At 73.3% G+C, this 109,459-nt stretch carries 112 protein-coding genes, 2 tRNA genes, 1 other RNA gene and 2 riboswitches; of the genes, 72 read left to right on the forward strand and 43 right to left on the reverse strand.

Annotated elements, in window-relative coordinates:
* The first annotated feature begins 172 nt into the window (after positions 1-172).
* The 4 genes from ACH45N_RS21105 to ACH45N_RS21120 all read left to right on the forward strand — a co-directional run bounded on the left by ACH45N_RS21105 (position 173) and on the right by ACH45N_RS21120 (position 3,616).
* Positions 173-1,432 (forward strand): AGE family epimerase/isomerase, encoded by a 1,260-nt coding sequence (locus ACH45N_RS21105; protein ID WP_397397541.1) that lies wholly within the window; start codon positions 173-175, stop codon positions 1,430-1,432.
* A gap of 71 nt (positions 1,433-1,503) precedes the next feature.
* On the forward strand, positions 1,504-1,962 hold the full coding sequence (locus tag ACH45N_RS21110) for an RrF2 family transcriptional regulator (protein WP_397397543.1): 459 nt from the start codon (positions 1,504-1,506) through the stop codon (positions 1,960-1,962).
* Positions 1,963-2,189: 227 nt separating this feature from the next.
* A complete protein-coding gene (locus ACH45N_RS21115) occupies positions 2,190-3,104 on the forward strand; it encodes a sulfite exporter TauE/SafE family protein (RefSeq protein WP_397397545.1) in 915 nt (304 codons plus the stop codon).
* On the forward strand, positions 3,101-3,616 hold the full coding sequence (locus ACH45N_RS21120) for a molybdenum cofactor biosynthesis protein B (protein ID WP_397397547.1): 516 nt from the start codon (positions 3,101-3,103) through the stop codon (positions 3,614-3,616). Before ACH45N_RS21115 ends, ACH45N_RS21120 begins: the two co-directional genes overlap by 4 nt.
* A 13-nt stretch (positions 3,617-3,629) precedes the next feature.
* On the opposite strand, the gene ACH45N_RS21125 is transcribed toward ACH45N_RS21120, so the two are convergent.
* From ACH45N_RS21125 to ACH45N_RS21135, 3 genes are read right to left on the reverse strand one after another with little or no spacing between them, the layout of a single operon-like run.
* Positions 3,630-3,869 carry a MoaD/ThiS family protein gene (locus tag ACH45N_RS21125; protein ID WP_397397549.1) on the reverse strand — a complete coding sequence of 80 codons (240 nt, stop codon included), beginning with the start codon at positions 3,867-3,869 and terminating at the stop codon, positions 3,630-3,632.
* Complete coding sequence (gene moaC / locus ACH45N_RS21130; RefSeq protein WP_397397551.1) at positions 3,866-4,336, reverse strand: cyclic pyranopterin monophosphate synthase MoaC; 471 nt, start codon at positions 4,334-4,336, stop codon at positions 3,866-3,868. Before moaC ends, ACH45N_RS21125 begins: the two co-directional genes overlap by 4 nt.
* A gap of 20 nt (positions 4,337-4,356) precedes the next feature.
* Positions 4,357-4,638, reverse strand: a complete 282-nt coding sequence (locus ACH45N_RS21135) for a DUF4235 domain-containing protein (protein WP_397397553.1) — start codon at positions 4,636-4,638, stop codon at positions 4,357-4,359.
* Between the two features lie 37 nt (positions 4,639-4,675).
* Positions 4,676-4,781: riboswitch (TPP riboswitch) on the forward strand.
* Between ACH45N_RS21135 and ACH45N_RS21140 the strand changes: the two genes are divergently transcribed.
* From ACH45N_RS21140 to ACH45N_RS21150, 3 genes are all read left to right on the forward strand, one after another.
* Positions 4,777-5,856 (forward strand): thiamine ABC transporter substrate binding subunit, encoded by a 1,080-nt coding sequence (locus tag ACH45N_RS21140; RefSeq protein ID WP_397398619.1) that lies wholly within the window; start codon positions 4,777-4,779, stop codon positions 5,854-5,856. It overlaps the preceding riboswitch by 5 nt.
* On the forward strand, positions 5,832-7,640 hold the full coding sequence (locus ACH45N_RS21145) for an ABC transporter permease (RefSeq protein WP_397397555.1): 1,809 nt from the start codon (positions 5,832-5,834) through the stop codon (positions 7,638-7,640). Before ACH45N_RS21140 ends, ACH45N_RS21145 begins: the two co-directional genes overlap by 25 nt.
* Positions 7,640-8,368: an ABC transporter ATP-binding protein gene (locus ACH45N_RS21150; RefSeq protein ID WP_397397557.1), complete on the forward strand. Its 729-nt coding sequence runs from the start codon at positions 7,640-7,642 to the stop codon at positions 8,366-8,368. Before ACH45N_RS21145 ends, ACH45N_RS21150 begins: the two co-directional genes overlap by 1 nt.
* Before the next feature lie 15 nt (positions 8,369-8,383).
* Here the strand turns inward: ACH45N_RS21150 and ACH45N_RS21155 are convergent, their stop codons facing one another.
* Together ACH45N_RS21155 and ACH45N_RS21160 are read right to left on the reverse strand one after the other, a co-directional pair.
* Positions 8,384-9,031 (reverse strand): response regulator, encoded by a 648-nt coding sequence (locus ACH45N_RS21155; RefSeq protein WP_397397559.1) that lies wholly within the window; start codon positions 9,029-9,031, stop codon positions 8,384-8,386.
* Complete coding sequence (locus tag ACH45N_RS21160) at positions 9,031-10,236, reverse strand: sensor histidine kinase (protein ID WP_397397561.1); 1,206 nt, start codon at positions 10,234-10,236, stop codon at positions 9,031-9,033. The genes ACH45N_RS21155 and ACH45N_RS21160 overlap by 1 nt, the downstream gene beginning before the upstream one ends.
* Before the next feature lie 165 nt (positions 10,237-10,401).
* Between ACH45N_RS21160 and ACH45N_RS21165 the strand changes: the two genes are divergently transcribed.
* Positions 10,402-10,791, forward strand: coding sequence for a DUF6069 family protein (locus ACH45N_RS21165; protein ID WP_397397563.1), 390 nt, complete (start codon positions 10,402-10,404; stop codon positions 10,789-10,791).
* Here ACH45N_RS21165 and ACH45N_RS21170 read toward each other — a convergent pair.
* Complete coding sequence (locus ACH45N_RS21170) at positions 10,788-11,150, reverse strand: winged helix-turn-helix transcriptional regulator (protein WP_397397565.1); 363 nt, start codon at positions 11,148-11,150, stop codon at positions 10,788-10,790. The two genes, ACH45N_RS21165 and ACH45N_RS21170, sit on opposite strands and share 4 nt — an antisense overlap.
* A 127-nt stretch (positions 11,151-11,277) precedes the next feature.
* On the opposite strand from ACH45N_RS21170, the gene ACH45N_RS21175 reads away from it, so the two are divergent.
* From ACH45N_RS21175 to menC, 4 genes are read left to right on the forward strand one after another with little or no spacing between them, the layout of a single operon-like run.
* Positions 11,278-11,631 carry a DoxX family protein gene (locus ACH45N_RS21175; protein WP_377229272.1) on the forward strand — a complete coding sequence of 118 codons (354 nt, stop codon included), beginning with the start codon at positions 11,278-11,280 and terminating at the stop codon, positions 11,629-11,631.
* A 38-nt stretch (positions 11,632-11,669) separates the two neighbouring features.
* Positions 11,670-12,851, forward strand: a complete 1,182-nt coding sequence (locus tag ACH45N_RS21180) for a M20 family metallopeptidase (protein ID WP_397397567.1) — start codon at positions 11,670-11,672, stop codon at positions 12,849-12,851.
* Positions 12,848-13,786 (forward strand): GNAT family N-acetyltransferase, encoded by a 939-nt coding sequence (locus ACH45N_RS21185; protein WP_397397569.1) that lies wholly within the window; start codon positions 12,848-12,850, stop codon positions 13,784-13,786. The genes ACH45N_RS21180 and ACH45N_RS21185 overlap by 4 nt, the downstream gene beginning before the upstream one ends.
* Entirely contained in the window at positions 13,783-14,934 is a 1,152-nt protein-coding gene (gene menC, locus ACH45N_RS21190; protein WP_397397571.1) for an o-succinylbenzoate synthase, read from the forward strand. The genes ACH45N_RS21185 and menC overlap by 4 nt, the downstream gene beginning before the upstream one ends.
* A gap of 18 nt (positions 14,935-14,952) precedes the next feature.
* On the opposite strand, the gene ACH45N_RS21195 is transcribed toward menC, so the two are convergent.
* On the reverse strand, positions 14,953-16,137 hold the full coding sequence (locus tag ACH45N_RS21195) for a PrsW family intramembrane metalloprotease (protein WP_397397573.1): 1,185 nt from the start codon (positions 16,135-16,137) through the stop codon (positions 14,953-14,955).
* A gap of 75 nt (positions 16,138-16,212) precedes the next feature.
* Here ACH45N_RS21195 and ACH45N_RS21200 point away from each other — a divergent pair, with 75 nt between their 5' ends.
* The 7 genes from ACH45N_RS21200 to ACH45N_RS21230 all read left to right on the forward strand — a co-directional run bounded on the left by ACH45N_RS21200 (position 16,213) and on the right by ACH45N_RS21230 (position 24,366).
* Complete coding sequence (locus tag ACH45N_RS21200; RefSeq protein WP_397397575.1) at positions 16,213-16,977, forward strand: copper homeostasis protein CutC; 765 nt, start codon at positions 16,213-16,215, stop codon at positions 16,975-16,977.
* Positions 16,974-18,689 carry a glucose-6-phosphate isomerase gene (gene pgi, locus ACH45N_RS21205; protein ID WP_397397577.1) on the forward strand — a complete coding sequence of 572 codons (1,716 nt, stop codon included), beginning with the start codon at positions 16,974-16,976 and terminating at the stop codon, positions 18,687-18,689. Before ACH45N_RS21200 ends, pgi begins: the two co-directional genes overlap by 4 nt.
* 118 nt (positions 18,690-18,807) lie before the next feature.
* On the forward strand, positions 18,808-20,061 hold the full coding sequence (locus tag ACH45N_RS21210; RefSeq protein ID WP_397397579.1) for a phosphotransferase: 1,254 nt from the start codon (positions 18,808-18,810) through the stop codon (positions 20,059-20,061).
* On the forward strand, positions 20,058-21,560 hold the full coding sequence (locus ACH45N_RS21215; protein WP_397397581.1) for a sensor histidine kinase: 1,503 nt from the start codon (positions 20,058-20,060) through the stop codon (positions 21,558-21,560). The genes ACH45N_RS21210 and ACH45N_RS21215 overlap by 4 nt, the downstream gene beginning before the upstream one ends.
* Positions 21,557-22,222 carry a response regulator transcription factor gene (locus ACH45N_RS21220; RefSeq protein WP_397397583.1) on the forward strand — a complete coding sequence of 222 codons (666 nt, stop codon included), beginning with the start codon at positions 21,557-21,559 and terminating at the stop codon, positions 22,220-22,222. The genes ACH45N_RS21215 and ACH45N_RS21220 overlap by 4 nt, the downstream gene beginning before the upstream one ends.
* A gap of 115 nt (positions 22,223-22,337) precedes the next feature.
* On the forward strand, positions 22,338-22,766 hold the full coding sequence (locus ACH45N_RS21225) for a hypothetical protein (protein ID WP_397397585.1): 429 nt from the start codon (positions 22,338-22,340) through the stop codon (positions 22,764-22,766).
* A gap of 106 nt (positions 22,767-22,872) precedes the next feature.
* Positions 22,873-24,366, forward strand: coding sequence for a M81 family metallopeptidase (locus tag ACH45N_RS21230; RefSeq protein WP_397397587.1), 1,494 nt, complete (start codon positions 22,873-22,875; stop codon positions 24,364-24,366).
* 25 nt (positions 24,367-24,391) lie between these two features.
* On the opposite strand, the gene ACH45N_RS21235 is transcribed toward ACH45N_RS21230, so the two are convergent.
* Complete coding sequence (locus ACH45N_RS21235; RefSeq protein ID WP_397397589.1) at positions 24,392-25,516, reverse strand: GNAT family N-acetyltransferase; 1,125 nt, start codon at positions 25,514-25,516, stop codon at positions 24,392-24,394.
* Positions 25,517-25,658: 142 nt separating this feature from the next.
* On the opposite strand from ACH45N_RS21235, the gene ACH45N_RS21240 reads away from it, so the two are divergent.
* Positions 25,659-26,987, forward strand: coding sequence for a glycoside hydrolase family 3 C-terminal domain-containing protein (locus ACH45N_RS21240; protein ID WP_397397591.1), 1,329 nt, complete (start codon positions 25,659-25,661; stop codon positions 26,985-26,987).
* Positions 26,988-27,080: 93 nt separating this feature from the next.
* Here ACH45N_RS21240 and ACH45N_RS21245 read toward each other — a convergent pair whose 3' ends face one another.
* Positions 27,081-28,217 (reverse strand): GNAT family N-acetyltransferase, encoded by a 1,137-nt coding sequence (locus ACH45N_RS21245; RefSeq protein WP_397397593.1) that lies wholly within the window; start codon positions 28,215-28,217, stop codon positions 27,081-27,083.
* 65 nt (positions 28,218-28,282) lie between these two features.
* Entirely contained in the window at positions 28,283-28,915 is a 633-nt protein-coding gene (locus ACH45N_RS21250) for an NAD(P)-dependent oxidoreductase (RefSeq protein WP_397397595.1), read from the reverse strand.
* A 108-nt stretch (positions 28,916-29,023) separates the two neighbouring features.
* Here ACH45N_RS21250 and ACH45N_RS21255 point away from each other — a divergent pair, with 108 nt between their 5' ends.
* Positions 29,024-29,647: a TetR/AcrR family transcriptional regulator gene (locus ACH45N_RS21255; protein WP_397397597.1), complete on the forward strand. Its 624-nt coding sequence runs from the start codon at positions 29,024-29,026 to the stop codon at positions 29,645-29,647.
* Between the two features lie 24 nt (positions 29,648-29,671).
* Here the strand turns inward: ACH45N_RS21255 and ACH45N_RS21260 are convergent, their stop codons facing one another.
* Positions 29,672-30,730: a LacI family DNA-binding transcriptional regulator gene (locus ACH45N_RS21260; RefSeq protein WP_397397599.1), complete on the reverse strand. Its 1,059-nt coding sequence runs from the start codon at positions 30,728-30,730 to the stop codon at positions 29,672-29,674.
* A gap of 234 nt (positions 30,731-30,964) precedes the next feature.
* Between ACH45N_RS21260 and ACH45N_RS21265 the strand changes: the two genes are divergently transcribed.
* From ACH45N_RS21265 to ACH45N_RS21305, 9 genes are all read left to right on the forward strand, one after another.
* Positions 30,965-32,257 carry an extracellular solute-binding protein gene (locus ACH45N_RS21265; RefSeq protein WP_397397601.1) on the forward strand — a complete coding sequence of 431 codons (1,293 nt, stop codon included), beginning with the start codon at positions 30,965-30,967 and terminating at the stop codon, positions 32,255-32,257.
* Between the two features lie 8 nt (positions 32,258-32,265).
* Positions 32,266-33,288, forward strand: a complete 1,023-nt coding sequence (locus ACH45N_RS21270) for a carbohydrate ABC transporter permease (RefSeq protein WP_397397603.1) — start codon at positions 32,266-32,268, stop codon at positions 33,286-33,288.
* Entirely contained in the window at positions 33,288-34,163 is an 876-nt protein-coding gene (locus tag ACH45N_RS21275; protein WP_397397605.1) for a carbohydrate ABC transporter permease, read from the forward strand. The genes ACH45N_RS21270 and ACH45N_RS21275 overlap by 1 nt, the downstream gene beginning before the upstream one ends.
* Positions 34,164-34,240: 77 nt before the next feature.
* Positions 34,241-36,658: a beta-glucosidase gene (locus ACH45N_RS21280; RefSeq protein ID WP_397397607.1), complete on the forward strand. Its 2,418-nt coding sequence runs from the start codon at positions 34,241-34,243 to the stop codon at positions 36,656-36,658.
* Positions 36,655-38,232, forward strand: coding sequence for a glycoside hydrolase family 43 protein (locus ACH45N_RS21285; RefSeq protein ID WP_397397609.1), 1,578 nt, complete (start codon positions 36,655-36,657; stop codon positions 38,230-38,232). Before ACH45N_RS21280 ends, ACH45N_RS21285 begins: the two co-directional genes overlap by 4 nt.
* 26 nt (positions 38,233-38,258) lie before the next feature.
* Positions 38,259-38,615 (forward strand): RNA-binding S4 domain-containing protein, encoded by a 357-nt coding sequence (locus ACH45N_RS21290; protein ID WP_285107820.1) that lies wholly within the window; start codon positions 38,259-38,261, stop codon positions 38,613-38,615.
* Between the two features lie 157 nt (positions 38,616-38,772).
* Positions 38,773-41,826: a S8 family serine peptidase gene (locus tag ACH45N_RS21295; RefSeq protein WP_397397612.1), complete on the forward strand. Its 3,054-nt coding sequence runs from the start codon at positions 38,773-38,775 to the stop codon at positions 41,824-41,826.
* A gap of 117 nt (positions 41,827-41,943) precedes the next feature.
* Positions 41,944-42,339: a hypothetical protein gene (locus ACH45N_RS21300; protein WP_397397614.1), complete on the forward strand. Its 396-nt coding sequence runs from the start codon at positions 41,944-41,946 to the stop codon at positions 42,337-42,339.
* Positions 42,340-42,349: 10 nt separating this feature from the next.
* Positions 42,350-43,489, forward strand: coding sequence for a dipeptidase (locus tag ACH45N_RS21305; protein WP_397397615.1), 1,140 nt, complete (start codon positions 42,350-42,352; stop codon positions 43,487-43,489).
* A gap of 1 nt (position 43,490) precedes the next feature.
* Here ACH45N_RS21305 and ACH45N_RS21310 read toward each other — a convergent pair whose 3' ends face one another.
* Both ACH45N_RS21310 and ACH45N_RS21315 read right to left on the reverse strand, forming a co-directional pair.
* Positions 43,491-43,763, reverse strand: coding sequence for a hypothetical protein (locus ACH45N_RS21310; protein ID WP_026366117.1), 273 nt, complete (start codon positions 43,761-43,763; stop codon positions 43,491-43,493).
* Positions 43,764-43,961: 198 nt separating this feature from the next.
* On the reverse strand, positions 43,962-44,504 hold the full coding sequence (locus ACH45N_RS21315; protein WP_397397618.1) for a GNAT family N-acetyltransferase: 543 nt from the start codon (positions 44,502-44,504) through the stop codon (positions 43,962-43,964).
* 150 nt (positions 44,505-44,654) lie between these two features.
* Here ACH45N_RS21315 and dnaK point away from each other — a divergent pair, with 150 nt between their 5' ends.
* From dnaK to ACH45N_RS21340, 5 genes are all read left to right on the forward strand, one after another.
* Positions 44,655-46,520, forward strand: coding sequence for a molecular chaperone DnaK (dnaK, locus tag ACH45N_RS21320; protein WP_397397620.1), 1,866 nt, complete (start codon positions 44,655-44,657; stop codon positions 46,518-46,520).
* Complete coding sequence (gene grpE, locus ACH45N_RS21325; protein ID WP_397397622.1) at positions 46,517-47,188, forward strand: nucleotide exchange factor GrpE; 672 nt, start codon at positions 46,517-46,519, stop codon at positions 47,186-47,188. Before dnaK ends, grpE begins: the two co-directional genes overlap by 4 nt.
* Before the next feature lie 77 nt (positions 47,189-47,265).
* Positions 47,266-48,273 (forward strand): DnaJ C-terminal domain-containing protein, encoded by a 1,008-nt coding sequence (locus ACH45N_RS21330; protein ID WP_397397624.1) that lies wholly within the window; start codon positions 47,266-47,268, stop codon positions 48,271-48,273.
* Between the two features lie 89 nt (positions 48,274-48,362).
* A complete protein-coding gene (locus ACH45N_RS21335) occupies positions 48,363-48,815 on the forward strand; it encodes a heat shock protein transcriptional repressor HspR (protein ID WP_397398620.1) in 453 nt (150 codons plus the stop codon).
* Between the two features lie 163 nt (positions 48,816-48,978).
* The gene (locus ACH45N_RS21340) at positions 48,979-49,287 is read left to right on the forward strand and encodes a DUF1540 domain-containing protein (protein ID WP_397397626.1); all 309 of its coding nucleotides are present in this window, start codon (positions 48,979-48,981) and stop codon (positions 49,285-49,287) included.
* Positions 49,288-49,341: 54 nt separating this feature from the next.
* On the opposite strand, the gene ACH45N_RS21345 is transcribed toward ACH45N_RS21340, so the two are convergent.
* A complete protein-coding gene (locus ACH45N_RS21345; RefSeq protein ID WP_285107839.1) occupies positions 49,342-50,109 on the reverse strand; it encodes a hypothetical protein in 768 nt (255 codons plus the stop codon).
* A 271-nt stretch (positions 50,110-50,380) separates the two neighbouring features.
* On the opposite strand from ACH45N_RS21345, the gene ACH45N_RS21350 reads away from it, so the two are divergent.
* Positions 50,381-53,845, forward strand: a complete 3,465-nt coding sequence (locus tag ACH45N_RS21350; protein WP_397397629.1) for a sigma-70 family RNA polymerase sigma factor — start codon at positions 50,381-50,383, stop codon at positions 53,843-53,845.
* A gap of 36 nt (positions 53,846-53,881) precedes the next feature.
* Here the strand turns inward: ACH45N_RS21350 and upp are convergent, their stop codons facing one another.
* Positions 53,882-54,517 (reverse strand): uracil phosphoribosyltransferase, encoded by a 636-nt coding sequence (gene upp, locus ACH45N_RS21355; protein ID WP_026366119.1) that lies wholly within the window; start codon positions 54,515-54,517, stop codon positions 53,882-53,884.
* Between the two features lie 168 nt (positions 54,518-54,685).
* On the opposite strand from upp, the gene ACH45N_RS21360 reads away from it, so the two are divergent.
* Positions 54,686-55,120, forward strand: coding sequence for a nucleoside deaminase (locus tag ACH45N_RS21360; RefSeq protein ID WP_397398621.1), 435 nt, complete (start codon positions 54,686-54,688; stop codon positions 55,118-55,120).
* Between the two features lie 33 nt (positions 55,121-55,153).
* On the opposite strand, the gene ACH45N_RS21365 is transcribed toward ACH45N_RS21360, so the two are convergent.
* A complete protein-coding gene (locus tag ACH45N_RS21365) occupies positions 55,154-55,834 on the reverse strand; it encodes a hypothetical protein (protein WP_397397631.1) in 681 nt (226 codons plus the stop codon).
* Complete coding sequence (locus ACH45N_RS21370; protein ID WP_397397633.1) at positions 55,825-56,961, reverse strand: L-histidine N(alpha)-methyltransferase; 1,137 nt, start codon at positions 56,959-56,961, stop codon at positions 55,825-55,827. The genes ACH45N_RS21365 and ACH45N_RS21370 overlap by 10 nt, the downstream gene beginning before the upstream one ends.
* A 75-nt stretch (positions 56,962-57,036) precedes the next feature.
* Between ACH45N_RS21370 and ACH45N_RS21375 the strand changes: the two genes are divergently transcribed.
* Positions 57,037-57,972, forward strand: coding sequence for a Sir2 family NAD-dependent protein deacetylase (locus ACH45N_RS21375; protein ID WP_397397635.1), 936 nt, complete (start codon positions 57,037-57,039; stop codon positions 57,970-57,972).
* Between the two features lie 55 nt (positions 57,973-58,027).
* Here ACH45N_RS21375 and ACH45N_RS21380 read toward each other — a convergent pair whose 3' ends face one another.
* From ACH45N_RS21380 to ACH45N_RS21395, 4 genes are all read right to left on the reverse strand, one after another.
* The gene (locus ACH45N_RS21380; RefSeq protein ID WP_397397637.1) at positions 58,028-58,984 is read right to left on the reverse strand and encodes a transglutaminase domain-containing protein; all 957 of its coding nucleotides are present in this window, start codon (positions 58,982-58,984) and stop codon (positions 58,028-58,030) included.
* A gap of 89 nt (positions 58,985-59,073) precedes the next feature.
* Positions 59,074-60,771 carry a carbohydrate-binding domain-containing protein gene (locus ACH45N_RS21385; protein WP_397397639.1) on the reverse strand — a complete coding sequence of 566 codons (1,698 nt, stop codon included), beginning with the start codon at positions 60,769-60,771 and terminating at the stop codon, positions 59,074-59,076.
* Positions 60,768-61,553 carry a polyphosphate polymerase domain-containing protein gene (locus tag ACH45N_RS21390; RefSeq protein ID WP_397397641.1) on the reverse strand — a complete coding sequence of 262 codons (786 nt, stop codon included), beginning with the start codon at positions 61,551-61,553 and terminating at the stop codon, positions 60,768-60,770. Before ACH45N_RS21390 ends, ACH45N_RS21385 begins: the two co-directional genes overlap by 4 nt.
* A complete protein-coding gene (locus ACH45N_RS21395; protein ID WP_397397643.1) occupies positions 61,550-62,191 on the reverse strand; it encodes a DUF4956 domain-containing protein in 642 nt (213 codons plus the stop codon). Before ACH45N_RS21395 ends, ACH45N_RS21390 begins: the two co-directional genes overlap by 4 nt.
* A 250-nt stretch (positions 62,192-62,441) precedes the next feature.
* Here ACH45N_RS21395 and ACH45N_RS21400 point away from each other — a divergent pair.
* From ACH45N_RS21400 to ACH45N_RS21410, 3 genes are all read left to right on the forward strand, one after another.
* A tRNA-Ser gene (locus tag ACH45N_RS21400) sits at positions 62,442-62,528 on the forward strand.
* Positions 62,529-62,536: 8 nt separating this feature from the next.
* On the forward strand, positions 62,537-63,268 hold the full coding sequence (locus ACH45N_RS21405; protein ID WP_397397645.1) for a VOC family protein: 732 nt from the start codon (positions 62,537-62,539) through the stop codon (positions 63,266-63,268).
* 36 nt (positions 63,269-63,304) lie between these two features.
* On the forward strand, positions 63,305-64,228 hold the full coding sequence (locus ACH45N_RS21410) for an LD-carboxypeptidase (protein ID WP_397397647.1): 924 nt from the start codon (positions 63,305-63,307) through the stop codon (positions 64,226-64,228).
* A gap of 16 nt (positions 64,229-64,244) precedes the next feature.
* Here the strand turns inward: ACH45N_RS21410 and ACH45N_RS21415 are convergent, their stop codons facing one another.
* Genes ACH45N_RS21415 through ACH45N_RS21430 form a run of 4 tightly spaced genes read right to left on the reverse strand, consistent with a single transcriptional unit; the run spans position 64,245 to position 65,713 of the window.
* The gene (locus tag ACH45N_RS21415) at positions 64,245-64,436 is read right to left on the reverse strand and encodes a hypothetical protein (protein WP_397397649.1); all 192 of its coding nucleotides are present in this window, start codon (positions 64,434-64,436) and stop codon (positions 64,245-64,247) included.
* Between the two features lie 57 nt (positions 64,437-64,493).
* Entirely contained in the window at positions 64,494-65,036 is a 543-nt protein-coding gene (locus tag ACH45N_RS21420; RefSeq protein ID WP_397397651.1) for a toxin, read from the reverse strand.
* Positions 65,037-65,045: 9 nt separating this feature from the next.
* Positions 65,046-65,216 (reverse strand): hypothetical protein, encoded by a 171-nt coding sequence (locus tag ACH45N_RS21425; protein WP_397397653.1) that lies wholly within the window; start codon positions 65,214-65,216, stop codon positions 65,046-65,048.
* Between the two features lie 35 nt (positions 65,217-65,251).
* Positions 65,252-65,713 carry a hypothetical protein gene (locus tag ACH45N_RS21430; RefSeq protein WP_397397655.1) on the reverse strand — a complete coding sequence of 154 codons (462 nt, stop codon included), beginning with the start codon at positions 65,711-65,713 and terminating at the stop codon, positions 65,252-65,254.
* A gap of 237 nt (positions 65,714-65,950) precedes the next feature.
* On the opposite strand from ACH45N_RS21430, the gene ACH45N_RS21435 reads away from it, so the two are divergent.
* Positions 65,951-66,376: a carboxymuconolactone decarboxylase family protein gene (locus ACH45N_RS21435; protein WP_397397657.1), complete on the forward strand. Its 426-nt coding sequence runs from the start codon at positions 65,951-65,953 to the stop codon at positions 66,374-66,376.
* A 36-nt stretch (positions 66,377-66,412) separates the two neighbouring features.
* Here the strand turns inward: ACH45N_RS21435 and ACH45N_RS21440 are convergent, their stop codons facing one another.
* Positions 66,413-67,333, reverse strand: coding sequence for an oxidoreductase (locus tag ACH45N_RS21440; RefSeq protein WP_397397659.1), 921 nt, complete (start codon positions 67,331-67,333; stop codon positions 66,413-66,415).
* Positions 67,334-67,435: 102 nt separating this feature from the next.
* On the opposite strand from ACH45N_RS21440, the gene ACH45N_RS21445 reads away from it, so the two are divergent.
* Entirely contained in the window at positions 67,436-68,341 is a 906-nt protein-coding gene (locus tag ACH45N_RS21445; protein WP_397397661.1) for a helix-turn-helix transcriptional regulator, read from the forward strand.
* Here the strand turns inward: ACH45N_RS21445 and ACH45N_RS21450 are convergent.
* A complete protein-coding gene (locus ACH45N_RS21450) occupies positions 68,280-68,660 on the reverse strand; it encodes a helix-turn-helix domain-containing protein (RefSeq protein WP_357481569.1) in 381 nt (126 codons plus the stop codon). The genes ACH45N_RS21445 and ACH45N_RS21450 overlap by 62 nt on opposite strands.
* Positions 68,661-68,786: 126 nt before the next feature.
* On the opposite strand from ACH45N_RS21450, the gene ACH45N_RS21455 reads away from it, so the two are divergent.
* Together ACH45N_RS21455 and ACH45N_RS21460 are read left to right on the forward strand one after the other, a co-directional pair.
* Positions 68,787-69,677: an NAD(P)-dependent oxidoreductase gene (locus ACH45N_RS21455; RefSeq protein WP_397397663.1), complete on the forward strand. Its 891-nt coding sequence runs from the start codon at positions 68,787-68,789 to the stop codon at positions 69,675-69,677.
* Complete coding sequence (locus ACH45N_RS21460) at positions 69,674-70,621, forward strand: NAD(P)-dependent oxidoreductase (RefSeq protein ID WP_397397665.1); 948 nt, start codon at positions 69,674-69,676, stop codon at positions 70,619-70,621. Before ACH45N_RS21455 ends, ACH45N_RS21460 begins: the two co-directional genes overlap by 4 nt.
* Here the strand turns inward: ACH45N_RS21460 and ACH45N_RS21465 are convergent.
* The 4 genes from ACH45N_RS21465 to ACH45N_RS21480 all read right to left on the reverse strand — a co-directional run bounded on the left by ACH45N_RS21465 (position 70,566) and on the right by ACH45N_RS21480 (position 75,281).
* Positions 70,566-71,450 (reverse strand): SGNH/GDSL hydrolase family protein, encoded by an 885-nt coding sequence (locus ACH45N_RS21465; protein WP_397397667.1) that lies wholly within the window; start codon positions 71,448-71,450, stop codon positions 70,566-70,568. The genes ACH45N_RS21460 and ACH45N_RS21465 overlap by 56 nt on opposite strands.
* 1 nt (position 71,451) lies before the next feature.
* Complete coding sequence (locus ACH45N_RS21470; protein ID WP_397397669.1) at positions 71,452-72,657, reverse strand: glycosyltransferase; 1,206 nt, start codon at positions 72,655-72,657, stop codon at positions 71,452-71,454.
* A 1-nt stretch (position 72,658) separates the two neighbouring features.
* On the reverse strand, positions 72,659-73,765 hold the full coding sequence (locus ACH45N_RS21475) for a glycosyltransferase family 4 protein (protein WP_397397671.1): 1,107 nt from the start codon (positions 73,763-73,765) through the stop codon (positions 72,659-72,661).
* Positions 73,766-73,964: 199 nt separating this feature from the next.
* Positions 73,965-75,281 carry a hypothetical protein gene (locus tag ACH45N_RS21480; RefSeq protein WP_397397673.1) on the reverse strand — a complete coding sequence of 439 codons (1,317 nt, stop codon included), beginning with the start codon at positions 75,279-75,281 and terminating at the stop codon, positions 73,965-73,967.
* Between the two features lie 101 nt (positions 75,282-75,382).
* Between ACH45N_RS21480 and ACH45N_RS21485 the strand changes: the two genes are divergently transcribed.
* On the forward strand, positions 75,383-76,612 hold the full coding sequence (locus tag ACH45N_RS21485; protein WP_397397675.1) for an Nramp family divalent metal transporter: 1,230 nt from the start codon (positions 75,383-75,385) through the stop codon (positions 76,610-76,612).
* A gap of 35 nt (positions 76,613-76,647) precedes the next feature.
* Here the strand turns inward: ACH45N_RS21485 and ACH45N_RS21490 are convergent, their stop codons facing one another.
* The 8 genes from ACH45N_RS21490 to ACH45N_RS21525 all read right to left on the reverse strand — a co-directional run bounded on the left by ACH45N_RS21490 (position 76,648) and on the right by ACH45N_RS21525 (position 84,222).
* A complete protein-coding gene (locus ACH45N_RS21490; RefSeq protein WP_397397677.1) occupies positions 76,648-77,562 on the reverse strand; it encodes a DUF4097 family beta strand repeat-containing protein in 915 nt (304 codons plus the stop codon).
* Positions 77,562-78,221, reverse strand: coding sequence for a LuxR C-terminal-related transcriptional regulator (locus ACH45N_RS21495; RefSeq protein WP_397397679.1), 660 nt, complete (start codon positions 78,219-78,221; stop codon positions 77,562-77,564). The genes ACH45N_RS21490 and ACH45N_RS21495 overlap by 1 nt, the downstream gene beginning before the upstream one ends.
* On the reverse strand, positions 78,209-79,612 hold the full coding sequence (locus ACH45N_RS21500; RefSeq protein WP_397397681.1) for a histidine kinase: 1,404 nt from the start codon (positions 79,610-79,612) through the stop codon (positions 78,209-78,211). The genes ACH45N_RS21495 and ACH45N_RS21500 overlap by 13 nt, the downstream gene beginning before the upstream one ends.
* An 86-nt stretch (positions 79,613-79,698) precedes the next feature.
* The gene (locus ACH45N_RS21505; protein ID WP_397397683.1) at positions 79,699-80,919 is read right to left on the reverse strand and encodes an acyl-CoA dehydrogenase family protein; all 1,221 of its coding nucleotides are present in this window, start codon (positions 80,917-80,919) and stop codon (positions 79,699-79,701) included.
* 50 nt (positions 80,920-80,969) lie between these two features.
* Positions 80,970-82,121, reverse strand: coding sequence for a Gfo/Idh/MocA family protein (locus tag ACH45N_RS21510; protein ID WP_397397685.1), 1,152 nt, complete (start codon positions 82,119-82,121; stop codon positions 80,970-80,972).
* Between the two features lie 19 nt (positions 82,122-82,140).
* A complete protein-coding gene (gene pnuC, locus ACH45N_RS21515; RefSeq protein WP_397397687.1) occupies positions 82,141-82,827 on the reverse strand; it encodes a nicotinamide riboside transporter PnuC in 687 nt (228 codons plus the stop codon).
* Between the two features lie 115 nt (positions 82,828-82,942).
* A riboswitch (FMN riboswitch) is annotated at positions 82,943-83,078 on the reverse strand.
* 126 nt (positions 83,079-83,204) lie between these two features.
* Positions 83,205-83,954 carry a helix-turn-helix domain-containing protein gene (locus ACH45N_RS21520; RefSeq protein ID WP_397397689.1) on the reverse strand — a complete coding sequence of 250 codons (750 nt, stop codon included), beginning with the start codon at positions 83,952-83,954 and terminating at the stop codon, positions 83,205-83,207.
* A gap of 10 nt (positions 83,955-83,964) precedes the next feature.
* A complete protein-coding gene (locus ACH45N_RS21525) occupies positions 83,965-84,222 on the reverse strand; it encodes a hypothetical protein (protein WP_397397691.1) in 258 nt (85 codons plus the stop codon).
* Positions 84,223-84,246: 24 nt separating this feature from the next.
* Between ACH45N_RS21525 and ACH45N_RS21530 the strand changes: the two genes are divergently transcribed.
* The 12 genes from ACH45N_RS21530 (at position 84,247) to ACH45N_RS21585 (ending at position 95,008) form a co-directional block, all read left to right on the forward strand.
* Complete coding sequence (locus ACH45N_RS21530; RefSeq protein ID WP_397397693.1) at positions 84,247-84,864, forward strand: DsbA family protein; 618 nt, start codon at positions 84,247-84,249, stop codon at positions 84,862-84,864.
* Positions 84,865-84,903: 39 nt separating this feature from the next.
* Positions 84,904-85,833: an LLM class F420-dependent oxidoreductase gene (locus ACH45N_RS21535; RefSeq protein ID WP_397397695.1), complete on the forward strand. Its 930-nt coding sequence runs from the start codon at positions 84,904-84,906 to the stop codon at positions 85,831-85,833.
* 141 nt (positions 85,834-85,974) lie between these two features.
* Complete coding sequence (locus tag ACH45N_RS21540; protein WP_397397697.1) at positions 85,975-86,835, forward strand: serine aminopeptidase domain-containing protein; 861 nt, start codon at positions 85,975-85,977, stop codon at positions 86,833-86,835.
* A gap of 66 nt (positions 86,836-86,901) precedes the next feature.
* Entirely contained in the window at positions 86,902-88,164 is a 1,263-nt protein-coding gene (locus tag ACH45N_RS21545) for a uracil-xanthine permease family protein (protein ID WP_397397699.1), read from the forward strand.
* A 40-nt stretch (positions 88,165-88,204) separates the two neighbouring features.
* Positions 88,205-88,900: a TetR family transcriptional regulator gene (locus tag ACH45N_RS21550; protein WP_397397701.1), complete on the forward strand. Its 696-nt coding sequence runs from the start codon at positions 88,205-88,207 to the stop codon at positions 88,898-88,900.
* Positions 88,901-88,964: 64 nt separating this feature from the next.
* Complete coding sequence (locus ACH45N_RS21555; RefSeq protein WP_397397703.1) at positions 88,965-89,963, forward strand: ATP-binding cassette domain-containing protein; 999 nt, start codon at positions 88,965-88,967, stop codon at positions 89,961-89,963.
* On the forward strand, positions 89,960-91,615 hold the full coding sequence (locus tag ACH45N_RS21560; protein WP_397397705.1) for an ABC transporter permease: 1,656 nt from the start codon (positions 89,960-89,962) through the stop codon (positions 91,613-91,615). Before ACH45N_RS21555 ends, ACH45N_RS21560 begins: the two co-directional genes overlap by 4 nt.
* A 148-nt stretch (positions 91,616-91,763) precedes the next feature.
* Positions 91,764-92,060, forward strand: a complete 297-nt coding sequence (locus ACH45N_RS21565) for a type II toxin-antitoxin system VapB family antitoxin (RefSeq protein ID WP_285107916.1) — start codon at positions 91,764-91,766, stop codon at positions 92,058-92,060.
* A 19-nt stretch (positions 92,061-92,079) separates the two neighbouring features.
* Positions 92,080-92,742 (forward strand): LytR C-terminal domain-containing protein, encoded by a 663-nt coding sequence (locus tag ACH45N_RS21570; protein WP_377228133.1) that lies wholly within the window; start codon positions 92,080-92,082, stop codon positions 92,740-92,742.
* Positions 92,743-92,752: 10 nt separating this feature from the next.
* Positions 92,753-93,385 (forward strand): hypothetical protein, encoded by a 633-nt coding sequence (locus tag ACH45N_RS21575; RefSeq protein ID WP_397397708.1) that lies wholly within the window; start codon positions 92,753-92,755, stop codon positions 93,383-93,385.
* A gap of 66 nt (positions 93,386-93,451) precedes the next feature.
* Positions 93,452-94,174, forward strand: a complete 723-nt coding sequence (locus ACH45N_RS21580) for a YcnI family protein (RefSeq protein ID WP_397397710.1) — start codon at positions 93,452-93,454, stop codon at positions 94,172-94,174.
* Between the two features lie 84 nt (positions 94,175-94,258).
* The gene (locus ACH45N_RS21585; RefSeq protein ID WP_397397712.1) at positions 94,259-95,008 is read left to right on the forward strand and encodes a TetR/AcrR family transcriptional regulator; all 750 of its coding nucleotides are present in this window, start codon (positions 94,259-94,261) and stop codon (positions 95,006-95,008) included.
* Positions 95,009-95,134: 126 nt separating this feature from the next.
* Here the strand turns inward: ACH45N_RS21585 and ACH45N_RS21590 are convergent.
* Positions 95,135-95,219: transfer RNA gene (locus tag ACH45N_RS21590), tRNA-Ser, on the reverse strand.
* A gap of 175 nt (positions 95,220-95,394) precedes the next feature.
* Here ACH45N_RS21590 and ffs point away from each other — a divergent pair.
* The 7 genes from ffs to ACH45N_RS21625 all read left to right on the forward strand — a co-directional run bounded on the left by ffs (position 95,395) and on the right by ACH45N_RS21625 (position 101,904).
* Positions 95,395-95,491, forward strand: an RNA gene (gene ffs / locus ACH45N_RS21595) — signal recognition particle sRNA small type.
* Between the two features lie 380 nt (positions 95,492-95,871).
* On the forward strand, positions 95,872-96,759 hold the full coding sequence (locus ACH45N_RS21600) for a MetQ/NlpA family ABC transporter substrate-binding protein (RefSeq protein WP_397397714.1): 888 nt from the start codon (positions 95,872-95,874) through the stop codon (positions 96,757-96,759).
* Positions 96,759-97,811, forward strand: coding sequence for a methionine ABC transporter ATP-binding protein (locus ACH45N_RS21605; RefSeq protein ID WP_397397716.1), 1,053 nt, complete (start codon positions 96,759-96,761; stop codon positions 97,809-97,811). Before ACH45N_RS21600 ends, ACH45N_RS21605 begins: the two co-directional genes overlap by 1 nt.
* Positions 97,808-98,470, forward strand: a complete 663-nt coding sequence (locus ACH45N_RS21610; RefSeq protein WP_397397718.1) for a methionine ABC transporter permease — start codon at positions 97,808-97,810, stop codon at positions 98,468-98,470. Before ACH45N_RS21605 ends, ACH45N_RS21610 begins: the two co-directional genes overlap by 4 nt.
* Positions 98,471-98,488: 18 nt before the next feature.
* Complete coding sequence (locus tag ACH45N_RS21615; protein WP_397397720.1) at positions 98,489-98,824, forward strand: hypothetical protein; 336 nt, start codon at positions 98,489-98,491, stop codon at positions 98,822-98,824.
* An 84-nt stretch (positions 98,825-98,908) separates the two neighbouring features.
* The gene (locus ACH45N_RS21620) at positions 98,909-101,491 is read left to right on the forward strand and encodes a DNA polymerase III subunit gamma and tau (protein ID WP_397397722.1); all 2,583 of its coding nucleotides are present in this window, start codon (positions 98,909-98,911) and stop codon (positions 101,489-101,491) included.
* Positions 101,488-101,904, forward strand: coding sequence for an NUDIX domain-containing protein (locus ACH45N_RS21625; protein ID WP_397397724.1), 417 nt, complete (start codon positions 101,488-101,490; stop codon positions 101,902-101,904). The genes ACH45N_RS21620 and ACH45N_RS21625 overlap by 4 nt, the downstream gene beginning before the upstream one ends.
* A 9-nt stretch (positions 101,905-101,913) precedes the next feature.
* On the opposite strand, the gene ACH45N_RS21630 is transcribed toward ACH45N_RS21625, so the two are convergent.
* Positions 101,914-102,090 carry a hypothetical protein gene (locus ACH45N_RS21630; protein ID WP_397397726.1) on the reverse strand — a complete coding sequence of 59 codons (177 nt, stop codon included), beginning with the start codon at positions 102,088-102,090 and terminating at the stop codon, positions 101,914-101,916.
* A gap of 77 nt (positions 102,091-102,167) precedes the next feature.
* On the opposite strand from ACH45N_RS21630, the gene ACH45N_RS21635 reads away from it, so the two are divergent.
* The 6 genes from ACH45N_RS21635 (at position 102,168) to ACH45N_RS21660 (ending at position 107,409) form a co-directional block, all read left to right on the forward strand.
* Entirely contained in the window at positions 102,168-102,632 is a 465-nt protein-coding gene (locus tag ACH45N_RS21635; RefSeq protein ID WP_397397728.1) for a MarR family winged helix-turn-helix transcriptional regulator, read from the forward strand.
* Positions 102,629-103,021, forward strand: a complete 393-nt coding sequence (locus ACH45N_RS21640) for a VOC family protein (RefSeq protein ID WP_397397730.1) — start codon at positions 102,629-102,631, stop codon at positions 103,019-103,021. Before ACH45N_RS21635 ends, ACH45N_RS21640 begins: the two co-directional genes overlap by 4 nt.
* 37 nt (positions 103,022-103,058) lie before the next feature.
* On the forward strand, positions 103,059-103,646 hold the full coding sequence (locus ACH45N_RS21645; protein WP_397397732.1) for an NADAR family protein: 588 nt from the start codon (positions 103,059-103,061) through the stop codon (positions 103,644-103,646).
* Between the two features lie 185 nt (positions 103,647-103,831).
* Positions 103,832-105,265 carry a serine hydrolase domain-containing protein gene (locus tag ACH45N_RS21650; protein ID WP_397397734.1) on the forward strand — a complete coding sequence of 478 codons (1,434 nt, stop codon included), beginning with the start codon at positions 103,832-103,834 and terminating at the stop codon, positions 105,263-105,265.
* 84 nt (positions 105,266-105,349) lie between these two features.
* Positions 105,350-106,270 (forward strand): ABC transporter ATP-binding protein, encoded by a 921-nt coding sequence (locus ACH45N_RS21655; RefSeq protein ID WP_397397735.1) that lies wholly within the window; start codon positions 105,350-105,352, stop codon positions 106,268-106,270.
* Positions 106,267-107,409, forward strand: a complete 1,143-nt coding sequence (locus ACH45N_RS21660; RefSeq protein ID WP_397397737.1) for an ABC transporter permease — start codon at positions 106,267-106,269, stop codon at positions 107,407-107,409. The genes ACH45N_RS21655 and ACH45N_RS21660 overlap by 4 nt, the downstream gene beginning before the upstream one ends.
* Positions 107,410-107,412: 3 nt before the next feature.
* Here ACH45N_RS21660 and ACH45N_RS21665 read toward each other — a convergent pair whose 3' ends face one another.
* Together ACH45N_RS21665 and recR are read right to left on the reverse strand one after the other, a co-directional pair.
* Positions 107,413-107,982, reverse strand: a complete 570-nt coding sequence (locus ACH45N_RS21665) for a DUF5063 domain-containing protein (protein ID WP_285107999.1) — start codon at positions 107,980-107,982, stop codon at positions 107,413-107,415.
* A gap of 12 nt (positions 107,983-107,994) precedes the next feature.
* Positions 107,995-108,600 (reverse strand): recombination mediator RecR, encoded by a 606-nt coding sequence (gene recR, locus ACH45N_RS21670; protein ID WP_397397739.1) that lies wholly within the window; start codon positions 108,598-108,600, stop codon positions 107,995-107,997.
* 26 nt (positions 108,601-108,626) lie between these two features.
* On the opposite strand from recR, the gene ACH45N_RS21675 reads away from it, so the two are divergent.
* A complete protein-coding gene (locus ACH45N_RS21675) occupies positions 108,627-109,409 on the forward strand; it encodes a TSUP family transporter (protein WP_397397741.1) in 783 nt (260 codons plus the stop codon).
* The last annotated feature ends 50 nt before the right edge of the window (positions 109,410-109,459 follow it).

Here is a 109,459-nt window from a genome sequence, read left to right on the forward strand (position 1 = left end):
GGGTGGGAGAGTAGGACGCCGCCGGACAACCATTCCCAGCAAGGGGGTGGGATGCCCGACCAGAGATGGTCGAGCATCCCACCCCCTTCCTGCATTTCCGGACCACCACGGCCGGCCGTCCGGCACGCAGGCAAGTTGCGGGCCGCACAGCGGCCGCGGCTATCGTGGCGGTGTGAACGCAGACTCCACCCGCACTGCCGCGGGCTCCACCAGCACCCAGCCCGCAAGCAGCGCCGACGCGGCGTGGCGTCGTGACCACTTCGTCTCGCTGCTGCGTTTCGCCGAGGCCTCCATCCGCGAGGACGGCGCCGCGTGCTGGCTCGACGACGAGGGCCGGCCGGACACCTCCCACCCCGTCGAGACGTGGATCACGGCGCGGATGGCGCACAGCTTCGCCGTCGGGCACCTGCTGGGGGTGAGCGGGGCGGACGAGTACGCCGCGCGTGCCCTCACCGGGCTGCGCGAGGTGCTGGCCGACGCCGAGTTCGGCGGGTGGCTGGCCGCCCGCGGCGAGGGTGACGAGCTCGTCGGCACCAAGGAGGCGTACGCGCACGCGTTCGTGGTGCTCGCGGCCTCGACCGGCAAGGTGGCCGGCATCGCCGGTGCGTCGGAGCTGCTCACGGAGGCCCTCGCGGTGCTCGACGCGCGGTTCTGGGAGCCGGAGCGGAACCTGCACCTGGACGAGCGGTCCCGCGACTGGGCGACCACGTCGGACTACCGGGGCGTGAACGCGAACATGCACTCCGTCGAGGCGCTGCTCGCGGCCCACGCCGCGACCCGGGACCCGCTCTGGTTGGAGCGCGCGTCGGCGATCGGGGACCAGGTCGTGGCCTGGGCCGAGGCGAACGACTGGCGGATCCCCGAGCACTTCGACGCGGACTGGAACCCGCTCCTCGAGTACAACGCGGACCGGCCCCGCGACCAGTTCAAGCCGTACGGCGCGACACCGGGGCACGGGCTCGAGTGGGCCCGCCTGCTGCTGCAGATCGACGCCGAGGCGGGCACACCCGGTCAGCGGACCGCGGCCGCCGCCGCGCTCTTCGACCGCGCGGTCACGGACGGCTGGGACGGCGCGGGCGGAGGCGGCTTCGTCTACACGACGGACTGGGCCGGCACGCCGGTCGAGCCCCGGCGCTTCCACTGGGTCGCGGCCGAGGGCGCTGCCACGGCGAACGTGCTGGCACGGGTCACCGGGGACGCGCGGTACACGGAGCTCGAGCGCGAGTGGTGGGCCTGGATCCGCGAGCACCTCGTCGACGCCGAGCACGGGTCGTGGCACCACGAGCTCGACACCGAGAACCGCCCGTCCGGGCTCACCTGGGTGGGCAAGCCCGACGTCTACCACGCCGCCCAGGCGGTGATCCTGCCGGAGCTCCCGCTCACGGGGTCGTTCGCGGCGTCGGCGCAGCAGGCGGGCCAGATCCTGGCCTGACGACGGCCCCGGACCGGGGCGCGTCCACGGTGTCGTGCGTGCCGGCGCCGTGGGCGGGAGACAATGGAGCCATGAGGATCTCCGCACGAGCCGACTACGCCGTCCGGGCCGCCGCCGAGCTGGCGGCGGCCGACCACGACGGGCCCGTCCGCGCCGAGGCCCTGGCCCGGGCGCAGGACATCCCGCACCGCTTCCTGGAGGGGATCCTGAGCGACCTGCGTCGCGACGGGCTCGTCACCAGCCATCGCGGGGCCGGCGGCGGGTACCGTCTCGCCCGGCCGGCAGACTCGATCACCATCGCCGACATCGTGCGCGCCGTGGACGGGCCGCTCGTCTTCGTTCGCGGCAACCGGCCGTCCGACCTGGAGTTCCAGGGGGCGGCCGCGCCCCTCCTGCACGTGTGGGTGGCGCTGCGGGCCAACGTGCGCGCGGTGCTGGAGGCGGTGTCGCTCGCGGACCTGGTGAGCGGCGCCCTGCCGGACGACGTCCGCGCCCTGACCGAGGGCGACTCGGCCTGGTCGAACTCCTGAACCCGACTGGAATCCTGACCGGACATTGACGTCCGGCTGTACCCGGTCCGGCCGAGCTCCGGCCGAACTTCGAGCGAGCGCGGGACTTTCACCCGACTTACTCGTGCGCACTTATCCGATCTCTGAGATGCTTGTTGTTTCCGACCGGGTTAGGTGGTTACCTTGACGCGGGCCCGACTTTGCCATGGCCCTGTGTCGTATCCCCCCGGACCTGGAAGGTCACGACCATGAGAACCCTGATCCTGCTGGCGCTCGTCGGCCTCGGCGCGCAGCTGGTGGACGGCAGTCTGGGCATGGCCTACGGCGTCACCTCGACGACGCTTCTGCTGGCTATCGGCACCAACCCCGCGGCGGCCTCGGCGACCGTGCACCTCGCGGAGATCGGCACGACTCTCGCGTCCGGCGCCTCCCACTGGCGCTTCGGCAACGTGGACTGGAAGGTCGTCGCCAAGATCGGCATCCCCGGAGCGATCGGCGCGTTCGCCGGTGCCACGTTCCTCTCGTCGCTGTCGACGGAGGTCGCCGGACCGGTCATGTCGGTGATCCTGCTCCTGCTGGGCCTCTACGTGCTGCTGCGCTTCACGGTGCAGGGCCTGCCGACCCGCTCGGACAAGCCGCTGCGCAAGAGGTTCCTCGCTCCGCTCGGCCTCGTGGCCGGCTTCTTCGACGCCACCGGTGGCGGCGGCTGGGGCCCGGTCGGCACGCCCGCGATCCTCGCGAGCGGCCGCCTCGAGCCGCGCAAGGTGATCGGCTCGATCGACACGAGCGAGTTCCTGGTGGCCGTCGCCGCCAGCGTCGGCTTCTTCGTCGGCCTCAGCGGCGAGGGCATCGACTTCACCTGGGTGCTCGCCCTGCTCATCGGTGGCCTGATCGCGGCGCCGATCGCGGCCTGGCTGGTGCGCCTGGTGCCGCCGCGCATCCTGGGCTCGCTCGTGGGTGGCGTCATCGTGCTCACCAACTCGCGCACGCTGCTCAACAGCGACTGGATCGCCGCCTCCGACCCGGTGAAGATCCCGGTCTACGTGGTGATCTGGCTGGGCTGGGCCGCCGCCGTCATCTGGTCCGTGCGGGCGCACCGCAAGGCCCAGGCCGAGGAGGCCGCCGTGAGCGAGAAGCCGGAGGCCGATAGCGTGTCGGCATGACGTCCGACCAGGTAGCGGTGATCACCGTCTCCGACCGCTGTGCCCGCGGCGAGGCCGAGGACCGGTCCGGTCCTGCGGCGGCGCGGATCTTGCGCGAGGCGGGGTTCACCGACCTGGCCACCCATCTGGTACCCGACGGCGTCGAGCCGGTCCGCGACATCCTGCGGACCGCGCTCGACGCCGGCGCTCGTCTGGTGGTGACCACCGGGGGCACCGGGATCACGCCCCGCGACCTCACGCCTGAGGGCACCCGTGCGGTGCTGGACTACGAGGTGCCGGGTGTCGCCGAGGCCGTGCGGCAGCGGGGCACCGCTGCGGGCATCCCCACCGCCGCGCTCTCGCGAGGGCTGGTGGGCGTGGCCCGGGCCGCAGGCGGGACGCGCGCGCTCGTGGTGAACCTGCCCGGCTCGTCCGGGGGCGTGCGGGACGGCCTCGACGTGGTGCTCGCCCTCTGGCCGCACGTCCGCTCCCAGCTCGAGGGCGGCGACCACCCCGCCCCGGCGCCGGCGTAGCGCGTCCGGCGGGTCAGCCGCCCGCGAAGGGCGGGAGCACGTCGACAGTGACGCCGTCCGGCACGGTCGCCTCGTCCGTCGTGGCGCGGGCGCCCGCGACCAGCAGCGCGCACTTCGGCAGCACGACACCCAGGGCCGGGTGGGCGGCGGCGAGGGCGCCGCGAAGGGCGGCCACCGACGTCGGGCCGTCGAGCTGTTCGGTGGTGCGCCCCGCGGCCTCCCGGGCGCCGGCGAAGTAGCGGACCGTGATCACTCGGGACGCACCCAGTCGCCCGACTTGCCGCCCGTCTTGCGCTCCAGCCGCACGTCCGCGAGCGAGACCGACTTGTCCAGGCCCTTCACCATGTCGATCACGGCGAGGCCGGCGACCGCGACGGCGGTGAGCGCCTCCATCTCGACGCCGGTGCGGTCGGCCGTGCGGACGGTCGCGGTGACGACGACGCCGTCGTCGGTCACCTCCAGGTCGACCGCCGCGCCGTGCACGCCGATCACGTGGGCCAGCGGCAGCAGCTCGGGCGTCTTCTTGGCGGCGGCGATGCCCGCGATTCGGGCGACGGCCAGCACGTCGCCCTTGGGCACGGCGCCGTCGCGCAGCGCCTGGACCACGGCGGGGGAGCAACGGACCAGGCCCGTGGCGGTCGCCGAGCGGACGGTCGGCTGCTTGGCGGTGACGTCGACCATGCGGGCCTGGCCGCGGTCGTCAAGGTGCGTGAAGCTCACGGCACCAGGGTGCCATGTCCTCAGACGGCGGAGCGGCGCGCGGCTATCCGCACCGCGGCGTTGTGCGCGCCCTTCGCGGCCAGCCGCTTGGCGAACACCGCGGTGCCGGCGGCGACGGCCGCGAACACGGTCGCCTGCAGCAGGTCCAGCTCCGGGTCGTCCGGCTTGTTGGGCGCGTCGTTTCCGGTCACGCCCTTCCAGATCATGCTGACGGCCTTCTGGGCGACCCAGCCGGCCGCGATCGTCAGGGCAAGGGTGCCGACCTTCTCGCCGAGTGTCTGTTCCGTCTCAATCTTGGCCATCTTCTCACCGTAGCCCCCGGCGGCCGACTAGGCTGCATGGAAACGACAGGGGAGCGCCCCCACGGCGCTGAGAGTGCGGAAAGCCGCAGACCCTTGAACCTGATCCGGGTAACACCGGCGGAGGAAGTCGGAGGCATGATGTTGCGTCTTTCCGGTGCCCACGGGGGCACCATCACCACCGGCACGATCGCGGCCACGCTGTCGGCGGTGCTGCTGCTCGCCGGGTGCTCCGGCGGCTCCGGCTCCGGCGACGACGCGTCCGGCACCGGCGACCCGGGGACCGTGACGCTGGTGACCCACGACTCCTGGGCGCTCGACGAGAAGCTGATCGACCAGTTCGAGCAGGAGTCCGGCACGACGGTCGAGGTGAGCGCCGCGGGTGACGCCGGCACGCTGGTGAACCAGCTCGTGCTGACCAAGGACGCCCCGCTCGGGGACGCGGTGTTCGGCATCGACAACACGTTCGCCTCCCGCGCGCTGGAGGCCGGCGTGGTCGAGGAGTACACGCCCGCGGACCTGCCCGAGGGCGCCGAGCAGCTCGGCGGGGCGCTCACGCCCGTCGACCAGGGCGACGTCTGCGTGAACGCCGACGAGGCGTGGTTCGAGGAGTCCGGCCTGGAGGTGCCGACGACGCTGGAGGACCTCGCCGACCCGCAGTACAAGGACCTGCTCGTGGTGACCAACCCGGCGACGTCATCCCCGGGGCTCGCGTTCCTGCTGGCGACGATCGGGGCGTTCGGCGACGACGGGTTCGAGGACTACTGGACCTCGCTCGTGGACAACGGCGTCAAGGTCGCCGACTCGTGGGAGGACGCGTACTACGTCGACTTCTCCGGGGCGGGCGAGGGCGGCGAGCGGCCGCTCGCGCTGTCCTACGCGACGTCGCCGGCGTTCACGGTGAGCGAGGACGGCTCGGAGTCGACCACCAGCGCGCTGCTGGAGACCTGCTTCCGGCAGGTCGAGTACGCGGGCGTGCTCGCCGGCTCCGACAACCCGGAGGGCGCCCGGGCGCTGGTGGACTTCCTGCTCACGCACGACGTCCAGGCCGCCCTGCCCGAGTCGATGTACATGTACCCGGCCGACGCGGCCGTGGAGCTGCCCGCCGACTGGCAGAAGTTCGCGCCCCAGGCCGACGTGCCGTTCGAGGTAGACCCGGCCGACGTGAGCGAGCACCGCGACGAGTGGATCGAACGATGGACCGAGACCGTCGTGGGCTGAGCCGGAGCGGGGCCGCAGGCTCAGCCCACCACGGGCAGAGCCTGAGCCGGAGCGGAGCCGCAGGCTCAGCCCACCACGGGCGGAGCCTGAGCCTGACCGGGAGCAGGGGGCACGGGCTCCGGCCCGCGCCCCTCCTCTGGGGGGTCGCGGTCGCCGTCCCCCTCGGCTTCCTCGCGGTCTTCTTCGCGTGGCCGGTGGCGGCGCTCGTGGTGCGCGGGTTCGTGCCCGACGGCGCGCTCGACCTCACCGGGTTCGTCGAGGTGCTGACCCGCCCGCGCACGTGGCGGCTGGTGGGGCTCACCCTCACCCAGGCGGTGCTCGGCACGGCGTTCTCCGTGCTGCTCGGCCTGCCGCTCGCCTACCTCCTGTACCGGCGGTCGTTCCCCGGGCGCAGCCTGGCGCGCGGGCTGGTGACCGTGCCGTTCGTGCTGCCCGCCGTGGTGGTCGGTGTCGCGTTCCGCGCACTGTTCGCGCCGAGCGGCGTGCTCGGGTTCCTCGGGCTGGAGGAGTCGCTCGCCGGGATCGTCGTCGCGCTCGTCTTCTTCAACGTCTCCGTGGTGGTACGCACCGTGGGCGGGCTGTGGGAGCGGCTCGACCCCCGGGCCGAGGAGGCCGCGGCGTCGCTGGGCGCCGGTCCGGCCCGCGTGTTCCGCACCGTCACGCTGCCGTCGCTCGCGCCCGCGATCACCTCGGCGGCGTCGGTGGTGTTCCTGTTCTGTGCCACGGCGTTCGGGGTGGTGCTCGTGCTCGGCGGCGTGCGCTACGGCACCATCGAGACCGAGATCTGGACCTGCACCACGCAGTTCCTGGACCTGCGGTCGGCCTCCGTGCTGTCGGTCCTGCAGCTCGTGGTCATCTCCGCCGCCCTGGCCGTCTCCGCGCGCGCCCGCCGGCGGCGCGAGGCCGCGCTGCACCTGGTCTCGGCGCGACGTTCGGCACGCCCGCTGTCCTGGCGCTCGCCCGCCGACGTGGGCGCGGCGCTCGCAGGCGCTGCGATCGTCGTCGCGCTCATCGCGCTGCCGCTCGCCGGGCTGGTCGTCCGCTCGTTCCGCGAGCCGGACGGGACGTGGGGCCCGGGGAACTACCTGGCGCTCGGCACGACCGGCGAGCGGAACGCGCTCGTCGTCACCGTGTGGGAGGCCACCGCGACGTCGCTCCGGATCGCGCTGACCGCCACCCTGATCGCCCTGGTCGTGGGCGGCCTCGTGGCGCTCGTCGTGTCCCGGCGGCCCCGGTCCGTGGGCGCGCGCCGCGCCATCGGCACGCTCGACGGCCTGTTCATGCTGCCCCTGGGCGTCTCCGCCGTGACCGTCGGGTTCGGCTTCCTCATCACGATGGACCAGCCCGTGCTCGGCGTGGACCTGCGCACGTCCGGGCTGCTCGTGCCGGTGGCGCAGGCCGTCGTCGCCGTGCCGCTCGTCGTGCGCACCGTGCTCCCCGTGCTCCGGGCGATCGACCCCCGGCTGCGGGAGGTCGCCGCGGTGCTCGGCTCCGGCCCGGGTCGCGTGCTGCGCACCGTCGACCTGCCGATCGCCCTGCGGTCGGTCGGGCTGGCCACCGGGTTCGCCTTCGCGGTCTCCCTCGGGGAGTTCGGCGCGACGTCGTTCCTCGCGCGGCCCGACGGCGCCACCCTGCCGGTCGTGATCTACCGCCTCATCGGGCGGCCCGGGGCGGAGAACTACGGGATGGCGCTCGCGGCGTCCGTGGTGCTCGCCGCGCTGACCGCGACCGTCATGATGGTGGCGGAGCGACTGCGCGACGACCGCGCGGGAGGAGAGTTCTGATGGCGGGGCTGGAGATCCGGGACGTCTCGGTGCGGTACGGGACCGGTACGGCCGGCGTGACGGCGGTGGACGGCGTCTCGCTGACCGTTGCGCCCGGCGAGGTGCTGGCGCTGCTCGGGCCGAGCGGGTGCGGCAAGTCGTCCCTGCTGCGCGCCGTGGCGGGTCTGGAGCCGCTGGCGGCCGGGCAGGTGCTGTACGACGGCGCCGACGTCGGCCGCCTGCCCGTGCACCGGCGCCGGTTCGGGCTGATGTTCCAGGACGGCCAGCTCTTTCCGCACCGGGACGTGCGGCGCAACGTGGCCTACGGCCTGGAGACCCTGCCGCTCACCCGCCAGGAGCGGGACGCGCGGGTCGCAGAGCTGCTGGAGCTCGTGGGGCTCGCCGGGTACGAGCAGCGGGCGGTCCCCACGCTGTCCGGCGGGGAGCAGCAGCGGGTCGCCCTCGCGCGCGCCCTGGCGCCGCGGCCGCGCCTCCTGCTGCTCGACGAGCCGCTGTCCGCGCTCGACCGGCAGCTCCGGGAGCGGCTGGCCGGGGAGGTCCGGGCCGCGCTCGTCGAGACCGGGACCACCGCGGTGTTCGTGACGCACGACCACGCGGAGGCCTCCGCCGTGGCCGACCGGGTCGGGGTCATGGACCGGGGCCGCCTGCTCCAGGTGGCCGCGCCGGAGGAGCTGCGCACCGCGCCGGCGTCCGACCGCGTGGCGGAGTTCCTGGGGCTGCGGGCCTGACGGCGCCCAGCCGGGTCAGGCCGCGCCGGCCTGCTGGACCAGCAGCGCCACCTGGGTGCGGTTCTCCACGCCGAGCTTCACCAGCACGCTCGAGACGTGGGCCTTGACCGTCGGGACGCTCAGGTAGAGCCGCCGTCCGATCTCCGCGTTGGACGAGCCGCGGCCGATCTCGACGGCGACGTCGCGCTCCCGGCTCGTGAGCTTGTCGAGGGCGCTCCGGGCGTCCCGCGCCTCACCGCCCCCGGCGGCGACGGTCTCCATCAGGCGGCGGGCGATGTCCGGCGCGAGCACCGGCTCGCCGTCGGCCGCGGCGCGCACCGCCGCGGCGATCCGCGCGGGCGGCATGTCCTTGAGCAGGTAGCCGGCGGCCCCGGCACGCAGCGCGCCCACCACCTCGGTGTCGGTGTCGAAGGTGGTGAGCACGACGACCGCGGGCGGCGAGGGCCGGGCCCGCACCCGGCGCGTGGCCTCGATCCCGTCGACGCCGGGCATGCGCAGGTCCATCAGCACGACGTCGGCCGGGTGGGCGTCGAGCACCTCCGCCACGTCCCCGCCGTCGGCGGCCTCGCCGACCACGCGGATGCCCTCGGCGCCGTCGAGCATGAGGCGCAGGCCCGCACGGACCAGGGCGTCGTCGTCGACGATCACGAGGCGGGTCTCCATCAGGCCCACGGTATCCGCGCCTCCAGGGTAAAACCACCAGCTGAACGGCCTGCGTCGAGCGTGCCGCCCAGCAGCTCCACCCGTTCGCGCAGACCGACCAGGCCGGTCCCGGGTGCGGCGCCGGGCGCGCGCTCGGGGCCGTCGTCGGCCACGACGACCCGGACCTCGTCCGCGTGCGTGATCACCGCTACCCGGACGGCCGCGCCCGGCGCGTGCCGGCGGGCGTTGGTCAGGCCCTCCTGGACCACGCGGTAGGCGGCGATGGCGACCGCGGGCGACGGTTCGATGTCTTCCGGCCCCTCACCCGGCCCGGCGGGTGCGCGCTCGTCGGTCCGGTCGAGCGTCACGGTGGCGCCCACGGAGCGGGCCGCGTCCACGAGCCCCGGGATGTCGCGGAGCGTGGGCGGCGGGGCGAGCCGGTCCGACCCGCCGCGCAGGAGCCGGACGAGCTGCCGCAGGTCCTCCAGCGCCTCGGCGGCGCCGGTGCGCACCCGCCCGGCCGCCCCGGCGAGCTGCTCCGGGGGCGCGTCCGGGCGGTACTCGACGGCGCCCGCCGTGGCGGCCAGCAGGGACAGCCGGTGCCCGAGGGCGTCGTGCATCTCGGCGGCGATCCGGTTGCGCTCCCCGGAGCGGGCGGTCTCCAGCGCCTGCTCGCGGTCGGCCTCGGCGCGGCGGGCGCGGGCCCGCAGGTCGGCGAGGAGCTGCGCGCGCGCCTGGAGGTAGGCGCCCCAGCCGAGCAGCGCGGCATGGACGGCGACGTCGCACAGGAGCCACCAGCCCAGGGGGAACGCCGGCGGGCGCCACAGCCCCTGCAATGCGTGCGCGGCCGTGCTCGCCGCGGCCACCAGGACCGCCGTGCGCAGGGGCGACCACCGGGCGATCTGCAGCACGCCCGACGTCGCCGCCGGCGTCGCGCCCGGCGAGAGCACCGCCAGCGCGGCCAGCGTGAGCGCGACCGGGACCGACCGGCGAGCCCACATCAGCGGCAGCAGGGCCAGGGAGACGACCGCGACGGCCAGGTCCAGGAGCTCCAGGGGCTGTGCCTCGGGCCCGCTCGGCCGGCGGGACAGCACCGTCGCGAGGGTCAGGGTCCCGAGCAGCAGCATGGCCACCACGACCGTCCGCCGCGGCGGGCGCCCGGTCCCGGTGCGCGCAGCCTCGGTGCGCGCGCCTCCGGGCTCGCGGTCCTGCGGTTCGCCTGTCATGCCGGTGACACTACGCACGGCGCGCGGCGTCGGACACCGACCAAGGTCGGGGGTGGCGCTACCGAAGGGTGACCCGGCTCGGTACCCCGGACGGATGTCGCGACGGCGTCGGCCCAGAAGGCTGTGACCAGGCGCGACGGACGCGCCACGGAGTGAGGAGACGTCATGGCCGAGAACCTGGTGACCCGCAGCCCCTGGCCCGCCTGGGCGGTGCCGTTCGCCGCCGCGGCGGCCGCCGTCCTGGTGTGGCTGATCGGTACGGCGCTCGGCGTCGACCCCGAGGCCCGCGCCGGGGCGAGCGTCCAGCCCGTCACGGTTGTCGCCGCCCTGGCCGCCGCGCTGGTGGCCGGGTTCGCCGGCTGGGGCGCGCGGGCCGTCGTCGGACGCCTCGCGAAGGGCGGCGGCGAGATCGCGTGGCTCGTGCTCTGCGGCGTGGCCCTGCTGGTGTCGCTCCTGGGCGCGGCCTCGGGCACGACGCCGGCGTCGGTGGCGCTGCTGGTGACCGAGCACCTGGTGGTGGGCGCCGTCATCGCGCTGGGCCTGCGCCGGGCCTAGTGGTCGTCCTCGAGGTCGAGGACGGACGGGTGCCGGGCTCCCCACTCGGCGAGGGGCCGCAGCGCGGCGACGAGCTCGGCCCCCGCCGGGGTGGGCGTGTACAGGATCTGCACCGGCATGGTCGGCACCACCTCGCGCGTGATGAACCCCTGCCGTTCGAGCTCCCGCAGCCGCTGGGTCAGGACCCGGTCCGAGATGCCGCGCACGTAGCGGCGGTACTCGACGAAACGTCGGGCGCCCGCGACCCCGGCGTAGAGGATCGCCCCCGACCAGCGCCGGCCCGCGCGTTCCAGGGTGCGCTGGAAGAGGTCGCACTCGTCCTCGGACACTCTCCGGTCGGTGGTCGTCTCAGAAGTCACTTACCAATGGTTAGTCGCTAACCCGGCCCTTGGCAAGGCCGGCCGGGTACCGGACGATGCGGGAGGCATCCGGACAGATGCCCTGGTCGCGCCGGGCACCACCCGGCCGTCGTCCCTCGGAGGACCCGTGTTCGTCGCTTCTGTCATCGTCTCGTCGCTCCTGATCCTGGCCACCGCGTTCAGCGGGTACGGCAAGCTGACGGGCAACCCGCAGGTCGTCGAGCCGCTCACCACCAAGCTCGGGGTGCCCCGCCGCCTCATCCCGGTGCTCGGCTCCCTGCTCGTCGCCGGGGCGCTCGGCACGCTCGCCGGGATCTGGTGGGCGCCGATCGGCATCGCCGCCACCGGGTGCTTCGTCCTGTACTTCCTGGGCGCCGTCGTCACGCACGTCCGCGCCAAGGACTGGGCGGGCGTGGGCCCGACGGGTGCCCTGATGGTGCTGTCCGCGGCGGCCCTGGTGCTGCGGCTGCTCTCGCTCTGAGCCTGGGGTCCCGGCGCGGGGGCGGCTACCGTGCCCTCATGCCCTTCCACGAGACGCCCGCCCGGCCCGACACCGACGCACTGATCGAGGACCTGCGGACCCTGGTCGAGTGCGAGTCGCCGTCGGAGGACCCGGCCGCGCTGGCGCGGTCCGCCGACCTGGTGGCCCGGCTCGGCACGGCCCACCTCGGCGTCCCGCCCGAACGGCTCGGCGTCCACCTGCGGTGGCGGCTCGGCGGACCCACGCGCGTGCTGGTGCTCGCGCACCACGACACGGTGTGGCCGCTGGGCTCGCTGCGGACGCACCCGTTCGGCGTCGCGGACGGCGTGCTGCGCGGCCCCGGCTGCTTCGACATGAAGACCGGCCTGGCCATGGCGCTGCACGTGCTGGCGTCCCTGGAGGACCGCACCGGCGTCACGCTGCTGGTGACGGGTGACGAGGAGCTCGGCTCGCCGTCGTCCCAGGCCCTGATCGAGGACGAGGCGCGCGGGGCGGCGGCCGCGCTCGTGCTGGAGGCCTCCGCCGACGGTGGCGCGCTCAAGCTGGAGCGCAAGGGAACCTCGATCTACCGCGTGGTGGTCAAGGGCCGCGCCGCGCACGCGGGCCTGGAGCCCGAGAAGGGCGTGAACGCCGCGGTCGAGCTGGCGCACCAGGTGCTCGCGATCGCGGCCCTGGGCGACCCGGCGCTCGGCACGACGGTGGTGCCGACCGTCGTCGCCGGGGGCACCACGCGCAACACCGTCCCGGCCGAGGCATCGGTCGCGGTGGACGTCCGCGCCCGGTCGGTCGCCGAGCAGGAGCGGGTCGACGCCGCCCTGCGGGCGCTGGCGCCCGTGCTGCCCGGCGCCGCGCTGGAGATCGAGGGCGGGATCAACCGGCCGCCGCTCGAGCGGGCGCTGTCCGCGGACCTGTTCGCCCGGGCCTCCCGGCTGGCCGAGGAGTCCGGGCTGCCCGCGCTCACCGGCGTGGCCGTGGGCGGGGCGTCCGACGGCAACTTCACCGCGGGCGTGGGCACGCCCACCCTCGACGGGCTCGGCGCGGTGGGCGGCGGCGCGCACGCCGACGACGAGCACGTGCTCGTGGACCGGATCGCCGACCGCACGGCGCTGCTGCGCGCGCTCGTCGTGGACCTGGTCGCGGACGCGGGATCCGACCCGGGATCCGACCCGGGATCCGATGCGGGCGCCGACGCGGGCGCCGACGCGGCGGCGGGCCGATGACCGGCCGGTCCGGCGGGGCCGATCCGGGCGCGACCGACCCGGTGGGCACCGACCCGGTGGTGGCGGACGCCGTCCGCGCGTCCGACGTCGCCGCGCGCGCCGCAGGCGTCGAGATCCGGATGGTCGACGACATGGCGGGGCACACCGCCGCCGAGCGGCTGTGGACGGAAGTCTGGGGCAGCTCGCCCGTCCCCGCCGAGCTGCTCCGGGTGCTGGCGAAGACGACCAACTACGTGGCCGCCGCGTACGTGGGCGACCGGATGGTCGGCGCGTGCGTCGGGTTCTTCCATGCGCCCGAGGAGCGTGCCCTGCACAGTCACGTCGCCGGTGTGTCCGCCGGCTCCGTGGGCCGCGGGATCGGGTTCGCGCTCAAGCTGCACCAGCGGGCCTGGGTGCTCCAGCAGGGCGCGGACGCGATCACCTGGACGTACGACCCGCTCGTCGCGCGGAACGCGCACCTCAACCTCGTGAAGCTCGCGGCGCGAGCGGTCGAGTACCTGCCGGGCTTCTACGGGGCCATGCCCGACGCGATCAACCGGGGCGACGAGTCCGACCGGATCCTGGTGCGCTGGGACCTCCGCGATCCGCGGGTGGCCGCGGCCTGCTCCGGCGACGGCCCGTCGCCCGGGGCGGCGGGGCCCGCCGGGGCGGCCGGGCCAGGCGGGGCGGCCGCCCCGGGCGGGCTGGTCACGGTGCCCGTGCCGGCCGACATCGAGACGCTGCGCACCACCGACCCCGCCGCTGCCCGCCGGTGGCGCGTGGCGGTCCGCGAGGGCCTGCTGCCGGCACTGTCCGGCGGCGGGTCGGTCGTCGGGTTCGGGCCTGGCGGCTACCTGGTGCACGTCCCGGCCGACCTGCAGGCCGACCCGCCCACCGTGACCGACCCGCCGACCGGCCCGCCCGCCGACCCGTCCACTGACAAGGGGACCGCATGACGACCGACGACCTCACCGTCCGGAGCATCGAGCTGCGGCGCGTCCGGCTCCCGCTCGTGGCACCGTTCCGCACGTCGTTCAGCACGCAGACCGAGCGTGACCTGCTCCTGCTGCGCGTCGAGACCGACGCCGGCGAGGGCTGGGGCGAGTGTGTGGCGGGCGACGACCCGCTGTACTCCTCCGAGTACGTGGACGCGTGCGCCGACGTGCTGCGCCGGTTCCTGATCCCGGCGCTCGGCGCGTACCGGGACGGCGCGGGGATCCGCTCCGCCGTCGACGTCGGCCAGGCGCTCGCGCCGGTCAAGGGGCACCGCATGGCCAAGGCCGCGCTCGAGATGGCGGTGCTCGACGCCGAGCTGCGCGCCGCCGGCCGGCCGCTGTCCCGGGAGCTGGGCAGTGTCGTGGACCGGGTGCCGAGCGGGGTGTCGGTCGGGATCCAGGACTCGATCCCGCAGCTCCTCGACGTCGTCGACGGCTACCTCGCCGAGGGGTACGTGCGGATCAAGCTGAAGATCGAGCCCGGCTGGGACGTCGAGCCCGTCCGGGCCGTCCGCGAGCGGTTCGGCGACGACGTGCCGCTCCAGGTCGACGCCAACACGGCGTACACGCTGCGCGACGCGCGGCATCTGGCGCGGCTCGACCCGTTCGACCTGCTGCTCATCGAGCAGCCGCTGGAGGAGGAGGACGTGCTCGGGCACGCCGAGCTGGCGCGGCGCATCCGCACGCCGGTCTGCCTCGACGAGTCGATCGTCTCCGCGCAGACGGCAGCCGCGGCCATCACGCTGGGTGCCTGCTCGATCATCAACATCAAGCCCGGCCGGGTAGGCGGGTACCTCGAGGCGCGGCGCATCCACGACCTCGCGGTGGCGCACGGCGTGGCCGTCTGGTGCGGCGGCATGCTGGAGACCGGCATCGGACGGGCCGCCAACGCGGCGCTCGCGGCCCTGCCCGGCTTCACGCTGCCGGGCGACATCTCGGCGTCGGGCCGGTTCTACGCCCGTGACATCACGGAGCCGTTCGTGCTGGACGACGGCCACATCGCCGTTCCCACGGGGCCCGGCCTCGGGGTGACCCCGGTGCCGGACGTGCTCGACGAGGTGACCACCGGCGTCGAGCGGATCGCGTTCGGCCGGGCGCCACGCGCCTGACGCCTCGGCCCTGACGCCTCAGCCCTGACGCGGCGGCCCGAAGCCCGTCGCGCCCCACGGGGACACCGGCGGGTGCGGCAGCCGCGCGACGAACGCGGCCCGCGCCTGCTGCATGACCCAGACGAGGTACTGGCGCTGCTGCTCCAGGCCGTGCGGGTCCAGGTCGCGCTGGGCGCCGGCCCGCTGGTGCAGCAGCGCGAGCTCGGTCGCGGCCTGCTGGTAGTCGGTCATGGCCCGCTCGGCCGGGCGGCCGCCCGCCGACCGGGCCCAGCGCCGGGCGGCGCGGCGGCCCGGCAGGCTCGACAGCATGCGCAGGTCGTCGGGCGTGATGATGCCGACCGGCCCGTACAGCGGCAGGTAGTGCTCGATGAGCTGGACGATCCGACGCCGGTCCCGGGCCAGGATCACGATCAGCACGATCAGCACCGCGAACCCCACGAGGTACGCCCCCGCGAGGCCGACCAGGCCGAACTTCGTGGAGCCGTTCCACAGGCTGTGGAGGGCGATCGCGCCGAGCAGCCCGTACAGCGGCGCCGTGCGGCGCAGCCGGCCCGGCCCGGCCAGGGCCGCGACCGCGACGCCGATCCCCGTCATCGCCGTGCACAGCGGGTGCAGCAGCGGCGAGACGACGGCCCGCAGCACGAACACGTAGCCGAGCTGGTCGGAGTCGAGGGCGTCGATGAAGTACTGGACGTTCTCCGTCGCGGCGAAGCCGAGCCCCACCATCGCGGCGTAGATGACGCCGTCGGTGGCGCCGTTCAGCTCCTGCCGCCGCCACCACAGCATGCCGAACAGGACGGCGCCCTTGAGCAGCTCCTCGACCACGGGCGCGCCGAACGTCGCGACGAGGTACCAGCCCTCCTCCTCGCCGGTGAGCTCGGTCTCGGTGAGCAGCGAGAGCCCGAGCGTGTTCAGGATGCTCGCGAACAGCGCCGCCACACCCGCGCCCCACAGGAACGCGAAGATCAGGGCGTTCGGCGGCTCGGGCTCCAGGCGGTCCAGGGCGAGCACCAGCGGCAGCCACACCGCGACGGGCAGCAGCGCGAGCAGCAGCCCAACGACGAACGACGCGCCGCCCGTGACCGCGTCGAACGCGAGCACGAACAGCAGGCAGACCGAGGCGAAGACGATCCCGACGATCACTCCGACAGGGGCACGCCCGGGGGCGCGACCCTGGAGGATCGCACTGGGATCGATGGCCATGCCATGGGACCCTACCGACTCGGTCCCCGTCGCGGCGGGCGAACGGCCGCCCCGCGCACGACTACGCTGGCGCACGTGCCCCCACGTGTCGCGCTCGAGCTCGCTGTCCAGGACCCGGCCGGGGCGGTGATCGCTGCCGACGTCGGTGCCCGGCGCGTCGAGCTCTGCTCCGCGCTCGGTGCCACCGGGGGCATCACGCCCAGCGCCGCGCTCATCGAGGCGGTGATCGACGCCGCGGCGGTGGTCCCGTCGTCCGACAGCGCGCCGATCCTGGAGGTGCACGTCCTGGTCCGGCCCCGGCCCGGCGGGTTCGTCTACTCGGCCGCCGAGCACGACCTGATGCTCCGCGAGGTCGTCCTGTCGGTCGACGCCGGCGCCGACGGAGTGGTGCTGGGGGCGCTGACGCCGTCGGGCACCGTGGACGTGGCGCGGATGCGCGCCCTGGTGGCCGCCGCCGACGACGCCGAGGTGACGTTCCACCGCGCCATCGACGTGGTCGCGGACCCGGTCGCGGCCCTCGACACGCTGTCCGAGCTGGGCGTCGCGCGCGTCCTGACCTCCGGCGGCGCGGCCCGTGCGGCCGACGGCCTGGACCGCCTCGCCGCCCTGGTCGAGCGCAGCGCCGAGCTCGGCATCGAGATCATGGCCGGGGGCGGCGTCACCGCGGCGGACGTCCCGGCCCTGCTCGGCGTGGGCGTGGACGCCGTCCACCTGTCCGCCAAGCGGACCGTGACCGACGCCGGCGGTCCCGGCGGCGGGGGCGACGCCGGCTACGAGGTGACGGATCAGACACTGGCCGAGGCTGCGGCCAGGGCTCTCCGCACTACGGTTGAGTCATGACCTCAGTGCCGGCCCGTGTGCCTGTCGACGCCACCACCACCAACGCCTGGGGCTCGCTCACCGAGCTCTCCAAGAACCTCCGGCCCGACCTGCGCGGCTGGTTCGCGACGGACCCGGCCCGCGCCGGGCGCCTGAGCCACCAGGCCGCCGACCTGTACGTCGACCTGTCGAAGAACCTGGTCACGGACGACGTGCTCGCCGCCCTCCTGGCCCTCGCGGAGGAGGTGGGCCTCGCGGAGCACCGTGACGCGATGTTCTCCGGGCAGCACATCAACGTCACCGAGGACCGCGCCGTGCTGCACACCGCGCTGCGCCGCCCGTCCGACGAGCCCCTGACCGTGGACGGCCAGGACGTCACCGCCGACGTGGCCGACGAGCTCGGCAAGGTCTACGCGTTCGCCGAGAAGGTGCGCTCCGGGGAGTGGACCGGCGTCACCGGCGAGGCCGTGCGGACCATCGTGAACATCGGCATCGGCGGCTCCGACCTCGGCCCCGTCATGGCGTACGAGGCCCTGGAGCCCTACGTCCAGGACGGCCTGGAGGTCCGGTTCGTCTCGAACATCGACCCCACCGACGTCGCGCAGAAGACCGCCGACCTGGACCCGACGACCACGCTGTTCATCGTCGCCTCCAAGACCTTCGGCACGCTGGAGACCCTGACCAACGCGCGGCTCGCACGCGACTGGCTGTGGCGCTCGCTCGTTGCCGCGGGGGCCATCGAGGACTCCGAGGACGGCCGCGCCGACGCCGTCGCGAAGCACTTCGTCGCGGTCTCCACCGCGCTGGACAAGGTCGAGGCGTTCGGCATCGACCCCGCGAACGCATTCGGCTTCTGGGACTGGGTGGGCGGCCGCTACTCCGTGGACTCGGCCATCGGCACCTCGCTCGCCGTGGCGATCGGGCCCGACGCGTTCGCCGAGTTCCTCGGCGGCTTCCACGCCATGGACGAGCACTTCCGCACCACGCCGTTCGAGCGCAACGTGCCCGCCCTGATGGGTCTGCTCAACGTCTGGTACGTGAACTTCCGCGACGCGCACACCCACGCCGTCCTGCCGTACGCGCAGCAGCTCCACCGGTTCCCGGCATACCTGCAGCAGCTCACCATGGAGTCCAACGGCAAGTCCGTGCGCTGGGACGGCACGCCGGTGACCACCGAGACCGGCGAGGTCTTCTGGGGCGAGCCGGGGACCAACGGCCAGCACGCGTTCTACCAGCTCATCCACCAGGGCACGCGGCTCATCCCGGCCGACTTCATCGCCGTGGCCAACCCCGCCTACCCGCTGGCCGACGCCGTGGGCGACGGCGGCGCCGTCGCGGCCGGGGCCGACGTGCACGGCCTGTTCCTCGCGAACTTCTTCGCGCAGACCAAGGCGCTCGCGTTCGGCAAGACGGCGGACGAGGTGCGGGCCGAGGGCGTCGCGGAGGACCTGGTCTCGGCCAAGGTGTTCAGCGGCAACCGGCCCACGACGTCGATCCTGGCGCCCGCGCTGACCCCGTCCGTGCTGGGGCAGCTCGTCGCCCTCTACGAGCACATCACCTTCGTGCAGGGCGTCGTGTGGGGCATCGACTCGTTCGACCAGTGGGGCGTCGAGCTCGGCAAGAAGCTCGCCCTGGAGATCGCCCCGGCGGTCGCCGGCGACGAGGCCGCGCTCGCGGCGCAGGACCCGTCGACGGCGGCGCTCATCACGAAGTACCGCGAGCTGCGCGGCTGACGACGCCGGCCTGAGGCCCGGGGAGACGTGATCGTCCCCCCGGGCCTTCCGCGCAGGGTGAGAGGATTCTCATCCGGATCAGGGCGCTTCTGCCCCGCCCGGCTGCGAGGATGACGTGATGACCACGCACCTCGATCTGCTGACCGGCGAGTCCGCCGCGGGGCTCCTCGACGCCGCCGTGGCGACCGCGGGCGGGGAGCTGGTCGACTGGCGGGTGCGGCAGGTGGACCACCGCCCCGGCTCGACGACGACGGTGGCGTACCGCGCGACGGTGCGCTGGAACGGCGTCGAGCGCTCCGAGACGCTCGGCGCGAGCGTGGGCCGGGCCCGCGACGGGCGCAAGCCGGGCGTGGTCACGCTGTCCGACGGCGACGCGACCGTCGCCGTCTGGCGGTTCCCCGGCGACCCGGCGCTGCCCGCCCTGCCGCGCGCGTTCGATCCCGCCGCCGTCGAGGAGCTCCTGGCGGGGCTCGGCGTGGGTCCGCGAGAACGCGCGCACCCCGAGCTCAAGGTGCGCGCCTACCGGCCCACCCGGCGGGCCGTGCTGGAGGCCACGGCGGCGGCATCCCACGTGTTCCTCAAGGTGCTGCGCCCGCGCAAGGTCGCGGACCTGCACCAGCGGCACGCGCTGCTGTCGCGGGCCGGGCTGCCCGTCCCGCGCCCGCTCGGCTGGTCCGACGACGGCCTGCTGGTGCTGTCCCCGCTGCACGGCACCGAGATGCGCACCGCCGTCCGCGACGGGGGCCGCATCCCGTCCCCGTCCGCGATCCTGGACCTGCTCGACCGGCTGCCCGCCGAGGTCCGCGACCTGCCGCGGCGCCCGGCCTGGAGCGAGTCGGCGCAGCACTACGCGGGCGTGATCGGGGCGGCGCTGCCCGCCGAGGCCGGCCGTGCGAACGACCTGGCCGGCGCGGTCGCCGAACGCCTCGCGGAGCGCGGCGCGGGTGCCGACCCGACGCACGGCGACCTGTACGAGGCGCAGATCATGCTCACCGACGGGCACGTCACCGGCCTGCTCGACGTCGACTCCGCCGGGCCGGGCCACCGCGCCGACGACCTGGCCTGCCTGGTGGCGCACATCGACGTGCTGTCGCTCGTGGGCGGGTCGGACCCCACCCACGTGGCCCGCGCGTCCCGGATGCGCCGGCTCGCGGCCGACTACGCGGCGGGGTTCGTGACGGCGCCCGGCACCCGGGGCGCGGACCGCAGCGACCTCGCCGCGCGCGTCGCGGGCGTGCTGCTCTCCCTGGCCACCGGCCCGCACCGGGTCCAGGAGCGGCACTGGCAGGAGGCGACGTCGCGCCGCCTGGACGTCGTGGCGGCCTGGCTCGACGGATCGCGCCTCACGACCGCGGGCGTGGGCGGCGCATGAGCCTGCGCCGGCCGTCGGTCCGGGCCAAGGTCGTGACCGTGGTCGTGGCGGTGACCGCCATCGGGCTCCTCGGGGCCGGCCTGCTGACCCACGCCATCCAGTCCCAGCAGATCATGGACGACATCTCCGAGGACTTCGACCAGGAGATCGGCGAGCTGCAGCGCCTCGCGGCCGACGGCGTGGACCCGGAGACGGGCGAGGACTTCCACGGCGCGGGGCGGCTGATGAGCGTGGCCATGGAGCGCAACGTCCCGGGCACCAACGAGATGTTCGTGAGCTACCTGGACGGCGCGCACCAGCAGTCCAACCCGCCCGCGGCGAGCCGGGTGGTCGTGGAGAGCGAGCTGGTCCAGGACGTCGTGGACGGGCTGACGCCGCGGTCGTCCACCACGGTCCAGCGCGAGATCGAGACCGAGATCGGCCGCGTCTGGTTCGTCGTCGTGCCGGTGACCGTGCCGGACCGGCAGGAGGTGGGTGCCTACGTCATGGCGTCCGCGCTGGACCAGTCGCTCGAGGCCGAGACCGCCGTGATGCGCACCTACGCGATCGTCTGCAGTGTCGCGCTGGTGCTGCTGGGCCTGTTCGCCTGGCTCGTGGTCAGCCGCCTGCTGCGCCCCCTGCGCCAGCTCAGCGCCACCGCGACCCGGGTGACCGAGACCGACCTGTCCCAGCGCGTGCCCGTCGCGACCGACGACGACCTCGGCGAGCTGGCCGGCGCCTTCAACACCATGCTCGACCGCCTGTCCACGGCCATCGAGACACAGCGCCAGTTCCTGGACGACGCGGGGCACGAGCTCCGGACGCCGCTCACGGTGCTGCGCGGGCACCTGGAGGTGCTGGACCCGGACGACCCGGCGGACGTGCGCGAGACCCGGGACCTGCTGCTGGACGAGACCTCCCGGATGGGGCAGATCGTCGAGGAGCTGGTGCTGCTCGCCAAGGCGGAACGGTCCGACTTCGTGGCCCCGGCCCCGGTGGACCTGGGCCGGTTCACGGACGACGTGCACGACAAGGCGCGTGCGCTGGGCGACCGCCGCTGGGTGGTGGACGCGCGCGCCGACGTCGAGGTGTCCGCCGACGCGCACCGGCTCACCCAGGCGGTGCTCCAGCTCGCGGACAACGCGGTCAAGTTCACCGGCGCCGACGACGAGGTGGGGATCGGCACGCAGGTGCTCGACGGCGCCGCCGGCCGCGTCGTCCGGCTCTGGGTACGGGACACCGGGCCGGGCGTGCCGCCGGAGGAGGCGGACCGCATCTTCGACCGGTTCGCGCGGGGGAGCGCCGCGGGCGGTGTCCCGGGCTCCGGCCTGGGCCTCGCGATCGTGCGGGCCATCGCACAGGGGCACGGCGGGGACGTGGTCGTGGAACGGTCCGACCCGTCGACGAGCTCAGGACGGCACGGGGGCGGCGCGCGGTTCGTGATGACCTGGCCCGTGGCCGGCCCCGGGCAGGGCGAGCGACCGGCGGCACGCGGCGCGACGGAGGAGGAGGCGGCGTGAACCAGATCCTGATCGCGGAGGACGAGGAGCGCATCGCGCAGTTCGTGCGCAAGGGCCTCAAGGCGCACGGGTTCCAGCCCACGGTGGTGTCCGACGGCGCCTCGGCGCTCGGCCACGCCATGTCGGGCGGCTACGACCTGATGGTGCTGGACATCGGGCTGCCCGTGCTGGACGGGTTCACGGTGCTCCAGCGGCTGCGCGACGTCGGCTCCACGCTGCCCGTGGTCATCCTCACCGCGCGCGACTCGCTGTCGGACCGGGTGGCGGGCCTGGAGGGCGGGGCGGACGACTACATGTCCAAGCCGTTCGGGTTCGACGAGCTGCTCGCGCGGATCCGGCTGCGGCTGCGCAAGGCGGCGTCCGAGGCCGCGCCGTCGGACCGGCTGGAGCACGGCGGCGTCGGGCTGGACCTGCGCACGCGCACCGCGACCGTCGCGGGCCGGGACGTGGAGCTGTCCGCGCGGGAGTTCGCGCTCGCCGAGGTGTTCCTCCAGCACCCGGGGCAGGTCATGTCGCGCGAGCAGCTCCTGTCGCGCGTGTGGGGGTACGACTTCGACCCCGGGTCCAACGTGGTGGACGTGTACGTGCGGTACCTGCGCAGAAAGCTGGGCGCGGACCGGATCGAGACCGTCCGGGGCGCGGGCTACCGGTTCCGCGGCTGAGGCACCACATGAGAGCTGTCTCATCCGCGTCTCCTCGTGGCCTCATCCTGGCTCGGCAGACTCGTCGTCAGCAGGCACCCGACGGGGGTGCCGGGAGACCCGGGAGGTCGGTCGCATGAACCCCTCGACCATGAAGAAGCGCTGGGCCGTCGTCGGGACGGCCGCCGTGATCGGCATCGCGGGCGCGAGCACGGCCGCCGCGCTCAACGACCCCGCACCGCGGGCCGAGTCGACCGCCGCCGTCGCGCTGTCCGGTGGGACCGACCCCGCCGGCGGGACGACCGCCGCGCCCGCCGACGACTCGCCGGAGTCCGCGGACTCGCCCAACGAGTCGGCGCGGGACACCCCGGGCTCCGCGCAGTCGGCGGACTCGCCGGGTGACGCGAACTACGACCCGTCGCCGGAGTCGGCGGACTCGCCGAACGAGTCGGCCCACGACACGGCGGGGTCCGCGCAGTCGGCGGACTCGCCGAACGACGCGAACTACCAGTCCCCGGCCGACGACACCCCGAACGACAGCACGCCGGACGACGCGGACGACTGATCCACATCCGTCGCGTGCCGGAACCTCAGGTCGCCCTCGTGACCTGAGGTTCCGACATGTCGGCAGATGTACGGAAGTAGTAACCCGACCCGCCTACACTGCGCGCGTGACCCGTACCCACCGTCGACCGCGGATCGCGATCTGCGGCATGGCGATCGAGTCCAGCACGTTCTCCCCGCACCGCTCGGGCTGGGAGGCGTTCACCCTGCTGCGTGGCAACGAGCTGGTCCGGCGGTACCCGTTCCTGCGGGACGGAACGGCCCTGCGCCGGGAGGCCGAGTGGGTGGGCATCCTGCGGGCCGGGGCGCTGCCCGGCGGCGCGGTCCCGGCGGACGTCTACGAGACGGTCCGCACCGAGATCGGTCTGGCGCTGGAGGCGCAGGGCCCGTTCGACGGGGTGCTGCTGGAGATCCACGGGGCCATGGCGGTGCTCGGCTACACCGACGCGGAGGCCGACCTCGCGCGGGCGGTCCGCGCCGCCGTCGGGTTGGACTGCCTGGTCTCCGCGTCCATGGACCTGCACGGCAACGTGTCCCGGGACCTGGCCGCGACCGTCGACCTCATCGCCTGCCACCGCACGGCCCCGCACGAGGACGAGGACGAGGCGCGCGAGCGCGCGGCCACGGACCTGCTGCGGCGCGTCGACGGCGGGGGCCGGCCGCGCAAGGCCTGGGTGCAGGTGCCGGTGCTGCTGCCGGGCGAGCGGACGAGCACCCGGCAGGAGCCGGCGAAGGGCCTCTACGAGGACGTCGCGCGGGTCGGGGCGCTGGCCGGGGTGCTCGACGCCTCGGTCTGGGTCGGCTACGCGTGGGCGGACGAGCCGCGCTGCCGGGCCGCCGTGGTGGTCATGGGCGACGACGACGCCGTCATCTCCCGGGAGGCCGAACGCCTGGCCCGCCGGTACTGGGACGCCCGCGCGGAGTTCGGTCTCGTCGCCCCCGCCGGGTCGTACGAGGAGTGCCTGCGCGCGGTGCTGGCGAGCGACGCGCGGCCGTTCGTCCTGTCGGACACCGGCGACAACCCCCTGGCCGGCGGCGCGGGCGACGTGACCTGGACCCTCGCGCGGCTCCTGGCGGAGCCCGTCTTCGCGACCCCGCCCGCCGACGGCGGCCGCACCGCGATCTACGCCGCCCTGCCCGACGCCGACGCCGCCCGTGCGGTGGCGGCCGCCGGGGTGGGCGCCACCGTCGAGGTGGAGGCCGGCGCCCGCGTCGACGACGGCCCGCACGGACCGGTCACGCTGCGGGGCGTCGTCGAGCACGTGCGTCCGGACGACCCCCTCGCGGGCATCGTGTGCGTCGTCGCGGTGGGCGGCCTGCGGGTGGTCCTGACCGAGCGTCGCCGGGCGTACCACCTGGAGTCGGACTTCACCGCGATCGGCCTGGACCCGCGGGGCACCGACGTCGTGGTGGTGAAGATCGGCAACCTCGAGACCGAGCTCTACGAGATGGCCGAGGACTGGATGCTCGTGCTCACGCCAGGCGGCGTGGACCAGGACCCGCGACGGCTGCGCCACACCGGCCTGGGCGGGCCGGTGTGGCCGTTCGACGACGACGCCGCCTTCGGTGACGGCCCGGACCTCACCGCCGAGCTGCTCTGACCGGGCGCCGTCGTCCGACGTCAGGTCAGAGCGGGCCCTGGAAGTTGGCGCAGCCGCCCGCCGGGACGAACCCGAGCGCGATGTTGATCGCGAGCATGTGCGGGTTCTCCTCGTTGTTCCAGGTGTAGATCCGCTCCGCCTGGGGGCGCAGGCGGGCGTGCTCGCGCAGGTTCACCGCCTTGACGAGCATCCCCAGCCGGTGCCCGCGGTGCGACCTGAGCACCACCGTCGCCTGCTGGTTCGTGTGCTCGGGCTGGAGGTCGTTCCACTGGAGCATGGTCATCGCGACCAGCTCGCCGGTGGCCACGTGCTCGGCAGCCGTCACCACGTACTGGTCGCCCTTGGCGGCCATCGCCGCCTCCTCGGTGCGGATGCGCTCCACGTCCCAGACGTCCGACTCGACGTCCAGGCCGCCGCGCGGCTCGTCGTCGGACAGCGCCTGCTCCAGCGCCGCGTACTGCTCGATCCACTCCCCCGGCAGGGGCGACGTCCAGGTGTGGACCCGGTACGCGTCACCCGCCACGGCACGGGACTCGGCCTCGAAGCGGGACACCGCCTCCGGCAGCACCGGCAGGTCGATCCGGGAGCGGCGCTCGACGAGCTGGAGCGGCAGGCCCAGCTTCCGCGCGAGCAGGACGCCCGGCAGGTCCGCGGCGACCTCGCCGCTGCCCGACGCCGGGGTCAGCGTCTCGCCCGCCGGCTTGTCCGGGCCGAAGTCGACGTACGTCATGAACGACGTCCGGCCCTCCGCCCGCGCCGTGTCGCGCGACCACTGCGCGAGCGCCGTCGCGATGCCCTGCCGCCGGTGCTCCGGATGCACCACGATGCCGCCGATCGCCAGCTCGGGATTGGCGCGGACCTGCAGGAACAGCGTCGCCTCGCCCACCACCTTCGGGCCGGCGGGGGTGTCCACCACCGCGATCCGGCGCAGCTTGCGCACATAGCTCTGGTTGTTCATCCCGACCAGGATCCCGATCGGCGTCGGGGCCGCGTCCGCGTTGCCGAGGTCGACGACCGCGGCCGCCGCGTGCAGCTCCGCGATGCCGCGGTACGCCCAGGCGTCGGCCTCGTCGAGCGAGGTGGCGTGCGGAGGGTCCATGAGCCGCCACGCCGACGTCGCCGGGGCGGGTGCTGCAGAGGATGTGGTCATGGACCCAGGGTGCTCCGAGAGGTCAGCGGGCGCACGGCTTTATTCGGCCCGCTGCCGCTAGCGTGAGCGGGGCTACGACCCCGAGGCCTGGCACGACGGCGCGCACCACGCGCTGGCCCGCGAGGCCGCGAGCCGCGCGATCGTGCTGCTCAAGAACGACGGCGGCCTGCTGCCGCTGGCCCCGCGCACGCGCCTCGCCGTGATCGGCGAGCTCGCGCGGACGCCGCGGTTCCAGGGCGCGGGCTCCTCCCAGATCGTCCCGACCCAGGTCGACGACGCGCTCACGGCGATCCGCGACTCGGCGACCGACGTCGTCTTCGCGCCGGGGTACGGGATGGGCCCGGGGTCGGCCGGCGGGGCGTCCACGGACGGGGCGCTCGCCGACGAGGCCGTCGCGGCGGCCCGGGACGCCGGGGTGGTGCTGTTCTTCGCAGGCCTGCCGCAGTCGGCCGAGGCCGAGGGCCGCGACCGCGAGCACATCGAGCTCCCGACCGACCAGCTCGACGTGCTGGACCGGGTGCTGGCGGTCAACCCGCGCGTGGTCGTGGTGCTCTCGAACGGCTCGGTGGTGCGGCTGTCCGGCTTCGCGGACCGGGTGCCCGCGATCGTCGAGGGCTGGCTGCTGGGCCAGGCGGGCGGCGGCGCGACGGCCGACGTCCTGTTCGGCCGGGTCAACCCCTCGGGCCGGCTGGCCGAGACGGTCCCGCTGCGTCTCCGGGACACCCCCACGTGGACCAGCTTTCCCGGGACCGGGCTGCACGTCACGTACGGCGAGGGCATCTTCGTGGGCTACCGCTGGTACGACGCGCGGGACCTCGCCGTGCAGTACCCGTTCGGCCACGGGCTCTCGTACACGACGTTCGCGTACGCGGACCTGACGGTCACCGCCGGGCCGGCCGACGGCGTCGTCGGCCTCACCGCGAGGCTGACCGTCACCAACACGGGCGGCGTGGCCGGGCGCGAGGTGGTGCAGTGCTACGTGTCCGTGCCGGGCTCCGCCGTGCCGCGGGCCCCGCGCGCGCTGGCCGCGTTCGCCGTCATCGACCTGGCGCCGGGGGAGTCCCGGGCGGTCGAGCTGGCCGTCGACCGGGCCGACCTCGCGTACTGGGACGTCCGCGCCGGCCGGTGGCACGTCGAGGGCGGCACCTACCGCGTCGAGGTGGGCGCGTCGAGCCGCGACGTGCGTGTCGCGGCCGAGACCGCGGTGCCCGGGGACGCCGTCGCGACCCTGCTCACGCCCGGGTCCTCCGTGGGCGAGGCGATGGCGCACCCCGTCGTCGGCCCGGTGGTCACCGCGCTGCTGCGCGCGGCGGGTCTGTCGGACGACGTCATGATCATGACGCGGGCCATGCCCCTGGAACGGCTCCCGTACCAGCCGGGCTCGGGCGTGACCCACCGGCGGCTCCGCGCCCTGCTGGCCCTGGCCAACAGTCGCCTGGCCGCCTTACTCACCCGCCCCCGCCTCCGTTGAGTGCTGGGTATTTGTTGTCTCGAAACGATTCGAGGCAACAAATACCCAGCACTCAACGGAGGCGCGCTGCGCTCGCCGGCGACGTGCATGAGGTCAGAGGCGCTTCTGGAGGGCCGCCTCCGCGCCCGAGGGGCGGAAGCCCAGGGCCACGTTGATGCCCAGCATGTGGGCGTTCTCCTCCGCGTTGAACGTGTGGACCCGCTCCGTGGACGGGTGTCGGGACGCCAGCTCACGCAGGTTCACGGCCTTGACCAGCATCCCGAGCCGGTGCCCGCGGTGGGCCTGGAGCGCGATTGTTTCCTCCTGGAACACGTAGGCCGGCTTGCCGTCCTGCAGCAGGAACGACGTGCCGCCCGCGATCTCGCCCGACGGGACGTGCTCCACCAGGGTGGTCAGCAGGCGCTGGCCGCTCGAGGTGCGCTCCTCGAGGTAGACGCGCACGCGCTCGGCGTCCCACGTCTCCTCGCCGAAGTCGAGCCCGCCCTGCGGCACGTCGGTGGACATCCGGGTCATGAGCTGGGCGTACGCCGCGTGCCACTCCTCGGGGATGCCCTCCCACGTGTGCGTGACGTAGTCGGGGCCGGCCTTCGCGCGCGCCTCCGCCTCGAACTCCGCCAGCGTGGCCGGGTCCACCGGCAGGTCGAGCCGCGACATGCGCTCCACCTGCTCCAGCGTGTACCCGCGGCCGAGCGCGAAGTGCACACCGCCCGCGTCGGCGGGCAGCCGACCGGCGCCGGTGGCGGGCACCAGCGCGTCCTCGTCCTGGGCCGCCTCCCGGGCCGAGAGCGACCAGCTGAAGAAGGTCGTCCGGCCCGCGTCGGTCGCCGCCCGTTCCGCCTGGTCCGCCAGGGCGCTGCCGATCCCGCGCCGCCGGTGGTCCGGGTGGACGCCCACGTAGAGGTCGGCGGTGTGCGTGTTGTGGTCGCGCGTCATCGAGGCGTACCCGTAGCCGACGACGTCGTCGGCGGTCGGCGCGGTGCCGTCCGCGCGGTCCAGGACGGCGACGAAGCACCGCTTCTCGGCGTACCGCTGGTGCAGCATGCTGCTGACGAGCTGCTGCTCGGTGCGGGCGAGGTCGTCGTAGCCCACGTTCGCGATCTCGACGGCCCGGTCGACGGCGGCGATGCCGTGGTAGGCCCAGGCGTCCGGGTGGTCGGTCGCCGGTGCGGGCGCCACCTCGAGGATGCGCCACGCCGTCGGCTCGGGCGCGTAGCCGGTGGGGGAGGTCATACGACCAGGGTGCCCCGCACGCCGTCGGGCGGCGAGAGATTATCGACGGCGTGCGGGGCGCCCGGTCAGGCGGCGACGGAGATCGCCTGCCCGACGGCGGTCCGGTCGGTCAGGGCGTCGCGCATCGCCAGGGCCAGGTCGGGGCGGGCGATCGTCCAGGCCCACCGCACGTTGCCGTCGCGCCGGGACTTGTAGCGGCCGGTGCCCCGGCGGTCCTGGAGGCGCGGCGGCCGCATGATCGTCCAGTCCACGTGACTTGCCCGGATCACCTGCTCCATCGCCTCCAGGTCCGCGTTCGCCACGGCCAGCGCCCGCTTGAGGATGGGCTTGGCGACGTACCGGGAGAGCGGGTCGTCGCCGTCGACCAGCCAGCCGCTCGCGCTGATCGCGACCAGCCGGCGTACGCCCGCTCGGTCCATGGCGGCGATGACCGCCGTGATCCCGTCGCGCAGCACGTGCGGCGACTCGCCGGGCACCGGGCCCAGGCAGCTCGCGACGGCGTCGACCCCGTCGAACGCGGCGACGAGGGCCGCGACGTCGGTGGCCTCGGCGACCCGGACCTCGCCGGGTTCGCCGGGTGACCCGGCCAGCCGGGCCGGGTCGCGCACGACGGCGACGACGACGTGGCCGGCCGTCATCAGGGTCCTCACGAGCTCGCGGCCGGTACGGCCGCTCGCTCCGACAACAGCGACCTGCATGGCATCTCCTCGGTCCGGGGTGGCGTTCACCAGGGGGTGAGTGAATACTTACTAACACCGTGTCACGGGGTCGGGCCGCAGGTCAAGGGGGCAGGGAGAATGTCTGGCATGAGCACACGGGAGCGGATCCTCGACGCGGCGGCGCGCGTGATGCGCGAGCAGGGCGTGGCACACGCGACGACCAAGGAGATCGCGCGGGCGGCCGGCTGCTCCGAGGCGCTGCTGTACCGCCACTTCGACGACAAGCAGGGCCTGTTCATGGCGGTGCTGCAGGAGCGCCTGCCGCGCTTCGCCCTGCCCGACGACGCCGTGGGCACCTCGACCGTGGAGGCCAACCTCGTGCGGTTCGTCTCGGGGCTGCTCGACTTCTACTTCGGCAGCTTTCCGATCTCGGCCTCGATCTTCTCCAGCAGCGTGCTCCTGGCCCGCCACCGCGAGTCCATCGCGGCGAAGGGGGCAGGCCCGCAGGTGCCGCAGCTGAGGTTGCAGGCCTACCTGGAGGCGGAACGCGACGCCGGCCGGGTGCGGGCCGACGCCGACGTCGAGTCCGCCGCCCGCCTGCTCGTGGGCGCGGCGCTGTACCAGGCGTTCCTGGCGGCGTTCTGGGGCGAGAGCGGCGACGGCAGCGCCGGCCACGGCGGCGCCGGCGACAGCAGCGCGCCCGGCGCCGACGAACCCGGGCTGGCCGGGCGCCTGGTGGCGCCGGTCCTGCCGGCCCTGCTGCCGGGCTGAGCCGGCGGCGTCAGGCCGGCGGCGTCAGGCCGACAGCGGGGGAGCGGTGCTCGACCGCTGCACCAGCCGCGTGGGCAGGCGGGTGTGGTGCCCGGCCGAGGGGCCGGACTCCAGCATCGAGATGACCATGCGGAGCGCCTCGGCGCCCATCTCGTGCAGGGACTGCGCCACGGTCGTCAGGGGCGGCGTGGACCCGGCGGCCTCGGGGACGTCGTCGAACCCGATGACGGACAGGTCCTCCGGGACGCGCAGGCCCAGCTCCTGGGCCACCTGGATGACGTGGATGGCGGAGAGGTCGTTCGCGGCGAACACCGCGGTGGGCCGGTCGGGGCGTTCGAGCAGGTCGTGCGTGGGCCGGTCGGACCGGTCCGGGCGGTAGCCGCCCTCCAGCACGAGGCTCGGGTCGGGGGTGAGCCCCGCCGCCTCCATCGCCTCGAAGAAGCCCAGCTCGCGCAGACGGGCCGACTCCAGGTCGGCGCGTCCGCCCAGGTAGCCGATGCGGGTGTGGCCCAGACCGATCAGGTGCTCGGTGGCGGTGCGGGCGCCGCCCAGGTTGTCGGAGTCGACGGTGGCCGGACCCGTGGGGCCCGTGTGCGGGTCGATCGCGACGATCGGCACGCCGTCGTGCTGCGGGAGGGCGAGCGTGGGCGTCACGATGACCACGCCGTCGATCAGGGTGCCCGCGAGGCGGGACAGGGAGCGGCGCTCCCAGCCCACGTGGTCCGAGCGGCCGGCGTCGCCGCAGTAGGCGAGGAGCTCGTAGCCCGTGCCCGCGACGGCGGCGGAGATGCCCTTGAGGAGCTCGGTGCTGAACGGCTCGAACTCGGCCACGAGCACGCCGATCACGTTGGTCTGCCGACGGCGCAGGCTGCGTGCGACCAGGGACGACTCGTACCCGAGGTCGGCCACGACGCCGAGCACGCGCTCGGCGGTGGCGGCCGCCACGCCGTACCGGCCGTTGACGACCTTCGACACGGTGGCGACCGAGACTCCGGCGACGCGCGCGACGTCGGTGATCGTGGCGCGGCCGGTCGCGCGCTCCTCGGTGGCGGACGGTCCGAAGGTCTCGGAGTCGTCCGTCACGCCGTCACCCGGTCCGGCGGTGGACCCGGGTGAGCCTGTCCCACTGTGCACGGAAGAGACAGTACATCCGGGTGCGGCGGTATGTCCGTCGGGCCATTCCGTTTCGAAATCGATATCGAAACCGTTTGACGAGAGCATGGCGCTCCTGACACTCTCCTGCTTGACGGACTCCGTGGTCCGTCGTAGAGGCAGGCTCCTGCCAACCGTCGATGACGACTTACAAGGGGTTCCACAATGATGAGGAAAACGCGGGCCTCGGGCATCGTTGCCCTGGGTGCCACCGTTGCCCTGCTGGCCACGGCTTGTTCGGGCGGCGGGGGCAGTGAGGGAGGTTCGGACGGCGAGGTCTCCATGACCTTCTGGCACAACTCCACCACCGGGCCGGGCAAGGCGTTCTGGGAGGACACCGTCGCGGCCTTCGAGGAGGCCAACCCGGGTGTGACGATCGACGTCCAGTCCATCCAGAACGAGGACATGGACGGCAAGCTGCAGACCGCCCTCAACTCGGGCGACGCGCCGGACATCTTCATGGCGCGCGGCGGCGGCAAGCTGGCCGATGTCGTCGAGGCCGGCCAGATCATGGATCTCACCGACTCGATCGACGAGGCGACGAAGACCAACGTCGGCGCCGGCTTCGACGCCTTCACGGTCGACGGCAAGATCTACGGCATGCCGACCGCCATCCTGCCGGGCGGCCTGTTCTACAGCCAGGACCTGTTCGACGAGGCCGGCATCACCGAGACGCCGACCACCGTCGACGAGCTGAACGACGCGGTGTCCGCCCTGAAGGCCAAGGACATCGCCCCGATCGCCCTGGGCGCCAAGGACGCATGGCCCGCCGCCCACTGGTTCTACTTCTTCGCGCTCCGCGAGTGCTCGCAGGAGACGCTCGAGACCGCGGCCCAGTCCCGCAGCTTCGACGACGACTGCTGGATCGCCGCCGGCGAGGACCTGCAGGCACTCGCCGAGACCGAGCCGTTCCAGGACGGCTACCTCACGGCGACCGCCCAGCAGGGCGCCGGCTCCTCGGCGGGACTCATCGCCAACCACAAGGCCGCCATGGAGCTCATGGGCGCCTGGGACCCGGGTGTCATCGCGGGTCTGACCCCGGACCAGAAGCCGCTGAAGGACCTCGGCTGGTTCCCGTTCCCGGCCACCGAGAGCGGTGAGGGCGACCCGGCCGCGTTCATGGGCGGCGTCGACGGCTACTCCTGCTTCGTCGAGGCTCCGCCGGAGTGCGCCGACTTCCTGAACTTCTTCATGCAGAAGGAGTACCAGGAGAACTACGCCGAGGCCTTCGTGACCCTGCCGGCCAGCAAGGAGGCGCAGGAGGTCGTCACCGACCCGGCGCTGCAGTCCGTGCTGGCGGCCTACAACGAGGCGCCGTACGTCTCCGTCTGGCTGGACACGCTCTACGGCCAGAACGTGGGCAACGCGCTCAACGCCGGCGTCGTGGAGATGCTGGCCGGCGACGGCACCCCGCAGAGCATCGTCGACGCCGTGAACGCCGCGGCCGCGATGGAGTAACGAGCCAGATGACTCACTCCCTGGGCGAGAACTCAGCAACCAGGACGGCCTCGCCTGAGGGTCCCACGGCGGGCGGGGACGGCGTGCAGACGTCGTCCCCGGCCCCTGGGCCGCGGCGGAGCCGGCGGACCGACTGGCGCAAGACGCTCGAGATCACCGTGCTGTCCGGCCCGGCCATCGTCGTGTTCCTCGCGTTCGTCATCCTCCCCGTCTTCCTGGCGGCCTACTACGGCTTCTTCAAGTGGAAGGGCTACGGCCCGCCCACCGAGTTCGTCGGGCTCGACAACTACCTGACGATCTTCCAGGACTCGGCGTTCCACGACGCGCTCCTGCACAACGGCTACATCGTCGTGCTCTCGCTGATCCTGCAGGGGCCGGCCGCCGTGGCGCTGGCGCTCCTGCTGAACCAGCAGATCCGCGGGCGGTCGATCATCCGGGTCCTGATCTTCGTGCCGTACGTGATCTCCGAGGTCATCGTGGGCACCGGGTGGAGCCTGCTGCTGCAGAGCTCCGGTGCGGTGAACGACCTGCTGGAGAAGATGGGGCTCGGGTTCCTCGCCGTCGACTGGCTGTCCGATCCCAAGATCGCCCTCTGGTCCCTGATGATCATCATCAGCTGGAAGTACATCGGCTTCGCAGTGATCCTGTTCCTCGCGGGCCTCCAGAGCATCCCCGAGGAGCTCTCCGAGGCGGCGGCGATCGACGGCGCGTCGTACTGGCAGATCCAGCGGACGATCACGCTGCCGCTGCTCGGGCCGACGCTCCGCATCTGGGCGTTCCTGTCGATCATCGGCTCGCTCCAGCTGTTCGACCTCGTCTACATCATCTGGGGCCAGTACATCTCCGCGACCGCCGGCACCTCGACGATGGCGACCTACATGGTGCTGAACGGGCGCCTGGCCGGGAACTTCGGCTACGGCAACGCCGTCGCCGTCGTGCTGTTCCTGATCTCGCTGGTCATCGCGCTGGTCTACCAGCGGTACGTGCTGCGCCGGGACACCGAGGGTGCGCTCACGGAAGGGAAGAAGTGATGGCGACGCTGCTCCAAGCCCCCACCACGACCGGGCAGGCGCTCCGCCGGCAGCCCAAGGTCGCCTGGGGAAGCCCGATGACCTACGTCGTCGCGTTCCTGTTCGTCGGCGTCTGCATCGCCCCCGTGCTCTACATCATCCTGGGCGGGTTCCGGACGAACGCGCAGATCACCACGGACCCGTCGGGCCTGCCCGCCCCCTGGGTGGTCGAGAACTACGTCAGCGTGCTCGTGAGCGAGGTGTTCTGGCGGCAGGTCGCCAACTCGGCGGTGGCAGGCGTCCTCACCACCGTCGGTGTGGTGGCGCTCGGCCTCATGGTGAGCTTCGTGCTGGCGCGGTACGACTTCAAGCTCAACGCGGCCATGTACTCGCTGTTCGCGGCGGGCCTCATGTTCCCGATGACGGTCGCGATCACCCCGCTGTACATCCTGATCCGCGACCTGGGTCTCATGAACACCATGGGCGGCATCGTCCTGCCGCAGATCGCGTTCGCACTCCCCACCACGATCATCATCCTGGTGCCGTTCCTGCGTGCCATCCCGAAGGAGATCGAGGAAGCGGCCTCGATCGACGGTGCGAGCCGCATCGGGTTCTTCTTCCGGATGGTCGTGCCGCTGTCGCTGCCCGGCGTCGTCACGGTCGGCATCCTGGCGTTCGTCGCGTCGTGGAACTCGTACATGCTGCCGCTGTTCATCCTGAACGACGAGCTGTCGTACACGCTGCCGCTGGGCGTCCAGGCGTTCGCGTCGCAGTACTCGGTCGACACGGCGCGCGTGCTGGCCTTCACGTCGCTGTCGATGATCCCCGCGCTGATCTTCTTCTCGCTGTTCGAGCGGCGCATCGTCGGCGGCCTCACCGGAGCCGTGAAGGGCTGACCGGGCGCGGCCGCGCCGCGCCACCTCCGCACAGGTCGTACAAGCAGGTCGGACAAGCAGGTCGAGGAAGGAAATTCATGACGGAGCTGCCGGTGGCGCTTCGGGCGATGCCCGAGGTGTCGGATCGCGTGCGTGAGCTGCACGCCCAGATGACGCTCGAGGAGAAGCTCGCACAGCTGGTGGGGTACTGGCTGGACCAGGGCGGCAACGTCGTGGCCCCGATGCAGGGCGAGATGGCGGGCGGCCAGGGCACCACCGCGCTCCCGGACATCACCCGGCACGGGCTGGGGCACTACACCCGCGTGTACGGCACGCGGCCCGTGGACCCGGTCGAGCGTGCGGCCTGGCTCTGGGCCGAGCAGCGCAGGATCAAGCGCGAGACGCGCCTCGGCATCCCCGCGCTGGTCCACGAGGAGTGCCTCACGGGTCTGGCGGCCTGGAAGGCGGCGACCTTCCCGACACCGCTCGCCTGGGGCGCCTCGTTCGACCCGGAGCTCGTCGAGGAGATGGGCCGGCTCATCGGCGAGTCCATGCGGGAGCTGGGGATCCACCAGGGGCTGGCGCCCGTGCTCGACGTCGTCCGCGACCCCCGCTGGGGCCGGGTGGACGAGTGCATCGGCGAGGACCCGTACCTCGTCGGCACGGTCGGCACCTCGTACGTCCGTGGCATGCAGGGCGCGGGCGTGCACGCCACGCTCAAGCACTTCGTCGCCTACTCCGCCTCCAGGGCGGGGCGCAACCACGCACCGGTGAGCGCCGGCCCGCGCGAGATCGCCGACGTCTTCCTGCCGCCCTTCGAGATGGCCGTGGTCGACGGGAACGTGCGGTCCGTCATGGCGTCGTACAACGACGTCGACGGCGTGCCGATGCACTCCTCCGGCGAGTACCTCACCGGGCTGCTCCGCGAGAAGTGGGGGTTCGACGGCGTCGTGGTCGCCGACTACTTCGGCGTCGCCTTCCTCAGCGTGATGCACGCGATCGCCGCCGACCGGGGGGCCGCCGCGGCAGCCGCCCTGCAGGCCGGCGTCGACGTCGAGCTGCCCTCCGGTGACGCGTACCTCGAACCGCTGGCCACGCTCGTCAAGGACGGCGACGTGCCGATCGAGGTCGTGGACCGGGCCGTGCTGCGCGCGCTCAAGCAGAAGGAGGAGCTCGGCCTCCTCGAGCCGGACGCGTTCGAGGACGAGCCGCCCGCCGTGGTGGACGTGGACTCGCCCGCGCACCGCGACGTCGCCCGGCGCCTCGCCGAGGAGTCGGTGGTGCTGCTGGCGAACGACGGCGTGCTGCCGTTCGGGTCCTGGCACGACAAGCCGGCCCGCGTGGCCGTGATCGGGCCCAACGCGGACCGCCCCGAGGCCCTGATGGGCTGCTACTCGTTCGCCAACCACGTGCTGGCGCACCACCCCGGCGTCCCCGCCGGGTTCGAGATCCCGTCCCTGGCCGAGGCCCTGGCCGCCGAGCTCGACGGCCTTGGCGCACCCGAGCTGACGTTCGCGCGGGGCTGCGACGTCGAGGGCGACGACACCTCCGGGTTCGCGGAGGCCGTCGCCGCCGCCGAGGCCGCCGACGTGGCGGTCGTCGTGGTGGGCGACCAGGCCGGGCTGTTCGGCCGCGGCACCGTGGGCGAGGGCAACGACAGCGAGTCGCTCGACCTGCCCGGCGTGCAGCGTGAGCTCGTCGAGGCGGTGCTCGCCACCGGCAAGCCGGTCGTCATGGTGCTGCTCACCGGCCGCCCCTACGCGATCGGCTGGGCGCTCGACGGCGACGGGTCCGGCGGGCGCACGCCCGGCGCCGTCCTCCAGGCGTTCTTCCCGGGCGAGGAGGGCGGCACGGCGCTCGCGGGTGTGCTCTCGGGCCGCGTGAACCCGTCCGGCCGCCTGCCCGTGTCGCTGCCGCGGTCGGCCGGCGCACAGCCCTACTCGTACCTGCACCCGATCCTGGGCGGCGCGTCCGAGGTGACGTCGACCGACTCCACGCCGGTGCGCGCCTTCGGGTTCGGGCTGTCGTACACGACGTTCGAGCGCGAGCTCGTGTCCGTGGACCCGTCGGTCGAGGCGGGCGGCACGTTCCGCGCCGTCGTCGCGGTGACGAACGCGGGCGAGGTGGCCGGCTCCGACGTCGTGCAGCTCTACGGGCATGACGTGGTGAGCTCGGTGGCACGGCCCACGACGCAGCTGCTCGGCTACCACCGGGTGGACCTGGCGCCGGGGGAGTCGACGACCATCGTGTTCGACGTGCCCACCACGCGGTTCGCGTTCAGCGACCGCACGATGGTGCGGATCGTCGAGCCCGGGGACGTCGAGGTCTGGGTCGGCGCGCACGCGGCTGACAACGTTGTCAGGGTGGTGGCCGAGGGCATCGCCGACCTGAACGAGCCGAACGACTCCGCGCCCGTCCTGCCGCCGTCGGCCCGTCGCATCGTCACCATCACGGGCGACGTGCACGAGGTCACGACCTCGGACCGGCGGTGGGTCGACACCACCGTGGCGCCGTGACGGCTGTCAGCAACCCCGTCCTGCCGGGCTGCTACCCCGACCCGACGATCTGTCGGGTCGGGGCGGAGTACTACCTCGTCACCTCGACGTTCGAGTACTTTCCCGGTCTGCCGGTGTTCCGCAGCCGGGACCTGGTGCACTGGGAGCAGATCGGCCACGCGCTCGACCGTGCGGGGCAGCTCGACATGCAGGGGATCGCGTCGTCGGGCGGGCTGTACGCGCCGACGCTGCGGCATCGCGACGGGGTGTTCTGGCTGGTCTGCACCCTCGTGGACCAGCGCGACACCTCGCGGGGCGGCAACTTCGTGCTGACCGCGACCGACCCGGCGGGGCCGTGGTCCGACCCCGTGTGGCTGGACGAGGACGGCATCGACCCGTCGTTGTTCTTCGACGACGACGGCCGGGTCTGGCTGCACGGGACCCGCCTTGCCCGCGAACCCCAGTGGCACGACCAGACCGAGGTCTGGCTGCGCGAGCTCGACCCGGCCACGATGCGGCTGACCGGACCCGAGCACGTGCTCTGGCGGGGTGCGGTGCTGGGTGCCGTGTGGGCGGAGGGCCCGCACCTCTACCGGGTGGACGGGACGTACTACCTCCTCGCCGCCGAAGGGGGCACCGAGTTCCACCACGCGATCTCGGTGGCCCGTTCCTCGTCGGTGACCGGCCCGTACGTCGGCAACAAGGCCAACCCGGTGCTGACCCACCGGCACCTGGGGCGGGACGTGGACGTCGTCGGCGTCGGGCACGCCGATCTGGTCGAGGCGCCCGACGGGTCGTGGTGGGCCGTGCTGCTCGCCATGCGCCCGTACGGCGGCTACCACTACAACCTCGGCCGGGAGACGTTCCTCGTCCCCGTGACGTGGGAGGACGGCTGGCCGGTCTTCGCGCCGGGACAGGGCCGCGTTCCGGCGGTGGTGGAGGTGCCGGACGGCGTCCGGGCGGACGGCGTGGCTCCCGCAGGCCCGCCTGCCGCCTGGCCGCCCGCCGGACCCGTGCTGCCCGGCGACCTGCGGTGGACCGGCCTGCGCGGTCCCGCCGACTTCGCCGAGCCGCACGGCGACGGCTGGCTGTTGCGCGTGCTCCCGCCGAACCTGACGGATGCGGCCACGCCCGCCTTCCTGGGCGTGCGCCAGCAGCACCAGGACGTCACGGTGCGGACCGTGCTGCGGTTCGACCCGGCGGGGCCGGACGAGCACGCGGGTCTCGCGGTGCGGCAGTCCGAACGGGACCATGTGCTGCTGGTGGTGGCGGGCACGCCCGCCACCCGCGACCGCCGGGTGCTCGCGGTGCACCACCGGGCGGGCGTGGCCACCGCGCTCGGGGAGCGGCCGCTGCCCGCGGGCGACGGCCCCGTCACCCTGGCCGTGCAGGCGCGCGGGCAGGACTACGTGCTGCTCGCGGGGGTCGGGGACGAGTCGCCGACGCCGGTCGCGACCGCCGACGGGCGCACCCTCGACAGCGTCTCGGCAGGAGGCTTCCTGGGGGTGTGGCTGGGCCTTGTCGCGACGAGCAACGGCGCGCCGTCGGCCGGGGTCGTGACCGTGGAGCGGTTCGAGTACCTGCCGTCCGCCTGACGGCCCGGCGGTGGGAGGATGGGGCGGTGCGCATCGACGTCTGGCTGTGGGCGGTGCGGCTGACCAAGAGCCGGTCGGTCGCGGCGGAGCTGTGCCGGAGCGGCCGGGTCCGGATCAACGACAAGGTCGCCAAGCCGTCGGCGTCCGTCGCCGTGGGCGACCGGGTGACGTGGCGCGACCCGCTCCGGGACCGGGACATCGAGGTCGTCGAGCTGCTGCTCAAGCGGGTCGGGGCGCCCCTGGCCGTCAAGGCGTACCTCGACCACAGCCCCGCCCTGCCGACGCGGGTGGAGCGCGAGGCCGTCGGGCTGCGCGACCGTGGCACCGGCCGGCCCACCAAGCGGGAGCGCCGTGACATCGACCGGCTGCGCGGGCGGCGCTGAGAGCGCTTCCCCCGGCTGGGAGCCCGAGCGGGTGATTTCTGGGTATTTACGCGGTCTGCGGGCGGCCTGGCCGCTAGTGTGCGGCTGTCTTCCCTGCCGTGCCCGGCGGGGTCTCCGCCCGTGACGGGGCACCCCATCACCCTTTCGGAGCGGCCCTATGTCTCGTCGCACGTTAGTGACCCGCGCCGTCGCCTCCGCGGCGACCGTCGCGTTCCTCGCCTCCCCGGCCGCGGCCGTCGCGGCGCCCGACCCCGCCGCCGACGGCGGACCGACGTCCCGCCCGAGCGCGGCCCCGCAGGTGGCGCGCGCCGCCGTCGACCCGGCCGACAAGATCACCACCGCGGCCACGAAGGCGTTCCGCGCCGAGGAGGAGACCGACTTCTGGCTGCGGTTCGCCGGCGAGACCGACCTGTCGGCGGCCGGCGGCATCACGAGCTGGTCCGAGCGTGGTGACTACGTGTACGAAACCCTCAAGGCGGCCGCCGAGGCGTCCCAGGAGCAGGCGATCGCCGCCCTGGAGGAGTCCGGCACCGAGTACACCTCGTACTGGGCCACGAACGCGATCCTGGTCGAGGACGGCTCGCTCGCGCTGGCGACCGACCTCGCGGCGGACGCGCAGGTCCTGGAGGTGCGCCCGACCACGCGGCACGCGCTCGAGGAGCCCGAGACGACCGAGGGCGCCGTGCCGGACGCGGCGGCCACCTCGACGTACGGCATCAAGGCGATCAACGCCGACGACATGTGGGCCAAGGGCTTCACCGGCGACGGCATCGTCGTGGCGGGCCTGGACACCGGCGTGAGCCGCACCCACCCGGCGCTGTCCGCGCAGTACCGCGGCGCGACGTCGGGCAGCAACTACAACTGGTTCGACTCCACGGGCGCCGGCGCCACCAGCCCCCGGGACGACGACGGGCACGGCACGCACACCATGGGCACCATGGTCGGCACCGACGACGGCGCGATGAACATCGGCGTCGCCCCCGGGGCCGAGTGGATCGCGGCGAACGGCTGCGCCGACACCTGCGCGGACGCCACGCTCATCGCGTCCGGCCAGTGGCTCCTGGCGCCCACGCGCCTCGACGGCACCGGCGCCGACCCGGCGCGGCGCCCGCACGTCGTGAACAACTCGTGGGGCCTGTCCCTGTCGAGCGACCCGTTCATGGAGGACGTCATCGGCGCCTGGGAGGCGGCGGGCATCTTCAGCACCTGGTCGAACGGCAACGACGGCGAGCTGGGCTGCGAGTCCTCCGGCAGCCCGGGCTCGCGGCAGGCCTCGTACTCGGTCGGCGCGTTCACGCCGTCGGGCACCATCGCGCCCTACTCCTCGCGGGGTCCCGGACAGAGCGGGACCGTGAAGCCCGACATCGCCGCGCCCGGCAGCTCGGTCCGTTCGGCCGTCCCGGGCGGCGGGTACGAGCAGTGGTCCGGCACCTCCATGGCCGCCCCGCACGTCGCGGGCGCCGTCGCGCTCCTGTGGGACGCCGTGCCGGAGCTGGTGGGCAACGTGCCCGCCACCCGCGCGATCCTGGACGGGTCCGCCAAGGACGTGAACGACACCTCCTGCGGTGGGAACGTCGACGACAACAACGTGTGGGGCGAGGGCAAGCTCGACGTCCTCGCGGCGTACGAGGCCGCGCAGGGGCAGCAGTTCACCACCACGCCCGCGCCCGTGATCAACGCCATCGAGCCGTCCGTGGGCGGCGCGCTGGTCGTGGACCCGGACCCGGTCTGGGACCCGGTGGCCGACTTCACCTACCAGTGGCGTCGTGACGGCGCGATGATCTCCGGCGCGAACAAGTTCCTGTACCAGCCGCAGCCGGCGGACGCGGGTGCGCGCATCACCGTGACCGTCGTCGGCTCGGCCGACGGCTACCTCCCGACCGCGGTGACCAGCGAGCCCACCGAGCCGATCGGCATCGGTGACCTTGCCTCCAGCGCCCCGACGATCAGCCCGACCGCCAAGGTGGGCACCACGCTCTACGCGAAGTCGGGCGCCTGGACCTCGGGCACCACGTTCACCTACCAATGGTTCGCGAACGGCACGGCGATCTCCGGTGCCACCGGCTTCACCTTCGTGCCCACCAGCACGCACCGCGGCAAGCAGCTGACCGTCACGATCTCCGGCAAGAGGGCGGGCTACGCGCCCGAGTCGCGCACGAGCCCGGCCGTCACGGTGGGCTACGGCGCGTTCGTGATGGCCGCGCCGCGCATCTCCGGGATGTCCTACCCCGGCGCCACCGTGTCCGCGGTCGCCCCGCCGGCCACTCCCGCGCGGACCACCACCACGTACCAGTGGAAGGTCGACGGCAGGAACATCTCCGGCGCGACGAAGTCGACGTTCAAGATCCCGGCGTCGTACGACGGCCGCAAGCTCACGGTCACGGTGACCGGCAAGCGCCCCGGCATCTCGACGAAGTCCGTGACCTCGGCCCACTCCACGGTCGACGCGAAGTTCTCGGCGTCGCCCACGCCCACCATCTCGGGCAGCGCCCGGGTGGGCGCGAAGCTCACGGTCAAGACCGGTACCTGGAGGCCGGCGCCCGCGTTCACCTACCAGTGGCTCGCCGACAGCGTCCCGATCTCGGGCGCCACCAGCTCGTCGTACACCGTCAAGGGGCCGCAGCTCGGCAAGAAGATCTCGGTGGTCGTCACCGCCCGGAAGTTCGGGTACGCGACCGTCGTCCGGACGGGCGGGCCGACCGGCGCCGTCGCGAAGCCGGCCACGGCGATCCCCGCGAACGGCGGGTACCTCGTGGGCGGCAACAACGTCGCCGCGGGCACCTACGTGGCCCAGGCGGGCACGCGGCTCTGCGCGTGGCAGCGGGAGTCCCGCACCGAGGTCCTGGGCTGGGACTACGGGTTCGGGCAGCGGATCGCGACCGTGAAGTCGACCGACTACGGCTTCTGGTCCGACGAGTGCGGCGCGTGGAGCAAGTACTACTCGGGCATGGCGGCGCCGAAGACGCGCACGTTCAACAACGGCGTGTACGTGCTCGGCGACCAGCTCCAGCGCGGCACGTACGTGACCACCGGTCCGGCCAACGGGGAGGGGGGCGGTTGCTACTACGCGATCATGAAGGAGTTCACCGCCGACGCGAACCGTGACCAGCTCGTGGAGTACGCCTCGGTGACCGAGCCGACGACGGTCACGCTGCCGTCCACGGCCAAGGGGTTCGAGACGGGCAACTGCACCTGGCAGCGGGTGAGCTGACGTCGCTACCGTCAGGCCTGCAGGTCACCGAGGGGTGACCTGCAGGCCTGACCTGTCTGCCGAGTCATGTCCGCCGAGACCCGCCCGCCCCGACCCGCACGGAGACCTGGAGGCACGTTGGCCGACGAGTGGCGCCCCGGCATCCGGCGCGAGCTGCTGCCGGGCCGGTCCGAGGCCGAGCTCGCCGGGCTCTCGCTCGGCGCGGCGGTGGCCGGGATGACCGCCGCCGTGCTCGTCCTGGTCCTGCTGTTCCTCGACGCGCGGCTCTGGGTCTGGGCGCTCCTGCCCTCCGCGGTCGCCGTCGCCGGGATCGCCGCGGGCGGCCTGCTCGACCGGTCGGCGGCCCGACGGCAGGTGCGGGAGGCGCAGGCCGGGTACACGACGGTCGCGGCCGAGCAGACCGACCTGGAGTACGTCGAGCCCCGGACGGGCCTGCTCGTGCGGTACGCGGGCGAGCTGCTGACGAGCTATGAGCTCCGGGCCCGCCTCAGCAGGGTCCGGGCGGCGCGGTAGCGTCGCCCGCATGACGACCGCAGACCGCCTCGCCGCGCTCCTCGAGAAGCACCCCGTCTGGGACGGGCACAACGACCTCCCGTGGGAGCTGCGCGAGCAGTCGTCCTACGACCTCTCGGCGGTCGACATCGCCCAGCGCCTCACCACCACCCACACCGACCTGCCCCGCCTGCGCGACGGCGGCGTGGGCGCCCAGTTCTGGTCCGTGTACGTGCCCGCGCAGCTCCAGGGCGGCGCCGCCGTGACGGCCACGCTCGAGCAGGTCGACTGCGTGCACCGCCTGGTCGAGCGTTACCCGGACAGCCTGCGGCTCGCCCGCACCGCGGCCGACGTCGAGCAGGCCTGGAGCGACGGCCGCATCGCCAGCCTGATGGGCGCCGAGGGCGGCCACTCGATCGACGAGTCGCTGGGTGTGCTGCGCATGCTCCACGCGCTCGGCGTGCGCTACATGACGCTCACGCACAACGACAACGTGCCGTGGGCGGACTCCGCCACCGACGAAGAGGTGCTGGGCGGCCTCTCGCCGTTCGGCGAGGACGTCGTGCGCGAGATGAACCGCATCGGCATGCTGGTTGACCTCTCCCACACCTCCGCGGGCACCATGCGGCACGCGCTGCGTGTCACCTCGGCCCCGGTGATCTTCAGCCACTCCAGCGCCCGCGCCGTCTGCGACGTCCCCCGCAACGTGCCCGACGACGTGCTCGGCACCCTCGCCGCCAACGGCGGCGTGTGCATGGTGACGTTCGTGCCGCAGTTCGTGTCGCCGGCCGTGGCGGAGTGGCGGGCCGAGGGCGCCCGGGCCGCCGCGGAGGAGGGCATCGCGAACACGGACCTCGGCGCGTTCGAGCCGTTCATGGCGAGGTGGCGCGGCGAGCACCCGCAGCCGCGCAGCACCCTGTCCGACGTCGTCGCGCACGTCGAGCACGTCCGCGAGGTCGCCGGCGTCGACCACGTGGGCCTCGGCGGCGACTACGACGGCACGCCCCACCTGCCCGAGGGCCTGGAGGACGTCACGGGCTACCCGCGCCTGCTCGCCGCCCTGGCGGACAACGGCTGGTCCGACGCCGACCTCGGCAAGCTGACCAGCGGCAACACGCTGCGGGTGCTGCGTGACGCGGAGTCGGTGGCGGCCCGGACCGCACAGGGGTGACTCAGCTCGGGAGCTGGACCACCTTGCGCTGGAAGCCGAGGGCCACCTTCTGCAGCGACTCCAGCGGCTCCTGCTCGTTGTGGTAGCTGATCTGCCGCAGCATCGACCCGGACGACGCGAGCAGCGCGACGATCACGTCGCGTGCGTCCTCGCGCGTCTCGAGCGCCTCCTGCAGCAGGTCCTGGACGTGAGGTGATCTGAGGCCGTCTTCTTCGGGATCGAGCAGCGCTGTCAGGAGCGCGATCGACAACGAGCTCCCGTGGATGCTTGCCATGGTGGTCTCCCCCGGTCGGGGCCCGGAGTCCCGGGCATCAGGCACCCGCGGGCTGGCCCGCGGGGTACTCGTCCGATGCCCCACCCCCTGTGGCCTCGGCCGTGCACCCTTGTGTACCGCAGGTCGGAGCGTCGCGCCTGTTGACAGGGGCGAAAAGATGCTGGACGGCGGGATCTCGCGAGGGTTCGGCCGGCCGGATCAACCGTGCAGGATGAGCTGGAACACGACGTGGTCCTGCCACTCGCCGGCGATCTTGAGGTAGCTGGGCGCGAACCCGATGCGCTCGAAACCGACCTGCGTCAGCACCGCCTGCGACGCCGTGTTGTGCGGCAGCGTGGCCGCCTGGAGCCGGTGCAGGCCGAGCTCGTCCCGGGCATGGGCCGCCATCGCCTCGACGGCCCGGGTCATCAGGCCGCGCCCCGTGAACCCGGCGTCCAGCCAGTAGCCGAGGTGCCCGTTCTCGAAGGCCCCGTGGACGACGTCGGTGAGGTTCAGCCGGCCCACGATGAGGCCGTCGGACTCGAGCACCGTGTACAGCGCGCGGCCGGTCGAGTTCTCCAGGACCTGCGTCCACAGGCGTTCCCGGTGCCAGTCGGCGGTGTAGAACTCCTCGGGTCGCTCGGGCTCCCACGGGGCGAGGTGCGCGCGGTTGCGGACGTAGGCGTCGGCGAGCGCGACGGCGTCGTCCTTGCTGAGCTCGCGCAGCGCGACGTCGGCCGTCAGTGCGGCATGGAAGGACATGCTGCTCACGATAATCCCGCCGGGAACTTTTCAGCCCCGTTCGTAGTTGAGTGAAGTGGACTCAACTTTGCGAGGGTCAGCTTGCTTCCTCGCGAGCACCGGCTTAAGTTGAGTGCAGCAGACTCAATCTGTCGGAGGAAGGCAGCAGACATGGCACGCGCAGTAGGTATCGACCTCGGCACGACGAACTCGGTGGTGGCGGTCCTCGAGGGTGGGGAGCCCACCGTCATCGCCAACGCGGAGGGCTCGCGGACCACCCCCTCGGTGGTCGCGTTCTCCAAGACCGGCGAGGTCCTCGTGGGTGAGGTCGCCAAGCGACAGGCGGTCACCAACGTGGACCGCACCATCTCCTCGGTCAAGCGCCACATGGGCACCGACTGGACCGTGGACATCGACGACAAGAAGTACACCGCGCAGGAGATCTCGGCTCGGATCCTCGGCAAGCTCAAGCGCGACGCCGAGGAGTACCTGGGCGAGCCCGTCACGGAGGCCGTGATCACGGTCCCGGCGTACTTCAACGACGCCGAGCGTCAGGCGACCAAGGACGCCGGCCAGATCGCCGGCCTGGACGTCAAGCGCATCGTCAACGAGCCCACCGCGGCCGCGCTCGCCTACGGCCTGGAGAAGGGCAAGGAGGACGAGCTCATCCTGGTCTTCGACCTCGGTGGCGGCACGTTCGACGTCTCCCTGCTCGAGGTGGGCAAGGACGAGGACGACTTCTCGACCATCCAGGTGCGGGCCACCTCCGGTGACAACCGCCTCGGTGGTGACGACTGGGACCAGCGCGTCGTGGAGCACCTCATCAAGCAGGTGAAGAACTCCTCGGGTGTCGACCTGTCGAAGGACAAGATCGCCCTGCAACGCCTCCGTGAGGCCGCCGAGCAGGCCAAGAAGGAGCTCTCGTCCGCGACGAGCACCAACATCTCGATGCAGTACCTCTCGATGAGCGAGAACGGCCCCATCCACCTGGACGAGAAGCTCACGCGGGCCCAGTTCCAGCAGATGACGCAGGACCTCATCGACCGCACCAAGGCGCCGTTCCACGCCGTCATCCGCGACGCCGGCATCTCCGTCTCCGACATCGACCACGTGGTGCTCGTGGGTGGTTCCACCCGCATGCCCGCCGTGACCGAGGTCGTCAAGGAGCTCACCGGTGGCCGCGAGCCCAACAAGGGCGTGAACCCGGACGAGGTCGTCGCCGTCGGCGCCGTGCTGCAGGCCGGTGTCATCTCCGGCGACCGCAAGGACGTCCTGCTGATCGACGTCACCCCGCTGTCCCTCGGTATCGAGACCAAGGGTGGCGTGATGACCAAGCTCATCGAGCGCAACACCGCGATCCCGACCAAGCGCAGCGAGGTCTTCTCCACGGCGGACGACAACCAGCCGTCCGTGGCGATCCAGGTGTTCCAGGGCGAGCGCGAGTTCACCCGCGACAACAAGCCGCTGGGCGTCTTCGAGCTCACCGGCATCGCGCCGGCCCCGCGCGGCGTGCCGCAGATCGAGGTCACCTTCGACATCGACGCGAACGGCATCGTGCACGTGTCCGCCAAGGACCGCGGCACGGGCATGGAGCAGTCGATGAAGATCACGGGCGGTTCCGCGCTTCCCAAGGACGACATCGACCGCATGGTCAAGGACGCCGAGCTGCACGCCGAGGAGGACAAGAAGCGGCGCGAGGAGGCGGACACCCGCAACCAGGCCGAGGCCTTCGCGTACTCCATGGAGAAGCAGATCGCGGACAACCGCGACAAGCTCCCGGCCGAGGTCGTCACCGAGGTCGAGGCGGACATCGCCGCCGTGAAGTCCGCGCTCGAGGGTGAGGACCCCGCCGCCGTGAAGAGCTCGTACGAGAAGCTCGGCGCGTCGTCGCAGAAGATCGGCGAGGCGCTGTACGCGGCCGAGCAGCCCGCGGCACAGGGCGCCGAGGGCGCCCCGCAGGCGGCGAACGCCCAGTCCGCCAAGGACGAGGACGTCGTGGACGCCGAGATCGTGGACGACGAGGACGAGCGCAAGTGACGGACGAGCACCAGCAGGGACCCCCCGAGCCCGAGGGCTCGGGGGAGCACCCCTTCCAGTTCACGGACAAGCGCAAGGTGAACGCCTCCGGCGACCAGGCGCGCCCGGCGGAGCCCGCTCCGGCGGACGACGCCGCCGCGGCGGACGACTCCGCCGCGACCCCCGCCCAGGGGGACGCGGCGGGCGACCCGCTGGCGGGGCTCGACTTCGAGCCCTCCGGTGACGCCGCCGAGGCGTCCGAGGTCCTCAAGGCCAAGGCCGAGGCCGCGGAGCACCTGGACGCGCTCCAGCGCGAGCGGGCCAGCTTCACGAACTACCGCAACCGGGCGCTGCGCGACCAGGAGGCCGCGCGTGACCGGGGCGTGCAGGACGTGCTGGCGGCCCTGCTGCCCGTGCTCGACGACGTCGAGCGCGCGAAGCAGCACGGCGAGCTGAGCGGTCCCATGGCGGCGATCGCGGAGAAGCTCGACCAGAGCCTCCAGAAGTTCGGCGTCGAGCGGTTCGGCAAGGTGGGGGAGGAGTTCGACCCCACCCTGCACGAGGCGCTCATGCACTCGACCGACGCGGACGCGACGGCCGCCACGGTGAACCTCGTGGTGGAGCCCGGGTACAAGATCGGCGACAAGGTGGTCCGGGCGGCGCGCGTGGGCGTCGTCGGGCCGGAGTAGTCCCGGTTCCCGGTGGCCGGGCCCGACCCTGAGAGGGTGGGCCCGGCTTCCGGGGCCACAGTGCGGAAGGAGGTGCCATGACCGGTCAGGACTGGATGGAGAAGGACTTCTACGCCGTGCTGGGCGTGCCCAAGGACGCCGACGACGCGGCCGTCAAGAAGGCCTACCGCAAGCTCGCGCGTCAGTACCACCCCGACCAGAACCAGGGGAACGCGGCGGCGGAGTCCAAGTTCAAGGAGATCGGCGAGGCCTACGCGGTGCTCTCCGACCCGGAGCAGCGCCGCCAGTACGACGCCGTGCGTGCCATGGCGGGCGGCGCCCGCTTCTCGGCGGGCGCCGGTGGTGCCGGGGCCGGCGGGTTCGAGGACATCATGGGCGCCATGTTCGGCGGCGCCCAGGGCGCGGGCCGGGGCGGGCCGCGCGTCCGCTACCCCCAGGGCGGGAACGGCGGCTTCGAGGACATCCTCGGCTCCATGTTCGGCGCCGGCGCAGGCCGGACGGCCTACGGCGCGGGAACCACCGGATACACGACCCCGACCCCGGGTGCGGACGTCGCCGCCCAGGTCACGCTGCCGTTCCGGGCGGCCGTGGAGGGCACGACGGCGGAGCTCGAGGTCAACGGCCGCACCTTCACGGCCCGGATCCCCGCGGGGATCAACGACGGCAAGAAGATCCGGCTGCGGGGCAAGGGCCGGCCCGGGGTGGCCGGCGGTCCGGCGGGTGACCTCGTCGTGACCGTGCACGTCACGCCGCACCCGGTCTGGACGCTGGACGGCACGGACCTGCGCATGACCGTGCCCGTCACGTTCGCGGAGGCGGCGCTCGGCACCACGCTGGAGGTGCCCACCCTGGACGGCGCCACGGTGCGGCTCAAGGTGCCCGCGGGCACGCCGTCGGGCCGGGTGCTGCGCGTCAAGGGGCGTGGCGTACAGACGGCGAAGGCGACCGGCGACCTGCTCTTCACCGTGCAGGTGGCCGTGCCGCAGAAGCTCAGCAGGAAGGCCCGGCAGGCGCTCGAGGCGTTCGCCGCCGAGAGCGACGGCGAGGACGTGCGCGCCGGGCTGGCCGCGCGGGCGGCGGAGTGAGGACCGGTGCGGTGGGGTGGCTGCCCTGCCGCACCGGGTTCGGCTAACCTGCCCGCACCAACAGTGCAGAACAGACTTCGGAGGTGAGCATGGTCGACGACGACACACCCGTGCTCACCGTGTCCAAGGCCGCCGAGCTCGCGGGGATGCACCCGCAGACGCTGCGGCAGTACGACCGCCTCGGCCTGGTGGTGCCCCGCCGCACGCGCGGCCGCGGGCGCCGGTACTCGCGCCGCGACGTGGCCCGTCTGTTGCAGGTGCAGCGGCTCGCCCAGGGCGAGGGCATCAACCTCGCCGGGATCAAGCGCATCCTCGACCTGGAGGCGCACGTCTCCGTGCTGGAGGAGCGCCTCGGCGACCTGCTGATGCGGGTCCAGGAGGAGGGGCGCGTGTTCGCCGCGGGACCGGCGGCGGGCGACGTCGTGGTGGTCCAGCGCGGTCAGCGCGTCCGCAGCGCCGCGGTGCGCGTGGACCTGGAGCACCGCGCCGTCGGCGGAGGGGCCGTGGTGCTCTGGCGCCCGGCTCCGCGGCGCGAGGAGTGACCGCGTCCTCGACGCGCGGCTGATTTCAGCAATGGCATTCTTTCGTTAACCAAGAATGCGCGCCCGGGTATAGGTAAGGCATTCCTTGCTCTACGCGATCTCTTCTTTCGGAATACGATCGGTGTATTCCGCAGGAGTGACGCACCGAGCGAGGAGAGATGCCATGAGCACGCTGATGGAAATGCCCGAGGTCGTCGAGTGCTCGATCGACGGCTGCGGGTACAACCACGAGCACGGCTGCCACGCCGGCGCCGTCACCATCGGAGGCCACACGGGCGACGCCTCCTGTGCCACGTTCATCCCGCTGAGCACCAAGGGCGGCCTGGAGAAGGTGATCGCCCACGTGGGCGCCTGCCAGCGCGCGGAGTGCACCCACAACGACCACCTGGAGTGCAACGCGGCGTCGATCCGCGTGGGACCGGGCCCCGAGGACCCGGGGCACGCCGACTGCCTCACCTTCGAGCAGGCCTGAGCCCTCGCGCACGGTCGGGGGCCGGGCGCGAGGCGCCCGGCGCTCAGCACGCGCTCAGCGCGCCAGGTGGTCCAGGAGGAGCAGCGCGTCGCCGTGCGTCCCGGGAAGCCGCTCGACCCACACCCGGGTCGGGCGGCGCACCTCTGTCGTCAGGCCGAGCACCTCGGCGTTGCGCTCCACGACGCGGCGCAGCGACTGGCCGAGCTCCGCCGTCGTCGGGCCGCGCTCGCACAGCACCACGAACGTGCCGTCGCCGACGGCCGCCATCGGGTGGCCCTCGCCGAACACCTGGTGGAGGGTGCGGCCGATCGCGGCGGAGCGCGCGAGCCGCTGCCAGGTGTCGAGGTTCTCCAGGCCCACGTCGAGCACCAGCAGGCAGTGGGACTCGCCCGCGGTCGAGCCGGTGCGCTGGGCGACGCCGTAGGTCTCGCGCAGCCGCTCGCCCAGGTACTCACCCGTGGGCAGGCCGGTCGAGGGGTCGTGCGTGGCGATCTGGTAGGGCACGCGCTCGCGCTCCCCGACCCAGCCGATCGCCGCGGCGCGCAGCGCGCCGACGTCCGTGGGCCGCCCGAAGGCGGCGTAGAGACAGGCGACGTCGTCCAGGGCCTCGGTGATCCCCGCACCCACCCCGGCGCGCGCCGCACCGAGCCGTTCGGCCGGCGCGATCACGCCACGGCCCTCGGCCAGTGCCTCTGCTAGCGCTTCTGCGGCGGGGTGCTCCCAGTCGTTCGGCCGGATCCAAACCGACGCCAGACTCGTAGCGCGCCACCGCTCGCGCAGGTCGTGCACACGCACCCGCGCCTCCTGCTGTGCCTCGCTCATACTGATGGGACCCTCACGGGGATACATCATGACGCACCTTCGAGAGTGAGGTGCCGGACTTCACCCGGGCGTCACCCCGGAATCTGGAATTCCACCCCCTAAATCTGCCGCCTGGCTCTATAGTCTTGGCAGGACGGCGACAGTCAACGGCAGCGCGACCACCGCGAGAGTCTGGGTAGACGTGAGGCAAGTCGAGAGCAGCACAGGGGAAACCCCTAGCGACGCGGAACTGATTCTGCAGGTCAGGTCAGGTGACCGTGACGCTTTTGGCGTGCTCTACGAGCGTCACTCGGCCGCCGCTCGCGCCCTCGCCCGGCAGTACGTCCCGGCCGCTGACGCGGAGGACGTCGTCGCCGACGCGTTCAGCAAGCTGTTCGAGATGCTGCGCCGCGGGGTCGGTCCCGACGCCGGGTTCCGCCCCTACCTGTACACGATGGTCCGCCACCGGTCGTTCGACGTGTCGCGCGGTGCCGCGCGCACCCGCCCGAGCACCGACGACGAGATCGAGTCCGTCCTCGGCCGCGTGGCCTCGAAGGACGACCCGGCGCTCGAGGGCTTCGAGCGCAGCGTGATCGCCAAGGCCTACGTCGACCTCCCGGAGCGGTGGCGCGAGGTCCTCTGGTACGTGCTCGTGGACGAGCTCAAGCCCGCCCAGGTCGCGCCCGTGCTCGGGCTCAGCCCCAACGGGGTGTCCGCCCTGCTCTACCGCGCCAAGGAGGCGCTGCGGGCCGGGTACCTCCAGCAGCACCTGACGCACGCGCCGTCCGACACCTGCCGCACCGTCAACCCGCTGCTCGGTGGATATGTGCGCGCGAGCCTGTCCAGGCGCGAGACCACCAAGATCGACGAGCACCTGTCGACGTGCGCCACGTGCAGCGCCCTGGTGCTCGAGCTGCACGACGTGGCGCACGGCATGAAGACCGTCATCGCCCCGCTGGTGCTGGGCGCGGGCGGCCTCGCCCTGGTCGGCGCCGGTGCCCCCATCGGTGGCCTGGTCGTCGCCGCGAAGACCGGCGCGGGCGCCGCGGCCGGTGGCGCGCACTCCGCCTCCGCCATGAGCGCGGCGTCGAGCGGCTCGTTCTCCGGCGCGGTGTCGTCCGCCGTGTCCACCACCGCGGGCGCCGTCGCCTCCGCCGCGGCTGCCGCGACGGGTGGCAGCGTGGCCGCGGGCGCGCTCGCCGTCGCCGCCGTCGGCCTGGTCGCGGCGCTGCAGATCACCGCGCCGCCCGAGGCCGACACGCTGATCGACACGGTGATCGCGAGCAACGACGCCCGTGAGCTGCCGGGCGGCAGCTCCTCCGCCGAGGAGGTCAAGGGCGGCGACCCCGTGCTGCCGACCGACGTCGTGCCCAGCGAGAACACCGCGTACATCGAGGTCGACTACGCCGACGCCGCGCAGCCGCTGACGCCCCGGCAGAGCCAGAACCTGTCGTTCACCGTGGAGAACACGGGTGCCGCCGACGCGACGGGCACCCAGCTCGAGGTCACGCTCCCGAACGGGCTCGCGGCCGCGAAGCCGGAGGGCTCCTTCGGCACGGGGATCGGCGGACGTCTGGTCGCCGGCACCGTGCCCACCTCGACGAGCGCGACGCCCACCCCGGAGGCCACGCCGGCGGCCGGCCTGGCCGACGGCACGTCGTCCGGGTCGCAGGCCGACGCCTCGGCGGGCTCGTCCACCAGCGAGATCGAGATGCCGACGTCGCCGAGCGCGTCGCCCAGCGCGCCCACCACCGAGGGCTTGGTCCCGGTCGAGGCTCCGGTCGGCTGCACGCCGACCGAGCGGGCCAACGTGGTGCTCTGCTCGATCGGCGAGCTCGCGCAGGGCGCGACCCGCAGCGTCGTCGTGCCGGTGCAGGCCAACGCCGGCGGTGACTACCCGGTGAGCGCCAAGGTCTGGGCCGACGGCCTCCAGCCGATGAACGCCGACCTGCCGAGCCGCACGGTCGCGGCGTTCGGCCCGGAGCTGTCCGCCCAGAGCCGGGACGTCTCGCTGTCCAGCCCCGGCACCGCCTCGCTGCCCGTCACCCTGGTCAGCACCGGTGACCGCACGGTCGGCCCCGGCTGGGCCGTCGCCGTGTCCCTGCCCGACGGCGTCAAGCCGGCCTCGGAGCAGTCGCTGCTCTCCTGCGCGGCCGGGGACATGCCCAACAGCTGGCTCTGCTCGCCGCTCCCCGGGACCTACGTGTCCTCGCTGCAGCTCGAGCCCGACACGGCCGTCGACGTGTCGCTGAACGTGACCACCGCGGCGTCCTCCACGGCGCAGCCCGCCGAGCTGGGCGTGGCCAACGTCCGGCCGGTCCTCGCCGGCAGCTCGCGCTCCGCCTCGGCCACGCTCGTCGCCACCTCGGCCTGGGCCAACGCCGGCGCCGGGGTGGGCACCGTCACCGCGTCCTGCCTCGCCACCGGCGGGGTCGACAAGGCCGACGCCGCCGTGATCGGCAGCTACACCAACACGACCCAGCGGGTCGTGCGTGTCGCCCTCGAGGCGGCCGGCAGCCGCGAGGCCACGGGCAAGGACGTGGCGCCCGGCGAGTCCGCGCGGGTCACGGTGCACGACGGCCTGCGCGTCCCGGTCGGCCAGGCCACGTTCGTGCTGACCACGGACGTGGACGGCAGCACCTACGAGACCCGCGTCGCCGCCGGTGACCACCGCTCGGTGGACTGCTACCAGCCGGAGTGGGGCACCGAGACGAGCGTGCAGACCGTCAACGCGGGCGGCACCGTGGGCGTCCAGGGCACGATCACCAACAAGACGGGCGAGACGATGTCCGCCGTCATGTCCGTGCCCGTGGGCGAGGACACGCTCAAGACCGTCAAGCGCCCCGTCGCGGCCGGCGGCAGCGTTGACCTCTCCGTGAACACCGAGCGCACGCACCTGCCGGCGGGCGACGTCACGTTCCACCTCTCCCGCGAGGTCGCCGACTCGGACGGCGACCTGGCCGAGGCCGTGAGCACGCCCGCGAACAACCCGACGCAGTCCTTCGCCGCCGCCCAGATCCAGCCGGCAGCGGGCGAGCGGACCATGTCGGCCGAGTCCTGCGTGTTCGACGCCGAGCAGGACCACTCGGTCCAGACCTTCCAGGTCACCGCGGACAACACCGCCTCGACCCTGCCCGTGCCGTTCCACGTCGGGGACGTCACCCGGACCGTGCCCGCCGGGCAGACCGAGGTGATCGCGTTCCCGGTGGTCTGGGGCACCGGCACCGTGGAGCTCACGGCGGCGGGCCAGACGCTCGACCAGCTCGACGTCGCCTTCAAGTCCTGTGCCGACGTGACCTGGCCAGCGGCGGAGCAGCTCACGGTGGAGGCCGCGGCCGAGTGCGTCGACCAGAACGTGCAGATCAAGGCGACGGTGCAGAACGGTACTGGCCGCGAGTGGCGCGGTGTGCTGGTGCAGGACGCCACCGGCGCGACGAGCGAGGAGCAGGCGGTCCCCGCCGGCTCGACCACGTTCGTGCTGCCCCAGCAGCCCCTGTTCACCCTCGACGGCAACGTCACCGTCCGGCTGACCCGTGAGCTGGAGGGCAACTCGTTCACGGTGGAGAAGTCGTTCGCCGTCAAGGGCGCGAACTGCGTGCTGCCCGAGCCCACCTGCGAGCCGTCGGCGGACCCGTCCGCCGAGCCTGCCGCGCTCCTGAGCCGCACCGTGAACAGGGCGCCGACGGACAGCCCCTGGCGGCGGCTGATGGGCCTCGACGGCTGCGAGCCCGCGGACTCCGAGGCCGAGCAGGCCTAAACGCCCGGGCGCCCCGTTCGGGGCGCCCCGCAGGCGTCAGACGATGCCGTACAGCCGGTCCCCGGCGTCGCCCAGGCCGGGCACGATGTAGGCCTTCTCGTTGAGGCGCTCGTCCACGGCCGCGACCACGACCGACAGGTTCGCGCGGTCGCCCACGTGCTCCTCCAGGAGCGCGATGCCCTCCGGGGCGGCCAGCAGGCAGACCGCCGTGACCTCGCGCGCGCCGCGCTCCAGCACGTAGTCGATGGCCGCGACCAGCGTGCCGCCCGTGGCGAGCATCGGGTCGATGAGGAACACGTGCCGGCCGGTGAGGTCGTCGGGCAGGCGGTTCGCGTACGTGACGGCCTTGAACGTCTCCTCGTCCCGCACCAGGCCGAGGAACCCGACCTCCGCCGTCGGGAGCAGGCGGCTCATGCCGTCCAGCATGCCCAGGCCGGCACGCAGGATCGGCACCACCAGCGGCGGCGGCGAAGCGAGGCGGGTGCCCGTCATGGTGGTGATCGGCGTCTTGACCTCGTGCGGCTCGGTGGCGATCTCACGCGTGGCCTCGTAGGCCAGGAGCGTCACCAGCTCGTCGACCAGCAGGCGGAAGGTGGGCGAGTCCGTGGTCTCGTCCCGCAGGACGGTCAGCTTGTGGGCTACCAGGGGGTGGTCGACGACGTGAAGGCGCATGGGGCCAACGCTACCGGGCGGTCCGACGCCGGGGCGGTGCGGAGGCCCGGAAAGTCGCCAGTCCCACACTCCGCCGCGTTGTCAGACCCCCAGGTCACTAGGGTGACCTGTGTGTCTGACACAGCAGGCCTGAGCGCCGCCGAGCGCCGCGCGCACTGGGAACGGTGGATGGGTGCCGCCCTCGACGAGGCGCGACGTGCCCTGGACACCGGCGACGTGCCGGTCGGCGCCCTGGTGCTCGACGCGGCGGGGCAGGTGATCGGCGTCGGGCACAACGAGCGGGAGGCGACGGGGGACCCGACCGCCCACGCCGAGGTACTCGCCATGCGGGCGGCCGCGGCCGCCCGCGGCGAGTGGCGGCTGTCCGGCTGCACGCTCGTGGTCACGCTGGAGCCCTGCCCGATGTGCGCGGGCGCCCTGGTGCAGTCGAGGGTCCGACGACTGGTCCTCGGCGCGTGGGACCCGAAGGCCGGCGCCACGGGCTCCGTGTGGGACCTGGTGCGCGACCAGCGCGCCCTGCACGAGGTCGAGGTGCTGGGCGGCTTCCGCGAGGACGAGTGCGGGGCGCTGCTCCGGGAGTTCTTCGGGGCGCGGCGGGGTTGAGCGGGTCCGGCGGAGCGGCCCGCAGAGCTGAGCTCAGACCTGCGGCAGCGCCGCGTTGAGCTGGTCGAGCAGCGTGCGCAGGCGGAGCAGGTACAGCCGCTCGTTGGCCAGGCTGGACATGTTCGCGACGGCGTCGTCGCCGTCCTGGTACTTGACGATCATGAGCTCGAACTCCGTGAGGTCCCGGCGCCAGTTGTAGCCCTGGACCCGTTCGCGCCAGCGGTGCAGCTTCTCGACGAGAGCGCTGTCAGGTGCCCGGCTGAGCACACCCGAGGCGAGCGCGACGTCCACCGCCGACAGCGCCAGCCGGGGGCTGACCGAGAGGGCACGGTCGCCGCCCGTCCGCAGCCCGGCGAGCCGGCGCTCGACGATGGCGCGGTTCTGCCCCAGCTCGAAGATCACCGAGGCGACCAGCTCCGAGCGGCGCTCCGTCTCGGCGTTCTGCCGCTCCACGATCAGGCCCGTGACGCCCGCGAGCAGCGTCAGGGAGTTGACCCAGGGCTCCCACTCGGGGCCGATCCCGAGGATCCACAGGATGCCCAGCACGAACGCGACGGCCAGCAGGGCGTACGTCACCACGGCGACGGTCACGCGCCGTCGTCGGGCCCACCGGCGGCTCGACCAGGCCGCGGCCGCCTGTCGCCGCAGGAGGCGCAGGCGCCCGCGCGCCGCCTCCGGCGCCCGGCGCGCGCCCGGGCCGCGGGTCACTTCCACACGTCGAACGTCGGCCGCTCGGTGGGCGCGTTCTCGTCCGGCGCCAGGAGCCGCAGCTCCAGCCCGAACGGGTTCTGCCGCCGGGTGTACCGGAAGCGTTCCCGCTGCACGTGGGTGGTGCGCAGGCCGGCGCCGGCGACGAGCTGGTCGATCCGCTCGGTCGTGTACTTGCGGGTCGTGTACAGCCGGATGGTGTCCAGCGGCTTGAGGTGCACGGGGCGGCTGCCCGGGATCAGCATCCGGAGCGTCTCGCTGCCCACGTTCTGCCAGAACACCTTCAGGAGGATGCTCTCGTCCTCGACCGCGCCGGTGAACCGGACCTGCTCGAGGTCGATCTTGAGGTCGGTGTTGTACCGCACGGCGCTCGCCACGAACTCCACGAACCCCCGGGTCTGGCGGTACTCGGCCTCGGCGGCGTGCACGGCGTCCTGGCTCAGGCTCTCGGTCGTGGCGAACTCGACGAGCATCCGGTCCTGCGGCCGGAGCACCTTGGCGACGCCGTCGAGGAACTCCGCGTCGTCGTCGAAGTTCGCCACGGTGTTGCCGACCAGCGAGAACAGGATCGCCTCGTCGCCCACGAGGCGGTCGAGGAACTGCTTGAGCTCCTCGAGGTTGCCGTCCAGGGAGAGGTCGATCTGCAGGCCCAGCGAGCGGTCCAGGGGGAAGTGCGCGTCCCGGACGGCGGTGCGTGAGCCGGTGCGGAGCATCTCGGCGCTCATGTCCACGGGCACGTAGAGCATCGACGGGTGGGCCTGGTGCATCGTCTCCAGGAACATCCCGTCCTTGGCGCCGGTGCCGACGCCGAGGCTCACCAGGTGCACGCACTCGTCCGTCACCAGCGGCGAGATGCTGCGCCACTGCCGGCGGAACATCTCGGTGCCGACCTTGATGACCATGTAGGTGGGGTCGTTCGAGGCGTTGAACCAGGCGATCGTGGGCCCGATGCCCCAGTAGGCGTACCCGGAGGGGACCCGCTTGCCGTCACCGGAGGTGGAGTGGCCGTCGTCGAGGTACTGGGCGAGGGTGGCGAGCTTGTCGGACTGGTCCTCGCCCACGAGCGTCACGGACCACGCGAAGTCGTCGCCCGCGAGCGTGCTGTCGATCCTTGAAATCGCTGAGTCGCCCACGCGGTCCCCTCGTGCTCCGATGCAGTGCTCCGACGCAAAGAAATCCCAGGCTAGCGGGACGAACCGCGGTGCGAAATGGAACACACCACGGGTGCGGCGGGCACTCGGCGGCATACCCTCGTAAGCGTGTTCCCTCAAGCTCGCCCCACCACGTGGCAGCCCGAGCCCGTCGAGGTCGCCCGCACCACCGTGGACGACGCCGTGGACGTGCTCTCGGGCCTCCGGATCACGGCGCTCACGGGCGCCGGGGTCTCGACGGACTCCGGCATCCCCGACTACCGCGGCCCGGACTCGCCGCCGCGCAGCCCCATGACCTACCAGCAGTTCGTGGGCGACGAGGAGTTCCGCCGGCACTACTGGGCGCGCAACCACGTGGGCTGGCAGCACGTGGACCGCACCACGCCGAACGCCGGCCACCGCGCGCTCGCCGAGCTCGAGGAACGCCGGATCCTCGCCGGCATCATCACGCAGAACGTGGACCTGCTGCACGAGGACGCGGGCTCCCGCACCGTCATCGACCTGCACGGACGCTACGACCGCGTGATCTGCCTGACCTGCGGCCGGGTCATCTCGCGCACGCACCTCGCCGAGCGGCTCACCGAGCTCAACCCGGGCTTCCTGGAGTCCGTGGGCGACGTCGCGGACGTCGAGATCGCGCCCGACGCCGACGCCGTCATCGAGTCGACCGCGCACTTCAAGCCCGCCCCCTGCGAGTTCTGCGGGGGCGTGCTCAAGCCCGAGATCGTCTACTTCGGCGAGAACGTGCCGCGCGAGCGGGTCGAGCGGGCGTTCGCGCTGGTCGACTCCGCCGACGCGCTGCTGGTCGCCGGCTCCTCGCTGACCGTGATGAGCGGGCTCCGGTTCGTGCGCCACGCGGCCGAGGCGGGCAAGCCCGTCGTCATCGTGAACCGCGGCATCACCCGCGGGGACAAGTACGCGACGGTCAAGGTCGACGCCGGGACGAGCGACGTCCTGCAGGAGCTGGTCCGCCGCCTGCCGCCGCCCGCCTGATGCCGGTGTCAGACGTACAGGTCACCCGGGTGACCTGTACGTCTGACACGAGGGGCTAGCGGGTGGTGAGGTCCGTGATGCCTTCGTGGCCCGTGGGGGAGAGCGTCAGCACACGGTTGCCGGGGTGCAGCCGCGGGTCCCCGTGGTACAGCTCGGCGAGCTGGTCGGCCGCCTCGCCGTCCCCGGAGTCGGCGGCGACGAGCAGGTAGGCGAGCTCGTCGGCGACGGCGTCGAACTCGGCGTCGGACATGTCCGCGCCCGCCAGCCCCGCGTCCCGGACCCAGGCCGCCGCCTGGCCGCCCGCGGCCTCCTGGACGGAGGGCGTGCCGAGCTGCGGTCCCCAGAAGTCCCAGAGCAGCAGCTCGTCGCGGTGCCGGTGCGCCACCTCGTACAGCACGTACGAGCGCACGAAGTCCTTGCCGTGCAGGTACGGCACCTCCGTCGTCACGCCGTACGTCGCGGGGTCCACGGTCCCGGCGCGGATCGCGAGCCACGCCTCGGCCGCCGTCACGAACGGCGATCCCGGCCCGGTCGGCATGTCGTGCACGTCGAAGTCGAAGTCCTTCTGGTCGAGCTCGGGGTCGAACCGCAGCCAGCGCCTGCCGTCCCAGCGTTCGCCCACCACGTGGTCGGCGTTCCAGCCCGGCGTGAAGTAGGTGGCGAAGCCGATCCGGGACCGCGCCGGGACGTCGTGGGTGCGCAGCACGCCGAGCGTCAGCAGCGTGTGGTCGCGGCAGCATCCCGCCACCTGCTGCGCGTGCGTGCGCGGCCCGTCGAGGGGTGCGCGCAGCTCCGCGGCGTCCAGGATCGAGGTGAGCCAGCGGCGGTCGGGGTCGCTCTTCTGCGCCTCGGTCAGCGTGGGGCCGCCAGCCCGGTAGTGCACGACGGCGGTGCAGGCGAACCGGTGCAGCTCCTCCGGGTCGGTGCTCAGCTCGGTGAAGTAGCCGGTGTGGTGTCCGGGGTTCGAGTACGGACTGTGGTCCGCGTAGTCGAAGAGTGTGGGCGCGGGCATCGGTGTCCTCCCTCGGCGGTGTCCGGAACACTACCCCGCGACCCCGGCGAAATCCCACCCCCTTTCCAGGGATTCCGCCGGGCGAGCTGTCAGGGCTGCGTGCCCATGCCGATGCTCGCCGGGGCGTCGCCCGCCGTGGCCGTGGCGACGCCCGCGCCGTCGGCCTGGATCGTGTACTCCTCGCCCGTGGTCACGGCCTCGGAGGCCAGCACCAGGGACTGGGTGTCCTTGGTCAGGGTCACCGTCGCCGCCGTGGTGCCGGCCGAGTCGACCACGGTCACCTCCGTGCCCGCGGCCAGCGTGTCGAAGGTCGCGGCGACCCAGCCCTCCGAGCCGTCGCCCGGCGTCTGCAGCATGCTCGACGTGCCGACGGCGAGCAGCGTGCCGCTCTGCACGGTGAGCGCGCCGGCGCTGTCGAGGGTGCCGTTGCCGCCGTCCGTCGGGCCGAACACCGTGACGTCGCCGCCCGAGATCGTGAGGGTCCCGTTCGAGTCCAGGCCGTCACCCCCGGCGTCGACCGTGACGTCGCCGCCGGTGATCACCAGGGAGTAGTCGCCCGCGACGTCGCCCGGCATACCGCCGCCACCACCCGCACCGCCGCCACCACCCTGCGGCGGCTCGCCGTCCGGCGTGGTGTCCGACGCCGGCGGCTCGCCTCCCGCGGGAGCCTCGCCTTCCGCGGGCGCCTGGGAGCCGGAGTCCTGGCCGGTCGTGGCATCCGCCGCCGAGTCGTCGGTCGTGGCGGTGCCGGTCGTCGTGCTCGTGCCGCCGGCGGCGTTGAAGCCGTCGTCGGACGACGTGACGTCGACCGTGCCGCTCGCGACCAGGATGTGTGCCGCCTCCAGGCCCTCGACGGACTCGGCCACGGTGACCGTGGCGCCGTCGACGACGAGGTCGCTCTCGGCGTGGACGCCGTCGTCCCCGGCCGCGACGGTCACGGTGCCGCCGAGCAGGGCCGCGTAGCCGACGGTCTCGCCGTCATCGTTGGTGCCGTCCTCGTTGTCCGCCTTGAGGCCGTCGCCCTCGGCGTCCACGTCGATGGTGCCGTCGGTGACGACCAGGAAGTCCTTGCCGCGCACGCCGTCGTCCACCGCGGTGACGGTGATGTCGCCGCCCGCGATCACGAGACCGTCCTTCGAGGCGATCCCGTCGTTCGTGCTGCCGGTGACGTCCAGCGAGCCCGTGCCCGAGATGACCATCGAGTCGGCCGAGAACAGGGCGGCGTCGGGCGCGTCCTCGCTGGTGTCCGCGTAGGTCGCGGCGTCGGTCAGGCTGTTGGAGGAGCCGTCCGCGAGCACCACGGACACGTCGTCGGCCTGCGTGACGGCGACGGCGGAACCCGTCGAGCTGGTGATGTCGGCGCCGTCGAGCACGAGCCGCACGAGGCCGTCGGCCTCGGAGCTGACCACGACCTGGCCGTCGTCGAGCGTGCCGCTGATCCGGTAGGTGCCGGGCGCCGAGATGGTGACGGTGGCGCCGTCGGCGGTGGCGCCGTCGGCGGTGGCGCCGTCGCCGGAAACCGTGGCGCCGTCGCCGTCGAGCGAGACGGTGGTCTCGTCCGCGGTGTCCCAGGTCTCCTCGGCGAGGTCCGCGAGGTCCGCGTAGTCCTCGTTGCCGGCCAGCGCGTCGTCGGTGGTGGTCGCCACCTCCGAGAGGGTCGTCGTGGCGGTCGTGTCCGTGCCGCTCGTGGTCTCGGCGGTGGCCGTGCTGCACCCGGCGAGGGCACCGAGCACCAGGGCGCCGGAGATCGTTGCGGTCAGGACGGGGCGGGGTCGGCGGATCGTCATGCTGAGGTCCTCTCACTGGTCAGGAGGTGTCGTGCGGTGGCGGGCGCGCTCACGGTGAGCCGACGGCGGACGAGGCGCCGCCAGGGCATGTCCGGCAGGCCGGGCTCCAGCACGGCCAGCCCGGTGGCGTACTTGGAGATGCGGTCCGGACGGCGGCCCGCGCGCCACAGGAGGCGGTCCACGGACGAGGGTCCGGAGCCGGCGGCCGTCTTGGTCTCGACCACCACGAGGTCGCCGATCGTGGCGCTGCGACGTACCGGACCCAGCAGGTCCCAGACGAGGCCGGCGTCGAGCGTGACGCGGGCGTCGTCGAGCAGCAGGGTGGTGCGGTGGTACCGCGACCGCAGGGTTGGGGTGAGCACGGGCGCCGACGGCGCCCCTGCGTCGGCCAGGCGGTCGGCGACAAAGGCGCGGGCGGGGCCGAGGCGGTCGGCGTCGTCGTGCGGCTGCCGCTCCTTGACCGTGGTGCCGCGGCCTGCCCGGGTCTTCACCTCGACGAAGCAGGACCCGGTGTCCACGTAGGTCCGCGTGCGGACCTTGAACCGCCGACGGCGGCGCGTCGCCGCGAGGCGGTACGCGTCCAGCTCCGGGGTGTCGAAGTAGGTGGAGTCGTAGGCGAACGAGCGGGACCCGTCGATCTCCAGCACCCGGGCCGGCGGGAGGGCCGCGAGCATGCCGTCGAGCTCGTCCGGGGTGAGCACGTACTTGCGGTCGCGCCGGGTCTGGAGCGCGGCGGCCTCGTTCAGCTCGTCGAGGGTCACGGGGGCGAGGGCGCCGATCATCGGGCCGCCGCCAGCTCGGGGTGCCCGCCGCCGGCCGTCTCCCGGTGCAGCGTGGTGGGGGCGCGCGTGCCGTCGTCGGTCACGATCGGCAGCCGGCGGGCCTCGGAGTAGCGGACGTCGACCCAGGTGGAGTCGTTCACGAGGTCCAGGCGCTGCACGGACAGGGCGTGCACGCGGGCCCCGAGGAGCTGCTCCAGGTGCGCCACCAGCTCCGTCTGGTCGGGGATCGCGCGGTCGAGGACAACCAGCTCGCTGTGGTGCCTCGCGAACAGTCGGGGATGGTCGGCCAGCGCCATGACCAGGAGGATCAGGCCGCTGCCCGCGAGCCCCAGCCAGCCGGCGCTCGTCCCGAGCCCGCCCAGCAGGCCGAGCGCGAGCGACGCGAAGTAGTAGGCGACCTCGTGCTGCGACAGCTCCGTGGAGCGCAGCCGGATGATCGACAGCACGCCGAACAGGCCGAGGCCGAGTCCGGCGGCGACGGCGCTCGCGGAGAGCGTCGCGGACACCGCGAGCACCCCCACGTTGACGCCGAGGTAGGCCACGACGAGGTCGCGCCGGCGGTGCCGCGGGAAGTAGAGCGCGAAGGTGAGGATGGTGACGGCGACGAGGTCGACCGCGTAGAGCATGAGCTGGTTCATCGGATCTCCGGGGTTATCGGGGTGATGAACACGAGGCAAACGCATGGACCCGTCCGGTTCCTGAGGCACGGCTGGGCTGAGCCTGTGGTCTGCTGGGAGGTGGCTGGGAGGTTTGGTGCCTGGTGGGCCGGTGTCGGGCGGCGCGGCAGCGGGCGTCGAGGGCCTGCCGGAGGCCGTCGGAGAACCGATTCGTGGAACCGGGCTCTGACCGGGTATCCTCCTACGGTCTGCTACTGAGGTAGCGGGCGAAGGTAGCGTGTCCGAGCGGCCTAAGGAGCACGCCTCGAAAGCGTGTGTGGGTGAAAGTCCACCGTGGGTTCAAATCCCACCGCTACCGCACCCAGAGTGACGAACGAGCCCCTGACCCATGTGGTCAGGGGCTCGTTCGTTGTGGCGCGCGGCCAGGTCGGCAGGTTGCTGGTCAGGTCGGCAGGTTGCGTCCAGGTCGGCACAGGCCTGTGCCGACCTGGATGCAACCTGCCGACCTCGCAACGCTGGAGTGACGACGTCTTTGATCAGGACGCATCGGAGATCGCCCGTCCGATCCTGCGAACGAGCCAGATGACTGTGGTCACAGACGCGGCGCCTGTCCGGTCGGTATCTCGGCGGCTCGCCGAGGCCGCCGAGGACAGGAGCAGCAGCGTGAGCACCGACGATTTTCCGGCCCCCGAACACGGTCTGGTCGTGACCCATTTTCTGACCGTCCGCGATGTCGCGGTGTCGCGTGAGTTCTACGCCGACATCTTCGGCGGGCGGGTTGTCCGGGCGGAGAACCCCGCGATGATCCAGGTCGCCAACACCTGGATCATCATGAATCCCGGCGGGGGACCGACCCCGGACAAGCCCGACGTCGTCCTCACTCCACCGGAGCCCGGCGACCCGGTCTCGGCGTTCCTCAACGTCCGGGTCGCCGACATCGCGGGGTTCTACGCCGACGCGCGAGCGAAGGGTGCGCACTTTCTCACCGAACCCCTGGATCGTGGGGCTGAGCTGCGGTGCTACCTGAGCGACCCGGACGGCTACCTCATCGAGATCGGGCAGACCACCGGCCTGCTGCACGGGATCACCGCCGACTGATCAGCACCCTCGCGCCGAGCGGGTAACGTCCGGGGCATGTCGCGCGTCGCACAGCCCCGGCCCCAGGTAGCACCCCTTCGGAGGCTGGAGCCCGGCGACGCCGTCGCGCTCGTCTCGCCGGCGAGCTGGAGCGACGAGTCCTGGCTGGCGGAGAGCGTCGCGACCGTCGAGTCGTGGGGTTTCAAGGCGCGCCTGGGCACGCACGCCGACGACCGGTTCGGCTACATGGCCGGCGGCGACCCGGAGCGCGCGTCCGACCTCAACGACGCGATCCGGGACCCGGAGGTCCGCGCCATCCTGACGCTGCGCGGCGGAAGCGGGAGCCTCCGCCTGCTGCGCGACGTCGACACCGACGCGCTCCGGGCGGACCCCAAGCCGCTCATCGGGTTCAGCGACATCACCGCCCTGCACCAGGTCTGGCACCAGACCGGCGTCCCGTCGGTCCACGGCGCGGTCGCCGGGACCCGGGCGGACACGGTCCGGCGGCTCCTGACGGGCGAGACCGGCGAGCCGGTGCGCAGGGACAACGGCCAGTACGGTGCGTACCTCACCACGACAGGCACGGCCTCGGGACCGCTGTTCGGCGGCAACCTCGAGATGCTGGCGCGCAGCGTCGGCATCGTCGACAACGATCTCGACGGGCACGTCCTGCTGCTGGAGATCCACCGCACGGTCGGCCTCGGGATGGTCGACCGCGCCCTGACCCAGCTCCTGCTGTCCGGGGCGCTCGACGGGATCTCGGGCGTGGCGGTGGGCACCCTTGAAGGGTTCGACGACTACGAGGACCGGGGCTGGAACGTCCTGGACGTGCTCCGGGACCGGCTCAGCCCGCTCGGCGTGCCGATCCTCGCGGGGCTCCCGCTCGGGCACCTGGAGAACCCGGTCTCCGTGCCGCTCGGGGTCGGGTGCGAGCTCGACGCCGACGCCGGCACGCTGACCGTCGCGGCGCTGACCGCCTGACCCAGGCCTGCGGGGCCTAGGCCCCGCGGCGACCCGTCAGCTTGTTCGCGAGCCAGCGTCCGGCCTTGCGAAAGTCGGCCGCCAGATAGCGGAACTGCCCGAGCTGCGTCCGCAGCACGTCGACCTGACGGCTCACGAATGTTGCTCGGGGCGTGTCCCCGAGGCGGCTGAGCTCTTGTCCCTCAAACTTCGCGTCGTCCGCTGGCATGGGGGGATCGTACTGGGATGCCCGGTATGTGTCCGCTGCCGTTCCGCGGGTCCGGCGTCAGCCCAGCGCCGCCCGCTCCAGGAACGCGTCGGCCTCCCGCCGCGACCGCAGCCGGTGGAACGTCAGGTGGGCGTTCGCCGGGTCGGTCATCGCGGCGCCGTAGCGCTCGGGGTGGCGCTTCCGCTGGCCCCAGGACCATCGGACGATGGAGTCCCGCCCCCACGGAGCGAGCACGTCGTCCCAGGGCTGACGGTTGCCCGTGCCCGGCCAGAGCTCCTTCTGACTCACCGCGAGGCGCAGCGTGCGCCAGTACACCTGCGCGAGCACGAGCGGCGTCGGTGGGTCGATCCAGACCACCGTGTCGGCGCGCGCCCAGATCGCGGGCTGCAGGCCCGAGTAGTTGCCGTCGACCACCCATGCCTCGCCGGTGATCACGCGCTCCGTGTCCCGCGCGAAGTCCTCCCGCGGGCGCGGCACCCACCCCGGCCCCCAGTAGAGCGCGTCCAGCTCCACGTGCCGGACGTCGAGGCGTGCCGCCAGCCGTCGTGCGAACGTGGACTTGCCCGACCCGGCCGCTCCGACCACCGACACCCTGTGCACCGCACGACGTTAGCCCGGCCGCGCGCCCCGGCCATCGGGATTTTCGAGGCGCTCGGCCTCGTCCGGCCCGGCGTCCGGGACCGGGGTGCCGTCGTGCGGCGGGTCGAACCACGGTGCGAGCTCCCGGTCCACGACCTCCTCGGCCCGCCGGATCCAGCGCCGTTCCCAGGGCCACCGCATCGGTCCCCAGCCCGCCCTCCGGAGGCCGTCGTCCCTCATGGGCGCCCGGCCGGGAGCGTGAGCATCGCCAGCGAGCCCGCGACCAGGGCGAGCACCGAGAGCGACACGCACACCCAGGTCAGGACGTACGTCGTCCGCAGCACGTACTCGTTGAAGGCGACCCGGACGTACAGGGCGCGGAAGAACTCGAGGTCGGTCCGGGCGGCGTCCCACTGCTCGTGCCGGGACTGGGCGAGCGTGGCCGTGACGTCCGGCTCGCGGGTGCGGTCGGCCATGTACAGCACGACCGTCGCGATGGCCGCCAGCGCCAGGATCACCACACCCACCGTCGGCCAGAGGCCGGTCGTGGCGCCGGCTTCCCAGGCCGTCGCGTTGATCGCGAGGGAGCCACCGAACGCGAACGTGGCGATGACCTTCTCGCCGTCGACGCGCCACCGCTGGTGGCCCAGGGCTCGCTCCAGCGCCCGCTCCGCCGTCGCCCGCAGCCCCGCGTCCATGGGGTGATTCTTCTGCGCGGCGTGCCCCCTGTCGAGATGTACTGAGATGCCGGGTTCGCCCCTCACCAGGCACGTTGGGCCGCCTGACCCCGGAAAGACCTGTTGACCAGGGCATATATCACCCGCGAGATCTTGCGTCCCCGGCCCGTCATGGGCTGGACTGGGGATCGCGCCCACCGGCGCCTGCCCTCGAACGAGCCCACAGCACCCCTGCAGGCGGTCAGAAGGAGAAAATCGATGTCAGACAACGAGACGTTGCGCGCGGAGCGGTTCGCATCCGGCAAGGCGGCCCTCGACTCCATCCACGACGACGCGGGCCACGGGGTCATCGAGTCGCTCGCCGACATCGCTCCTGAGCTCGGTCACCAGATCGTCGCGTGGGGCTACGGAGACATCCTGTCCCGGCCCGAGCTGGACCCGCGGGAGCGGCAGCTCGTGACCCTCGGGATCCTCACCGCCCTCGGGGGCAGCGAACCGCAGCTCGAGGTGCACATCGGCGCCTCGCTCAACGTCGGGCTCACCCCGCAGCAGATCGTCGAGGTCTTTCTGCACAGCTCCGTCTACTGCGGGTTCCCGCGGGCCCTGAACGCCGTCGCCACCGCGAAGCGCGTGTTCGCCGAGCGCGGCCTGATGCCGCTGGCCGGCGAGACCCCCGAGGCCTGAGGATCCAGGGGCCGCAGGATCCAGAGGCCCGAGGGCCTACAGGTACGTCACCCCGGTCAGCTCCTGCGCGGTCGTCCACAGCCGCCGCCCGACGGCGGGATCGGTCGCCTCGGCGGAGGCCCGCACCTCCGCCACGCGTCCGCGGACCTCACGAAACCCGGCGGGGCCGAAGAACTGCCCGCCGCGCACGCCGGCCGCCGTCGCGGCGTGGAGCTGGGGGAGCGCGCCACGCTCGACGGACTGGGTCACGAGCAGGCCGAGGCGCGCCGCCCAGCGACCGGCGCGGCCTCGGTCCTCCCAGGCGCGCGGCGTGAGGTTCGTGCCGGAGAGCCCGGGGTGGGCGAGCGTGCTGAGCACGGGCGAGCCCGCGGCGCGCAGGCGCCGGTCCAGCTCGACGCCGAACACCGTCGTCGCGAGCTTCGACGCCCCGTAGGCCGGGGAGGCTCGGTAGTCACGCTCGGCCATGAGGTCGTCGAAGTCGAGGTGCGCGGTCTTGTGGGTGATCGAGCTGAGCGAGACGACGCGCGGCGCGTCCCCGCGGGCGAGCAGCGGGAGCAGCAGCCCGGTGAGCGCGAAGTGGCCCAGCATGTTGGTGCCGAGGTGCAGCTCGAAGCCGTCGGACGTCGTCCGCCGCGGCCCCAGGAGCACGAGCCCGGCGTTGTTGACGAGGAGGTCGATCTGGCCGAGCTCCTCGGCGGTCCGGGCGGCGAAGGCTCGCACCGACGCGAGCGAGGCGAGGTCGAGCGCCCGCACCCGGAGCTTGGCGCCCGGTACGGCCGCCGCGATGGCGCGCGCGGCGTCCTCGCCCGCCGCGACGTTCCGGACGGCGAGGACGACGTCGGCGCCGTGCCGTGCCAGTTCAGTGGCCGTCACGCGGCCGAGGCCGGAGTTCGCCCCGGTCACGACGGCGAGCCGGCCGGTCTGGTCGGGGATGTCGGAGGTGTTCCACGGGTTCATGGTCGGGACGCTAGGTCGCGTCGGCCGCGCCCCACGCGTTCTCGCCTCCCTCGGTCTGGCAGGACCACCCTGGCCGCGGGGCGGGGGCGCACACTGGTGGGTATGGCCACGGAACAGCCCTACGCGCGCGAGCTCGGCGACTTCCTGCGGTCCCGGCGCGAGCGCACCACGCCGCAGGACCTCGGGCTCGAGCCCGGCCCGCGGCGCAAGGTCGCGGGACTCCGGCGCGAGGAGCTCGCGCTGCTCGCCGGCCTGAGCACCGACTACTACCAGCGGCTGGAGCAGGGCCGGAACGTGCGCCCGTCGGACGCCGTGCTCGACGCGATCGCCGACGCCCTGGCGCTGGACGAGATCGAGCGGCGGCACATGCTGATGCTCGCCCGGGCGACCCGGCAGCCCGAGGTGGGCGTGCGACGGCGTCCGGACCGGGTGCCGACCAGCACCGCGCGGCTGCTGCCGCTGATGGGTGTCCCCGCGCTCGTGCTCGGCCGGCACCTGGACGTGCTGGCGTGGAACGACCTGGCCGCCGAGCTGCTCGGCGACCCGGCGGACTACACCCCGGAGCGCCGCAACTTCCTCATGGCCCTGTTCGACGACGACGGGTCGCGGCTGCACTGCGCCGACTGGGAGGCCACCGCCCTCGACTACCTGGGGATGCTGCGCGCCGCCGTCGCGGCCGACCCGGACCATCCCCGGGCCGTCGCGGTCGTGGGCGAGCTCAGCATCCGCAGCGCGGACTTCCGCCGGCTGTGGGCGCGGCACGACGTGCGCGAGAGCGTGCACGGCGCCAAGCTGATCCACCACCCGCGGGTCGGCGACATCGCGATGGAGTGGGACGCGTACCCGCTGCCCGGCAACCCGGGACCGGTCATGGTCGTGTTCACGCCGCAGCCCGGTGCCGCCGACGACCAGCTCCGCCTGCTGGGCACCCTCGCGGGCAACGACCTCAGGGCCGCGGCAGCGCCGCCGCGTCCCGGTGCTCGACCAGCTCCGACCGCTCCCGCCTGAGCCGGTCCACGCCCCAGGCCCCGAGCGGCGCGAGCGCGGCGTTCAGCGTGCGGCCGTGCTCTGTCAGCGTGTACTCGACGCGCGGCGGCACCTCGGCGTGCACCCGCCGGTGCACCAGGCCGTCCGCCTCCATCTCGCGCAGGTGCTGGGTCAGCATCTTCTCGCTGACGCCCGGGAGCCCGCGCCGCAGCTCGGCGAACCGGCGCACGCCGTGCTCGTCGAGCTCCCAGAGGATCAGGCCCTTCCACTTGCCGCTCACCACGTCGAGCGCGGCGTCGATGCCGCAGATGTAGGGGCCGTTGCGGGGTGCCTTCGCCATCGTGCGCTCCTCGGGCCGGAGATCATTACCAAAAGGTAAGTACCCCAGTAAATAGTGGGTACTTCCACGATGGTACGTCGCCCGGTGAGCATGATCAGGTCCCCACGACCTGAGGAGATCACCCGAATGACCACCCCCGGAAGCACCGGAGTCACGGTGCTCGGACTGGGCGCGATGGGCAGCGCCCTGGCCGCCGCACTGCTCGACGCCGGCCACCCCACCGCCGTCTGGAACCGCACCCCCGCCCGCGCCGCCGCCCTTGCCGCCCGCGGGGCCACGATGCCGTCGGGCCTCGCCGGTGCCGTGACCACCCACCGCCTGGTCGTGGCCTGCCTGCTCGACCACGCCTCCGTGCACCAGGCGCTTGACCCCGTGATCGGCACGATGCGGGGGAGCGCGCTGGTCAACCTCACGACCACCACCCCGAACGAGGCCCGCGAGCTCGCCGCCTGGGCGGCGGAGCACGGAGTCGGGTACCTCGACGGCGCGATCATGGCCACCCCGCCGATGATCGGCACCGCCGAGGCGTCGATCCTGTACAGCGGCTCCGCCGAGGTGTTCGACGCCGCGCGGCCCGTGCTCGACCGCTGGGCCACCAGCACCTACGACGGCGCGGACAGCGGCCTGGCCTCCCTGTACGACCTCGCCATGCTCTCGGGCATGTACCTGATGTTCGCGGGCTTCCTGCACGGGGCCGCGATGGTCGGCTCCGTGGGCATTACCGCCACCGAGTTCGCGGCCCGCGCCACACCGTTCCTCAGCGCGATGACGGCCGGCTTCGCCCACGACGCCGCGGTGGTCGACGGCGGCGACTACACCGTCCCGGGCCAGCAGAGCCTGGACTTCTCCGACCTGGGCCACATCGTGCGGGCCAGCGAGGAGCAGGGCGTCGACCCCACCCCCGTGGCCGCCGTCCAGGAGCTCATCAGCCGGCAGGTCGCGGCCGGCCACGGCGCCGAGGGCTTCGCGCGGCTCTACGAGAGCCTCCGGGCCGGCCGGGCGGAGGCCGTGCGATGAGCGCCCCCGTCACCGTCATCGGCCTGGGCCCCATGGGCCAGGCCATGGTCCGCACGCTGCTCGCCGCCGACCACCCCGTCACGGTCTGGAACCGGACGCCCGGCCGTGCGGCCGACGTCGTCGCCGCGGGCGCGTGGCTCGCGCCCACTCCCGCCGACGCCGTGGCCGCGAGCGACCTGGTGCTCCTCAGCCTCACCGACTACCAGGCCATGTACGACATCCTCGGGCCGACGACGACACCGGCTACGGCAACGACACCACCGGCGCTCGCAGGTCGCACGCTCGTGAACCTCAGCTCGGACTCGCCCGACCGGTCCCGCGAGGCCGCAGCCTGGGCGGCGGAGCACGGCGCCCGGTTCCTGACCGGCGGCGTGATGAACCCTGCGCCGATGGTGGGCACGCAGGCGGCGTACGTGTACTACAGCGGCCCGGCCGAGCTGTTGGAGACCCACCGGGCGGCGCTGAGCACCATCGGCGCGCCGCGCTACCTCGGGGCGGACCCCGGGCTGGCGCAGCTCATGTACCAGGCCAACCTCGACGTGTTCCTCACGTCGCTCGCGGCGCTCATGCACGCCACGGCACTCCTGGAGACCGCGGGCGTCACGGCGACGGCTTCGCTGCCCGAGCTGATGCAGACCCTGTCCGGTACCGCGGAGATGCTTGAGGTGGGCGAGAACCCGGCCGCGCAGCTCGAGGCCGGCGAGCACCCGGGGCACCTGAGCACCGTGACGATGATGGGCGCGACCGCCGACCACATCGTGGCCGCGAGCGAGGCCGCGGGGGTGGACCCGGGCCTGCCCGCCGCCGTCCGCGCGTACTACACGTGGGCCCGCGAGCACGGCCACGGTGGTGACAACTGGACCCGCATCATCGACGCCATGCGGCCGGTCAGCCCCGGCCGATCCTCCGGCGGGGGTCCAGGCCCGAGTCGGCGAGGCTCGTGACCATGCTCCCGGGCTCGAACGCCCGCTCCGACCGCAGGTCGTGCACCACGGAGCGGAGCAGGCCCGGCAGGAAGTCCCGTCCCCGGCGCACGCACCACGGCAGCCCGGCCCGCAGGAGCCAGGCCAGGCGCTGCCGCACCGACGGCGGGTCGGGCGCCGCGGGCAGCCGGGCGGCGCGGGCGGCAGCGGCGTAGGCGGGATCGACGTCGGCCAGGGCGGTCGCGACGCCGAGCGCCAGCCGCCGGTGCCCGGCGGGCGAGGGGTGCACCCGGTCGATGTGCCAAGCCTTCGCCCCGGCGGGCGCGATGGCCTGAACGGCGTCCACCACGACCACCCGACCGACCGAACTCGACGGGGTGGCCGACGCCGCGACCTCGTCCACCGCCGCGTTGATCGCCGCGACCCGGCGTCGCATCACGTGCCGGACCAGCCGCGGCGTGAGCTCGAACAGGCCGATCACGGGGAGCCGCACGAGCACGACGTCCGTCCCGGCGCGGCGCAGCTCGCCGACGCAGCGGTGCAGGTCGGCGAGCGTGAACCGGGCGTCGAAGTCGCTGCGCAGCACGTCGTTCCCGCCCACCAGCACGGTGGCGAGCCGGGGGCGGAGCGCGAGCGCGGCGTCGAGCTGGGTGTCCGCGACGTCGCGGGAGCGGGCGCCGTTGGTGGCGAGGTTCGAGAACTCGGTCACGCCGAGCACGGCGGCGAGGTGCGCGGCCCAGCCGGGGCCGTGGACGGCGTCCTGGCCGACGGTGTCGCCCACGCCCGCGGTGATCGAGTCACCGAGGGCGACCAGTCGGAAGCCGCTCTCGCGTCCCGCCGGCGCCGTCATCTCACCGCCGCCCTCCGGTGCCGACGTCGGCCAGGTCGAACGCCTTGCGCGAGTGCAGGTCGAGCATCGCCTCGCCGGTGGCGCTCCACGGGAAGAGCTCGGCGCGGGCGCGGGCCTCCTTGCGGCGCACCTCCACGTCGCGGTCGAGCACCTCGTGCAGCGCGAGGGCGAGCGCCGACGCCTCCGGCGGGGCGGCGGCCCCGGCGGTGCCGACCACCTCGGGGAGCGCGCTCGACGAGCTGCAGACCACGGGCGTGCCGGAGGCCAGGGCCTCCAGCGCCGCGAGGCCGAACGTCTCGATGGGCCCCGGGGCGATGACCGCGTCGGCGCAGGTCAGCAGGGTTGCGAGCCGATCGCGGTCGGGGATGAACGAGAGGAACCGGTGGGGGAGCCCGGCGGCCTCGGCGCGGCGCCGCATCTTCGGCAGGAGCGGTCCGGAGCCGGCCACGACGAGCCGCACGGGGCGTCCGTCGCGCACGAGCTGGGCGGCGGCGTCGATCGCGAGGTCGGGCCGCTTCTCCGTGGACTGGCGGCTCGCGAGCACGATGAGCGCGGTGCCGGGCGGCGCGTACTCGGCGCGGGCCTCGGCCGAGTACCGGTCGGGCCGGAAGCGTTCCAGGTCGACGCCGAGCGGCACGCGGTACAGCGGGGGCAGCCGGGTGCCTCGCACGCGCTCGGCGAGGCGCTCCACCTCGCCCGCGGCGAAGTGGGTGGTGGCCACGAGCCGGTCGAACCGGGTGAGCGTGGCGAGGTTGTAGCGGTCGGCCAGCGCGGGCGTCGCCGCCGCGCCGAAGTCGGCCGCGAAGCCGCCCTCGGCGCCGCCGGGGAGCCAGGACCGCAGCACGCCGTCGACCCGCTCGTGCAGCATCATCAGCGACGGGATGCCGGCCTCGCGGGCCCAGTCGCCCAGGCCGGCGAGGGTGGTGCGGTCGCTCACCTCGAGGCGGTCGGGTGCCAACGTCTCCAGCAGCCCCCGCATCTTGCCGGGGCGCACCACGGCGCGGTACCCGCCGGAGAACGGCACCCGCGGCGCCGCCAGGCTGACCACCCGCACCCCGTCCACGTGCGTCACTCCGTCCCGCCTGGCCGGCACGACGAGCACGGGTTCGTGCCCCCGGGAGAGGTACTGCCCGGCCATGGCGTGCATCGCAGTTCGGATGCCCCCGGAACGAGGGCTGTAGAAGTTCGCGACGTGGACGATTCGCAAGTTATACCTCCGCTGAGCCGGCTCTCGCGTGCACCCGGATCGCGTCGTCGTAGTGCCCCATGAGCTCGGAGCAGATGTCGTGCCACGTGCGGCCCTCGGCGCGCTCGCGCGCCGCGGTCCCGAAGGCTCGCCGCTTGCGCTCGTCGCCCACCAGGTCGACGACGCGGGCGCGGAGCGCCTCGTGGTCACCTGGAGGGTACAGCCAGCCGTCGTGGGAGTGCCGGACGATGTCCAGCGGGCCGCCCGCGGCGGGCGCGACGACGGGCACGCCGCTGGCGTGCGCCTCCTGCAGCGTCTGGCCGAAGGTCTCCAGCTCGCCCGGGTGCACGAACACGTCGAGGCTCGCCATCGCCCGCGACAGCTCGGCCCCGCGCAGCAGCCCGGTGAAGTGGGCGGCCGGCAGCACCTGCCGCAGCTCGTCCCGCTCGGGCCCGTCGCCGACGATCACGAGGCGCACGTTCGGCAGGTCCTGCACCACGCGCAGCGCCTCGACCTGCTTCTCGGCAGCCAGGCGGCCCACGTAGCCCACGAGGATCTCGCGCCCGGCGCCGACCTTCCGCCGCCAGGCCTCGTCCCGGAACCCCGGGTGGAACGACTGCGTGTCCACGCCGCGGCCCCACAGGCGCAGGTTGGGGATGCCGTGGTTCTCGAGCTGGCGCATGGTCGCGGTCGACGGCGCGAGCGTCATCGTCGCGCGCTCGTGGATGTCCTTGACGCGCTTCCAGAGCAGCGGCTCGAAGTGGCCCAGGCCGTACCGCGCCGCGTAGCCGGGCACCTCGGTCTGGTACACGGCGACGCTCGGCAGGCCCAGCCGCTCGGCGGCGAGGATGCCGCGCCAGCCCAGGATGAAGGGGGAGGCCAGGTGGACGACGTCGGGCGCGAACGTGGCCAGCGTGCGCTCGGTGCGCCACTTCTTGCCCACGACCAGGCGCACGTCCGGATACCCGGGGAAGCCGATGGAGCCGAGCTCGACCACGGGGGCACCGCTCACGAAGGGCGGGACGTGGCCGATCGACGCGTCGGCGTCGGGCGCGAGGACCATGGCCTGGTCCCCCCGCTCGTGAAGGTGCTCGAGGACCCGCAGGACGGAGTTGGTGACCCCGTTCACCTGCGGGAGGAAACTCTCCGCAACGATGGCTACTCGCACGCTACGAACCTGCCGGTCGTCGATGTCCAGACGAAGTCCTCCGTGCGGCGAGTCGGGGAACGGGTGGCGTCGAGACGGTAACCGCTACACACGATGTCACGTTCCTGACCGTAGCGGAGCCACCAGGCCCCTGGCATGGGGAACACCCCTGAAGTGACCCTCAACTCGTTCTGGTCGGCACCTTGCGGGCAAAGGCGAGCTGCGAGAGACGGACGAGCGCACCGACGAGCAGGGCCACCAGCAGCGCGTTGCGCAGGGCGCCGACGCTCGTCGCGAAGGGCCAGCCGCCCAGGAACTCGCCGTACCGCAGCGGGTAGATCTCCATGGTCAGCCGGGCCACGATCAGGGTGCCGACGGCGGGCACGAACCACGTGCGCCGGGTGCCCTGGCTGCGGCTGCCGAGCGCGATCGCCGCCGCGACGGGCGGGCCGATCCACGCGATGAACTGCGGCGAGCCCACCTTGTTGAAGACGATCAGCGCGAGCAGCTCGGCCGCCGCGCCGACCAGCAGGATGTCCCCGACCCGCTCGGGCCGCCGTCGGGCCGCCCACCAGATCAGGGCCGCGATCAGCACGGCGGCGAGCGGGAGGGCGACGTCGAGCGCCTGCGCGACGGCGTCGGCGCCGTCGCCGAGCACCTCGTAGGTGAAGATGACGTCGTCGTACTCGACCTGGATCGAGGAGTCCCAGAGCCGGGCCACCGTGAACGGCGTGGCGGCGACCGCCTCGACCTGGAGCTGCCGGTCGCCCTGCTCGCCGAACACGTCCAGCACGTTGTCCTGCCCGCCGCCCGCGAAGGCGATGCCGATGACGACGGCGGACACCGCCGCGCCCGGCAGCACCACGTTCCGCAGGAAGGCCTTGGCGTCCCTCGCCGTGGCGGCCAGCGCCAGGGCCACCGCACCCGGCGCGATCTTGATCCAGGCGCCCACGGTGGCCAGGGCCATCGCGAGGGCCGGCCGCTTCACCGCGATGAGCAGCGCGACGAGGATGATCGGCGCGAGCAGGCCGTCGAGTCGCCCGATCCAGATGGGCCCGAGCATGACGAGGAAGAACAGCCAGAACCAGACGGCGGCGCGCCCGTGGGGCCTGGCCCGGCCGAGCAGGGCGACGGCCCCGGCGTTGGCGGCGGTGACCATGCCCATCCACACCCAGTCGTACGCGACCGTGGAGTCGGTGAACAGCGCGGGAACCGTCATCGGTCCCAGGGCGCCGAGCGGGTAGACCCAGGCGTAGGTGAACACGGGCCACGAGCCGGTGTTCATGCCGTTGCGGACCCACCACTCGTACAGGTTCACGTCGCCGAGGATCTGCCCCCCGAAGACCCAGGTCTGGACGATGATCCAGGCGTGGGTGAGGGCGAACGCGACCCACAGGGCAGGCCAGGACGAGAGCACGCGGACGGCGGACCGCAGGATGTCCTGGCCCACGGCCTTGGGCGATGTCGACAGGTCTGACGGGCTCGGCACGGGCCACATCTTTGCACTGATCGAGGATCGCGTCGGCGATCGGCCGGGACGGGTACAAGTTCGGACATTCGCGAGCTAGAGTTCGGGTACCCGAACTTTCTGGAGCCCAGATGACTCGCACCGCCGCGCAGCCACGGACCGGCCGCGCCCGCCTCTTCGTCCTGCTCGGACCCGCCTTCGTGGCGGCCATCGCCTACGTGGATCCCGGCAACGTGGCCGCGAACCTCACCGCGGGCGCGCGGTTCGGGTACCTGCTCGTCTGGGTGCTCGTGGCGGCCAACGCGATGGCGGTGCTGGTGCAGTACCTGTCGGCCAAGCTCGGCGTGGTCACGGGCCGGTCGCTGCCCGAGGTGCTGGGGGAGCGGCTGCCCCGCCCGGCACGCCTGGCGTACTGGGCGCAGGCGGAGGTCGTCGCCGCCGCGACCGACCTCGCCGAGGTGATCGGCGGCGCCATCGCGCTCCACCTGCTGTTCGGTGTGCCGCTCGTGCTGGGCGGCGTCATCACCGGGGTGGTGTCCCTGCTGGTGCTGGCGGTGCAGCAGCGGCGCGGCCAGCGGGCCTTCGAGGGCGTCGTCACCTCGATGCTGGCCGTCCTCACGGTCGGCTTCTGCGCGGGCCTCTTCTTCTCGCCGCCCGACCCGGCCGCCATGCTGGCCGGCCTCGTGCCCCGCCTCCAGGGCGCCGACTCCGTGCTCCTGGCCGCCTCGATGCTCGGCGCCACGGTGATGCCGCACGCGATCTACCTGCACTCGTCGCTGGCCCGCGACCACCTGCACGCCCCGTCCACGTCGGTGCCGCGCATCCTGCGCGCCACGCGTGTCGATGTGGTGCTGGCCCTGATCCTGGCCGGGAGCGTGAACATCGCGATGCTGCTGCTCGCGGCGGCGAACCTCGCCGGCCGGGAGGGCACCGACACCATCGAGGGCGCGCACGCCGCCATCGCCGGCACGCTCGGGCCGGTCGTGGGCGTGCTGTTCGCGGTCGGGCTGCTGGCCTCCGGCCTGGCGTCGACGTCCGTCGGGGCCTACGCCGGGGCGGAGATCATGTCCGGCCTGCTGCGTGTGCGCGTGTCGCTGCTGACGCGCCGCCTGGTCACGCTGCTGCCCGCGATCGTGCTGCTCATGACGGGGATCTCGCCCACCTGGCTGCTGGTCGTGAGCCAGGTGGTGCTGAGCTTCGGCATCCCGTTCGCGATGATCCCGCTCGTGCGGCTCACCCGGGACCGCGAGCTGCTGGGCGAGCACCGGAACGCCGTGACCACCCAGGTGCTGGCCTGGGTGGTCGCGGGTGTGATCGTGGCGCTGAACGTCACCCTGCTCTGGCTCACGTTCACCGGCTGAGCGGTTCGGCCGAACGGCCCGGCTGAGCGGCCCGCCTACTCGTCCAGGTAGGCGACGTCGCCGTTCGAGCTGCGCATCTCGACGGTGCGGGTGGCGTCCGGGTCGACCGGTCCCTCGACGATCTCGTCGCCGTTCGAGGTCTGCATCGAGAGGGCCACCGGCCCGCCGTCGCCGTGCACGGTGACCCGGCCGTTGCTGGTCTCGGCGTAGACGTTCCCGGCGACGGCCGAGATCTCGATCGACCCGTTGCTGCTCGTCGCCGAGGCGTCGGCCCGCACCGACTCGACGGTGATCCGGCCGTTGCTCGTGTCGCCGGTGACCGTGCCGTCCACGTCGCTCACGGAGATGTCGCCGTTGGAGGTGGAGACGTCCACGTCGGCACCCGCGTTCGCGACGGTGATGTCGCCGTTGCTGGAGCGGGCCGACAGCGAGCCGTCGAGGTTGAGGGCCTCGACCCGGCCGTTGCTCGTCCGCAGGGCCACGTCGCCGGCCACGCCGCTCGCGACGACGTCGCCGTTCTCGGTGCGGACCACCACCTTCGTGTCGGCGGGCAGGGTCACGTCGAGCTCGCCGGAGCAGCGGGGCAGGAAGATCGACCAGCCGCAGCGGTGCGTGATCTCCAGCCGGTTCCCGGACTCGTCCGCCGCGTACCGCGGCCCCCGCAGGCCGCTGTGCGCGATGGCGTCGACCTCGATGTCGCCGTCGGCCGCGGTCACGGTGACGTCTCCGTCGGACACCAGCTCGACCGTCCCGACGGCGTCGTACGTGTGCTTGGTCGTGGTCGTCTCGGACATCATCAGGTCGACGAGGAACAGCGCCCCGAAGCCGACGACGACGACACCGAGCACCACGCCCAGCGTGGTCAGCACGCGGGCGGTCGCGCCGCGCTGCGGGGGGCCGGGCGCGTACCCGGCGTCCTGGGGGTAGCTGTCGGGAGCGGGCTGGGTCATCAGCGGGATCCGTTCTGGTCGAGCCAGCGCAGCACGGCGAGCACCCGGCGGTGGTCGTCGGCGGCCGGCGGGAGGCCGAGCTTGGTCAGGATGTTGGTGACGTGCTTCTCCACGGCGGCCAGCCCCACGACGAGGCGGTCCGCGATCGCGGCGTTGGAGCGTCCCTCGGCCATGAGCGCGAGCACCTCGCGCTCGCGGCGGGTCAGGACGTCGAGGTCGGAGCCGGGATGGCGGGCGATGATCTGCGTGACCACCTCGGGGTCCACGACGGTACCGCCGCCGGACACCCGGGCGACCGCGTCGAGGAACTCGTCGACGTCGGCCACGCGGTCCTTGAGCACGTAGCCCAGGCCGCGCGCGCCGCGCGCGAACAGCTCGCTCGCGTAGCTATGCTCCACGTACTGCGACAGCACGAGCACGGGCAGGTCCGGGTGCAGGCTGCGCAGGTGCACGGCTGCGCGCAACCCCTCGTCGGTGTGCGACGGCGGCATGCGGACGTCGGTGACGAGCAGGTCGGGCAGCGGGGTCCCCGGCGTCGACAGGGCGCGGACCAGGTGGTCCGCCGTGCCGTACCCGGTCACCTCGTGCCCCTCCGCCGCCAGCAGGCGGGTGATGCCGTCCAGGAGGAGGACCGAGTCCTCCGCGATCACGATGCGCACGGGACCTCCACGGTCAGGCGGGTTCCCGCGCCGGGCGGGCTGTCGAGCTCGAAGGTGCCGTCCAGGGCCGCGACCCGGCCGCGCAGGCCGGCCAGCCCGCTGCCGGGGGAGAGCCCTGCTCCGCCGCGGCCGTCGTCGGACACCGCGACGCGCAGGCGCACCGGGTGGTCGTCGGGCACGAGGCTCGCGTGCACCAGGACCATGTCCGCGCTCGCGTGCTTGGCCACGTTGGTCAGGGCCTCCGCGACCACGAAGTACGCCGCGGCCTGCGCGGCGGCGCTCGCGGGCGAGAGGTCGCCCGTGACCTCCACGCGCACCGGGACCGGGCTGCGGCCCGCGAGCGCGGACAGGGCCGCGTCGAGCCCGCGGTCGGAGAGCACGGCGGGGTGGATGCCGCGCACCAGGTCGCGCAGCTCGGCGAGGGTCTCCTTGATCTCGCGGTGCGCGAGCTCGAGGGCGGCGACGGCGTGCTCGGGGTCCTTGTCGGCCAGGCGGCGGGCCACGCCGAGCTCGACGCCGAGGGCGACCAGGCGCTGCTGGGCGCCGTCGTGCAGGTCGCGCTCGATGCGGCGGCGCTCGGTGTCGGCGGCGGACACCGCCGCGGTGCGCGACTCGGTGAGCACCACGGCGCGCTCGCGGGCGGTGTGCGCGGCGGCCTCGGCCAGGCGCGTCTCGCGCTCGGCGGCGGCGGCCCGGGCATGGGCCACCTCGGCGGCGGAGGGGCCGAGCAGCACCGTCGACAGGCGGACCATCAGGTACGACCCGTACTGCGCGAGGGCGGCCGCCGCCCAGACGAGCACGACGGCGCCGCCGAGGGCGCCGGCGACCGTGGCCGGCCAGGGCAGGCCGGACCACTGCGCGAGCGCGCTGTCCCGGCCGACCAGCGTGAAGGCGACGGCGGCGACCGCCGCGGCCGCCAGGGCTGTCGTGACCGAGAAGAACACGCAGGTGGTGAGCATCCCGAGGAAGGCGTGGAGCGCGGCGGCCCAGGCGCGGCCGTCGCGGACGGGCGCCCACAGCCGGGACCAGAAGGTGGGGCGGGCCGGCGCGGGCGCCGGCTGCGGGGCGGGGATCCGTACGCCGGTCTGGCGGGCGACGCGGGCGCGCTCGGCCGTGCCGTAGCGCCGGGCGACGACGAGCCAGAGGGCGAGCATCGGCACGCCGATGCCCAGCGCGGGGACGAGCCCGGCCGAGACCAGGACGAGGATCCAGAGGGTCAGGCCGGCCGTCAGGTGCCAGACCCAGCCCACGGCCAGCGCGGCGACGGCGCGCCGGGTCGCCGGGTCGTACGGGCCCCGGAGGAACCCCGCGCCCGAGGTCAGCGCGGGGGCCACCTGGTCCGCGAGGGTGCGGGGCGGGGGCGCCGGCGTCGGGACGTCATCGCTGGTCATGGACACGACACTAGGCGGACCGGCGCCCCCGGCACATTGAGTGACCCCACCGGGTGCGGGTGGGGTTCTCCCTACCTCCGCACGGCTCAGGCGAAGGCGCTGGTGCCCGTGATCTCGCGGCCGATGATGAGGGCCTGCATGCTCTCGGTGCCCTCGTAGGTGTGCAGGGCCTCGATGTCGGCGAAGTGCCGGGCCACGCGGTTCTCCAGCAGGATGCCGTTGCCGCCGAGCAGGTCGCGGGCGATCGACGCGATCTCGCGGGCTCCACGCGTGCAGGTGTACTTGGCGAGCGAGGCCTGCGGGCCGGTGAGCTGCTCGGCCTCGTCGAGCCGCGTCATCTGCTTCACCAGGAGCTGCATCTGCGTGAGGATCGACAGCATCTTCGTGAGGCGTTCCTGCACCATCTGGCTCGCCGCGAGCGGCCGGCCGAACTGCAGGCGCTGCTTGGAGTAGGCCACGGCGGTCTCGTAGCAGGCGATGGCCTGCCCGACGGCGCCCCAGGCGACCCCCAGCCGGGTGGCGAACAGCACGCGGCCGGTGTCCTTGAAGGACCCGGACTTCGGCAGCAGGCTGTCGGCCGGCACGAACACGTCGTTCAGCACGATGTGCGCCTGGTGGATGGCGCGCAGGGAGAGCTTGCCCTGGATGGTCGTGGCCTCGTAGCCGGGGGTGTCCTGCGGCACGATGTAGCCGTGGACCTGGCCGTCCTCACCGCGGGCCCACACCACGGAGATGTCGCCGATCGAGCCGAAGCCGATCCACTTCTTCTCGCCGTTGATCACGTACCCCTCGACGCCGTCGCGCGTCTCCTTGACGGCGGAGGTCTCGAGGCCCACGGAGTCCGAGCCGTGCGTGGGCTCGGTGAGCGCGAAGGCGCCCAGGATCTCGCCGCGGGCCATCGGGCCGGCGTACTTCTCGATCTGCTCGTCGGAGCCGAGCATCACGATCGACCGCAGCGCGAGGCCGCCCTGCACGCCGCAGATGGTGGTCACGGACCCGTCGCCGCGCGACATCTCCATCGCGGACAGCCCCTCGGCCATCTTGGAGATCTTCGGGAAGCCGGGCACGTCCACGCCGTCGCGCAGGAAGTCCAGCTCGGCCATGCGCTTGACCAGGTCCATCGGTACCTCGTACCGCTCCCAGTAGCCGTCGATGACGGGCAGCACCTCGTCCTGCACGAACCGGCGGACGGCGAGCTGCTGGGCCCGCTCCTCCGCCGTGATGTCGGCGAACACGCCGGCGAAGTCGATGTCGAGCGGTTGCGAGACGTCGTAGGCGGGCGCCGTCACCCCTGGGGTCTGAGTCATGTCTCCCATGGTGCGCCGGTACCGGATCTCAGGTCAAGCGATACTACGTCTCACCCGAGCGAGGTCTCGGCGTGGTGGCAGGCACGCCCGTGGGCCCACGGCTGCGGCCGGGTCCGCACCCGTTCGCCCGACGCCGCGGCGCGCCGCACCTCGAGCTGGAGGTACTGGTCCTGCGCCGCCTCGGCCACGGAGTAGGGCGCGGCCGCCCCGTGCAGCACGTGGTCGGCCATGTCGGCCACGATGCGCGCGATCGACAGCTCGTCGTCGGGCAGGCGGGCCGGGCGGAACGCGTTGCGGTACAGCCACTCGCCGTCCAGCGTGTAGCCGCGCAGGAACAGGCCCTCGTGGCTGCCGGCCCCGCCCGCGGCCACGCGCTCCAGCGCGGAGCGCCGGGGCAGGCCGTCGGCGCCGACGCTCCGCACGACGTCGTCGCGCAGCTCGCCCCGCTCGCCGCGGACCAGCAGGGCGGGGGAGCGGACCCAGGAGCGGTACTGGACGTCGTCGAACTCGTACGTACCCAGGCGGTCGCCGTAGTCCAGCCACGCGGTCGCGTGCACCGTGCCGACCAGGGCGAGGTCGTCGGGGTCGTCCGCCCGGCCGGGGCTCGGCAGCACCCGCCGCGCGTCGCGCCGGGCGGTGATCTCGACGTCCTCGAAGCCGGCGCCCAGGGCGCGGCGCAGCACGCTGAGGCCGTGGTAGTCGTGCGCCACGGCGACGTGCGCGTCGGTCACGGCGCCGAGCAGGCCGGACGCCGCGACCGCGAGCTGCGCCGCGATCAACGGCTCCAGGTGGTACTGCTCGGCCACGTGCACGCAGGCGCCGTCGTCCACGAGCCGCTGCAGCGCCGCCAGCTCCTCGACCGTGCCGGCCGCCGGCGTCTCCGTGAGCACGGGGACGCCGGCGGCGGCCAGGTCGCGGACCACCGGCTGGGCAGCGCCCGCGGGGAGGGTCAGCAGCACCAGGTCCGGGGCGCCGCCGTCGAGCAGCTCCCGCACCGAGGCGAAGGCCGGGGCGGGGAGCCCCGGCAGCCCGGCGGCCGGCAGGCCGCGCGTCGCCAGCGCCGCGCGGTCCGCCGCGTTGCGGGTGGCCACCCCGGCCACCTCGAAGCGGTCCGGCAGGGCGTGCAGCACCCGCAGCATGGTGCGGGCGCGGAAGCCCGAGCCGACGATCCCGATCCTGGCCGTACGCTCCGGTGCGTTCACGAGCGCCGACGGTACGCGATCAGGCCGTCGCGACCGCCGTGCGGTCCGGGCCGGCGTTCTCCCGGCGGCTGATGCGCCACCACGCGAAGAAGCCGAACAGCGTGAACGCCCCGTAGACCACGTACATCAGGGCGGTGGCCCAGTACCCGGCGGAGAACAGCAGCGGGACGCCGACGAGGTCGACGGCCACCCAGATCAGCCAGAACTCGACCCAGCCCTTGGCCATGCCGTACGTGGCGAGCACCGAGCCCGTGAAGATCCAGGCGTCGGCCCAGACCGGCTCGTACGAGCCGAGGGCACGGAAGAGGGGGGTCAGGAGCAGGGTCCCGGCGAGCATCCCGGTCACGAGGCCGATGCGGACCCGCCACGAGGCCCAGCGCGGGTGCACCGCGACCGTTCCGGCCCCGCCCGACCGCTGGGTCTGCCGCCAGCGGTACCAGCCGTAGATCGAGACGGCGATGAACATGATCTGGCGGGCGGCCTGGCCGAGCATGTCCGCCCGGCCCGTCTCGCCGAACCAGGAGCCCATGAAGACGGTGAAGAGCAAGATGTTGCCGACGATGCCCACCGGCCACGCCCACACCTTGCGGCGCAGGCCGCCCAGTGCGGAGGTCAGGCCGAACAGGTTGCCGATGACCTCGCGCCAGTAGATCTGCTGGTCGCCGACCAGGAACGTCGCGTCGTAGGCGGCGCGGAACCAGTCCATGTCTCTTCCCTCTTCCGAAGTCCGCACACGGGACTCCGGGGTGAGGGCCGGCGCGCCACGAGGGCGCCGACGACGGCGTGGTGCCGGGGACCCCGAGGGGTCGACGGCGCGCGCCGCACGTGCTTCCTCCCATCCGGACTTTCACCGTCGGTCCTGGAATCTCACCAGGTCAACCGGGTTCTCCCGAAGGAGCACCCGGGTCGCGGACTATGACCGCCGGCTCGGAATTTCACCGACCCCGGAGCACGTGTGCAACTGCTGCTGCACGATGTCTAGCGGAACACAGGATGCCACGGCGGCATTCCCACGAGAACCCACCCCGTGTCAGACGTACAGGTCACCCGGGTGACCTGTACGTCTGACACGGAAGACACGAACTAGACCAGCGCGTCCCGGACGGCGCGGGCCACCTCATCGGGCCCGGCCACCCCCTCGACGACGGTGACGACGACGCGGCGGGTGACCGGGGTGCCGTCGTCCGCCAGGGGGCTGGCGGCGGTGCCGAGCACGGCGGCGCGCCGCAGGTCGGCGAAGGCCTCCTCCAGCTCGGGCCGCAGCTCGAGCGACGGCGTGCGCAGCCAGCGCCGCAGGATCGCGTTGTGCACCGCGACCACCGAGGCCGCGAACGCGATCGACGCCGTGGAGGCGGAGCGCTCCGGCGGCAGGGTGTCGCGCAGGTAGTGCGTGAACGCCCGCTCGTAGCGGTGCGTCGTGACGAGCTCGCGGTCGCGCAGGGCCGGGACCTGCTGCAGCAGCGCGTATCGGGCCAGCGAGGTCTCGCGCTGGCCCACATGGTGGTCGAACACCATGCGCGCCGCGCGGCACACCTCGAGGTACGGGTCGACGTCGGGGTCCCAGGCGCGCCCCAGGTCGTGGCCCGACTCCTCGCTCGCACGCGCGTCGGGACGGGTCGCGGCCAGCATGACCACCACCTCCTCGAGCAGCAGCTCGTGGTCCGCGAAGACCACGTCCTCCTTCGAGCGGAACCGGCGGAAGAACGTCGCACGGCTCACCTTCGCGGCGTCGGCGATCTCCTCGACGGTGGTTCCCTCGTACCCCTGTCGGGTGAACAGGTCTACCGCTGCGTCGACTGCCTGCGCGTGCGTGTGGGTACGGACGGCGGTCATGCCAGGCAGGCTACCGCGTGCCCCCCGGGCGCCGTGAAGAGTCTTTGAGCGAAGAATGCGGTTCATGATGCGAATTTTCCCGTTTGCCGGAGATCTTCCCTGACTGCAGTCTGCGCAGGTAACGCACCTCGCGCACGGCCGTCAGCAGGCCGAGAACACCGGGTACCGCGGACCACGGGTGACCGAGGATCACACCCACCAGGCACACCAGAAAGATCACCCCGCCGGCCACGACGGTGGCGAGGCTTCCCCATCGGATCCCGGTCACGCGGTTGAGCGTAGTCTGCTGCGCGTGACCGAGACCGCAGCCCGTCCCGTCGTCGACGTCTACGTCGACCCCATGTGCCCCTTCGCCTGGATCACGTCGCGCTGGGCCCTCGAGGTGGCCCAGATCCGCGACGTCGAGCTCACCTTCAAGCTGATGAGCCTCTACCTGCTCAACAAGGACCGGGACATCCCCGACGACTACCGCGCGCGCATCGAGCGCTCCCGCGGCATCGGCCGCATCGCCGCGGCCGTGCAGACCGACCACGGCCCCGAGGCCTTCTCGGCCTTCTACACCGCCGCCGGCACGCGCATCCACAACCAGCAGGACAAGGCCTTCGACGACGTGGCCGTCGCGGCGCTCGCCGAGGCCGGCCTGCCCGCCGCCCTCGCGGAGGCGGGCGCCTCGGAGGACTACGACGAGGAGCTCGCCGCCTCGCACGAGGCCGGCATGAAGCCTGTCGGCGACGACGTCGGCACGCCCACGATCCACGTCGACGGCGTCGCGTTCTTCGGCCCGGTGCTCACGCGCATCCCGCGCGGCGAGGAGGCGGGCGCGCTGTTCGACGCCTCGGTGACGCTCGCGCGCTACCCGTACTTCTACGAGATCAAGCGCTCACGCACCACAGACCCCCAGTTCGACTGACCACCACCGGCACCAGACCCCACCGGCACCAGAGGAAACATGACTCTCGACCTGCGTATCTTCATCGAGCCCCAGCAGGGCGCCAGCTACGACGACCAGCTTGCCGTCGCGCGCGCGACCGAGGAGCTCGGGTTCAGCGCGTTCTTCCGCTCCGACCACTACCTGGCCATGGGCGACGGCGACGGACTGCCCGGCCCCACCGACTCCTGGATCACGCTCGCGGGCCTCGCCCGTGAGACGTCCACGGTGCGGCTCGGCACGCTCGTCTCCTCGGCGACGTTCCGGCACCCCGGCGTGCTGGCCATCCAGGTGGCGCAGGTGGACCAGATGTCCGGCGGACGCGTCGAGCTGGGCCTCGGCACCGGCTGGTTCGCCGCCGAGCACGCCGCGTACGGCATCCCGTTCCCCGAGAAGCGGTTCGGCATCCTGGAGGAGCAGCTCGCCGTCGTCACCGGGCTGTGGGGCACGCCCGTGGGTGAGAGGTTCTCGTTCTCGGGCGAGCACTACCAGGTCACCGACTCGCCGGCGCTGCCGAAGCCCGCGCAGGCCAAGATCCCGGTGCTCGTCGGGGGCGGCGGCCCGCGCCGCACGCCCGCCCTGGCCGCGCGGTACGGCGACGAGTACAACCAGTCCTTCCCGGAGATCGACGCGATCGGCCCGCGGATCAAGGTGGTCGAGAAGGCGCTGTCCGACGCCGGGCGCGAGCCCGGCTCGATCGTCCAGTCGGTGGCGCTCGTCGCCGCGATCGGCCGGGACGAGGCCGAGTTCACCCGCCGCGCCGCCGCGATCGGGCGCGAGCCCGGCGAGCTGCGCGAGCACGGCATCGCCGGCACCGTCGCCGAGGCCGCGGACCGGCTCAAGGCGCTGGAGGCCGAGGGCGTCCAGCGGGTCTACCTCCAGGTCCTCGACCTGGCGGACCTCGACCATCTCGACCTGGTCGCGCGCGAGGTGCGCCCGCAGCTCGGCTGACGCCGCTCCCGCCTGGCTCCCGGGCCGCCCCGCCACCGCGGGGCGGCCCGTCCGTCTCGGCGGGCCGTCGCGGTGAATGTTCCCTAGGGTCGTCTCAGCCGCTCCTCGCGACACACCCACGCGACACACCCGGGAGAAGTCATGCCGAGCCGTTCTCGTGTTCCCCGTGCCTCCCTGGCCGCCGCCGTGCTCGTCGCCGGAGCGCTCGTCGCCGGACCTGCCGCCTCCGCCGACGACGGTTTCCGCCGGGGACCGGACCCGACCGAGGCGAGCGTCGAGGCGCCGCTGGGTGCGTTCGACGTCGGCGTCGCCGTCATCTCCCGGGCCTCCGCCGTCGGGTTCGGGGGCGGCACCGTCTACTACCCGACCGACACCTCCGAGGGCACGTTCGGCGCGGTCGCGATCGCGCCGGGCTACACGGGTACCCAGGCGGGCCTCGCGTGGCTCGGCCCGCGGCTGGCCTCGCAGGGCTTCGTCGTCGTGACGATCGACACGTTCACCGGCGGCGACTCGCCGGCCAGCCGCGGCGACCAGCTCCTTGCCGCGCTGGACCAGCTGCGGGGCAGTGCGGTGGCGGACCGGATCGACCCCGCGCGGCTCGCCGTGATGGGCCACTCGATGGGCGGCGGCGGCAGCCTGGAGGCGGCCAAGGACCGGCCCGCGCTGCGGGCGGTCGTGCCGCTCACGCCGTGGAGCGTGGACAAGACGTTTCCCGAGGTCAGCGCGCCCACCCTGGTGATCGGGGCCGAGCGGGACACGGTCGCCCGGGTGCGCCTGCACGCCGAGCCGATGTACGAGTCGCTCCCGGCCGGCGGCGACAAGGCCTACCTGGAGCTGCGCGGCGCGGGGCACGACGCGCCGAACTTCGCCGACCCGACCATCGCCCGGTACAGCATCTCGTGGCTCAAGCTTTACGTGGACGACGACGAGCGCTACGCCCGGTTCCTCTGCCCCGCGCCGGAGCCGGACGAGCAGATCAGCGAGTACCGCGGCACCTGCTGACCCGGTCGCACCCGTTGACCTATAGGATCCGCGCGACAATCCCGTTGCGAGATCAAGGACAACACAATGCGACTCGGCTGGAAGCTGCACGGTGACGGCGCCCGCATCACCCCCGGTGAGGTGGTCGCCCCGCACGAGCGGTTGAGCTGGCCGCGCACCGTCGGGATCGGTCTGCAGCACATCGTCGCGATGTTCGGCGCCACCTTCCTGGTGCCGGTACTCACCAAGTTCGACCCGGCGACCACGCTGTTCTTCTCGGCGATCGGCACCATCACCTTCCTGCTCGTCACGGGCAACAGGCTCCCGAGCTACCTGGGGTCGAGCTTCGCGTTCATCGCGCCGATCACCGCGGCCACGGCGTCGGGCGGACAGTCCGTGGCGCTCGGCGGCATCCTGGCCACCGGCCTGCTCCTGGCGCTCGTCGGCGTGGTGGTGCACTTCGCGGGAGCGCGCTGGATCCAGATCATCATGCCGCCTGTCGTGACCGGCGTGATCGTGGCGCTCATCGGGCTCAACCTGGCGCCCGTGGCGTGGAGCAACTTCCAGCTCGCGCCGCTCACGGCTGTGGTCACCCTCGCCTCGATCATCCTGATCCAGGTGCTGTTCCGGGGCATCGTCGGCCGCCTGGCGATCCTGCTCGGCGTGGTGATCGGCTACGCCTTCGCGAGCGTGCGCGGCGAGGTCAGCTTCGTGGACGTGCGAAAGGCCGACTGGCTGGGCCTGCCGCACTTCACGGCGCCGTCGTTCGACCCGGGCGTGCTCGGGCTGTTCCTCCCGGTCGTGCTGGTGCTCATCGCGGAGAACGTGGGCCACGTGAAGTCGGTGGCCGCGATGACCGGCCGCGACTACGACAAGCTCACCGGCCGTGCCCTCCTGGCCGACGGCCTGGCGACCACGTTCGCGGGCCTCGGCGGCGGCTCCGGCACCACCACGTACGCGGAGAACATCGGCGTCATGGCGGCATCGCGCGTGTACTCCACGGCCGCCTACTGGGTCGCCGCGTTCGGTGCCCTCGCGCTCAGCCTCTCGCCCAAGTTCGGCGCGCTGATCAACACCGTGCCGGCAGGCGTGCTCGGCGGCGTGACCACGATGCTCTACGGGATGATCGGCATCCTCGGCGCCCGGATCTGGGTGCAGGCCAAGGTCGACTTCTCCGACTCGGTGAACCTGACCACGGCGGCCGTGCCGTTGATCATCGGCATCGCCAACTTCACCTGGACGGCCGGCGACCTGCAGTTCGGCGGCATCGCGCTCGGCACCGCCGCGGCCCTGGTCATCTACCACGTCATGCGCGCGATCGGCCGCTGGCGGGGCACCGCCACGGGCTGACTCTGGACAGTGGGCTGAACGCGTGGTTAGCATGTTGAACATGCGTTCAGCCCGCTCCGGACCGACCGACGCCGAGGACCTCACCGCCCGCGCCAGGATCCGCGACGCCGCGATCCACCGGTTCGCGGTGGAGGGCTTCGGCGCGCCGGTCCGGGCGGTCGCCGCGGACGCCGGGGTGAGCGCCGGCCTGGTGATGCACCACTTCGGCTCCAAGGAGAAGCTCCGCGCGGAGTGCGACGCGCAGGTGCTGGCCACGATCCGCCGGCTCAAGCAGGAGAACGTCGCCACCGTCGCGGCGGGCCAGAGCTTCTTCCACCGGTTCGCGGCCGTCGACGAGAACGCGCCCCTGGTCGGCTACATCCTGCGGTCCATGCAGGACGGCAGCCCGCTGGCCCGCGAGTTCATCGACCACATGGTCACCGACGCCGTCGGCTACCTCCAGGAGGGCGTGGCCGCCGGCGTGATCGTGCCCAGCCGCGACGACGCCGCCCGGGCCCGGTACCTGACGCTCTCGTCCCTCGGTGCGCTGCTGCTCGAGGTGACGCTCAGCCCGCCGTCAGACCCCGCCGATTTGGTCGGCATCGTCCGCGCCTTCTTCACCAACAGCTACCTGCCCATGATGGAGCTGTTCACCCAGGGCTTCCTCACGTCTCGCCGCATGCTCGACGAGTACCTCCTGTACGTGCCCGACCCGCCGCCGTCCGACGAGGTGGCGCCCACCCCTGCCTCAGGCTGACCGGACCGCCGGTCGAGCGCCGCCCTGCCACGTCTCCGTCCCGACGTCAGAGAGCGAACCAGCCATGACCAGCACCACATCGAGCGCCGTACCCGCGATCGAGATCCACGACCTGCACAAGTCCTTCGGCGCCGTGAAGGCGCTCGACGGCCTGAACCTGACCGTCCGTCCCGGTGAGGTCCGCGGCTTCCTCGGCCCCAACGGCGCCGGCAAGTCGACCACCATCCGTGTGCTGCTCGGCCTGCTGCGGGCCGACTCCGGCAGCGCCCGGCTGTTCGGCGGGGACGTCTGGCGGGACGCCGTCGAGCTGCACAGGCGGATCACCTACGTCCCCGGCGACGTCAGCCTGTGGCCCAACCTGACCGGCGGAGAGTGCATCGACTACCTCGCCCGCCTCAGCGGCCGCACCGACCGGGCGCGCCTGCGGGCGCGCAAGGCCGAGCTGCTGGAGCGCTTCGAGCTCGACCCGCGCAAGAAGGCGCGCACCTACTCCAAGGGCAACCGGCAGAAGGTCGCCCTGGTCGCGGCCTTCCTGACCGACGCCGAGCTGTACGTGCTCGACGAGCCCACCTCCGGCCTGGACCCGCTCATGGAGGCCGTGTTCACGGAGTACGTGCGCGAGGCCAGGGCGGCCGGCCGGTCGGTGCTGCTGAGCAGCCACATCCTGTCCGAGGTCGAGAAGGTCTGCGACACCGTGACGATCATCCGCAACGGCACCGACGTGGAGTCCGGCACGCTGGACGAGCTGCGCCACCTCACCCGCACGAGCGTGACGGCCGTGGTGGCCGGCGACCCGGCCGGCGTGACGGCGCTGCCCGGCGTCCACGACCTGGTCACCACGCCGGCCGACGGCGGCACCCGCGTGACGTTCGACGCCGACAACGCGCAGATCGGCGCCGTGCTCTCGGCCGTCACCGCGCTCGACGTGCGCAGCCTCACCGCGACCCCGCCGTCGCTGGAGGAGCTGTTCATGCGCCACTACGGCGACGTGCTCGACACCGACACCGACACCGGCGCTGGCACCGGCACCGGGGCCGACGCCGCGAAGGCGGGTGCGCGATGAGCGCGGCCGTCGCGACGCCGTCGGCCCCGGTCCTGGCCCGCCCGGCGTTCGGCTCCACGCTCACGGGGACCGGCACGCTGCTGCGGTTCATGCTTCGCCGGGACCGGATGCGCATCCTCTGGTGGACCCTCGGTGTGACGTTTCTCTATGCGGGCGGGCTCGGCGAGTACGTGCTTCTCGACGACCCGGCGGCCAGCGAGGCCCGCTCCGTGCTCGTCTCGTCGCCCGCGATGATCTCCATGACCGGGCCCGGCTACGGCATCGGCGACTACACGCCCGGCGCGGCCGTGGCGAACGAGTTCATCCTCTGGGTGGTCCTCACCCTGGCCGTCATGAGCATCCTGCAGGTCGTGCGGCACACGCGCGCCGAGGAGGAGAGCAGCCGGTCCGAGCTCGTGCGGGCCGGCGTCGTGGGGCGGCACGCGCCGTCGGTGGCCGCCCTGCTCCTCGTGCTGATCATGAACGTGATCATCGCGCTGACGAGCGCCGTGGCGGTCGCCGCGCAGGACTTCGACGTCGCGCAGTCGTTCGCCATGACCTTCGCCATCGCGCTCGGGGCGCTCGTCTTCGGGGCGGTGGCCCTCGTCGCCGCGCAGGCGTACGAGCACGGCAGGGGCGCCGTCGGCCTGTCGCTGGCGGTGCTCGGCGCCGCGTTCCTGCTGCGTGCGCTGGGCGACGTCCAGGAGGAGCACGGCAGCGTCGTGTCCTGGCTCTCCCCGATCGCGTGGGTGCAGCAGACGCGGGTCTTCGTGGACCTGCGGTGGTGGCCGCTCGGCCTGTGCGTCGCGGCGATCGTCCTGCTCCTCGTCCTGGCCGCCTTCCTGGGGTCGCGCCGCGACTTCGACGCCGGCCTGGTCGCCGTGCGCAAGGGACGCGCGGACGCCGAGCCCACGCTGACCGGCCCGGCCCCGCTCGCCTGGGTGCAGCAGCGTGGCGCCCTGATGTGGACGGCGCTCGGCCTGGGCGCGATGTGGCTCGGCTCCGGCACCATCATCCGCGAGGTGCCGAACATGCTCGACGCCGTCGAGGGCAACCCCGTGTACGCGGCCCTGCTCGGCAGCGGCGAGGACATGGTCCGGACCTTCCTCGGGATCTTCGGCCTCTACATCGCCGCCGGGGCCGCGGCCTACGGGATCGCGGCGACGCTCCGGGTCAAGGGCGAGGAGGAGTCCGGCCGCACGGAGCTCGTGCTGGCCGCACCGGTCTCCCGCGGGCGCTGGCTCGCGTCCACCCTGGTGGTCTCGCTGCTGGGCATGGTCGTGGTGCAGGTCACCGGTGCGCTCGCCCTGTGGGTCGGGGCCGCGTCGACCGGCTACGACGAGGTCCCGTTCGGGGACTACCTGGAGCTGGGCCTCGCCTACCTCCCGGCGCTCGCCGTGCTCGTGGGCCTCGCGGCCGCGCTCTACGCGTGGCTGCCGCGCGCGACGGGGCTGGCCTGGGTGATGGTCGGGTACGTCTTCCTCGTGGGCATGTTCGCCGACCTGTTCGACCTGCCGGAGTGGGCCCGCAAGATCTCGCCGTTCTGGTGGGTGGGCAACCCCGCGCTCGCCGACGTCGAGGCGGCCCGCCTGTGGGGCCTGGGCGGCGTCGCCGCGGTGCTGTTCCTGCTGGCCTTCACGGGCTTCCGGCGACGGGACGTGCCACGCGTCTGAGCCCCGCCGGGCTGCTCGGCCCGGCGGGGCCCGGCTGTTCTCGGGTTCCGCGTTCCGGTAGGGTTCAGGACGCCGTCCGGTGTCAGCAGGCAGGTTCGCACAGCCGCTCCCGGACCGTGCCCCCGCCGAGTCCAGTGAGGACGGACCGATGATCTTCAAGGCCGTAGGAGACGGCCGCCCGTACCCCGAGCACGGGCGGACGCGCACCCGTGACTGGGTCGACGTGCCGCCACGCCAGGTGCGGCTCGACGAGCTGGTGACCACCAAGCGCACCCTCGACCTCGACCAGCTGCTCGCGGAGGACTCCACGTTCTACGGTGACCTGTTCGCCCACGTCGTGGAGTACGAGGGCACGCTCTACCTGGAGGACGGCCTGCACCGAGCCGTGCGCGCCGCCCTCCAGCAACGTCCAGTCCTGCACGCTCGCGTGCTCACCATCCGCTGACCTCAGGTAGGTTCGTCGCGTGACATCCCCCGGGTACGACCAGGCGCGCGTGGAGCGCCGGCGCCGAGAGCACGAGCGCCAGGCCGTGGTCTTCGGTGTGCTCATCGCGTTCCTGGCGGTCTGCGGCATCTTCGCGCTCGCGGTCTACTCCGGCGCCATCAGCTCGCCGTTCAACCGCCCGTTCACCACGGTCGGCGTGGGGGAGCAGGAGACCTACCCGGTCCCGTGCCTGCCCCCGATCAAGGGCCAGCCCGACGGCGCCCTGCCGACCGCCTACTCGGACGTCGAGGTCCGGCTGCTGAACGCGTCGGAGGAGATCGGCCTGGCCAGCGCGCACGAGTCGGTGCTCGCGGACCGCGGGTTCAGCATCGTGGCCAAGGGCAACGTGCCGATGCAGCTCCAGGAGTCGGAGATCCGGTTCGGCCGCAAGGGGATCGTGCAGGCGTACACGCTCGCGGCGCAGTTCCCCGAGATCCGCCTGGTCCTCGACGACCGCACCGACCGCAAGATCGACCTGCTCATCGGCGAGGAGTTCGAGGCGCCGCTCGACGTCGAGGACGTCGAGCTGGCGTCCGACCAGCCGCTGCTGAACGCCGAGGGCTGTGTGCCCGCGAAGTCGATCGAGCCGGTGGAGCAGGTCAAGCGGACCAAGACCGGCGACGAGGGCCAGCCCGCCAAGTAAGGTCGGTGCCGTGCTGACGCCGTCCTCGGGAGCAGTGGGCCTCGGCCGCGCGCTCCTGTGGGCGGCGGTCGTGCTCGCGCTGTCCCTGGCCGCGCACTTCGAGGCCGGCGGTCACGTGCCGCCCGTCGAGGCGATCGCCCTGCTGGGCGCGCTCCTGCTCGCGGCCGCCGCGTTCGCGGTGCGGCGCCAGATCCGCTGGCCGGGCGGCCTCGCCCTGGCGGGCCTCGGCCAGTACGCCGCGCACCAGGCGTTCTCCTTCCTCGGCGGCGCCTGCCCGCCGTCCGGGCTGCCCGACGGCGGGGCCTTGTCCGGGACGCACGCGCACCTGGCCGGCGCCGTCCCCGGGGTGTACGGGGCGTGCGTCGGGGCCGCCGAGCCGGCGGCGATCGCCCCCGGGATGCTCGCGTGGCACGCGGCGGCGACCGTCGTCTCCGTCGGCCTGCTCGTGGGCGTCGAGCGGGGCGTCTGGCTGCTCGCGACGTGGCTGGTCCGGCCGCTCGCGGTGGAGCCCCTGCGGCTCCCGGCGGTGCGCCGCGCCCCCGTGCCGGCGCTGCTCCGCCCGGTGCCGGGCCGGGTGGACGTGCACGTGGCGCCGGAGCGCGGACCGCCGTCGTCCGCCCTGGCGATGCGCCTCGCGGCCTGACGGAGTCGGGCTGGGGGCGGGCCGCCGCATGCCCTCCCACCCACCCCGTACCGAAGGACCGAGCACATGACTCGCTTCAGCCTGCCCACCCGCCGCGCCCTCGCGGCCGTCCCCGCCACCGCCGTCCTCGTGCTGCTGCCGACCGCGGCGTACGCCCACGTCGGTGTGAGTCCCGACACGACCGCCGCCGAGAGCTACGCGAGCCTCACGTTCCGCGTGCCCACCGAGTCGGACACCGCGTCGACGGAGCGGCTCGTCGTCGACCTGCCCACGGACACCCCGTTCCTCAGCGTCACGCCCCGCAGCCTGCCGGGCTGGGACGTCGAGGTGGCGGTCGAGAAGCTCGCCGAGCCGTTCGAGGTCGAGGGCGCGACCGTCGACGAGGCCCCGGCGCGCGTCACCTGGACGGCCCAGAAGGGCCACGAGGTGCCGCCGCACGAGTACCAGGAGTTCGCCGTGCGGGTCGGGGCGCTGCCCGCGGAGGGCACCGAGGTGGTGCTCCCCGCGCACCAGACGTACACCGACGGCAGCGTCGTCGACTGGGACGACCTGGCCGGCGACGACGGCAAGGAGCCGGAGGCACCCGCGCCCCTGTTCACGACGACGGCCGCCGAGGGCGACGGGCACGGCGGCGGCCACACGGACGCCGAGGCGTCGGGCGCGGACGGTGCCGCGGCGGCCGGTGACGAGCCCGCCGTCGACCCCGTGGGCCGCTGGCTCGGCGGGGCCGGGATCCTGGTCGGCGCCGTCGGGATCGGCGTCGCCCTGGTGACCCGCCGCCGCGCCTGACGGCCGTCGGGGTGGCGGTCCCGCGTGCGAGACTGGAGCTCACGCGCCGGACGACGGGCGCGTGAGCAGTACCGCAGGAGGACCGTGACCGCCACCCCGACGCGCAGGCAGCGACTACGTGCCGAGCTGTTGCGTGACGCGCGTGCCGCCGGCCGCCGGCTCCTCGCCGAGCACGGGGTGGACGGCGTCACGATGGTCGCGGTCGCCAAGGAGGTCGGGATCGCCGGCCCGGGGATGTACCGGTACTTCGAGGGTCGCCCCGGGCTGCTCGCCGCCGTCCACGACGACACGCTGGACGAGCTGGTCGCCTACCTGGAGGCCGCGGTCGCGCGGCAGCCGGACGACGACCACGTCGCGCGGGTCCACGCCGCGACGCACGCACTGTTCGTGTGGTGCCGGGGCCACCGGAACGAGTTCGACCTGCTGCTCGGCGCCGACGCGCAGCACGCCGTCGGGGTCGCCGGTGCGGCCCGGCCGCACTTCGTGCACCGGCTCGGTTCCGTGTTCGTGCCGAGCTTCGCCGCCCTGTGGCGGCAGGGCGTCCCCTTCCCGGCGGACGCCGACGTCGCCCCCGGCCTGGCCCCCGAGCTCGACACGTACCGGGCCGCGCTCACGCAGGACAGCCCCGGCGGGGCCGAGGAGGTCCCCGTGGGCGCGGTCCACACCATCATGGTGTTCTGGCGCCAGGTGTACGGCCTGCTCTGCATGGTGGCGTACGGCCGGCTCGGCTACGCGTTCGGCAACTTCGACGGGATGTTCGACGACATGATGCGCGGGCTCCTGGCCTCGCTGGGGCTTCGGCCCAGCCCCCGGGTGCGCCTCGTCGAGCCCTGATTCCTCGCCCCGGAGCCGGTTGTCCGGACAGGGCGCGGCGCCGATCACCTCGGCGTCGAGTTCGACGCCGCCTGAAACGACGATGACGCGGAACATCGACGAACGATGTCCCGCGTCATCACACTGCGGAGGATGGGGGATTCGAACCCCCGAGGGCGTTAACCCAACACGCTTTCCAAGCGTGCGCCATAGGCCACTAGGCGAATCCTCCTCGCGCTCCGCAGCAGGGCGGGCGCGCGACCACGGACCGGAGTCTGGCGCGGCCTGACGAGGATACCGGACGCCGTGCCCGGACAACGAATCGGAATCCGGGAGCGGCGCTGTGAGGTCGCGAACAGCGGGTTCTGCCCGGTTCGGTCCGGGCCGCCGGATCGGTTAGGCTTGCGGCAGACCCCTCGTGCGGCACCATCTCGCCGAACTCCCCCAGGGCCGGAAGGCAGCAAGGGTAAGTGAGCTCTGGTGGGTGTGCGAGGGGTCCTTTCATGCCCGGGATCTGGCGGGTGAGCCAACATGTGGACGGTTTTCGTTCCGCATCGTGGGATTTACCCCGCAGGGATTGGCTTCGACGCCGTGCAGTGACGCAGGATGTCCGTATGACCCGCACCTGGACCCCCGCCACGACGTCGCGCACCTGTCGCGACGCCATGTGTCGCGGCCGCGTGCGTGGCGGGCGAATGCGCGAGCGCTGACAGCGCCGCACGTTCCCGCGGTCCCTCCTGGACCGCCCCGCATCGTCCCGAGCTCGCCACGTTGCTGATGGCCGTGGCCCGCCGTCGTCTTTCATCCTCGGCCTGCGCCTGACGCTGGCCCCCCGCATCCTGAGCACAGGCATACCCGCGCCCGTGCGCCCGAGAGGACCACCCATGTCTCGTTTCACCTCCGTCCTGACCACCGGCCTCGCCGTCACCGCCGTCCTGGCGCTGAGCGCCTGCGGCGGCGCCGACGAGGCCGCGCCCGCCACCGGCTCGGCCGACGACCCGGTCCGCATCGGCGTCGTCAACTCCGGCGACGACTACTGGACCACCTTCACCGACCTGGCCGAGGAGGAGGGCATCAGCGTCGAGCTGGTGAACTTCAGCGACTACCAGCTCCCCAACCAGGGGCTGACCGACGGCGACCTGGACCTGAACCAGTTCCAGCACCTGCAGTTCCTCGCCAACTACAACACCGCCACCGGGTCGGACCTCACGCCGATCGCGGCGACCGCGGTCTACCCGCTGGGTCTCTACTCGCTCAAGCACGACAGCGTCGAGGACATCCCCGACGGCGGCGAGATCGCCATCCCCAACGACGACACGAACCAGGCCCGCGCGCTGCTCGTGCTGCAGGAGGCCGGCCTGCTCGCCCTGCGCGACGGCGGGAGCGCGTTCTCCACGCCGGCCGACGTGCTGGAGGACGAGTCGAAGGTCACCGTGACGCCGGTCGACGCCGCGCAGACGGCGCTGGCGCTGCAGGACGTCGACGCCTCGATCATCAACAACGACTTCGTGGGCGACGCGGACCTGACCGCCGAGGACGCCATCTACTCGGACGACCCGGACTCGTCCGCCGCCGAGCCGTACATCAACGTGTGGGTGGCCCGTGGGGCCGACGCGGACAACGAGGTGTTCCAGCAGCTCGTCGAGATCTACCACTCCCCGGAGGTCGAGGAGGGCGTGATCGAGGCCTCGGGCGGCACCGGCGTGATCAAGGACAACTCGGCCGCCGAGCTGCAGGAGATCCTGGCCGGCATCCAGGAGGACGCCTCCTGATGCCTGCGGCGACCAGCAGCATCATCCGGTTCGAGGGCGCCAGCAAGGTGTTCCCGGGCCGGGGGAAGGGCGCCGAGGTGCGCGCCGTCGACGACGTCACGCTCGACATCCGGACGGGTGAGATCTTCGGCGTCATCGGGCAGTCCGGGGCCGGCAAGTCCACCCTGGTCCGGCTGATCAACGCGCTCGAACGCACCACCGGCGGCGACGTGGTGGTCGACGGCCTCTCGCTCGGCTCGCTGAGCGAGGCGCGCCTGCGGCCGGTCCGGGCCGGGATCGGGATGGTGTTCCAGCAGTTCAACCTGCTGGCCTCCCGGACCGTCTCGGGGAACGTCGCCTACCCGCTGGAGGTCGCCGGCTGGTCGCGCGCCAGGCGCGACGCGCGGGTCGCGGAGCTGCTGGAGTTCGTCGGTCTGGCGGACAAGGCGGGCGTCTACCCGTCCACGCTGTCGGGCGGGCAGAAGCAGCGCGTCGGGATCGCCCGCGCGCTCGCCACGAACCCGCGCATCCTGCTGGCGGACGAGGCGACGTCGGCCCTGGACCCCGAGACCACGCGCGACGTGCTGGACCTGCTCCAGCGCGTCAACCGTGAGCTCGGGATCACCGTGGTCGTCATCACGCACGAGATGGACGTGGTGCGCTCGATCTGCCACCGCGTCGCGGTGATGGAGCGGGGGCGCGTCGTCGAGGTGGGCGAGGCCTACCAGGTGTTCAGCGCGCCCGCGCACGACACGACCCGGCGGTTCGTCGCCACGGCGCTGCGCGACCGGCCCTCGCCCGAGGTGCTGGCGCGACTGCGGACGCGGCACACCGGGCACATCGTGACGGTCGGCGTGGACGAGGTGACCGGCTCGTCGGCCGTGCTCACGCGCACCCTGCGTGAGCACGGTGTGGACGGCACGGTCGTGTACGGCGGCATCACGGAGGTCGCGGAGCGGCCGTACGGGTCGCTGACGGTGGAGCTCGTCGGTGACGGCGGCTCCGTGGAGGCCGCCGTCGCGGCGCTGCGCGCCGTCACCTGGGTGGACGATCACGGGAGGGCGGACGCATGAGCGAGGACTGGGAGCGGCTGACGCCGCTGCTCTGGGAGGCCGCGGGCCAGACGGCCTACATGGTGCTGATCACCCTCGCGGTGGGCGGGTTCCTCGGGCTCGCGCTCGGGCTCGGGCTGTACCTGACGCGGCCGGGCAACCTGCTGCAGCACCGGTTCGTGTTCGCCGTGCTGAACCTCGCGGTGAACATCGTGCGGCCCATCCCGTTCATCATCTTCCTCGTGGCGCTCGGCCCGCTGACCCGGGCCGTCATCGGCTCCACGATCGGCATTGAGGCGTTCACGTTCGCGATGGCCATCATGGCGACCTTCGTCTTCGCGCGGCTCGTGGAGCAGAACCTCGTCTCGATCGACCCCGGCGTGGTCGAGGCGGCGCGGGCCATGGGGGCGTCGCCCCTGCGGATCGTGCGCACGGTGCTGGTCCCCGAGGCGCTCGCCCCGCTGATCCTCGGGTACACGTTCCTGTTCGTCGGCGTGCTCGACATGTCCGCGATCGGCGGCTACCTGGGCGCGGGCGGCCTGGGCGACTTCGCGATCGTCCAGGGCTACCGGCAGTACGACTGGGCGGTGACCGCCGTCGTGGTGGTGATCATCGTGGTGATCGTCCAGGCGGTGCAGTGGCTCGGGAACGGCCTGGCGCGCCGTGCGCTGCGGCGCTGACGTGGGAGAGTGTGGCCCATGTCGGACGAGCAGCCAGCCCCGTACCCGGCCCAGCCGCCGCCTGCGCCGCGGCCGATCAGCCCCGCCTACCGGAAGTGGGCCACTGCCCTGCTCTGGATCGCGGTGATCCTGCTGGCCTTCGTGGTGGTCGCGGTCGTGGCCAGCGTCGTGCTGCTCGTCGTGGCGGACAACAGCCCCAGCGGCGGGGCCGCCGCGTACGGCTACCTCGCGATCTTCCTCTGGTTCGCGATCGTCGCCGTGTTCCCGATCCTCCTGGGCACCGGCATCCCCGGCCTGGTCATGCGGGCGCGCGTGCGGCGCACGCCGCAGGCCCTCGGCGGCACCGCGGCGTGACCTGACGACCGACCTGAGGGCGTGGCCGTCCACCTGTGGACGGCCACGTCGTCAGTGTCGGTGGTGGCGTCTATCGTTGCGGGGGTGAGCACCGCCCTCTACCGCCGCTACCGGCCCGAGACGTTCGCCGAGGTGATCGGCCAGGACCACGTCACGGGCCCTCTCATGCAGGCCCTGCGCAGCGGACGGGTGAACCACGCCTATCTGTTCAGCGGCCCGCGTGGCTGCGGCAAGACGACGTCCGCCCGGATCCTGGCGCGTACCTTGAACTGCGCCAAGAACACGCCCGAGTCGCCCATCGACACCCCGTGCGGCGAGTGCCCCTCGTGCGTCGAGCTGGCGCGCGGCGGCCCCGGCTCGCTCGACGTGGTGGAGATCGACGCCGCGTCGCACAACGGCGTCGACGACGCGCGCGACCTGCGCGAGCGCGCCACGTTCGCCCCGGCCCGCGACCGGTACAAGATCTTCATCCTGGACGAGGCGCACATGGTGACGCCCCAGGGCTTCAACGCGCTGCTCAAGATCGTCGAGGAGCCGCCGCCGCACATCAAGTTCATCTTCGCGACCACGGAGCCGGACAAGGTGATCGGCACCATCCGCTCGCGCACCCACCACTACCCGTTCCGGCTCGTGCCGCCGGACGTGCTGTCCCCCTACCTGGAGCAGATCTGCGGCGCCGAGGGCATCGAGGTGGGCGGGGGAGTGCTCCCGCTCGTCACGCGCGCGGGCGGCGGCTCGGTGCGCGACTCCCTCTCCGTGATGGACCAGCTCATCGCGGGCGCCACGGGCGGCGTCGTGGACTACGACCTCGCCGTGGGCCTGCTCGGCTTCACCCACGCGACCCTCCTGGACGACGTCGTGGACGCGCTCGCCGCGCGGGACGGCGGCTCGATCTTCCGGGTCGTCGACCAGATCATCGCGACGGGGCACGAGCCGCGCCGGTTCGTCGAGGACGTCCTGGAACGCCTGCGCGACCTCATCGTCATCGCGGTCTCGGGCGACGCCGCGGACGCCGTGCTGCGCGCCGTCCCCTCCGACCAGCTCGAACGGATGCGCATCCAGGCGGGCCGGCTCGGGGTGGCCGAGCTCTCCCGGGCGGCCGACCTCGTCAACGTGGCTCTCACCGAGATGACCGGCGCCACCTCGCCGCGCCTGCACCTGGAGCTCCTGTGCGCGCGCCTGCTCCTCCCCGGCGCCGACGACGGCGCGGCGGGTCTCGCCGCGCGGATCGACCGCCTCGAACGCGGCGGCATCGTGGCGTCGGGGACGGCCCCGGCGGGTGCGGCGCCGTCCGGCGACGTCCCCTCCGGCGACGCGGGCCCGGCGCAGGACCCGGCGGCGGTCGGGCTCGCCGGCGCCGCCGCCGCGCGGGCGGTGCTCGACGCGCGCAAGAAGCGGGAGCAGCCCGCCGCGGCCGGCCGAGCGCCGGTGGCGCAGGTGGCGGCACCGGCCCCCGAACCGGCGCCGGTCCAGGCCCACGCTCCGGCCCCGGCCGTCGAGGCGGCGTCCTCCCCGGCCGTCGACGCGGCGCCGGAGCCGAGCCCCGCCCCGGCGGCGCCCGCGGAGCGGGAGCCCGTCGCCGAGGCGGCACCGGAACCTGCCGCCGAGGCCGCGCCGCAGCCCGCGCCGGCCTCCGGCACCGACCCCGAGGTCACCACGGAGACGGTCCGCCGCCGCTGGCAGGAGGTGCTCGGCGCGCTCGCCGCCGCACGCGTGACGTGGTCGCTCGTCGGCCCGAACGCGCAGGTCGCCGCCCTGGAGGGCGGGACGCTCAAGCTCGGCTTCGCCGCCCCCGGCCTCGCCCGCGCCTTCTCGAACGCCCGGCACACCAGCGCCGTCGAGGAGGCGGTCTACCAGACCCTCGGCATCCGGGTCCGGGTCGAGGCGACGCTCGACGAGGGCCCCGGCGGCGGCTCGTCCGGCGGCGGGGGCGCTCCCGGCGGCAGCCCCACGGGCGGCGGGCCGGGCCAGGCGGCGCCGGCGGGCGAGCCGCGGCGCGAGGCCCCGGCCCCCGCGGCGGCACCCGAGCCGGACTGGCCCGACGTACCGACGCCGGGCGGCAGCGTCGCCACGGTGTCGGCCCCGGCGGCGCCGTCCGCCGCGACCACCAGCCCGACCGCCGCTCCCTCCCGCCCCGCCGCGGCGACCGGCGCGCGCCAGGCCCCGGCGCAGGGCGCCGTCGCTGTCGCCGAGCGCCCGCAGCCGGCCCGGCCCGAGCCGTCCGGGCCCGAGGCCGGTCGTCCGGAGCCGTCGCGTCCCGCGGCCGCACCGCCGTCCGCGGCCAGCGCCGCCGACCAGGCGTGGCTGTCGGGCGCCAGCGCGACCGAGCCGCCCGCGGACTACGACATGCCGGAGCCCGAGCCGGTCTACGAGGACCAGGCCCCGCCGCCGCCCGGCCCGCCGATGTCGGGTGCGGTCAGCGCGCGGGAGGCGCTCCGGCAGGCGGCCGAGCGCCGCGCCCGGGCCGCCGCGAGCGGCGGGTCCGCCGAGCCGCGCACCGCGAGCCCGGCTGCTTCCAAGGCGACGCCGCCCGGTGACACGTCCGAGTACTACGACGAGCCCTCGGACGACGACCCGGACATCGTCTCGGGCGGGCTCGCCGGGGTGTCGCTCGTGGTGCAGGTGCTGGGCGGAACGGTGATCGACGAGATCGTGGAGCAGGCATGAGCGCGGACGACGGGATCACGACGCTGCGCATCGTCGCCGCCGTCGTGGAGCGGACCGACGGTCGGCACCTCCTGGTCCGGAAGCGGGGTACCGAGGCGTTCATGCAGGTGGGCGGCAAGATCGAGCCGGGCGAGGAGCCGCTGGCGGCCCTGGTCCGGGAGTTCGAGGAGGAGGTCGGGCTGCGGCTCGACCCGGCGGACGTCGAGAGCCTCGGCCGGTTCGGCGCACCGGCGGCGAACGAGCCCGACCACGTCGTCGACGCCCACGCCTACCGGGTGCGGCTGCGGCCCGGCGCGGAGATCGCGGTCCGGGCGGAGCTGGAGGAGCTCGTGTGGATCGACCCCGCGGACCCGGTGGCGAGCTACCCGATCGCGCCGTTGTCGCACGACCTGCTCACCGCGGCCGGGCACTGAGCCCGGCCGTCAGTCCTCGGCGTGCTGCGCGCGGTACCGGGCCACCTTCGCGGCGCGTTCGCGCTCCAGTCTGCGGCGCGGATCGCGGTCCTCGGACTGCTCGGCCGGCCCTGCCACGTGCAGGAGCAGCCAGTTGAGCCGCCACAGGACGCGGTAGCCCAGCGTCAGGCCGTCGCGGTTGCGCATGTTCTGCCTCCGTTTAATTGGTGTACCAATAGTTTGCACACCAACTGTTACGCTGGTCAAGATCCGAGAGGAGCCGCATGACCGTCACGTCCCGCGCCGACGTCACGCCCGACCCCGAGGACCTCCTGGCCCTCGACCGTCAGGTGTGCTTCGCCCTGGCCGTCGCCTCGCGCAGCGTCATCGCGCTGTATCGGCCGCTGCTCGAACCGATGGGCATCACGCACCCGCAGTACCTGGTCATGCTCGCCCTGTGGGAGCAGTCGCCCCTGTCGGTCAAGCAGCTCAGCGGGCTGCTGCAGCTCGACCCGGGCACCCTGTCCCCGCTGCTCAAGCGGCTCGAGGCGATCGGCTACGTGAGCCGGCGCCGGGACCCGCGCGACGAGCGCGCCCTCGCCGTGGAGCTCACCGAGGAGGGGAGCGCGCTGCGCGAGCAGGCGCTGCGCGTGCCGCCCGCCATCATGGACCGCCTGGGCATGTCCGCGGAGGAGCTCGGGCTGCTCCACCGCAGCCTCACCCGCGTCATCGCGGCGGCCGCCCCGTGACCCGTGGCCGACTGCACCACGTCGAGCTCTGGGTCCCGGACCTCGCCCGCGCCGAACGGTCCTGGGGCTGGCTCCTGAGCACGCTCGGCTACACCGAGCACCAGCGCTGGTCCGCCGGGGTGAGCTGGATCCTGGACGGCACCTACGTCGTCGTCGAGCAGAGCCCGGCGCAGGGTGCCGGGCCGCACGACCGCCTTGCGCCCGGGCTGAACCACCTCGCGTTCCACGGCGGCACGCGCGGCGAGGTGGACCGGCTCGTCGAGGAGGCGGCCGCGCACGGCTGGGCGCTCCTCTTCTCCGACAAGCATCCCTACGCCGGTGGTCCTGACCACTACGCGGCCTACCTGGAGAACGGCGACGGCTACGAGGTCGAGGTCGTCGCAGACTGACCGGAGCGTGTCAGTGGCTCCTGGCACACTTCCCGGCATGCCCGACGCCACGACGCTCCGACCTGCCTCCGCCCGCACCCTCGACGAGCTCCGCATGCTCGTCGAGGCCGGCGCCACGCCCCGGTACCTGCACTTCTGGGGGCACCAGCCGGAGCCGGACGGGACCGCCGGGAAGGGCAGCCTGAGCCAGTGGTTCGAGGCGGCCTTCGAGGTGGACGGCGTCCGGTACCGCACGGCCGAGCACTGGATGATGGCGCAGAAGGCGCGCCTGTTCGGCGACGCGGAAGCGGAGCGTGCGGCGGTCGACGCGCCCAACCCCGCGCTCGCGAAGGCCGCCGGGCGCACGGTCCGTGACTTCGACGACGCGGTGTGGGTGCGCGAGCGCTTCGAGATCGTGGTGCGCGGCAACGAGCACAAGTTCGCCGCCCACCCGGACCTGCGCGAGTACCTGCTGCGCACCGGCTCCCGGGTGCTCGTGGAGGCGAGCCCGCGCGACCGCGTCTGGGGCATCGGGCTGGGCGCCCAGAACGAGAACGCCGAGAACCCGGCGGCCTGGCGCGGCCTCAACCTGCTGGGCTTCGCCCTGATGGAGGCCCGGGAGCGGCTGCGAAAAGACCACGACTGAGCCGGCGTCCGGCCGTTGCCCGCGACCACGCTTGGTCGCTCGCGGACGACCTGTTCCGGCGGCTGGTCGGCGGCGTTCCCCAGGCCGTCGCCTGAGCTGCCATATCGCATGCCGGGCCCGGGCTTCCGGCGTCGCGCCCGGTCCGCGACAATGGCGCGTCGCCGAGCGAAAGGACGTGCTCCAGCATGTCGCGGATCCTGCCCCGGTCCACCCCCGAGGCCGTGGGGCTCGACCCCGCGGCGCTGCGCCGTCTGGTCGACGGCCTGGACGCGCTGGAGGACGTGCACAGCGTGCTGGTGCTGCGCCACGGCAGCGTGGTCGGCGAGGCCTGGTGGCACCCGCACACGGCCGACCGCCCGCACGTCATGTTCTCGGTGAGCAAGAGCTTCACGTCCACGGCAGTCGGCATCGCGGTCCACGAGGGGCTCCTGACCCTGGACGACCGGGTCGTCGACCTCCTGCCGGACGACGCCCCCGCCGAGCCCGGGGAGCACCTGCGCGCCCTGCGCGTGCGCGACCTGCTGACCATGACGACGGGCCACAGCGCCTCCACGATGGAGGGCATCGACCGCACCATCTCGCTGCCCGGCGCGGGCTGGGCGCGCGCCATCCTGGCGCAGCCCGTGGAGCACGAGCCGGGCACGCACTTCGTCTACAACACGGGCGCGACCTACCTGCTGTCGGCGATCCTGCACCGGCTCACCGGTGAGCGGCTGCTCGACTACCTGACGCCGCGCCTGCTGGAACCGCTCGGCATCACGCACGCCACGTGGGAGCAGGACCCCGACGGCATCGACGTGGGCGGCTTCGGGCTGTCGGTCACCACCGAGGAGATGGCGGCGTTCGGGCAGCTCTACCTGCAGGGCGGCGTCTGGCAGGGGCGGCAGCTCGTGCCCGCGGAGTGGGTGGCGGCGGCGACCGCCGCGCAGGTCCCGAACGGTCCGCACGACTGGCCCGAGTGGAACCAGGGGTACGGCTACCAGTTCTGGCAGTGCCGCCACGGCGCCTACCGGGCCGACGGCGCGTTCGGGCAGTACATCGTGGTCTGGCCGGAGAAGGACCTGGTCCTCACCATGACGTCGGGCCTCTCGGACCTGCAGTCCGTGCTGGACGTGGTCTGGGACACCCTGCTGCCCGACGCCGCCTGGGTCACCCCGGCCCCTGCGGCGCCGGGCGCGGAGGCGGTCCCGTTCGAGCCGGCCCTGCCGACGCCGGCCGGCGCGGCGGCGTCCCCGCTGGAGGGGGTGCTGCGCGGGGTGACCTACGCGCTGGAGCCGAACCCGCAGGACGTCAGCGCGGTCGCCGTGGGCCGCGACGCGGACGGCCGCACCGAGGTCACGTTCACGATCGGCGGCCTGGACCACGCCGTGTCCTTCGGGCACGGGGAGTGGGTCTCGGGCACCTGGTCGCTCCGGGGCGCCCCGGCCGACGTCGCGACCGCGGCCGCCTGGGCCGACGGGTCGACGCTGCGCGGCCGCGTGGTGTTTCTCGGCACTCCCTTCGAGTGGCGCCTGGAGCTGCGGTTCTCGGGCGACGACGTCGCGGTGACGATCGACCAGAACGTCGCGTTCGGCGAGCGTGGGCTGCTGGCCGTGAAGGGCACGGGGCGCCGCGCCTGACCTGCGACGTCATCCCCTGGTCGTACGCCCCGTTCATCCCCGGGGGCGACGGCCCGTGTGGGTGACTCGCGCTAGTGTCCCCGCATGACACCAGACGGTGGTATCCGCGCGCAGGGCGTGCGGCGTTCCTTCGGGCCGGTCCACGCCGTGGCCGACGTCGACCTGGTCGCCGCACCAGGCCGGGTCACCGCGCTCATCGGTCCCAACGGGTCGGGCAAGACGACCCTCCTGCTCATGCTCGCGGGGCTGCTGACGCCCGACGCGGGCACGATCAGCATCGCCGGGGCGGACCCGGTGACCCAGAACTACGCGGCGCGCTCGCGCACCGGCTGGATGCCCGACGTGTTCGGCACGTGGGACTCGCTGACCGCGCGCGAGGTGCTGACGACGGTCGCGGCGGCGTACCGGATGGAGGCGGCAGCCGGGCAGGCCCGGGCCGGCGAGCTGCTGGAGCTGGTGCACCTGTCGGAGCTCGCCGACCAGCCCGCGCACGTCCTGTCGCGCGGCCAGAAGCAGCGCCTCGGCCTGGCTCGCGCCCTGGTGCACGACCCCGCCGTCCTGCTGCTGGACGAGCCCGCCTCCGGGCTGGACCCGCGCTCCCGCGTGGACCTGAGGGTGCTCGTGCGCCGGCTCGCGGCCGAGGGGAAGACGGTCCTGGTCTCCTCGCACGTGCTCACCGAGCTCGACGAGATGGCCGACGACGCCGTGTTCATCTCGCGCGGGCGCACCGTCGCCACGCAGTCGGTGGTCGACGGCGACCGCCCGCGCGAGTGGCGCCTGACCGGGCTGGACCCGGAGGCGCTCACGGCCTGGCTGGACCAGAACGGCCCGGCCTACCGCCGGGAGTCCGACGGCCCCGCCGTGCTCGTCGAGCTGGCGGGCGACGCCGCTGCCGCGGCACTGCTGCGGTCCGCGGTCGAGGCCGGCATCGACGTGTCGAGCCTCGCCCCCGCGGGCGGCGTGCTGGAGCAGGCCTACCTGGCCCTTGAGGAGGAGCGGCGATGAGCGTTGACCTGGAAGTCGTCGAGCCGGCCCCGGCCGACGGCGGCGTGCCCGCCGGACGTGGGACCTGGTCCCTGTCCTGGCACGGCCTGCGCACCGTCACGGTGCTGGAGCTGCGCCAGCGCGTGCGCTCGACGCGCTGGAAGACCGCGCTGATCGTCTGGTTCGTCGTGGTCGGCGTCATCACGATGCTGACCACCGGCGCGTTCGCCATCATCTCGGGCGACAGCACCGACGAGTCGTTCGGCGGGATGGTCTACAGCATCGTCGTCGGCTTCGTCCTGTTCCTCGGCCTGCTGGTGGCGCCGACCCTGTCGTCGGGCGCGATCAACGGCGACCGGAACGCGGGCACGCTCGCGACGCTCCAGGTCACGCTGCTGACGCCCGCGGAGATCGTGCTCGGCAAGCTCGCCGCGGCGTGGATCGCGGCGCTCGCCTTCCTCGTCGCGAGCATCCCGTTCCTGGTGTGGGCGCTGGTCGGCGGCGGAGTGTCCTGGCTGGCGCTGCTCACCACGGTGCTCATGCTGGCGCTCGTGCTCGGCGTCGTGTGCGCCATCGGGCTGGGCTTCTCGGCCGTCGTCTCCAAGACGTCGGGGTCGGCCGTGCTCACCTACCTTACGGTCGGCGGGATCACGGCCGTGCTGCCGATCCTGTTCGGCCTCCTGGTCCCCGCGACCACCACCAGCGAGAACGTCCGCGTGTGGGACGTCGAGGCGGGCTACACCTGGGAGGAGACCACGGCGCCGGACTGCGAGTGGCAGACCCACGAGATCGACGTGTGGCACAGCGAGCGCACCTGGTGGCTGCTGGCCCCCAACCCGTTCGTGGTGGTCGCGGACGCGCAGCCGCTCGGCGACCCGGAGGAGCTCTCCGAGGACGGCAACGTGCTCGCGCTGCTGCAGTACGGCGTGCGCTACGCCCGGACGGGCGACTCCGGGCCGCAGGACTGGTGCACGGGGGTCTACATGGACGGCGGCCCGCAGGCCGAGTCGCCCGTGGAGCCCGTCGAGGTCACGGACCAGCTCGTCTGGCCGTGGGGTCTCGGGTTCGACCTGCTGCTCGGTGCCGCCGGCGTGATCGTGGCGGTCAACCGCCTGCGGGTCCCCACGGCGCAGCTCCCGCAAGGCACCCGCGTCGCCTGACCGTCAGGAGTGGAGGGCGTCGTACTCCGCCTCGGCGGCGACGTCGTCCTCCACGTCCAGGCGCAGGTGCGCCAGCAGCACCTGCAGCACGCGCAGGGCGGAGGCCGCGCGCTCGCCCCACAGCGAGAAGTACGAGAACTGCCACCACCACAGGGCCTCGAGCTCGTGGCCGCTGTCGAAGTGCTGCAGGCCCTTGGCCAGGGCCTCGGCGACGCACGCGAGGTCACCCGACAGCGACGCCGACCCGACGTCCTCCCCGAGCACGGGGTCCACCACCTCGGTGTAGTCGTCGAACCCGTCGAACATCTTGGACAGGGCCTCGCGCAGGGGGTCGAGGTCGGTGTCGGGCCCGGCGTCGGGCTCGTAGCGCTCCTTGGGCACCACGTCCACGATCGCGGCGAGCCGTGCGCCCGCGGCCAGCAGGTCGGACGCGGCGAGCACGAGCAGCGAGAGCTCCGCCCCGGGCATGCCGCCGGAGGCGACCTGGGTCACCGTCGACAGGAACGTCCGTGCCTGCGTGGACACCTGGTCTGCGACCTCTCGGAGGTCCGACCCGGGCGTGATCTCGCTCATCGTGATCTCCACCTACTTGTCGTTGCCGATGACACGGCGGCCTTCGAACGCACGACCGAGCGTCACCTCGTCCGCGTACTCCAAGTCTCCACCCACGGGCAGACCCGAGGCCAGCCGCGAGACAGTGATTCCCATGTGAGCCATCAGTCGGGAAAGATAGGTCGCCGTGGCCTCTCCCTCGACGTTGGGGTCGGTGGCGAGGATGACCTCCTTGACCGTCCCGTCCGCGAGGCGGGCCAGCAGCTCGCTGATCCGCAGGTCGTCCGGACCCACGTTCTCGATGGGATTGATGGCCCCGCCGAGCACGTGGTAGCGCCCGCGGAACTCCCGCGTGCGCTCGATGGCGACGACGTCCTTGGGCTCCTCCACGACGCAGATCACCTCGTCGCTGCGCCGGGGGTCCAGGCAGATGCGGCAGCGCTCGGCCTCGGCCACGTTGCCGCACAGCTCGCAGAACCGCACGCGCAGCTTCACCTCGGTGAGCGCGTCCACCAGCCGCTTGACCTCGTGGTTGTCCGTGGCCAGCAGGTGGAACGCGATGCGCTGCGCGCTCTTGGGCCCGACACCGGGAAGCCGGCCGAGCTCGTCGATCAGGTCTTGGACCGCGCCTTCGTACACAAGAGGTCAGCCTACGGGGCGGCACAATGCACCACGTGCCCGAACTCGATCTGCTCACCATCGTCCTGCTCCTGCTCGCCGGCCTCGCGGCGGGATGGGTCGACGCCGTCGTCGGCGGGGGAGGGCTGATCCAGCTTCCCGCGCTGCTGCTCGTGCCCGGGATCAGCCCCGTCCAGGCCCTGGCGACCAACAAGTTCGCCAGCATCATGGGCACCTCGACCAGCGCCCTCACCTACTACCGGCGGGTCCAGCCCGACCTGCGCACCGCCGGGCCGATGGCGCTCGCGGCCCTCGTGGGCGCGTTCGGCGGGGCGGTCGGCGCGTCGCACATCCCGGCCCAGCTCTTCAAGCCGATCATCCTCGTGGTGCTCGTCGGCGTGCTGGCCTGGACCCTGCTCAAGCCGAACGTCGGCCAGCACGACGACCTGCGGTGGGTCGGCAACGGGCACCGGCGCATCGCCGCCCTGATCGGCCTGCTCATCGGCGCGTACGACGGCCTGCTCGGTCCGGGCACCGGCACGTTCCTGGTGATCAGCCTGGTGAGCCTCCTCGGGTACTCGTTCCTCCCGGCGTCCGCCATCGCCAAGATCGTGAACTTCGCGACCAACCTGGGCGCGCTGCTCTTCTTCGTCCCGAGCGGCGCCGTCATCTGGGCGCTCGGCCTCGGGATGGGCCTGGCCAACCTCGTCGGCGCCTACATCGGCGCGCGGATGGCGGTGGCCAAGGGGTCCAGGTTCGTCCGCGTGGTCTTCGTCGTCGTGGTGGGGGCCCTCATCGCCCGCCTCGCCTGGGACGTCTTCGCAGGGTAGGCCGCGGTAGCCCCTGCGAGATCTGAGGTAGAGGGATCGCGAATTTGTAG

It is taken from the genome of Promicromonospora sp. NPDC019610 (assembly GCF_044389365.1).
Taxonomy (GTDB): Bacteria; Actinomycetota; Actinomycetes; order Actinomycetales; family Cellulomonadaceae; genus Promicromonospora.

What these genes read in the sequence shown, in the direction of transcription:
- ACH45N_RS21655 (WP_397397735.1), top strand. Translation starts at nt 105,350, where the DNA reads ATGACACCAGACGGTGGTATCCGCGCGCAGGGCGTGCGGCGTTCCTTC.
- ACH45N_RS21635 (WP_397397728.1), top strand. Translation starts at nt 102,168, where the DNA reads ATGACCGTCACGTCCCGCGCCGACGTCACGCCCGACCCCGAGGACCTC.
- ACH45N_RS21395 (WP_397397643.1), bottom strand. Translation starts at nt 62,191, where the DNA reads ATGAACCAGCTCATGCTCTACGCGGTCGACCTCGTCGCCGTCACCATC.
- ACH45N_RS21295 (WP_397397612.1), top strand. Translation starts at nt 38,773, where the DNA reads ATGTCTCGTCGCACGTTAGTGACCCGCGCCGTCGCCTCCGCGGCGACC.
- ACH45N_RS21225 (WP_397397585.1), top strand. Translation starts at nt 22,338, where the DNA reads ATGAACCCCTCGACCATGAAGAAGCGCTGGGCCGTCGTCGGGACGGCC.
- ACH45N_RS21360 (WP_397398621.1), top strand. Translation starts at nt 54,686, where the DNA reads ATGGGTGCCGCCCTCGACGAGGCGCGACGTGCCCTGGACACCGGCGAC.
- ACH45N_RS21165 (WP_397397563.1), top strand. Translation starts at nt 10,402, where the DNA reads ATGGCCGAGAACCTGGTGACCCGCAGCCCCTGGCCCGCCTGGGCGGTG.
- ACH45N_RS21600 (WP_397397714.1), top strand. Translation starts at nt 95,872, where the DNA reads ATGTCTCGTTTCACCTCCGTCCTGACCACCGGCCTCGCCGTCACCGCC.
- ACH45N_RS21180 (WP_397397567.1), top strand. Translation starts at nt 11,670, where the DNA reads ATGCCCTTCCACGAGACGCCCGCCCGGCCCGACACCGACGCACTGATC.
- ACH45N_RS21390 (WP_397397641.1), bottom strand. Translation starts at nt 61,553, where the DNA reads ATGATCGGCGCCCTCGCCCCCGTGACCCTCGACGAGCTGAACGAGGCC.
- ACH45N_RS21445 (WP_397397661.1), top strand. Translation starts at nt 67,436, where the DNA reads ATGGCCACGGAACAGCCCTACGCGCGCGAGCTCGGCGACTTCCTGCGG.
- ACH45N_RS21500 (WP_397397681.1), bottom strand. Translation starts at nt 79,612, where the DNA reads ATGACCAGCGATGACGTCCCGACGCCGGCGCCCCCGCCCCGCACCCTC.
- ACH45N_RS21340 (WP_397397626.1), top strand. Translation starts at nt 48,979, where the DNA reads ATGAGCACGCTGATGGAAATGCCCGAGGTCGTCGAGTGCTCGATCGAC.
- ACH45N_RS21560 (WP_397397705.1), top strand. Translation starts at nt 89,960, where the DNA reads ATGAGCGCGGCCGTCGCGACGCCGTCGGCCCCGGTCCTGGCCCGCCCG.
- ACH45N_RS21455 (WP_397397663.1), top strand. Translation starts at nt 68,787, where the DNA reads ATGACCACCCCCGGAAGCACCGGAGTCACGGTGCTCGGACTGGGCGCG.
- ACH45N_RS21245 (WP_397397593.1), bottom strand. Translation starts at nt 28,217, where the DNA reads ATGACCTCCCCCACCGGCTACGCGCCCGAGCCGACGGCGTGGCGCATC.
- ACH45N_RS21625 (WP_397397724.1), top strand. Translation starts at nt 101,488, where the DNA reads ATGAGCGCGGACGACGGGATCACGACGCTGCGCATCGTCGCCGCCGTC.
- pgi (WP_397397577.1), top strand. Translation starts at nt 16,974, where the DNA reads ATGACCTCAGTGCCGGCCCGTGTGCCTGTCGACGCCACCACCACCAAC.
- ACH45N_RS21270 (WP_397397603.1), top strand. Translation starts at nt 32,266, where the DNA reads ATGACTCACTCCCTGGGCGAGAACTCAGCAACCAGGACGGCCTCGCCT.
- ACH45N_RS21330 (WP_397397624.1), top strand. Translation starts at nt 47,266, where the DNA reads ATGACCGGTCAGGACTGGATGGAGAAGGACTTCTACGCCGTGCTGGGC.
- ACH45N_RS21450 (WP_357481569.1), bottom strand. Translation starts at nt 68,660, where the DNA reads ATGGCGAAGGCACCCCGCAACGGCCCCTACATCTGCGGCATCGACGCC.
- ACH45N_RS21615 (WP_397397720.1), top strand. Translation starts at nt 98,489, where the DNA reads ATGTCGGACGAGCAGCCAGCCCCGTACCCGGCCCAGCCGCCGCCTGCG.
- ACH45N_RS21315 (WP_397397618.1), bottom strand. Translation starts at nt 44,504, where the DNA reads ATGTCCTTCCATGCCGCACTGACGGCCGACGTCGCGCTGCGCGAGCTC.
- ACH45N_RS21660 (WP_397397737.1), top strand. Translation starts at nt 106,267, where the DNA reads ATGAGCGTTGACCTGGAAGTCGTCGAGCCGGCCCCGGCCGACGGCGGC.
- ACH45N_RS21385 (WP_397397639.1), bottom strand. Translation starts at nt 60,771, where the DNA reads ATGACGATCCGCCGACCCCGCCCCGTCCTGACCGCAACGATCTCCGGC.
- ACH45N_RS21265 (WP_397397601.1), top strand. Translation starts at nt 30,965, where the DNA reads ATGATGAGGAAAACGCGGGCCTCGGGCATCGTTGCCCTGGGTGCCACC.
- ACH45N_RS21140 (WP_397398619.1), top strand. Translation starts at nt 4,777, where the DNA reads ATGTTGCGTCTTTCCGGTGCCCACGGGGGCACCATCACCACCGGCACG.
- ACH45N_RS21375 (WP_397397635.1), top strand. Translation starts at nt 57,037, where the DNA reads ATGGAACACACCACGGGTGCGGCGGGCACTCGGCGGCATACCCTCGTA.
- ACH45N_RS21540 (WP_397397697.1), top strand. Translation starts at nt 85,975, where the DNA reads ATGCCGAGCCGTTCTCGTGTTCCCCGTGCCTCCCTGGCCGCCGCCGTG.
- ACH45N_RS21645 (WP_397397732.1), top strand. Translation starts at nt 103,059, where the DNA reads ATGCCCGACGCCACGACGCTCCGACCTGCCTCCGCCCGCACCCTCGAC.
- ACH45N_RS21235 (WP_397397589.1), bottom strand. Translation starts at nt 25,516, where the DNA reads ATGACCACATCCTCTGCAGCACCCGCCCCGGCGACGTCGGCGTGGCGG.
- ACH45N_RS21580 (WP_397397710.1), top strand. Translation starts at nt 93,452, where the DNA reads ATGACTCGCTTCAGCCTGCCCACCCGCCGCGCCCTCGCGGCCGTCCCC.
- ACH45N_RS21435 (WP_397397657.1), top strand. Translation starts at nt 65,951, where the DNA reads ATGTCAGACAACGAGACGTTGCGCGCGGAGCGGTTCGCATCCGGCAAG.
- ACH45N_RS21335 (WP_397398620.1), top strand. Translation starts at nt 48,363, where the DNA reads ATGGTCGACGACGACACACCCGTGCTCACCGTGTCCAAGGCCGCCGAG.
- ACH45N_RS21650 (WP_397397734.1), top strand. Translation starts at nt 103,832, where the DNA reads ATGTCGCGGATCCTGCCCCGGTCCACCCCCGAGGCCGTGGGGCTCGAC.
- ACH45N_RS21675 (WP_397397741.1), top strand. Translation starts at nt 108,627, where the DNA reads ATGCACCACGTGCCCGAACTCGATCTGCTCACCATCGTCCTGCTCCTG.
- ACH45N_RS21610 (WP_397397718.1), top strand. Translation starts at nt 97,808, where the DNA reads ATGAGCGAGGACTGGGAGCGGCTGACGCCGCTGCTCTGGGAGGCCGCG.
- ACH45N_RS21430 (WP_397397655.1), bottom strand. Translation starts at nt 65,713, where the DNA reads ATGGACGCGGGGCTGCGGGCGACGGCGGAGCGGGCGCTGGAGCGAGCC.
- ACH45N_RS21630 (WP_397397726.1), bottom strand. Translation starts at nt 102,090, where the DNA reads ATGCGCAACCGCGACGGCCTGACGCTGGGCTACCGCGTCCTGTGGCGG.
- ACH45N_RS21185 (WP_397397569.1), top strand. Translation starts at nt 12,848, where the DNA reads ATGACCGGCCGGTCCGGCGGGGCCGATCCGGGCGCGACCGACCCGGTG.
- pnuC (WP_397397687.1), bottom strand. Translation starts at nt 82,827, where the DNA reads ATGGACTGGTTCCGCGCCGCCTACGACGCGACGTTCCTGGTCGGCGAC.
- ACH45N_RS21460 (WP_397397665.1), top strand. Translation starts at nt 69,674, where the DNA reads ATGAGCGCCCCCGTCACCGTCATCGGCCTGGGCCCCATGGGCCAGGCC.
- ACH45N_RS21605 (WP_397397716.1), top strand. Translation starts at nt 96,759, where the DNA reads ATGCCTGCGGCGACCAGCAGCATCATCCGGTTCGAGGGCGCCAGCAAG.
- ACH45N_RS21520 (WP_397397689.1), bottom strand. Translation starts at nt 83,954, where the DNA reads ATGACCGCCGTCCGTACCCACACGCACGCGCAGGCAGTCGACGCAGCG.
- ACH45N_RS21275 (WP_397397605.1), top strand. Translation starts at nt 33,288, where the DNA reads ATGGCGACGCTGCTCCAAGCCCCCACCACGACCGGGCAGGCGCTCCGC.
- ACH45N_RS21485 (WP_397397675.1), top strand. Translation starts at nt 75,383, where the DNA reads ATGACTCGCACCGCCGCGCAGCCACGGACCGGCCGCGCCCGCCTCTTC.
- ACH45N_RS21145 (WP_397397555.1), top strand. Translation starts at nt 5,832, where the DNA reads ATGGACCGAGACCGTCGTGGGCTGAGCCGGAGCGGGGCCGCAGGCTCA.
- ACH45N_RS21135 (WP_397397553.1), bottom strand. Translation starts at nt 4,638, where the DNA reads ATGGCCAAGATTGAGACGGAACAGACACTCGGCGAGAAGGTCGGCACC.
- menC (WP_397397571.1), top strand. Translation starts at nt 13,783, where the DNA reads ATGACGACCGACGACCTCACCGTCCGGAGCATCGAGCTGCGGCGCGTC.
- ACH45N_RS21425 (WP_397397653.1), bottom strand. Translation starts at nt 65,216, where the DNA reads ATGCGGTGGCCCTGGGAACGGCGCTGGATCCGGCGGGCCGAGGAGGTC.
- ACH45N_RS21440 (WP_397397659.1), bottom strand. Translation starts at nt 67,333, where the DNA reads ATGAACCCGTGGAACACCTCCGACATCCCCGACCAGACCGGCCGGCTC.
- ACH45N_RS21545 (WP_397397699.1), top strand. Translation starts at nt 86,902, where the DNA reads ATGCGACTCGGCTGGAAGCTGCACGGTGACGGCGCCCGCATCACCCCC.
- ACH45N_RS21310 (WP_026366117.1), bottom strand. Translation starts at nt 43,763, where the DNA reads ATGGCAAGCATCCACGGGAGCTCGTTGTCGATCGCGCTCCTGACAGCG.
- ACH45N_RS21110 (WP_397397543.1), top strand. Translation starts at nt 1,504, where the DNA reads ATGAGGATCTCCGCACGAGCCGACTACGCCGTCCGGGCCGCCGCCGAG.
- upp (WP_026366119.1), bottom strand. Translation starts at nt 54,517, where the DNA reads ATGCGCCTTCACGTCGTCGACCACCCCCTGGTAGCCCACAAGCTGACC.
- ACH45N_RS21465 (WP_397397667.1), bottom strand. Translation starts at nt 71,450, where the DNA reads ATGACGGCGCCGGCGGGACGCGAGAGCGGCTTCCGACTGGTCGCCCTC.
- ACH45N_RS21490 (WP_397397677.1), bottom strand. Translation starts at nt 77,562, where the DNA reads ATGACCCAGCCCGCTCCCGACAGCTACCCCCAGGACGCCGGGTACGCG.
- ACH45N_RS21250 (WP_397397595.1), bottom strand. Translation starts at nt 28,915, where the DNA reads ATGCAGGTCGCTGTTGTCGGAGCGAGCGGCCGTACCGGCCGCGAGCTC.
- ACH45N_RS21665 (WP_285107999.1), bottom strand. Translation starts at nt 107,982, where the DNA reads ATGAGCGAGATCACGCCCGGGTCGGACCTCCGAGAGGTCGCAGACCAG.
- ACH45N_RS21215 (WP_397397581.1), top strand. Translation starts at nt 20,058, where the DNA reads ATGAGCCTGCGCCGGCCGTCGGTCCGGGCCAAGGTCGTGACCGTGGTC.
- ACH45N_RS21305 (WP_397397615.1), top strand. Translation starts at nt 42,350, where the DNA reads ATGACGACCGCAGACCGCCTCGCCGCGCTCCTCGAGAAGCACCCCGTC.
- ACH45N_RS21480 (WP_397397673.1), bottom strand. Translation starts at nt 75,281, where the DNA reads ATGTGGCCCGTGCCGAGCCCGTCAGACCTGTCGACATCGCCCAAGGCC.
- ACH45N_RS21535 (WP_397397695.1), top strand. Translation starts at nt 84,904, where the DNA reads ATGACTCTCGACCTGCGTATCTTCATCGAGCCCCAGCAGGGCGCCAGC.
- ACH45N_RS21120 (WP_397397547.1), top strand. Translation starts at nt 3,101, where the DNA reads ATGACGTCCGACCAGGTAGCGGTGATCACCGTCTCCGACCGCTGTGCC.
- ACH45N_RS21555 (WP_397397703.1), top strand. Translation starts at nt 88,965, where the DNA reads ATGACCAGCACCACATCGAGCGCCGTACCCGCGATCGAGATCCACGAC.
- ACH45N_RS21380 (WP_397397637.1), bottom strand. Translation starts at nt 58,984, where the DNA reads ATGCCCGCGCCCACACTCTTCGACTACGCGGACCACAGTCCGTACTCG.
- ACH45N_RS21115 (WP_397397545.1), top strand. Translation starts at nt 2,190, where the DNA reads ATGAGAACCCTGATCCTGCTGGCGCTCGTCGGCCTCGGCGCGCAGCTG.
- ACH45N_RS21195 (WP_397397573.1), bottom strand. Translation starts at nt 16,137, where the DNA reads ATGGCCATCGATCCCAGTGCGATCCTCCAGGGTCGCGCCCCCGGGCGT.
- ACH45N_RS21505 (WP_397397683.1), bottom strand. Translation starts at nt 80,919, where the DNA reads ATGACTCAGACCCCAGGGGTGACGGCGCCCGCCTACGACGTCTCGCAA.
- ACH45N_RS21155 (WP_397397559.1), bottom strand. Translation starts at nt 9,031, where the DNA reads ATGGAGACCCGCCTCGTGATCGTCGACGACGACGCCCTGGTCCGTGCG.
- ACH45N_RS21280 (WP_397397607.1), top strand. Translation starts at nt 34,241, where the DNA reads ATGACGGAGCTGCCGGTGGCGCTTCGGGCGATGCCCGAGGTGTCGGAT.
- ACH45N_RS21255 (WP_397397597.1), top strand. Translation starts at nt 29,024, where the DNA reads ATGAGCACACGGGAGCGGATCCTCGACGCGGCGGCGCGCGTGATGCGC.
- ACH45N_RS21345 (WP_285107839.1), bottom strand. Translation starts at nt 50,109, where the DNA reads ATGAGCGAGGCACAGCAGGAGGCGCGGGTGCGTGTGCACGACCTGCGC.
- ACH45N_RS21565 (WP_285107916.1), top strand. Translation starts at nt 91,764, where the DNA reads ATGATCTTCAAGGCCGTAGGAGACGGCCGCCCGTACCCCGAGCACGGG.
- ACH45N_RS21160 (WP_397397561.1), bottom strand. Translation starts at nt 10,236, where the DNA reads ATGACAGGCGAACCGCAGGACCGCGAGCCCGGAGGCGCGCGCACCGAG.
- ACH45N_RS21410 (WP_397397647.1), top strand. Translation starts at nt 63,305, where the DNA reads ATGTCGCGCGTCGCACAGCCCCGGCCCCAGGTAGCACCCCTTCGGAGG.
- ACH45N_RS21150 (WP_397397557.1), top strand. Translation starts at nt 7,640, where the DNA reads ATGGCGGGGCTGGAGATCCGGGACGTCTCGGTGCGGTACGGGACCGGT.
- ACH45N_RS21415 (WP_397397649.1), bottom strand. Translation starts at nt 64,436, where the DNA reads ATGCCAGCGGACGACGCGAAGTTTGAGGGACAAGAGCTCAGCCGCCTC.
- dnaK (WP_397397620.1), top strand. Translation starts at nt 44,655, where the DNA reads ATGGCACGCGCAGTAGGTATCGACCTCGGCACGACGAACTCGGTGGTG.
- ACH45N_RS21550 (WP_397397701.1), top strand. Translation starts at nt 88,205, where the DNA reads ATGCGTTCAGCCCGCTCCGGACCGACCGACGCCGAGGACCTCACCGCC.
- ACH45N_RS21210 (WP_397397579.1), top strand. Translation starts at nt 18,808, where the DNA reads ATGACCACGCACCTCGATCTGCTGACCGGCGAGTCCGCCGCGGGGCTC.